Origin of the sequence: Citrobacter sp. U14242 (assembly GCF_046555775.1) — a bacterium.
Classification (GTDB): domain Bacteria; phylum Pseudomonadota; class Gammaproteobacteria; order Enterobacterales; family Enterobacteriaceae; genus Citrobacter.
Window position 1 is genome coordinate 110,949 of record NZ_JBKGLW010000002.1, and the last position, 115,343, is coordinate 226,291.

Genomic DNA, 115,343 nt, shown 5'->3' on the forward strand with positions numbered 1-115,343 from the left:
GGCACCACACAACTTAAATCATGTTCGTTTCCGCACGTTAAGCGTGTCAGCAAATGCCATTGCCAGACCGACGGCCAGCCCGGCGATATGCGCGCCGTTCGCCATCGACATGCCGAACAAATCAAACCAGCCGGCAACAATCCAAATCAACGCAAAGATAATCAAACCACGCTGCAGGAAAATGCCGCTTTGCGGATCACGCTCGCCGCGCAACCACACGTAGCCCATCAGGGCGTACACTACGCCAGAAAGTCCACCGAACCATGGGCCGCTAAATTTCTGCTGCACATAGCCGCTCAACAGCGCACTAATTACGGTAATAACGATCAGTTTTCCGCTGCCGAGTCGTTTTTCAACCGCGCCCCCGAGATACCACCACCACAGCAGGTTGAAGAGAATATGCATCAGTGAGAAGTGCATAAATGCGTGGGTGAAATAACGCCAGAATTCAAATTTCAGCGTAGGATCAAACGGCCATGCCAGCCAGAGCATAACCGCCTGGTCACCCATCACATTCATTGCGATAAACACCAGCACACACGCGGCCATCACCGCCCAGGTCACCGGACCCGCACGTTCGCGTAACGTGGCAAGAAACGGATAGCGTTGATAGCGCAAACCGCTGTCGGTCTGGCCCGACTGCCAGCTTGCCGCCAAATAACGCGGATCGCCCGGATTCTCCAGAAAACGCGCCAGTTCAGCCTGCACGCGCTCGGCCTGGGACTCATCCGCCAGCCAGACATCCGTTTGCTGATGTTGTTGAATCGTCAGGATAACGCCCTGTGTCGCCATGTAATCAACAAACGCCTGCGCCACGCGGGGGTTAGCAAAAGAGGTAATCATCAACATTGTTGCTGTCGCTTATTCCACACAAAAGAGGACAGTATATAGACCCTGCCTGTTTCAGGCTGCATCTTTGTGTTATACCCGCCAGACTTCAATGAAGGGTATAGCTTACGAACCAAACGTCACTTCTGCAGGAAAATGTCGATGCCAGGCGTCAAAGCCGCCGTCGACGCTGTAAACCGCATCATAACCTTGCTGAAGCAGATACTGCGCCGCACCTTTACTGCTGTTGCCGTGATAGCACATCACCATCACAGTGGTATCGAAATCGTGGTCACGCATAAACGTCCCCAGCGTGTCGTTCGTCAGATGAAACGCCTGGGGTGCGTGGCCCATCGCATAACTTTGCGGATCGCGAATATCCACCAGCACCGCCATTCCGTGCAGTAGTTTCTGATGGGCTTCTTCGACATTGATACATTCAAACTGATCCATGGTGTTCTCTTTTTAAGTTCTACTTATGTTCTGGCAGGTAACCAATATTACCCTCCAGTGTACGTTGCCTGAGCAGGTAAACGCCATAATGTTATATGTATCACTGTAAATTGTTTATCCGATGTTACCAATGGCGCGATTCTTTGCTATTATGCTCGATAACGAACATTAATGAGCTATAACGAAAGTGCGAGAGGCCAGCATGGAAACCAAAGATCTGATTGTGATAGGTGGAGGCATCAACGGTGCCGGTATCGCGGCAGATGCCGCTGGACGCGGATTATCCGTGCTGATGCTGGAAGCGCAGGATTTAGCCTGTGCGACCTCCTCCGCCAGTTCCAAACTCATCCACGGTGGCCTGCGCTACCTGGAACACTACGAATTCCGTCTGGTTAGCGAAGCGCTGGCCGAACGTGAAGTGCTGTTGAAAATGGCACCGCATATCGCCTTCCCAATGCGCTTTCGCCTGCCCCACCGCCCGCACCTGCGTCCGGCATGGATGATCCGTATTGGTCTGTTTATGTACGATCATCTGGGCAAACGCACCAGCTTGCCGGGTTCGACCGGTTTGCGTTTTGGCGCAGATTCTGTGATGAAACCCGAGATTGTGCGCGGTTTCGAATATTCTGATTGCTGGGTGGACGATGCGCGACTGGTTTTGGCAAATGCCCAAATGGTCGTGCGTAAAGGTGGGGAAGTGTTAACCCGTACTCGCGCAACCTCCGCTCGTCGTGAAAACGGTCTGTGGATTGTCGAAGCTGAAGATATCGATACCGGTAAAAAACACACCTGGCAGGCGCGCGGTCTGGTAAACGCCACCGGCCCGTGGGTAAAAGAGTTCTTCGACGACGGCATGCATCTGCCATCACCATACGGTATCCGCCTGATTAAAGGCAGCCACATTGTGGTGCCGCGCGTGCATACCCAGAAGCAGGCTTACATCCTGCAAAACGAAGATAAACGTATTGTGTTTGTTATCCCATGGATGGATGAGTTCTCGATTATTGGGACGACCGACGTGGAATACAAAGGCGATCCAAAAGCGGTGAAAATTGATGAAAGCGAAATCAATTACCTGCTGAAGGTCTACAACGCTCACTTTAAGAAACAGCTGGGCCGTGACGATATTGTCTGGACCTATTCAGGCGTACGTCCGCTGTGCGATGACGAATCAGACTCACCACAGGCTATCACCCGTGATTACACGCTGGATATCCATGACGAAAACGGTAAAGCACCGCTGTTGTCCGTCTTCGGCGGCAAGCTGACGACCTACCGTAAGCTGGCCGAACACGCGATGGAAAAACTGTCGTCTTACTATCAGGGCATTGGGCCGGCATGGACCAAAGAGTGCATCCTGCCCGGTGGCGACATTGGTGGCGACCGTGAGGATTACGCGGCAAAACTGCGCCGTCGCTATCCGTTCCTGACCGAGTCGCTGGCGCGCCATTATTCACGCACTTATGGCAGCAACACGGAATGGATCATCGGCGAAGCAACTTCAGTTGCCGGGTTGGGCGAAGATTTTGGCCATGAATTCTATGAAGCCGAGTTGAAATACCTGGTCGAGCACGAGTGGGTTCGCCGCGCAGAAGATGCACTGTGGCGTCGCACGAAAGAAGGGATGTGGCTGAATGCCGAGCAGCAATCGCGCATGACCCAGTGGCTGGCAGAATATGTTGAGAAGCACCAGTTGTCGCTGGCATCGTAAGAAAGCCGCCTACGGAGAGCAAAAGGCCCGGTAACGCTACCGGGCCTTTTTTATTTACAACCGTACCGAATCAATATGCCAGATGTTCTCGGCGTACTCTTTGATCGTCCTGTCCGATGAGAAGTAGCCCATATTGGCGATATTTATCATCGACTTCGTGGTCCACTCTTCCGGGTGGCGATACAGTTCGTCAACTTTGTCCTGGCAATCAACGTAGCTGCGATAGTCCGCCAGCACCTGATAGTGGTCACCAAAGTTGATCAGTGAGTCCACCAGGTCACGGTAGCGTCCCGGCTCCTCGGGGCTGAATACGCCACTGCCGATTTGCGTCAGCACCTGGTGCAGTTCTTCATCTTTCTCGTAATACTCACGCGGCTTGTAGCCTTGACTACGCAGCGCCTCCACTTCCTCCGCAGTATTTCCAAAGATAAAGATATTCTCTGCCCCCACATGCTCCAGCATCTCAACGTTAGCACCATCCAGCGTACCGATGGTCAGCGCACCGTTGAGAGCAAATTTCATATTACTGGTCCCGGAGGCTTCCGTCCCGGCCAGAGAAATCTGCTCAGACAGGTCGGCGGCAGGAATAATCACCTGCGCCAGGCTGACGCTGTAGTTAGGAATAAACACCACCTTCAGCTTGTCGCCAATCTGTGGATCGTTGTTGATCACTTTCGCGACATCGTTAATCAGGTGAATGATGTGTTTCGCCATGTAATAAGCCGAAGCCGCCTTACCGGCAAAAATATTCACACGCGGCACCCACTCGGCATCAGGATCGGCCTTAATGCGGTTGTAGCGGGTAATTACATGCAGCACGTTCATCAACTGACGCTTGTACTCGTGAATACGCTTGATCTGCACATCAAACAGCGATTTCGGATTCACCACCACATTCAGCTGCTGCGCGATGAGCGTCGCCAGCCGCTTTTTGTTCTCCAGCTTCGCATGACGCACCGCCTGGTTCACCAGCGGGAAATCGCAGTGTTGTTCCAGTTCGCTGAGCTGACTGAGATCGGTGCGCCAGGTACGGCCAATGTTCTCATCCAGCACATTGGAAAGCGGCGGGTTCGCCAGCGCCAGCCAACGGCGCGGTGTCACACCATTGGTAACGTTGCAGAAACGGGTTGGGAAGATATTTGCAAAATCAGCAAACAGCGACTGTACCATCAGGTTAGAGTGCAACTCCGACACACCGTTAACCTTGTGGCTCACCACGACTGCCAGCCACGCCATACGCACGCGACGGCCGTTCGACTCATCAATGATCGAAGTGCGCCCCAACAGACCAGTATCGTTCGGATACTGCTCCTGCAGCGTTTTCAGGAAGTAATCGTTAATCTCAAAGATGATTTGCAGGTGGCGCGGCAGAATTTTACCCAGCATATCCACCGGCCAGGTTTCCAGCGCCTCGCTCATCAGCGTGTGGTTGGTGTAAGAGAAGACCTGGCAGCACACCTCAAAGGCATCGTCCCAGCTAAACTTGTGCTCATCAATCAGCAGACGCATCAGCTCAGGAATCGACAGCACCGGATGGGTGTCATTGAGGTGAATAGCAATTTTATCTGCCAGATTATCGTAAGTTTTGTGCAGTTGATAATGACGATTCAGAATATCCTGGATCGTCGAGGAGACCAGGAAATACTCCTGACGCAGACGCAGCTCGCGTCCCGAATAGGTGGAGTCATCCGGATACAGCACGCGGGAAACGTTCTCGGAATGGTTTTTATCTTCCACCGCCGCAAAGTAGTCGCCCTGGTTAAATTTACCGAGGTTGATTTCGCTACTGGCCTGCGCATTCCACAGGCGCAGCGTGTTGGTGGCGTCGGTATCGTAGCCGGGGATAATCTGGTCGTAGGCGACCGCGAGGATCTCTTCGGTCTCAATCCAGCGAGTTTTCTTGCCTTCCTGTTGAATACGCCCACCAAAACGCACTTTGTAGCGCGTATTGTGGCGTTTAAATTCCCACGGGTTACCGTATTCCAGCCAGTAGTCCGGCGACTCTTTCTGTCGGCCATCGACAATGTTCTGTTTGAACATCCCGTAGTCATAGCGAATACCGTAGCCGCGTCCCGGCAGGCCCAGCGTTGCCAGAGAGTCAAGGAAGCAGGCCGCCAGACGACCAAGGCCACCGTTGCCAAGACCAGGGTCGTTCTCTTCGTCGATCAGATCTTCAAGATCCAGCCCCATGCCTTCCAGCGCATTTTTGACATCATCATAAATACCCAATGATAACAGTGCATTGGAAAGCGTGCGGCCAATCAGGAACTCCATAGACAAGTAATAGACCTGGCGGGTTTCCTGGGATAATTGCGCACGATTAGAACGCAGCCAGCGCTCCACGAGACGATCGCGCACCGCGAACAATGTGGCGTTCAGCCACTCGTGTTTATTGGCAATGACCGGGTCTTTACCAATCGTGAACATCAGCTTGTAGGCAATAGAATGCTTAAGTGCCTCTACGCTGAGTGTGGGCGATGCATAAGTAAATGGAGCATTCATATAGGTGATTCCTGGATATCTATTTCAAGCGATAGTAAAGCTCACGGTAAGACTTCGCCGCGACTTGCCAGCTAAAATCCATGGTCATGGCCTGACGTTGTACGAACCGCCAAAGCGAGGGCCGGGACCACAATACGAAAGCACGCCGGATCGCCCGTAGCAGCGACCAGGCATTACTATCTTCAAATACAAACCCACTGGCGATACCGTCCGCCAGGTTCTCCAGCGAACTATCAGACACCGTATCAGCCAGCCCACCGGTACGCCGCACCAGCGGCAACGTGCCGTACTTCAGTCCATACAGTTGCGTTAAGCCGCACGGCTCAAAACGGCTGGGCACCAGAATAACATCGGCCCCGCCCATGATACGGTGCGAGAAGGCCTCGTGATAACCAATCTGCACGCCGACCTGGCCTGGATGTTCCGCGGCCGCGGCTAAGAACCCTTCCTGCAATACCGGATCGCCCGCGCCGAGCAGCGCCAGTTGCCCACCCTGCTCTAACAACCCCGGTAGCGCTTCCAGCACCAGATCCAACCCTTTTTGGCTGGTCAGACGGCTCACAACGGCAAACAGCGGCACTTTATCGTTAACCTTAAGTCCCATCGCAATCTGTAGCTGCCGTTTGTTCTCTGCCTTCTCTTCCAGCGAGTCACGGGTATACCGCGATGCCAATAACAGATCGGTTTCCGGGCTCCAGATTTTTTCATCAACACCGTTCAGCACGCCGGAAAGACGCCCCTCACGATGACGCTGCTGCAACAACCCTTCCATGCCATAGGCAAACTGCGGCTCGGTAATTTCCCGCGCATAGGTCGGACTCACCGCCGTAATATGGTCGGCGTAGTACAAACCGGCCTTCAGGAATGAAATCTGCCCGTTAAACTCCAGTCCGTGCACATTAAAGAACGACCATGGCAATTGGATGTCATCCATATGCTTTGCATAAAACATGCCTTGATACGCCAGGTTGTGTACGGTGAACACCGATTTCGCCGGATGGCCGCGCGCCGCCAGATACGCCGGCGCCAGGCCAGCGTGCCAGTCATGCGCATGCACCACATCCGGGCGCCAGAATGGATCAAGGCCGCAGGCCATTTCACATCCGACCCAGCCGAGCAACGCAAAACGTTGTACGTTATCGGAGTAAGCAAACAGGTTGGTATCGTGATACGGGCTCCCGGGACGGTCATAGAGATGCGGCGCATCAATCAGATAAATGCCGACCCCGTTGTAGTGTCCGAACAACAGCGTTATCCGTCCGGCGAAGGTATCCCGACGCGTCACAACCTGCGCATCAGGAATGCCGCGACGAATATCCGGAAACGCCGGAAGCAACACGCGGGCATCCACGCCGTCCGCAATTTGTGCCGCAGGTAACGCCCCAATAACATCCGCCAGTCCCCCTGTTTTTAACAGGGGGAACATCTCTGAACAAACGTGTAAAACCTGCATTATCGCTCCTGTTTGATTTGCAGTTTGCGTAGCATTTCACGCGTGACCAGCACAATGCCTTCCTCTGAGCGGTAGAAGCGACGCGCATCTTCTTCCGCATTTTCGCCAATCACCATGCCCTCAGGAATGACGCAGGCGCGATCGATAATGCAACGACGTAAGCGGCACGAACGTCCAACCCAGACTTCAGGTAACAACACTGCCGAATCAATGTTACAGAAAGAATTCACCCGTACTCGCGGGAACAGTACGGACTGCACCACCACCGAACCGGAAATAATACAGCCACCGGAAACCAGCGAGTTCAGCGTCATGCCGTGACTGCCAGAACGGTCCTGCACGAACTTCGCAGGCGGCAGTGATTCCATATGCGTGCGGATGGGCCAGTCCTGGTCATACATGTCCAGTTCAGGCGTCACCGAGGCCAGATCGAGGTTCGCCTTCCAGTAGGCTTCCAGCGTTCCCACGTCGCGCCAGTATGGCTCGGATTCCGGATCAGATTGCACGCAGGACAACGGGAATGGATGTGCATAAGCCATGCCAGCTTCGGTGATTTTCGGGATCAGGTCTTTACCAAAATCGTGACTGGAGGTTTCATTCAGGTCATCTTCTGCCAGCAATTCATACAGATAATCGGCGTCAAAAACGTAGATCCCCATACTGGCAAGAGATTTAGTGGGGTCACCTGGCATAGCAGGCGGATTCGCTGGTTTTTCAACGAATTCGATAATTTTTTCGTTTTCGTCAACAGCCATTACGCCAAACGCACTGGCTTCTTCGATAGGCACGGGCATACAGGCGACGGTGCAGCGCGCGCCCTTCTCGACGTGGTCTATCAACATGCGCGAGTAGTCCTGCTTGTAGATATGATCGCCTGCGAGGATCACCACATATTCCGCTTTGTAGCGTCGAATGATGTCCAGGTTCTGCGTCACCGCATCCGCCGTGCCGCGATACCAGTTTTCGCCCTGCATCCTTTGCTGGGCGGGCAGCAGATCAACAAACTCGTTCATCTCTTCGCTGAAGAATGACCAGCCGCGCTGGATATGCTGCACCAGCGTATGGGACTGATACTGCGTGATCACGCCAATACGGCGGATCCCGGAGTTAAGACAGTTGGATAAAGCAAAATCAATAATGCGGAATTTACCGCCAAAGTGCACGGCGGGCTTGGCACGTTTGTTGGTTAAATCTTTCAGGCGGGTACCACGGCCACCGGCCAGGATCAGGGCAACAGATTTTAATGGCAGCTGGCGCGCCAACATTACACGATCGTTCTTCTCTAAACTCACCATGACTAACTCCTTTTTTATCATCTCTGGAACACACACAGTCCGTGCGCAGGTCCCTGCCAGACAGCCGTAATAACCGGATTATCCTCTCCGGCAAATGGGGGAATGGCATGCCATTCCCCTTCGGGTAAAACAATATCTGTCACCTCAAGCGTGGCGTTTATTGCAATCAGGAAACGGTCTGAAAGCAGGATTTGCATCTGTTTCGGGCCGTTTTGCCACTCATCCGCACTTAAGGGTTGTGCGTACTTATTCAACCAGCGGACATTGCCATCGCCCTCTTCCCACCAGCGATCGTCTGTTAGTGCAGGGATCTGCTGGCGAAGATGAATCAACGCGGCGGTAAATGTCGTTAGCCCACTGTTTGCCTGCTGCCAGTCCAGCCAGGTTAGCGCGTTATCCTGGCAGTAAGCGTTATTGTTGCCGTGCTGGCTATGACCATGCTCATCGCCTGCCAGCAACATCGGCGTCCCCTGGGAGAGCAACAGCGTGGTTAACAGCGCATGAATGCTGTCGCGCCGCCGTTCAATCAGGTCCAGCGAGCCGCCTAATCCTTCTTTACCATGATTGTCACTGTAGTTATTGCTAGTGCCGTCCCGATTTTCCTCACCATTCGCTTCATTGTGCTTATTTGTGAAGCACACACAGTCGCGCAGCGTAAAACCGTCATGTGCGGTCACCAGATTGACGGTAGCGCTGGGTTTGCGGCCATTGCGTTTAAACACATCGCTGGATGCGGCGAAACGTCCGGCAAACTCTCCCAAAGACAGATTACGCTGAAGCCAGAAGCGTCGACTTGCATCGCGAAAATGGTCATTCCACTCGGCAAACGGCGGTGGGAAATTACCCACCTGATATCCGCCTTCACCAATATCCCACGGTTCCGCAATCAGTTTGACGCGAGAGAGCAGCGGACAGTTTTGGATCGCGGCAAACAGGGGTGCATCCTGACGAAACGCAGGCGTACGACCCATGACGGATGCTAAATCAAAACGAAAACCATCGACGTGGCAGGTTTCAACCCAGTAACGCAGGCATTCACAGGCATACTCCACGACACCAGGATGGCTCAGATTGATGGTGTTCCCACAGCCGGTCCAGTTGTAGTAATCACCATCGTCCCTGATCCAATAATAGCTACGGTTATCAATTCCGCGCAGCGAGAAGACCGGTCCCTCAAGATCCAGTTCGGCGCTGTGGTTCAAAACGATATCGAGAATGACCTCAATACCCGCTTTATGCAGCGCTTTTACCGCATCACGAAATTCACCCAACGCGCTCTCTGGCGAGCAGGCATAGGCCGGATGCAGCGCGAACATCGCCACCGGGTTGTAGCCCCAATAGTTCGACAATCCCAACCGCTGAAGGCGCGGCTCGTTGGCGAAATGTGCAATGGGTAACAGCTCCAGCGCGGTAATGCCAAGACGCTTGAAATAGTCGAGCATCACCGGATGACCGAGCGCTTTGTAGGTACCGCGTATCTCTTCAGGGATATCAGGATGCAGATACGTCAGCCCTTTGACATGCGCTTCGTAAATCACGGTATTGCCCCACGGCGTGCGTGGAGGGGTATCGTCTTCCCAGTCATACCGATCTGACACCACCACGCTTTTCAGGGCGATGGCAGCATTATCGTGATGATCCGGTTTATCGATCCCACCGTGTAGCAGAGGGTTATCTTTTAATTCACCTTCAACCCGACGCGCGCAAGGGTCGAGAAGTAGCTTCGCCGGATTGAAGCGGTGACCCTGCCCAGGCTGCCATGGCCCATGTACGCGATAACCGTAGCGCAGACCTGGTCTGGCATCGGCCAGATAGCCGTGCCAGACATCCCCGCTACGCCCCGGCAGGTCATAGCGGTGTTCGCAACCTTGCTCATCGAATACGCATAACTCAACGCGTTCGGCATGGGCCGAGAAAAGGGTGAAATTGACGCCATGGCCGTCATACGTTGCACCATGGGGTGTGGCGTTGCCGGTTGCCAGTTGCGTCATTACCCCTCCCGAACCAGCCAGATCGTGGCCAGAGGCGGCAACGTGAGACTCAGTGAGTGTTGGCGCCCATGGCTGGCGATTTCATCACTGTGCACTGCCCCACCATTACCGGTATTGCTGCCGTGGTAATGCATCGAGTCGGTATTGAGGATCTCACGCCATTTGCCCGGTTGATTGATGCCGAAACGGTAGCCATGGCGCGGCACTGGCGTGAAGTTGCTGGCGACGATAATTTCATTACCGACCTTGTCACGGCGGACAAAAATCAGCACCGAACGTTCGTTGTCATCCACCACCAGCCACTCAAAGCCATAGGCATCAAAATCAAGCTCATGCAACGCTTTATGATGACGATAGGTGTGGTTCAGGTCGCGTACCAGCCGCTGTACACCGTGGTGCCAGTTGTCGCCCCCTTCCAGCAAATGCCAGTCGAGGCTGGCGTCGTGGTTCCACTCGCGTCCCTGAGCAAATTCGTTCCCCATAAACAGCAGTTTCTTACCGGGGAAGGCCCACATCCAGCCGTAATAGGCACGCAGGTTGGCAAACTTCTGCCATGCGTCTCCCGGCATGCGGTCGAGAATCGATTTCTTACCGTGTACGACTTCATCGTGTGACAGTGGCAGAACAAAGTTCTCGGTGTAGTTGTACAGCATGCCGAAGGTCAGCTTATCGTGGTGATACTGACGATGAACCGGGTCCAGCTTCATGTAATCCAGCGTGTCGTGCATCCAGCCGAGGTTCCACTTGAACCAGAAACCTAAACCGCCCATATCCTGCGGTCTGGAAACACCGGCAAAATCGGTGGATTCTTCCGCCATGCTCACGGCACCAGGAACCTGTTCGCCAAGAATACGGTTGGTATTGCGCAAGAATTCAATGGCTTCGAGGTTTTCGCGACCACCAAATTCATTCGGGATCCATTCCCCATCTTTACGGCTGTAGTCGCGATAAATCATTGATGCCACGGCATCCACGCGCAGTGCATCGATACCAAATCGCTCAATCCAGTACAGGGCGTTGCCCACCAGATAGTTGCTGACTTCACGGCGACCATAGTTGTAGATCAGCGTATTCCAGTCCTGGTGATAGCCTTCACGCGGGTCGCTGTGTTCATACAAACTGGTGCCATCAAACTGAGCCAGACCAAAGTCATCCGACGGGAAATGACCCGGAACCCAGTCGAGGATCACGTTCAGCCCCGCCTGATGGGCGGCATTGACAAAATAGCGGAAGTCATCGCGCGTGCCGAAACGGCGGGTCGGCGCATACATACCGGTCGGCTGGTAACCCCAACTGCCGTCAAACGGGTGTTCGTTAATCGGCAGCAGTTCGAGATGGGTAAAGCCCATCCACTTTGCGTAGGGAACCAACTGATCCGCCAGCTCACGATAGCTCAACCAGAAGTTGTTATCGGTATGGCGACGCCATGACCCCAGATGCACTTCATAGATAGAGATTGGCGCATCAAACTGGTTAGCCCTTTTGCGCGCCTCAGTTTGCACCACCTTTTCAGGCAAACCGCAGATAAGCGATGCGGTTTCCGGGCGCATTTGCGCTTCAAACGCGTAGGGGTCGGCTTTAATACGCAGCTTACCGTTCGCATCGATCATCTCGTATTTATACAACTGGCCATGCTGGGCTCCGGGGATAAACAGCTCCCAGATACCGCTCTCTTTACGCAGGCGCATGGGGTGGCGGCGACCATCCCAGTAGTTGAACTGTCCCACTACTGAAACACGCTGTGCATTCGGCGCCCAGACGGAGAAACGCGTGCCGGTAACGCCATCCATGGTGTCCGCATGCGCACCCAACGTCTCGTAAGGTCGCAGGTGCGTACCTTCAGATAACAGCCAGGCATCCATATCCTGGATTAGCGGGCCAAAACGATAAGGGTCATCGATCAGATTCTGCTGTCCATGCCAGACAACGGCCAACTGATAGCGAAAGAAATTTTTACGGCGGGGAAGTACAGCACAAAAAAAACCGCGTGAGTCGAGGCAATCCAGCTTGCCAACTTTGCGTCCGGTTTTTGGTTCGATCACCCACACTTCGGTGGCATCGGGTAATAGAGCGCGGACTTCAAGTCCGGCTTCAGTTTGGTGCATACCCAGTACGGAAAAAGGATCCGCAAAATGGCCTGCAATTAGCGCATTAATCACGTCTCTATCAATACGAACGGACATGGTTGTCTTCCTGTTTTATGGTGTCACCCCTTCCAACTGATTTTCGACATCAGGTAGCGACACTTTTTTTGACCTGAACGGCGCAGCACAATTGTGCATCCTCTCTGCGTCGTCCCACCTTCAGGCAACAACTTAATACCTCCGGTACTAAGTCACCCTTAAAGAATAGCCAATGCTTTATCTTACTCCCGGTAAAAAATGAAACATCTGCGCTTACTCCTGTATTACGCAAAAAAAAGGGCGACTCAGCACCCAATGTTTAAACATGATAATTGTCTGCCGGATGGCGGTGTTGCCTTACCCGGCCTGCTGACTCGCGTCATTTACAGGCCCGATAAGCGTAGCGCCATCAGGCAGTCCAGCATTACGCCAGCTGACGCAGCATGCGGCGCAGTGGCTCCGCGGCACCCCAGAGCAATTGGTCGCCTACGGTAAAGGCTGACAGGAACTCCGGTCCCATATTCAGCTTACGCAGACGGCCGACTGGCGTGGTCAACGTACCGGTAACGGCCGCCGGGGTTAACTCACGCATAGTGATATCCCGATCGTTTGGCACTACTTTTGCCCACGGATTGTGCGCAGCCAGCAGTTCTTCCACGGTCGGAATAGACACATCTTTTTTCAGTTTAATGGTGAACGCCTGGCTATGGCAGCGCAGCGCGCCGACGCGCACGCACAAACCATCAACCGGGATCACCGAAGACGTGTTGAGAATTTTGTTGGTTTCCGCCTGTCCCTTCCACTCTTCACGGCTCTGGCCGTTATCGAGCTGTTTGTCGATCCACGGAATCAGGCTACCGGCCAGCGGTACGCCAAAGTTATCAACCGGCAATTCACCGCTACGGGACAGGGTCGTTACTTTGCGCTCGATATCGAGGATAGCAGAGGAAGGCGTAGCCAGTTCATCGGCCACATGGCTATACAGATGCCCCATCTGCGACAGCAGTTCACGCATATGACGTGCGCCACCGCCGGAGGCCGCCTGGTAAGTTGCCACGGATACCCAGTCAACCAAATCATTGGCAAACAGGCCACCGAGCGACATCAGCATCAGGCTAACGGTGCAGTTACCGCCGACAAAAGTCTTAATACCTTTGTTCAGACCGTCGGTAATGACATCCTGGTTAACCGGATCGAGAATGATGATGGCATCGTCTTTCATGCGCAATGAAGACGCCGCGTCAATCCAGTAACCCTGCCAACCGCTTTCACGAAGCTTTGGATAGATTTCGTTGGTATAATCGCCGCCCTGACAGGTCACGATAATGTCCAGCGCCTTCAGCGCGTCCAGATCAAAAGCGTCCTGAAGTGTGCCGGTAGTCGAACCACCGAACGTCGGTGCCGCCTGCCCGAGCTGGGAAGTAGAAAAGAAAACAGGGCGAATGGCGTCGAAGTCGCGCTCTTCAACCATGCGTTGCATGAGAACAGAGCCGACCATACCGCGCCAGCCGATAAAACCAACATTTTTCATAGCGTTTTTTTCCTGCAGAGATGTGTGCTGTGTATGCTAACCAGTATCCTACTGGCCTATCCTTCACCATACAAAAAGCAGCCAAAGTCGCAAGTGAAATTAATCAATGATAGCGAAGCCATCAGTAATGCGACTTATCCCGCTGCGCAAGCAAGCAGAAAGTCCGCGGTAATTATCAGGGAATTTGACTTATGAATGAAATCATTTCTGCAGCAGTTTTGTTGATCTTAATTATGGATCCGCTCGGAAACCTGCCCATTTTCATGTCCGTATTGAAACATACCGAACCAAAACGCCGCCGTGCGATTATGATTCGCGAGCTGTTCATTGCTCTGTTGGTGATGTTCATTTTCCTGTTTGCGGGCGAGAAAATTCTGGCATTTCTTAACCTGCGAGCGGAAACCGTCTCCATCTCCGGAGGCATCATTTTGTTCCTGATTGCCATCAAGATGATTTTCCCCAGCGCTACCGGAAATAGCACCGGGCTTCCGGCAGGCGAAGAACCCTTTATCGTACCGCTGGCGATTCCACTGGTTGCCGGTCCAACAATCCTGGCCTCGTTGATGCTGCTATCGCATCAGTACCCGAATCAAATGGGGCATCTGGTGATTGCGCTGCTGATCGCCTGGGGCGGGACATTTGTGATTTTGCTGCAGTCGTCGCTGTTTTTACGCCTGCTGGGCGAGAAAGGGGTGAACGCGCTGGAGCGTCTGATGGGATTGATTCTGGTGATGATGGCCACCCAGATGTTCCTGGATGGTGTGCGGATGTGGATGAAGGGGTAACGTACTCGTTTTACGCCGGGTGGCGGCTTCGCCTGACCCGGCCTACGGTATGGATATGTACTTGATGCAGGCCCGGTAAGCGTAAGCGCCACCGGGCAATACCATCAGCTCAGGAGCTGGAAAGCAATCATACCGACAATTGCGCCGACCGTACCGAGGATGGTTTCCATCATCGTCCAGGTCTTCAGCGTTTGCGCTTCGGTTGCACCGGTAAATTTACCAAACAGCCAGAAACCAGCGTCATTCACGTGGCTGACCACGATCGAACCGCCCGCGATACAGATAGACAGTGCCGCCATCTGCGCGCCGGAGAAGTTCAGCTGTTCAATCACTGGCATCACCAGACCGACCGCCGTTAAGCAGGCTACGGTCGCGGACCCCTGAATAATACGTACCGCCGCAGCCAGCACAAAGCAGGTAATGGCAATCGGTAAGCCCATACCGGTTAACGCTTCCCCCAGAGCAGGACCGACACCGGAATCAACCAGCACCTGCTTGAACACGCCACCGGCACCAATCACCAGCAGAATAATCCCCGCGGGCTGCAGCGCGTGGCCACAGATCTCCATCACCCGGTCTTTCGCCATACCCTGGCGAATTGCCAGACCATAAATAGCGACCAGACAGGCGACCAGAATCGCAGTGAACGGATGACCGATAAATTCGAACCATTCATACGCAGTAGAACCGACCGGCACAAAACGTGCGGCGATGGTTTTCAGACCAACCAGCACCAGCGGCAGCAGGATCAGCGACAGGCTGAAGCCAAAGGAGGGCATTTTGCCTTCGCCCAGATGCGGCTCGGTAATGTCTTCTGGTACATGCAGCTCAACGTAACGGCTGATAAAGTTGCCCCACAGCGGCCCGGCGATAATCATGCCAGGAATCGCCGCACACAGGCCAATCAGGATCATCCAGCCAAAGTCAGCGTGCATTTGCGAAGCCAGCAGCATTGGCGCCGGCCCTGGCAGCAGGAACGCAGCAGCAGCAGCCACCCCCGCAAACAGTGGAATAACCAACTTCACCAGGTTAGTTCCCGTATGGCGCGCCATCGAGAATGCGACACTTATCAGCAGCACAATCGCCACTTCAAAGAACAGCGGTAGCGCGCAAATCAGACCGGCCAGACCGATCGCATAATGCGCACGGCTGTGACCGAAGGATTTCAGCATTTTGACGGCGATCTGATCGACTGCGCCGGTTTCATGCAAAATCTTGCCAAACATCGCACCCAGCGCCACCACAATTGCCAGAAAGCCGAGCGTGCCTCCCATCCCTTTTTCCATCGTTGCCGCGATTTTATCGAGCGGCATACCGGAAAAGAGACCTGCACCAATGGATACCACCATCAAAGCAACGAAGGCGTGCATACGCGCCTTCATCACTAAAAACAGCAGTAATAAAACGGACCCTACTGCTGTTAAAACAAGCGTTAATGTAGTCACTACTTACTGCCCTGGTTAATAACCTCAATGGTGCTCGCTACCACACCGTCCAGCGGCTGATCGATATCCACCACCAGAACATCGTTTTCATTCGCACCCGGTTCTTCCAGCGCTTCAAACTGAGTTACCAGCATCTGCGTTTTGAAGAAGTGGCCTTTACGCGCCTTCAGACGACTTTCGATAACGTCAAAATCCCCTTTCAGGTAGATGAAAGAGAGATTCGGGTTACCGTCACGCAGCTGGTCACGATAGTCTTTTTTCAAGGCAGAGCAGACGATCAGCGAAACCTTGTTGGTGCGCTGCATCGCGAAGGCGGCGTCATTCAGCGCCTGTAACCACGGTTTACGGTCGTCATCGTTTAACGGCTCACCGGAAGCCATTTTCATGATGTTGCTGCGCGGATGGAGAAAATCGCCATCAAGAAACGCGGCCTGCAGTTGATGCGCCACTTCGCTGGCGACAGCAGATTTACCGCTGCCCGATACGCCCATCAGAACGTAAACGTGGTGATCATGATTAGTCGTGCTCAAAGCGTTGCCCCCACTGGTACAAGAATCAGGAAATTGTTACGGGTAACTGTTATCGGTAACATTGTCCAGCCGGATAAATAGAGAAGCAATATCCATTCGTGCCAGAAGTGTATAAGTGTGAGCTACTTCAAATTTGTTGGGCTAAATAGATCCGCCCGGTGACAAGGTGAAACCTAAATCTAACATTTTAGGCGTGACGGCTTCACCACGGATGCGCGCCAGCAGACGCTCAGCGCCAATGCTGCCCATCCGTTCACGCGGCGTAAGTACGCTCGCCAGGCGCGGTTCCATCACCTGGCCGATATCGTGACCGTGAAAACCGGCAATCGCCATATCATCGGGTATTCTTAATCCCAAACGCTGACATTCAAATGCTGCGCCAACCGCTAAGTCATCGTTGGTACAAAAAACACCGTCCAGCTGCGGGTATTCACGCCGCGCCTGACGGATAAGCTCGATACCGGAGGAGTAGGAAGAAGACTGTTCAACCATCACGCTGTACGGCACCAGGTTGGCGTCGCGCATAGCCTGCTCGTAACCCCGCTGTTTGATGATAGTACGTTCATCAAGACGCGCACCAAGATAGGCAACATGACGGTGCCCGCGTGCGATGATCGCCGCGGTCATTTGCCGGGCCGCTTCGAAGTTGTCGAAACCGACAGCGATATCCAGACACGGAGACTGGCTGTCCATTAATTCAACGACCGGGATCCCCGCCACTTCGATCATTTTCAACGTCCGGGGTGTATGGCTGCGTTCAGTGAGGATCAGACCATCGATATTCCACGACAGCATTGATTCCAGCCGCTCTTGTTCCATTTCAGGTTTATAGCCGTAGTGCGCCAACATGGTTTGATAGCCATGGGCGTCGGTGACGGCTTCAATGCCGCGCAGGACTTCAGCAAAAACCTGGTTGGTGAGAGACGGTAACAGCACGCCAATTGCACGGCTGGTGGCATTAGAAAGGATATCAGGAGCACGATTGGGAATATAACCCAGCTCATCAAGTGCAGCGGCAATTTTGCCCCGCAGCGCCACGGAGACCTGCTCCGGGTTACGCAAAAAACGGCTGACCGTCATTTTGGTCACGCCCACGCGGTCGGCTACATCCTGAAGTACGGGTCTTTTCTTTTTCATCGTCCTGAAAGATATAAAAGGGATAGATTCCCTCAGTTTACCACGGACGTACGTGAACCTTCCCGATTACTCGGGAAGGTTGTGACATTTATTTATACCGGTGGCAAATCAAACAACAACACTTCGCTGTCGCTATCGGCATGAATAGAAATTGCCTGCTCATCCCAGATTGCCAGGCCATCGCTGGTAGACGCTTTCGTCCCATTGATGGTGACGTTGCCTTTCACGACCTGGATCCAGACGCGACGTTCAGCGGCGATTTGATGCACCGACTGTTCATCTTTAAGCAGCGCCCAGCGGTACAGCTCCATATCCTGGTATACTTTCAATGAACCATCACGCGCATCCGGCGACAGCACCAGCTGTTTGCCCTGCGCGGCGTCAAAACGACGTTGCTCATAGCGTGGCGTAATGCCGTTTTCCTGCGGGATGATCCAAATCTGATACAGATGCAGCTTCTCAGTGTCGCTCGGGTTGTACTCCGAGTGACGGATCCCCGTCCCGGCGCTCATAATCTGGAATTCACCGGCTGGAACCTGCTCTTTGTTGCCCATGCTGTCCTGATGTTCCACCGCGCCTTCCAGCACGTAGGTCAGAATTTCCATGTCTTTATGGGGATGAGTACCAAAGCCCTGACCTGCGTCGATCACGTCATCGTTGATCACGCGCAGTGCCGAGAACCCCATAAAATTCGGGTCATAGTAGTTGGCAAACGAGAAGGTATGCCAGGAATCAAGCCAGCCATGATTAGCATGACCACGGTCGTTTGCTTTACGTAAATAGATCATTGTGTTCACCCCCAGATGTTTTCGATGGGATAAGTGTGGACTCAATCGCCCAGGGATCATAGAGGGTGAAAATTGACTCCTCTGTTCAAAAAATATGAATAAACCCAGAGGAGTCGACTCATGCTATTTCGCGAGGGTTATCGTCGCCGGAGAGGCCTGTTCGAAGGCGCGTTCGAGCAGTTCCAGATTGGTGAGAACGTCAGATTCTTTGACGTAATTAGGCGTACCCACTGTCAGCGTCTGATACAGCGCGTCATAGACGCGGCCATAGTCGCCCACTTCTGGTGCCACCTGTTCTTGCACCGTGATACCGTCGTCGTTGACATACTCCAGCAGCCCAATGGAATCGTCAGCAGCAAAACCGGGTTCTCCCGGCATAATATTGGCCTTCAGGCTGGTTTCCTGCTGATCGATGCCGTACTTCACAAACGAGCCTTTGGTGCCATGAACGATAAACTTCGGATAGTCGATTTTCACCAGATGACTGGTTTTGACGATAGCCTTCAGGTCGCCGTAGAACAGTTGCGCTTCAAAAGTATCATCGGGATTCGCTTTATTGCGCAGGCTACGGATGTCATAGGCCACATGATCCGGGCGGCCGAACAGGGAGATAATTTGATCCATGGTGTGTACGCCCAAACCATAAAATGCGCCGTCCTGAGGCAGACCTGGTTTAGTTTCAGCGACTGGGCGGTAATAGTCAAAATGGCTTTCCACTTCAACAATGTCACCCAGTTTGCCGCTCTCAATGACTTTTTTCGCGGTGAGGAAGCAGGAATCAAAACGACGATTCTGATACGGCGTGACGGTCAGCCCCTTGCTTCGCGCCAGGTCGAAAAGCACTTTTGCCTCGGTCAGCGTCGGCGTGAACGGTTTCTCCACCAGCACGCTTTTACCCGCTTCCAGCGCGCGCTTCGCGTATTCAAAGTGGCTGTCAGCGTGGGTGCAGATAATCACCAGTTTCACCTGCGGATCATTTAAGATCTCGTCGAGGTCGCTGGTGAAATGGATATGTGAATACTGCGGCGCCTGCTCTTCCGGTTTCGCGTTGCGGCGAAAAATATGTGCCACATGCCAGCTGTCTTTGCGGTTCAGGACATAAGGTAAATGGTAGCGAGTGGTACTTTTGCCAAAACCAATAAATGCGCAATGTAAGGCCATGAGACAATCCTTCTGAAGGTGAATGTCTACACCATAGCGCAAAGCGGCTGGAGACTGAATGTTGGATTCTTTGCCGGAGGGCGGCGAAGCCTCATCCGGCCTACAAAACGAAAAGATCGGCCGTCGGCGTCGCCGTCAGTTTGTTCACGGCAAGCGCGCAGGGCCCGGAGCGTACTCAATGTACGTGAGGAGCACGAGCACTTCCCGGGGACAAAGTGACAAGTAAGCCAGGCTGAAACAAAACAAAAAAAAGCCAGCGCAAGGCTGGCTAAAGTAATACTGGAAGCAATGTGAGCAATGTCGTGCTTTCAGGTTCTCCGTAGGGGTTCCCCTGAACGCAGAGCAATAATAATCATTCTCATTCGCACTTGTCTACTTATTTTTGCAAAAAAATGCAGTTGACGGATTTTTTAATCTCAGCGAGTGTAAATGCACAATTACCCCTGAAGGAGATAAGGAATGACTGAGATAGTGATACGCCACGCTGAACCAAAAGATTACGACGCCATTCGTCAAATCCATGCGCAGCCGGAGGTGTACCACAACACGCTACAGGTTCCTCATCCTTCCATGGAGATGTGGCAAGTGCGACTCGCCGAGCAGCCCGGCGTCAAGCAGCTGGTTGCCTGCATTGATGATATCGTCGTGGGACATCTTTCCATTGCAGTCGCCCAACGCCCGCGCCGCAGCCACGTCGCTGATTTTGGTATTTGTGTTGACGCTCGTTGGCAAAACCGCGGGGTTGCCAGCGCCCTGATTCGCACAATGATCGACATGTGCGACAACTGGCTGCGCGTCGATCGCATTGAGTTAACCGTGTTTGTCGATAATGAGCCTGCGGTCGCAGTCTATAAGAAGTACGGCTTTGAAATCGAAGGCACCGGCAAGAAATATGGCCTGCGCAACGGTGAGTACGTTGATGCTTACTTTATGGCGCGCGTGAAATAACGGGTAAGAAACCGCCAGGAAGCACTCGCCGGGCCTGTCTCAACGGCAGACCCGGCAATACCATCAATATCCTGCTGTTAAATCATCCACAGAACGCGGGTCGGACGCACCGTACAGTGCGCCATCAGGTCCAACCATAATGCTCTGCGTGCTGCCCATTGCTTCTTTCAGCACCACTTTCTGTCCTTTCTGCTCCAGCAGCTTGACGGTGTCAGGGCTAAAACCTTTTTCAACGCGCAGTTCATCCGGCAACCACTGATGGTGGAAGCGCGGAGCGTTGGTGGCTTCAGCGACGTTCATCCCAAAATCAATGCTGTTGACCACCATTTGCAGTACGGTAGTGATAATTCGACTCCCGCCAGGGCTGCCGGTAACCAACCAGGTTTTCCCGTCTTTCACCACAATAGTCGGCGACATCGACGACAACGGACGTTTCTTCGGTCCGACGGCGTTGGCATCGCCACCCACCAACCCGTAAACGTTCGGCACACCCGGTTTAGCAGAGAAATCATCCATTTCGTTATTGAGCAGAATGCCGGTGTTACCCGCCACAATGCCGGTTCCGAAGGTGGTATTCAGGGTGTAAGTCACCGCCACGGCATTCCCGTCTTTATCTACCACCGAGAAGTGAGTGGTCTGGTTACTTTCATAGGGAGCAAGTTTGCCAGGCTTGATTTGGCTGGAAGGCTTCGCTTTGTTGATATCAATCTGATCGGCAAGCGATTTAGCATAAGCTTTGTTGGTCAGCGCCTGCCACGGCACTTTCACAAAATCCGGATCGCCAAGATACTCGGAACGGTCAGCATAGGCATATTTTTCTGCTTCAGCCATTACCTGCATGGCATCGGCGCTGCCAAACCCGTACTTTTTCATATCGAAGTTTTCGAGAATGTTGAGGATCTGAACGATATGAATCCCCCCGGAAGATGGAGGCGGCATCGAGAAGACCTGATAACCACGGTAGTCACCGCTGATTGGCGCACGCTCTACGGCTTTGTAGTCAGCTAAGTCCGCTTTGGTGATCAGCCCGCCATTCTTCTTCATCTCCTCGGCTATCTGATCGGCAATAGCCCCTTTATAAAACGCATCAGGGCCACTCTCAGCAATCATCTCCAGGCTTTTTGCCAGGTTCTTCTGTACCAGCTTATCGCCCTTTTTCAACGGCTCACCATCTTTCCAGAAAATAGCTTTGCTATTTTCATGGTTGGGGATGACTTCGCTGCCGTAGGTTTTCAAATCGTCGGCCAGTGCGTCGTTAACCACAAATCCCTCTTCCGCCAGCTTCATCGCCGGGCGCACCACTTTATTCAACGGCAGCGTACCGTACTTATCCAGGGCCAGCGAAAACCCCGCCACGGTGCCGGGCGTACCGGAAGCCAGATGCGAAGTTAGTGACTTTTTAGCATCGGCGTTACCCTGTTCATCAAGGAACATATCGCGAGTCGCACCAGCTGGCGCCATTTCACGGAAATCAATTGCTGTCGTCTTCCCGTCTTTGGTGCGCAGCATCATAAAGCCACCACCGCCCAGGTTACCCGCCTGCGGATGCGTCACCGCCAGCGCATAACCCACGGCGACGGCAGCATCGACGGCATTACCGCCCTGCCTGAGAATATCAACCCCAACCTGCGTGGCCAGCGCATCCACGGAAGCCACCATCCCCTGCTGCGCACGCACAGGATGGAACACATCTTCTTCAACACCATAGGATACCGGTGGCGGCGCAGCCGGTGCAGCAGCAACGCTAAAACAACTTCCTGAGAGCAGAGCAGCAATGGCTACCCGGCGTAAAAACGTCGGTTTTATCATCGTTATTCTCCAGATGTACGGGGTCGGCCCCCATTAAGCCTGGTGCATAACTCTGAAATAATCATCGTAACGGTGAGAAAGGAGTAAACTTAAGAGATCCCCGAGAGGAGAAAAGCGATGAAACGACTCTTACTTTTAGCCATGCTATTGCCGTTTGCAGGCTTTGCACAGCCAATCAACACCATGAATAACCCGAATCAACCCGGTTATCAGATCCCGAGTCAACAGCGTATGCAAACACAAATGCAAACGCAGCAAATTCAGCAGAAAGGGATGCTCAACCAGCAGTTGCAAACGCAGACACGCATGCAGCAACAGCATATGGAAAACCAAATCAACACCAACTCCCAGCGAGTACGTCAGTCTCAGCCAGGTGAGTTGAATTCCGGCCAGCAGCAAATGCTGCCCAACAGCAATGGCGGGATGTTAAGCGGAACGCATAACCCGGACAACTCGCTGAATAAACAGCAACAGATGCTGCCGGAAAAAAAGAATGGCGACATGCTAAAACCGTCCAGCACGCCGCAACCTAATGTCCCGTTAAAAACGCTTGGACCTTAACTGGGCTGAAAATCAGGTCCGATGACATCAATCGCATCGGTACAGATGCAGTCTACTCCCCAGCGTAGCAGTTCTGCCGCGCGCTGGGGTCGGTTGACGGTATACACCAGAATCCGCAGCCCCGCATCGCGCAACGCATCCACACGCGCCTCATCCAGCAGCTTATGATTAAGATGAATAGAGACACAGCCCAACCGGGTGGTGAGCTCTCGCCAGTCATCACGCCACTCATCTAGCAGCAAACCACGCGGCAGCTCAGGCACCGCCTGCTGCGCCGCTTCAAGCGCATCAATTTCAAAAGATGACAGCAGCGGTGGCGTCATTCCCGACCACAGTTCACGCGCGGCCAGTGCCACGACTTTCCCGGTGAGCGTTCCGGTTCCCGTGGTCGGTTTGATCTCAATATTCGCCATCATGCCATGCTGGCGGCAGCACTCTGCCACCTGGGAGAGCAGCGGCAATGGCTCGCCTTTAAACTCACCGCTAAACCAGCCGCCGGCATCAACACGCAGAAGATCCTGCCAGTTCAGTTCGCCCGCAACGCCCCAGCCGTTGCTGGTACGTTCCAGATTGTCGTCATGCAGCAGAAAGATCTCACCGTCTTTCGACAATTTGGCATCGAATTCAATCATGGTGTGCCCGTATCGCGCCCCCATGTCAATCGCCGCCAGGGTATTTTCCGGAGCCAACTTACCGCCACCACGATGGGCGACAATATGGGGATAAGGCCAGTTACTCATACGCGTTGTCCTGTTTCGCCATCAAAGAGATGCAAATGATTGTCTGGCAGATGCAACCATAGCGTGCTGCCTGCCGTCGGGCGATGCTGATGCGCCAGTCGCACCACCAGCTTTTGCTCACCCCAACGTCCGTGTGCCAGGTTATCTGCGCCCAGCATTTCCAGCGTATCTAACACCAGCGGCACACCGCCTTCGGCCTGCGAGCTTAGCGCAATATGCTCCGGGCGGATACCCAGCGTCATGTTACGCCCAATGAAGCGAGAATAATCCTTACCGAGGGGCAATGACATGCCGCTCTCCAGCTCAAAATGGCTGCCTGTGGCGCTGATGTGCCCATCAAGTAAGTTCATGGCCGGACTGCCGATAAAGCTCGCCACAAAGCGGCTGGCCGGTTTTTCGTAGACTTCCACTGGCGTGCCAATCTGTTCAGCAATGCCCTTGTTCATCACCAGTACCCGCTGGGCCAGCGTCATCGCCTCAACCTGATCGTGGGTAACGTACAACGAGGTGGTTTTCAGTCGGCGATGCAGATGTTGTAACTCAAGACGCATCTGCACACGCAGCTTTGCATCAAGGTTTGAAAGCGGTTCATCGAACAGGAAAACCGCCGGATCACGGACAATCGCCCGCCCCATCGCCACACGCTGACGCTGGCCGCCAGAAAGTTCACGCGGACGGCGTTTGAGCAGTTCGCCCAGCTCAAGAATACGCGCCGCCTCTTTCACCCGCTCGGCAATATGCTCCTTGCCCATTCCCCGAATCTTCAGTCCCCAGGCCATGTTTTCTTCCACGCTCATATGCGGGTAGAGTGCATAGTTCTGGAACACCATCGCAATACCACGATCTTTCGGTTCCATTTCGGTGACACGCTTATTATCAATCCAGATATCGCCGCCGCTCACCCGCTCCAGACCGGCGACCATTCGCAGCAGTGTAGACTTACCGCAACCGGATGGGCCTACCATCACAATGAATTCCCCGTCCGCGACGTCCAGCGTCAGCGGTTTAATCACCTGGGTTTTGCCGTCCCAGCTTTTGGTTACTGCCTGTAGTTTTAAACCAGCCATTTTTATTTCTCACTATCGACCAGGCCGCGTACGAAGGCACGTTGCATGGCTAACACGATGATTACCGGAGGGATGAGCGTCAGCAGCATGGCTGCCATCACCTGGTTCCATTGGGTAGTGCCTTCACCGGTAGCGATCATGCCTTTGATGCCTGCTACGGCGGTGCCCAGGTTAACGTCGGTAATAATTAACAACGGCCACAGATATTGATTCCAGCCGTAGATAAAGGTGATCACGAACAGTGCCGCCAGATTGGTTTTCGACAGCGGCAGCACGATATCGCGGAAAAAACGCATCGGCGACGCACCGTCAATACGCGCCGCTTCTACCAGTTCATCTGGTAGCGTCATAAAGAACTGACGGAACAGGAATGTCGCGGTAGCCGATGCCATGAGCGGCAACGTCAGACCCGCATAACTGTCGAGCATCTTCAGGTTGGCGATAACCTCCACCGTCGGGAAGATACGCACCTCCACCGGCAGCATCAGGGTGATAAAAATCATCCAGAAGAACAGGTTACGCAGAGGAAAGCGAAACCAGACAATGGCAAACGCGGACAGCATAGAGACGGTGATTTTTCCCACCGTAATACTGAATGCCATGATGAAACTGTTGAGCATCATCAGCCAGAACGGTGCGCTATTCACCCCCACACCATTGACCCAGATGTATTTCATGTTTTCCAGCAGTTGTGTGCCGGGTACCAGCGTCATCGGCGTTTCAAACACCGCTTTGTTATCCAGCGTCGCCGCAACAAACGCGACGTACAGCGGAAACAAGATCACCATGATCCCCAGAATCAACATGGTATGGCTGAATATTGTCAGCCCGCGACGATTCTCAATCATTGGTAACGCACCTTACTTTCCACATAGCGGAACTGCACCACCGTCAAAATAATGACGAGGAACATCAGCACTACCGACTGCGCGGCTGATGCGGAGAGATCCAGTCCGACAAAACCTTCACGATAGATTTTATAAATTAGCGTGGTGGTAGCCTGCACCGGCCCGCCCGCTGTCGCAGCATCGATCACCGGGAAGGTGTCAAAGAAGGCGTAAACCAGGTTCACCACCAGCAGAAAAAAGCTCACCGGTGCAATTAGCGGTAGCGCCAGCTTAAAGAAGCGGCGAATCGGCCCTGCGCCATCAATTGCAGCCGCTTCGATCAGTGAACGCGGGATCGACTGCAGTGCGGCAAAGAAAAACAGGAAGTTGTAACTAATCTGCTTCCAGACCGATGCAAACACCACCAGAAACATCGCCTGACCGCTGTTTTGCGCATGGTTCCAGTCATAGCCAAATTCAGCGAGAAAATGGGTAATCAGCCCACGTCCTGGGTTGAACAGAAAGATCCACAGCACGGCGGCAACCGCGGGCGCAACGGCGTAGGGCAACAGCATCAGCGTTTGATAAAAACGGCTTCCGCGTACCACGTAATTCACCAACGCGGCAAAAAATAACGACACCAACAGGCCGCTTACCGTAACCAACGCGCTGAACTTGATAGTGGTCCAGAACGAATCAAGGTAGTACGGGTCATGGAACAGCGCGACGAAGTTATCCAGCCCGACAAACTGACTGGAAAGACCAAAGGGATCAACGCTTTGCAGTGAGTACCACAGCGCTTCACCGGCAGGCCAGATAAAGAAAATAACGGTGATGACCAACTGCGGGGCAACCAGTAGATAGGGAAGCCAACGCGAGCGGAACACCGGACGGGATGAGGACATGAAGGTTTTATTCCTGAACAGCGCCAGATGGCGCTACGCTTATCCGGCCTACGCGCATTTGTAGACCGTGTAAAGCGAAGCCTCCACCCGGCATGTCACATTACGATTTAGTCGATTGCTCAAAGCGGCGCAGCAACTGGTTGCCACGTTCAACGGCAGCATCCAGCGCCTGTTGCGGGGTTTTCTTCCCGGTCCATACACTTTCCAGCTCTTCATCCACGATGGTACGGATCTGCGGCATATTGCCCAGGCGCAGCCCTTTAGTGAACGGCAACGGCGGCTTGTTCAGCATCTGACGGGTGGCGATATCCGCGCCTGGGTTCTTATCATAGAACCCCTGCTCACGGGTCAGATCGTAGGCGGCGGTAGTGATGGGCAAATAACCTGTTTTCTGATGCCATTCAGCAGCAATTTCAGGTTTCGCCAGGAAGTTGAGGAACTCCGCGACGCCCTGGTAGGTTGCTTTGTCTTTACCCTGCATCACCCACAGACTGGCCCCACCGATAATCGCGTTCTGCGGCGCGCCCTTCACATCGGCATCGTACGGCATCATGCCGACGCCATAGTTGAATTTCGCGTAGTGACGGATGTCAGCCAGGGAGCCAGAAGACGCGGTGGTAATGGCACAATCACCGTTATAGAACTTCTCGGTGGATTCATCTTTACGCCCGAAGTAGCTGAAATCGCCCTTTTTATTCAGCGCTTCCAGCAGGGCGATATGTTTCACCTGCTCCGGCTTGTTGAACTCCAGTACTGCATCAGTACCGTCAAAACCGTTATTTTTAGTCGCGACCGGTAATCCGTTCCAGGCGCTGAAGTTTTCAATCTGGATCCAGCCCTGCCAGCCGCTGGCATACCCGCACTTCATACCTGCGGCTTTCAGCTTCGCGGTGTATTCCGCCAGATCCTGCCAGGTTTTCGGCGGTTGCTCAGGATCTAAACCGGCTTTTTTGAAGGCGTCTTTGTTGTAGTACAGCACCGGGGTGGAACTGTTAAACGGCTGAGAGAGCAAGTGTCCGGTTTTAGAGTCGGTGTAATAACCTGAAACCGTCGGCACGAACTGAGATTCATCAAAGTTAATCCCGGCCTCTTTAAACACTTCGTAGACCGGTTTAATGGCTTTGGAGGCCATCATCGTTGCGGTACCGACTTCATAGACCTGCAGCAGCGCAGGTGCGTTTCCGGTACGGAAGGCGGCAATACCTGCGCTCAGACTCTGCTCATAGTTGCCTTTATACTGCGGAACAATTTTGTAGTCAGGATGAGCCTCATTAAAACGTTGCGCCAGTGAATCAACTTCTTTACCCAGTTCACCTTCCATTGAATGCCAGAACGGAATGGTGGTAACTGCCAGTGCCGGACCTGCAAATGCCAGGCTAAGTGCCAGTCCTAAAGCTGTGTGTCGTAACGATATCATCGGTTATCTCTCTTGTTGTGCCGGATGCGCGATATCACGCGTTTTATGCTCGCGGGGGTAACATGACATGCTCGAATGACAGAAAAATAACTTTTTTATTACAAAAAAAAGATAGTAAGGCGACAGAGAGATGGCAAGGCGGTGAAGGTTACGAGAAGGGAAAGTGGGAGCTGAGACACGTATAGATACGATGCCGCTTGTGAACAACATGCAGGATGGCGACGCTGATGCGCCGCTATCCTGCATTGTCGCAGAGGACTAACCGCCCAGATACGCGCTGCGCACCGCTTCGTTAGCCAGTAGCGCATCGCCGGTGTCTTCCAGCACCACGTGACCGTTTTCCAGCACGTAGCCACGGTCAGCGAGTTTCAGTGCCTGGTTAGCGTTTTGTTCGACGAGGAAAATCGTCATCCCCTGCTCGCGCAATTGCTCAATGGTGTTAAAGATCTGCTGGATAATGATCGGTGCCAGCCCCAGAGACGGCTCATCAAGCAGCAACAAACGCGGCTGGCTCATCAAAGCCCGGCCTATCGCCAGCATTTGCTGTTCACCACCAGACATGGTTCCCGCACGCTGGATACGACGCTCATGCAGACGTGGAAACAGGTCGTATACCCATTGGATACGCTCCTGAAACTGGTCACGCTCGGCAAAAAAGCCCCCCATCGCCAGGTTCTCTTCTACCGTCATACGGGAAAATACGCGACGCCCTTCCGGGACAATCGCCACCGCTTCACGCATAATTTTTGCCGTCTGCCAGTCGGTAATATCTTTACCATCAAAGACAATACGCCCACTTGTTGCCCGAGGATCGCCGCACAGCGTTCCGAGCAGCGTGGTTTTCCCCGCACCGTTGGCACCGATAAGCGTCACGATTTCACCCTGATTGATGTACAAGCTGACATCGTGCAGTGCCTGGATCTTGCCGTAGTGGGCGTTGACGTTGTCAAAAGACAACATGACTTTTTCCATCTTATGCCTCACCACCATTATGCTTCACCTAAATAGGCGCGGATCACGTCCGGGTTGTTACGAATCTGCTCCGGTGTCCCGTTCGCCAGCGGCGTCCCCTGGTTCACCACGTAAATACGGTCTGAAATGCCCATCACCAGCTTCATGTCGTGTTCAATCAGCAAAATGGTGGTGTTGTGATGGTTGCGCAGTTCGGCAATCAGCTCATCCAGCTCTTTGGTTTCTTTCGGGTTAAGACCCGCTGCAGGTTCATCGAGCATCAGAATTTCCGGCTGAGTGACCATGCAACGGATAATCTCAAGACGGCGCTGGTCACCATAGGCCAGGTTGCTCGCCTGCCGGTTAGCATGCTGCAGCAGACCGATACGATCAAGCCAGGTGGCAGCGCGGTCCAGCGCTTCATCCTGCGCGCGGCGAAAAGCCGGGGTTTTTAGCAGCCCGGAGAAAACGCCTGCTTTCAGTTGCTGATGCTGCGCCACCAGCAGGTTTTCAATCACTGTCATTTCGCGAAACAGACGCACATGCTGGAAGGTACGCACCACGCCCATACGCGCAATTTGCTGGCCCGGCAGCCCTTCAAGGTGCTGGTCGCGCAACTTAATCGTCCCGCCGGTCGGCTTATAAAACCCGGTCAGGCAGTTGAAGACCGTGGTTTTCCCCGCGCCGTTCGGGCCAATCAGAGAGACAATCTCTTTTTTATGCAAATCCAAAGACACATTGTTGACTGCCAGCAGGCCGCCAAAACGCATCATCAGGCCGCTAACCGATAATAATGGCTGACTCATGCCTGCTCTCCTTTTGCTTCCCCGTTTTTCAGCTTCAACTGTGGACGGGTCATCGGCAGCAAGCCCTGCGGACGCCAGATCATCATCAGCACCATCAAACCACCCAGCATTAACATGCTGTATTCATTGAAATCACGCATCAGTTCACGTGAGACCACCAGCAGGATGGCCGCCAGGATCACCGCAAACTGCGATCCCATCCCCCCCAGCACGACAATCGCCAGCACAAAGGCCGACTCGGCAAAGGTGAAAGATTCCGGACTGACGAAACCCTGACGCGCGGCAAACAGCGTTCCGGCAAAACCGGCAAACGCAGCGCTGATGGTAAAGGCGGTCAGCTTGATGCGCGTAGGGTTTAAGCCCAGTGAACGACAGGCAATTTCATCTTCACGCAGCGCTTCCCATGCACGGCCCAGCGGCATACGCAACAGGCGGTTGATGACAAACAGCGAGAAGACCACCAGCAGCAGCGCCACCAGGTAGAGGAAAATCACACGGTCAGAGGGATCGTATTTCACACCAAAGAAGTTGCTGAAGGTATCCCAGCCGCCTTCACGGGCGCTACGGCTGAATTCCAGACCGAAAAAGGTGGGTTTAGGGATCTGGCTGATACCGTTCGGGCCACCGGTGACTTCAGTATTATTGAGCAACAGGATGCGCACGATTTCGCCAAAGCCTAAGGTCACTATTGCCAGGTAGTCGCCGCGCAGACGCAGAACCGGGAAGCCAAGCAGGAAACCTGCCGCCGCCGATACCAGTCCCGCCAGCGGCAAACAGGTCCAGAAACCAAGACCGTAATAGTGGTTCAGCAGCGCAAAGGTATACGCCCCAATGGCATAGAAGCCGCCGTAGCCCAGCACCAGCAAGCCGGAAAGGCCGACCACCACGTTTAAGCCGAGGCCGAGGATGATATAAATCATCGTCAGCGTAGCGATATCCACCGTGCCGCGCGACACCATAAATGGCCATGCAACAGCAATGACCAGCAGCGCCACCAGGAACAGCTTCTGTTTAACAGTTGAGCCATCAATCGCCGGCAGAATGAACTTCGGTCCGGAGACGCTCTTCAGGCTCTTCTGGAAAACGGGACGCAGCAGTTGGAAAAGAAAGACCACGCCAGTACCGATGAACACCCACTGCCAGCGAATATCCGCAGCGGTATCCACCACCAGCTTCGTGCCATCCAGTTCCAGTTGAACGCCCATGAAGACGCCCGCCAGGATGAAAAACATGACCGCTGAAAGCAGCGCCATTGCAAAATGCATCGGTTTCATACTTTCTCTACCTCCGGGCGACCCAGAATACCGGTCGGCATTACCAGCAGCACCAGAATCAGCAGTGCGAATGACACCACATCTTTGTATTCCGTACTCAGATAAGCAGAGGAGAGCGCTTCCGCCACGCCCAGAATCAGGCCGCCGATCATCGCCCCAGGAATGCTACCGATACCGCCAAGAACCGCCGCGGTAAAGGCTTTCATTCCGGCCATAAAGCCAATATAGGGGTTAATTACACCGTAGAACTGTCCAAGCAATACACCTGCTACCGCCGCCATTGCTGCGCCAATCACAAAAGTCAGCGCGATCACGCGGTCAGTGTTAATACCGAGCAGGCTGGCCATTTTCAGATCTTCCGCGCAGGCACGACAGGCGCGTCCCATACGCGAATAGCGGATAAACAGCGTCAGCGCCAGCATCGCAAGGAAGGTCACAATCCAGATAACCAGCTGCATGGTGGTGATGGACGCAGAGAAGTTTTCACTGCTGCCAACAGTCCACTGACCGTTAAACAGGCTAGGCAGCGCCACGTCGCGTGAGCCTTCCGTCAGACTGACGTAGTTTTGCAGGAAGATAGACATCCCGATGGCGGAAATCAGCGCAATCAGCCGCTTGGAGCTGCGTACGGGCCGATATGCCACCCGTTCAATGCTCCAGCCGTAGGCGCTGGCAATCACAATGGCACCGACGAATCCCGCGGCAACCAGCAGCCAGCTGGAATCAATACCCATCATCATTAGCGCAGCAATGATCATAAAGGAGACATAACTGCCGATCATATACACCTCGCCATGGGCGAAGTTGATCATGCCGATAATGCCGTACACCATCGTGTAGCCAATGGCGATCAGCGCGTAGGTGCTTCCCAGCGTGACGCCGTTAAACATCTGCTGCAAGAAATAGAGGAACTGCTCGGACATAAGGTAACCTTTTTAAACCCGCCCGTTTTGCACGGGCGGTGGGATAACGCGTCTTCAGGTATTACTTCGCGACAGTCGATGAACCATCCGCGTGCCACTGGAAGACACCAAACTCAAATCCCTTCAAATCGCCTTTTTCGTCCCATTTCAGCGGCCCAATCACGGTATCAGCCCCGTGTGCTTTCAGATCTTTCACCAGGTCCAACGGCTCTTTGCTGCCGCTACGATCCATCGCTGTCGCCAGTGACTGTACGGCTGCGTAGGTGATCCATACGTAAGGTCCGGTCGGATCTTTCTTGTCAGCGTTGAGCGCATCAACGATAGCTTTGTTAGCCGGGTCCTGGTCATAGCGTTTTGGCATGGTCACCAGCATGCCTTCAGCGGCATCACCGGCAATGTTAGACAGTGAGGCATTTCCCACGCCCTCTGGCCCCATAAACTGCGTCTTCAGGCCAACTGATCGCGCCTGACGCAGCATTTGCCCCATTTCCGGGTAGTAGCCACCGTAATAAACGAAGTCGATATTTTCTTTTTTCAGGCGGGCGATCAGCGCAGAAAAATCTTTCTCCCCGGCGGTGATCCCATCAAAGAAGACGATGTTGGCTTTACCTGCTTTCAGGCTGTCCTGCACCGAACGCGCCAGGCCTTCACCGTACTGCTGTTTGTCATGAATGATGGCGATACGCTGTGGCTTCACCTTCTCCAGGATGTATTTTGCGGCAGTCGGCCCCTGAGAGGAGTCCAGACCCGCGGTGCGCATGATGTGCGCATAACCACGCTGCGTCAGTTCCGGGTTAGTCGCTCCCGGAGAAATCATCAGAATGCCTTCGTCTTCGTAAATATCTGATGCCGGTTGAGTCGACGATGAGCACAGATGTCCTATCACATACTGAATGCCGTCATTGACGATTTTGTTCGCGACGGCAACGGCCTGTTTTGGATCGCAGGCATCGTCATATTCCACGGCTACCAGCTTGTCGCCTTTGATCCCACCTTTGGCATTGATATCTTTAATCGCCTGACGTGCGCCATTAAATTCCATATCGCCCCACTGCGCGACCGGACCTGACATCGCGCCAACAACAGCGACCTTGATATCCTCCGCCATGACAGCGTGCGACATTGTCAGTGCTATCACCCCTGCGATGATTGTTTTCGCATTCCGTTTCATTACCTGAATCCCCATTCGTGATGATGTAACACTTCATCCTTCAAGCTGCCTCGGTGTTGGCTACGTGCGTTCACATTGATGCACCTTGAATGACTGTGTGTATTTATTTTGTATTTATGTGGTTAAAAAGCAGGCTATGCTTTTTTGAACTGTACTATTTTTACCAGTCTCATTAATGGTTTAGCACAGTCTTTTAAGCAAAATCAGGCTAAAATCTCTATATTTCAGTCTATTAAGAAAAGATAATATTCTGCTTTTCACTATAGATAAACAAAAAAAAGTGCATTTGTCAGCATAAAATAACGGTACAAAGAGCCGAATAAAATGCTGCATTCCAGGGTATTATTCTGCCTGTTTTTCAATCTTTGCTGTTTCAAACTGCCATTGCTGTTGCCACAAAACGATTAACCTGGTTAATCGCATAAAAAAGAGAAAGCGTCCGGGTGAATTATTTCGGTACACTGATTCCATCTTTTGTGATTTGGACATGCTGTAAATGAAGCTGACCATCGTTCGTTTAGAAAACTTTAGTGCTCAGGATCTCATCGATCTTGGCAAAATCTGGCCGGAATATTCCGCCTCGTCATTAAGCGTAGATGAAACGCACCGGATCTATGCCGCACGCTTTAACGAGCGCCTGCTTGGCGCAGTACGCGTCACCCTGAGCGGTACGCAAGGTGCACTGGATTCCTTACGTGTGCGCGATATCACCCGTCGCCGCGGCGTTGGACAGTATTTGGTTGAAGAAACTCTCCGCGAAAACCCGGACGTAAGTTCATGGTGGATGGCGGATGTTGGTGTTGAAGACCGCAGCGTGATGGCGGCGTTTATGCAGGCGTTAGGATTTACGGCCCAGGAGAATGGCTGGGAGAAGCGCTAAAAGAAAGCCGGGAGGCGCTGACGCTACCCGGCCAACAAAGTGCTCGTTGTAGGCCCGGTAAGCAAAGCGCCACCGGGCAGTTACTCACTTAGCATCTGTAGCTGTGCCGTTAGCATGCCAATCAAACACGCCAAATTCGAAGCCTTTCAGGTCGCCTTTCGCATCCCATGACAGCGGCCCCATTACGGTTTCCACTGAGTTTGCTTTCAGGTATTTGGCAATTTCAGCCGGATCGTCAGACTGGTTCAGACCGGCCTGCAAAGACTGCAGCGCGGCGTAGGTGGTCCATACGAATGCGCCGCTCGGATCCTGTTTCTTGGCTTTAATAGCATCCACAATCGGTTTGTTCGCCGGCACCTGGTCGTAGTTCTTCGGCTTAGTCACCAGCAAACCTTCTGCCGATTCACCCGCAATGTTAGACAGCGACACGTTCGCGACCCCTTCTGGTCCCATAAACTGGGTTTTCAGGCCCGCAGCGCGTGCCTGGCGCAGGATCTGCCCCATTTCCGGGTGGTAACCGCCGTAGTAAACAAAGTCGATGTTCTCTTTCTTCAGACGTGCCACCAGCGTAGAGAAGTCTTTCTCACCGGCGGTGATCCCGTCGAAGAACACCACGTCAGCGTTGGCTTTCTTGAGGTTGTCCTGCACGGAGCGCGCCAGGCCTTCGCCGTACTGCTGTTTGTCGTGAACGATAGCAATGCGTTTCGGTTTCACTTTTTCAACGATATATTTGGCGGCCGTTGGGCCCTGATCGGAATCCAGACCGGTGGTACGCATCACCAGTTTATAGCCGCGCGCGGTCAGTTCCGGTGCCGTTGCCGCAGGGGTGATCATCAGAATACCTTCGTCTTCATAGATATCTGATGCAGGTTGAGTGGACGATGAGCACAGGTGGCCGATAACGTATTTAATCCCGTCGTTGACCACTTTGTTAGCAACCGCTACCGCTTGCTTCGGGTCACAGGCATCGTCATATTTCACCATAACCAGTTTGTCACCTTTCACACCGCCCCTGGCGTTGATATCTGCAATGGCCTGTTCTGCGCCGGTAAATTCCTGATCGCCATACTGCGCCACCGGGCCGGACATCGCGCCGACGACGGCAACTTTAATATCCTTAGCAAAGGCCATATTGCTCAAAGACAGGGCGATACATCCTGCCAATAACGCTTTACCCTTCATATTCATCCTGACAATCCCCATTATTGTGGTTATTACGTGTGTTGTGATGTTGTTGTTCAGCACTTTATATCGATTATTGGATAGCCACTCGTGCTTTAGCAGCATACTCTGCTAAAACATACCCGATTTTTATTATTTTGGAATAGCTAAATTTGACATGCAGATAACAACTTGATGACAAAAAGCATAAACGTCAGGAGAGAAGAGGAGAGATAAAAACAAAAAACCCCGGATTTTCATCCAGGGTTTATTGGTACTTCCAGAGTTTGCTGGAAAGTTACGCTTCGATTGCGGCGCGCAGTTTTTTCATCGCGTTCTTTTCAAGCTGGCGAACACGTTCAGCGGAAACGCCGTAGCGATCGGCCAGTTCCTGCAACGTAGACTTGTTGTCTTCGTCCAGCCAGCGGGCGCGGATAATATCCTGGCTACGCTCGTCCAGACCTTCCATTGCGTGAGTCAGCTTGTTCGCGGCCTGATCCTCCCAGTTATCCTCTTCAATGCCATCAGCAAAGTTGGAGGATTTATCCTGCAGATACAGAACCGGGGCCATCGGCTGGCTGTCGGACTCGTCGTCCGAAGACATGTCAAACGTCATGTCCTGCGCCGCCATACGGGATTCCATTTCACGCACGTCTTTGCTGGAAACCCCCAGCTCGCGGGCAACCATTTCCACTTCATCCTGATTAAACCAGCCCAGACGCTGCTTGGTTTTGCGCAGGTTAAAGAACAGCTTGCGCTGTGCTTTGGTGGTCGCGACTTTCACGATACGCCAGTTTCGCAGAACGTATTCGTGGATCTCAGCTTTGATCCAATGCACGGCGAAAGAAACCAGGCGTACACCCACTTCCGGGTTGAAACGACGCACGGCTTTCATCAGGCCGATATTACCTTCCTGAATCAGATCCGCCTGCGGCAGGCCATAGCCCGCGTAGTTACGAGCAACATGAACAACAAAGCGCAGGTGAGACAGGATCAGCGTTTTAGCTGCTTCCAGATCGCCCTGGTAATGCAGCTTTTCAGCAAGTAGCCGCTCCTCGTCAGCCGACAACATCGGCCACGCGTTCGCAGCCCGGATGTAAGACTCCAGGTTACCAACAGGGGCTAAAGCTAAATTTTGCATTTCTTTGGTCATTCAAATCCTCTCAATCTTTGTCATCTGGCGTGGGTAAAAACCAATAGCAACAACCATGCCAGAGCTTATGAGCAACGAGAATATCATTCAATCTTTTATCAGACAGTGATTTTATCCACAAGTTCCATGTCGTAATGTGTATAAATTACGCACAAAATGTGACATCACGATGAATGCGCCGGGAAGAGAAAACAGGGCTCTTTCCCTGCAGAGCGAACTACTCAGTGCAGGGAAAGATTATACCAGAGATTTTTTAATCGGGGGTAAAGTGGCGTAAATGTTGAACCGTGGCAAGCCAGGCTGCCACCCAGCCAATCATTGAGCATACCAGCAGGAGTAGCAGGCACTCATCGAATGATAAGCCATTGATATCAAACTTTGTTCCGAAAATTTGCGCCACTTCCGTAACCGCTGACGACAGCCGCATCACCAGAATTTCTGACAAAATCAGTGAAAGAAATGCGCCAGAAAAACCGAGCAGTGCGCCACCGTAGAGGAACGGGCGCAGGATAAATCCATCCGTTGCACCAATCAGTTTCTGCACGTTAATGGTATCGCGACGCGCAAAAATGCTCAGACGCACACTGTTACCGATGACCAGGAAGACCGCCGCGACCATCAGCACGCCAATCATCGCTGACACACGACCGACCAGGCCCGTTAACGCAGCCAGTCGCGCAAACCAGCTGTCATCCATGCGTACTTCATCAATACCGTTGATTTGCGCAATACGATCGCGCAGCGTGTTCAGTGATTCCGTGCCCTGAAAATCCAGTTTCGGAATAACCACCGCCACGGCCGGAAGTGGGTTCTCTTCCAGCATATCCAGCGCACCGCCAAAGCCGGACCAGTTACGGAATTCGCCCAGCGCATCGTCACGGGAGAGGTAATTCACTTTCTCCACACCCTGCTCGGCCTGTAACTGCCCCACCACACGTGCCGCCGCATCATCATCCAGCGTTTTTTGCAGATATACGGTGATCTGCGGGGACGGGTAATACTGGCTTGCCGCCTGGTTCACGTTCTTGTAGACCATGTAACAAACACTTGGCAACGTCAGTGAGATAGCAATAACCATCACCGTCAGGAACGTCGCCAACGGTTTACTTTTCAGGTCCTGCAACGCCCCCTGGAACGCATAGCGCACTTGCTCGTTAAAGACGTTGGTTTTACGTGAGTTCGGTTTTGGCGACGCTTTCGCACGTTTTGGCGCGTTGCGACCGCCCTCTCCTGGCGTACCGCCCGATTTACGGAAACGATCCAGTCGTCCACCGAACTGTTTGATTTGATTGATAGCGTCGCGTCTATTCATTCACCAGGCCTCCATGCAGGTGTCCGTCACTCAGGACAAGCTGCCGATAAGAACGACGGGAGATCAGCCCAATATCGTGCGTCGCCATTAATACCGTTACCCCGACGCGATTAAACTCTTCGAACAGACGCAGGATCCCTTCTGATAGTGCATCGTCAAGGTTCCCCGTCGGTTCATCCGCCAGCAGTACCGCAGGCTTGTTCACCACCGCGCGGGCGATGCCCACACGCTGCTGTTCACCGCCGGAGAGTTGAATCGGGAAGTTCTTCGCTTTGTCCAACAGTCCGACCTTATCCAGCGCCGCCGACACGCGGCGACGAATATCGTCACCGCTGGCACCCGCAATGATCAGTGGGATTGCCACATTGTCGAAGACGGTTCTGTCCATCAACAGGTGGTGATCCTGAAAAATCATGCCGATCTGGCGACGCAGAAACGGCACTTCACGGTTTTTCAAACGGCTGATGTCGTGCCCGCTGAAGTAGATCTTCCCGGCACTGGGCCGTTCAATTCCACAGATCAGCTTCAGCAGGGTACTTTTACCCGCGCCGGAGTGGCCGGTCAGAAACGCCATCTCGCCAGGCTGCATATGGAATGTGACTCCCTGCAGCGCTTGTCTCCCACCGAGATAGGCCTTGCTGACATGTTCAAAGCGAATCATTGTTAATCCTCTCGGGCAAAAAGTGCCTCTATAAAATCGCCCGCTTTAAACGGACGTAAATCCTCGATACGTTCGCCCACACCGATATAGCGGATAGGGATGCCAAACTGATCGGCAACCGAGAAAATGACCCCACCTTTCGCCGTTCCGTCCAGCTTGGTCAGGGTGATACCGGTTAAACCCACCGCTTCATGGAACAGTTTGGCCTGGCTTATCGCATTCTGCCCGGTACTGGCATCGATAGTCAGCATAACTTCATGCGGTGCATCAACGTCCAGCTTCTTCATCACACGAACGATTTTTTTCAATTCTTCCATCAGGTGCGATTTGTTCTGCAAGCGACCCGCAGTATCAGCAATCAGTACGTCTACGTTTCGCGCCTTCGCCGCCTGAATGGCGTCAAAGATAACGGAGGCAGAATCCGCACCGGTATGCTGAGCAATGACCGGAATATTGTTACGCTGACCCCAGACCTGCAACTGCTCTACTGCCGCTGCACGGAAGGTATCGCCCGCCGCCAGCATCACTGATTTACCCTGCTGCTCAAACTGACGCGCCAGCTTGCCAATGGTGGTGGTTTTACCCACGCCGTTAACACCAACCATTAAGATAACAAATGGCGTTTTACCCTCAACATTCAGCGGTTCATCAACTTTAGCCAGAATCTCGCCCATCTCATCTTTCAGCAGGCCGTACAACGCTTCTGCATCTTTGAGTTGCTTGCGGCTGGCGCCTTCTGTCAGATTTGCAATGATCTTGCGGGTTGTTTCTACGCCCACATCGGCGATCAGCAGTTGCTCTTCCAATTCTTCAAACAGATCATCGTCGATCTTTTTACCACGGAACAGACTGATAAATCCGGAACCGAGGTTTTCTTTTGTTTTCAGAAGGCTACGCTTCAGGCGCGCAAAGAAACCTTCTTTCGTCGGTTTTTCCTGCTCCTGCACAGCGTCTTCTACTACGGCCTCTTCTGCTGCTGACGTGTCTTCAGCAGGCTCAACAATCGCGGCATCTTCAGCAATTTCGTCCACCGCTTCAGCTGCCAGCGCCTGTGCTTCCAGCTCTTCATCCGTTAGCTGTGGCTCGTTTTCAGCTTCTTCTTCAACTGCCTCAACAATTTCAACGGTTTCCGCTTCAGCCTGCCACTCTTCTGGTGAAACGTCTTCGGCTTTAACCTCTTCCGGCAGCGGTAATTCTTCGTGTTCGGTCACTGCCGCGGGTACCGGTGTTTCCACGATTGATTCAACAACCGGTTCAACGTCCGGTTGCTGTTGCTGAGCAACAGGTTCTTCTTCAGGCTGCAGTTTTTCAATTTCCGCAACCTGTTCAGTGACTTCCACGACTTCGGCAGCAAAGGCTTCCGTTTCCGCCTCGCTATGGGTTTCCTGCGCGCGTGACGGCTCATCAACGACGGTAGCTTCTTCAGTAACCGGTTGTTGCTCTTCGTTTTTTAGTTCTGTCTCGTTTTCCGGTGCCTGCTCTTTTTGACCAAAGCCCAGCCAGGAAAAAAAGCCACGTTTTTTCTCTTTCGCCATTTGCGACTACACTCCCCCGCTGTTGCTTCATGGCACAGCGTCAACGCTATGTACATAGCAGCTAAAAAAATGATGAAATAGTCTATCACTTATACCCAATGAATTTCGAGTTACGTCAAGGCGGCAAGCGTACGAATCCCGATGAGCTTACTTTAGTAAGTGATTCGGGTGAGTAAGTGCAGCCAACGAAGAGGTAACTTGAAAGGCGACGGGTTAACTTAACTCACATCACCGCCTGGAATGACACGTCAGCAGCGGATTGAGCAATAATTGAAATGAAAAAACCGAATCACTCAGGCAGCGGTCAGATCCGCATTATTGGCGGACAATGGCGAGGCCGTAAACTCCCGGTTCCGGACAGTCCGGGTCTACGCCCAACAACCGACCGTGTGCGCGAAACGCTGTTTAACTGGCTGGCCCCGGTGATGGTCGATGCCCGTTGCCTTGATTGCTTTGCCGGAAGCGGCGCGTTGGGTCTGGAAGCGCTCTCCCGCTATGCGGCAGATGCCACGCTTCTGGAGATGGATCGCGCGGTTTCGCAGCAGTTACAAAAAAATCTCGCCACGCTGAAGGCTACACATGCCCGTGTCATCAACACCAACACCCTGACGTTTTTAGCCCAGATGGGTACACCGCATAATGTGGTGTTTGTTGATCCACCGTTTCGCAAAGGATTACTGGAAGAAACATTAACACTTCTGGAAACTCGTGGCTGGCTGGCAAACGAAGCGTATATTTACGTTGAAAGCGAAGTCGAAAACGGCCTGCCTGCGGTTCCGGTTAACTGGTCGTTGTACCGCGAAAAAGTGGCAGGGCAGGTTGCTTATCGCCTGTATCAACGTGAAGCACAAGGAGAGCAACATGCTGATTAATCTGGGACGTCTGTTAATGCTGTGTGTCTGGGCATTCCTGCTACTGAATATTTTCCAACCGTTCCCACGTCCGCTCAATATCTTCGTCAATGTGGCGCTGGTGTTTATGGTGCTGATGCACGGCATGCAGTTGGCGCTGCTGAAATCAACCATGCCGAAAGATGGCCCGCAAATGACCCGCGGCGAGAAAATCCGTATTTTCCTGTTTGGCGTATTTGAACTGCTGGTCTGGCAGAAGAAGATTAAGAACCAGTTGAAGAAGTAATTGTGCTCACTTTGCCCGGTATCGCGTAGCGCGCCGGGACGACACAACCTGTAAGCCGCCATCCGGCATCAGCCAAATGAAACCTTAACGTTCAGCCGTAAAATCAACAAAACGCGAACCCTTATAGCTCAGTGTGCCTTTGTCGCCAACCGTTAACGCATGATACTGCTGGGCATCAAGGCGAAACGTCTGCTCCAGGCCGCCGCTTTGCGGTCTGAAGCTGGCTTCATAGCGCATACTGGTGCCCGCTGGCGTAACGTCCTGTTGACGTGAACGCCGGTCATTTAGCGGCTTTTCTCGCTTATTACTCACCACCACCCTTTTTTGTACCAACGGTGCAGCATCATTTTCCGCTTTTTCCCGCCGCTGCTGGACAAATCGAAACGACGCGGCAATAACGATTAAGACAATGATCACAATAAAAAAAAGGGGTGGCTTACTCATATTATTAACCCATCAGAAAATGCGGAAATAAGCATACCTTGCCTGTTATGGTGTTGTCATCTGGCGGTATCGGACTCTACACTGGTCAATAGAGCCGTAAGCACCCCGCTTACGAAAAAATAACGAATTCAAGGAACTAAGATGCTTTGGTCGTTTATCGCTGTTTGTCTTTCCGCATGGTTATTCGTGGATGCTTCCTATCGTGGGCCCGTCTGGCAACGCTGGGTCTTTAAACCCCTGACGTTATTGCTCCTGCTGCTGCTGGCCTGGCAGGCGCCAATGTTTAACGCTATCAGCTATCTGGTACTGGCCGGCTTGCTTGCCTCGCTGCTGGGTGACGCGTTGACGTTATTGCCACGTCAACGTCTGTTGTACGCCATTGGCGCGTTTTTCCTGTCACACCTGCTGTATACCATTTACTTCGCCAGCCAAATGACGCTGTCGTTCTTCTGGCCTTTACCGCTGGTGCTGCTGGTGTTAGGTGCGTTGCTGATCGCCGTGATCTGGACACGTCTGGAAGAACTGCGTATCGCCATATGTACCTTTGTCGGTATTACTCTGATGATGGTCTGGATGGCAGGTGAACTGTGGTTCTTCCGCCCGACGGCTCCGGCGCTGTCAGCATTTTTGGGGGCCTCATTACTGTTCATTGGCAACTTTGTCTGGCTGGGGAGCCATTACCGTTACCGTTTCCGCGCGGATAACGCGATTGCTGCTGCGTGCTACTTCGCCGGGCATTTCCTGATTGTTCGTTCGCTGTATCTTTAAAAACCCTTGACTCTGGAGTCGACTCCAGAGTGTATCCTCCGGTTAATACGAAATGATTATCGACCGGAGGATGCCATGTCGACACCAGAGGCCAATGGCAAAAAAGCCCCACAGTTTTCTTCATTCAAGCTCACGCCTGCACCGCAGAAAGCTGATGACTGCTGCTGTGTAGGCATTTGCTCACCCCCCCCCCCCGTTTCTGCAACCGTAATAGGTACTCGCTATTCCTGGAAAGTCGCAGGCATGGATTGTGCGGCCTGTGCGCGTAAAGTCGAAAATGCGGTCCGCCAGGTCAGCGGCGTTAACCAGGTTCAGGTTTTGTTCGCTACCGAAAAGCTGGTGGTGGATGCCGGTTCCGATATCCGCCAGCAAATTGAAAGCGCAGTGCAGAAGGCCGGCTACACCCTGCGTGATGAGCAGGCGCCAGAAGAAGCTCCCGAATCACGGTTTAAAGAAAATCTGCCACTGATTTCATTGATTATCATGATGGCCATCAGTTGGGGACTGGAGCAGTTCAATCACCCCTTCGGCCAGATAGCATTTATCGCCACCACACTGGTGGGTCTGTACCCCATTGCACGTCAGGCGCTGCGCCTGATGAAGACCGGTAGCTACTTTGCCATTGAAACGCTGATGAGCGTCGCCGCCATCGGGGCATTGTTTATCGGTGCAACGGCGGAAGCGGCCATGGTACTACTGTTGTTTTTAATTGGTGAGCGCCTGGAAGGATGGGCTGCCAGCCGTGCCCGCAAAGGGGTCAGTGCGCTAATGGCGCTGAAGCCGGAAACCGCCACGCGCCTGCGTAACGGCGAGCGTGAAGAGGTTGCCATTAACGCCCTCCAGCCAGGCGACATCATTGAAGTTGCCGCCGGAGGACGTTTACCCGCCGACGCTAAACTGGTTTCTGGTTTTGCCAGCTTTGATGAAAGTGCATTGACGGGGGAATCTATTCCTGTTGAGCGGGCATTGGGCGAAAAAGTCCCGGCAGGTGCCACCAGCGTAGACCGCCTGGTCACTCTCGAAGTTCTCTCTGAGCCAGGTGCCAGCGCGATTGACCGGATTTTGAAACTGATTGAAGAGGCCGAAGAGCGTCGCGCCCCTATTGAGCGTTTTATTGATCGCTTCAGCCGGATTTATACCCCGGCCATCATGGCGATTGCCTTGCTGGTCACGCTCGTACCGCCGCTGCTGTTTGCCGCTTCCTGGCAGGAATGGATTTATAAAGGCCTAACGCTGCTGCTGATCGGTTGCCCGTGCGCACTGGTTATTTCAACCCCTGCCGCAATCACTTCCGGATTAGCCGCAGCGGCGCGTCGCGGGGCGCTCATCAAAGGCGGCGCCGCACTGGAACAGTTGGGCAGAGTCACTCAGGTGGCATTTGATAAAACCGGCACCCTGACCGTCGGTAAACCGCGCGTCACGGCTATTCATCCGGCAAGTGGGGTAGACGAAGCCGAACTGCTGGCGCTGGCGGCTGCTGTAGAACAAGGTGCAACGCATCCACTGGCCCAGGCCATTGTCCGTGAAGCACAAACGCGTGAACTGAGTATTCCGCTGGCGACAGAACAGCGGGCGCTGGTTGGCTCAGGGATTGAAGCACAGGTCAACGGCGAGCGGGTGCTGATTTGTGCAGCGGGCAAACAGCCTGCTGATACCTTTGCCGGGCAGATAAGCGAACTGGAAAGCGCAGGCCAAACCGTGGTGCTGGTCGTGCGTAACGATGCCGTACTCGGCGTACTGGCCTTACAGGACACACTGCGCGACGATGCCCGCACCGCCATCAACGAGCTGAATCAGCTCGGTGTGAAAGGGGTGATCCTGACCGGCGACAATCCCCGTGCGGCAGCCGCTATTGCCGCTGAACTGGGGCTTGAATTCAAAGCGGGGCTATTACCGGAAGACAAGGTACGGGCCGTTACCCAGCTCAACCAACTGTCACCGCTGGCGATGGTCGGCGATGGGATCAACGACGCTCCGGCAATGAAAGCCGCCACCATCGGCATTGCCATGGGTAGCGGAACCGATGTTGCACTGGAAACCGCCGATGCTGCCCTGACACATAACCGTCTTCGTGGTCTGGTGCAAATGATCCAACTGGCGCGCGCAACCCACGCCAATATTCGACAAAATATTGCGATTGCGCTGGGTCTGAAAGGGATTTTCCTGGTTACCACGCTGCTGGGGATAACCGGGTTGTGGCTGGCAGTACTGGCAGATACGGGGGCAACGGTGCTGGTGACCGCCAACGCGCTGCGCTTATTACGTAAAGGATAATGTGTGTGCCGGATGCGGCGTTGCCTTATCCGGCCTACAGGTTACATAGTCTTTGTCGCCCGGATAAGCGCTAGCGCCATCCGGCATGACAAGATTACTGGCCTTTGCGCACCAGATAGCGGTATGGCAAAGAGTCGGTCTCTTTTGCCACCAGCTCATGTTCCATAAACGTACAGAAGCCGGGAATATCGCGGGTTGTCGCCGGATCGTCTGCAACAATCAGCAGCGTCTCACCGGCCTGCATGCCGCGCACGGTTTTACGCACCATCATGACGGGTTCCGGGCAGCGCAGCCCCTGCGCATCAAGAGTATGGTCGGGAGAAGTAAACAGATCGCTCATCGTAGTCTCATTCATACAAAAACGGCGTTATTTTACGCTCTGTTGTGGCGTAAGCCAATCAGGTTAACGATTGCGTGAAAAACAACCATTGCAATGTGTTTTTAAAGCAGTATCATGCGACGGTTTTTTATTGGGTTCCCTCACCCCATCCAACAAAAAGGTCACAATATGACTCCGTTTACACAAAATCAGCGCGTAAAAGCGTTGTTCTGGCTATCGCTATTTCATCTGCTGGTGATCACCTCCAGCAACTATCTGGTGCAGCTTCCGATCTCCATCTTTGGTTTTCATACCACCTGGGGCGCGTTTAGCTTTCCGTTTATTTTCCTCGCCACCGATCTGACCGTGCGTATCTTTGGCGCACCGCTGGCAAGACGTATCATCTTTGCCGTGATGGTTCCTGCGTTGCTGATCTCGTATGGCGTGTCTTCACTGTTCTATATGGGCTCCTGGCAAGGTTTTGATGCACTGCTGCACTTTAATCTGTTTGTCGCCCGTATCGCCGCCGCCAGTTTTATGGCTTACGCACTAGGACAAATTCTGGATGTGCACGTCTTTAACCGCCTGCGTCAGAACCGTCGCTGGTGGCTCGCGCCTACGGCCTCAACGCTGTTTGGCAACATCAGCGATACGCTGGCATTCTTCTTTATCGCCTTCTGGCGCAGCCCGGATGCCTTTATGGCCGAGCACTGGATGGAAATCGCGCTTGTCGATTACGGCTTCAAAGTGCTGATCAGTATTATTTTCTTCCTGCCAATGTATGGCGTGTTGCTGAATATGTTGCTGAAAAGACTGGCAGATAAATCTGAAATCTCTGCATTGCAGACGAGTTAAAGGTTCATTTTCCGAGTTGTGATAAGATGGACGAATGAGCCGTTATGGCCGTTTATCGAAAGGAAGAAGTCAATGCGCAATCTGGTTAAATATGTCGGTATTGGCCTGCTGGTTATGGGGCTTGCGGCCTGTGATAATAGCGATACAAAAGCGCCAGCCGAAGGTGCTGCTGCAGAAAGTAACGCAGCCGGACAACCGGTCAGCCTGCTGGACGGCAAACTCAGTTTTTCCCTGCCGGCAGACATGACCGATCAGAGCGGCAAGTTGGGCACTCAGGCCAACAATATGCACGTTTATTCTGACGCAACCGGCCAGAAAGCAGTGATTGTGATTGTCGGTGATGACACCAGTGAAGACCTGACCGTGCTGGCAAAACGCCTGGAAGACCAGCAGCGTAGCCGTGACCCGCAGCTGCAGGTGGTCACTAACAAGTCCATTGAGCTGAAAGGCCACACGCTTCAGCAGTTAGATAGCATCATTTCAGCGAAAGGCCAGACTGCCTACTCCTCCGTGGTATTGGGCAAAGTGGACAACCAACTGCTGACCCTGCAAATCACGCTGCCTGCTGACGATCAACAGAAAGCACAGACAACGGCAGAAAACATCATTAACACGCTGGTTATCCAGTAATCGTTAAGACGATGATACGGCCTCCGCAGATTCCTCCGGGGGCCGTTTTTTTAGCCGCCATGTTAACAATAACGCCACCGCCACCAGCCCTGCGGCCGCCAGATAGATAACCGGTACACCCGCCCATGTCATCACCAGTCCCGCCAAAGGCCCGGTGACACCCAGCGACAAATCCATAAATACCGTATAGGTTGCCAGCGCCGCGCCCTGATTCTGCTGCGGGACCGCTTTTACCGCTACCACACCCAGCGCCGGGAAGACCAGCGAGAACCCTGCGCCGGCCAGCAGCACGCCAATTTTCGCCATCCACGGCATGGAAGCCATGCCGACCAACAGCAGCCCAACAATTTCGACGCTAAAGCAGATCATTGCGACATTCAGCCCGCCTAACCGGTTGATGCCATTTGGGAATAGCAGACGAGTACCGACAAACGTGCAGCTAAATAGCGTCAGCGCGAATGCCGCGCCGTCCCAGCCTTTCGCGTCGTAAAACAGGGTAATAAACGTGGCAATCACCCCAAAGCCGGCAGAGGCCAACGCCAGCGCCATACCGTACAGCCAAACCCGCCCAAGCACCGCGCGAAACGGTAACGGCTTGCCCTTGCCAGCCTTCACTGCCGGACGCGGAAGCGCCAGCAATATTGCCAGCAGCGCCACGGCCATCACGGTCAGCGCCAGTCCCTGTAAGCCCCCCCAGGCGTAACACAGCACCCCCAACGGCGCACCGATCGCCATCGCCCCATAGGTGACGATACCGTTCCATGAAATCACCCGTCCAATGTGCATTGAGCCAACCACCCCAACGCCCCACAATGTAGAGCCGGTCCCGGCAAAACTTTGCCCGATCCCCAGAATCACGCGCCCCAGGCACAGCAGTAATAAACTGGCCAGCGGCCAACCATGAGAGCTCCCTGCCAGCAAATAGCCCAGACCACTCAAAAAACAGCCGCACAGCCCAAATACCACAATCTTCTTCGGCCCCAGCAAATCGGCATATCGACCGGCATGAGGGCGGCTCAACAACGTCGCGAAGTATTGCAGGCTGATAACCAGCCCGGCCCAGAAAGCGCTAAAGCCCATCACATCATGGACATAGCCAGGCAAAACCGCGAGCGGCAGGCCGATGGTCAGATAGCTGGCGAAGTTAAACATCACCACGGAGACAATGCGCAGATTGAGGCGCAATCCGCTTAGCGTCGGTTCAGCGACGGGTTCGGGCATGGAGGGTCACCACATATTCACAACAGTGTTTCATTTCTACCATGTTGCAGCTCAGAAATCAGTAACCAGATTAGGAATATCGGCAGCAAGCCAGCCGCTACACTTAATGCAAAAATGCACACAGGAAGAAGACATGACAACCATCCAGCCTGACAAAACAGGTTTGCACATTTTGCTTAAACTGGCCGCGCTGGTGGTGATCCTCGCGGGTATACACGCCGCAGCCGATATTCTTGTGCAGCTACTGCTGGCCCTGTTTTTCGCCATTGTGTTGAACCCCCTGGTCACCTGGTTTATTCGTCGGGGAATCCGTCGCCCGGTTGCCATTACGCTGGTGGTCGTCGTGATGCTCATCGTCCTTACCGCGCTGGTGGGTGTCCTGGCGTCGTCGATCACAGAATTCATGGCCATGCTGCCCAAGTACAATAAGGAGCTGACGCGCAAAGTCCTGTATCTGCAAGAGATGGTGCCCTTTCTGAATTTGCATATGTCGCCAGAGCGCATCCTGCAACGTATCGATTCCGACAAACTCATGACCTTCACGACCACGCTGATGACCAGCCTTTCCGGTGCGATGGCAAGTGTCGTTTTGCTGGTGATGACGGTGGTCTTTATGCTGTTTGAGGTACGTCACGTCCCCTATAAAATGCGCTTTGCGCTGAACAATCCGCAGATCCATATTGCGGGGCTGCATCGGGCATTAAAGGGCGTATCTCACTATCTGGCACTGAAAACGTTGCTCAGCTTATGGACTGGCGCCATCGTCTGGTTGGGGTTGGCGCTGATGGGCATTCAGTTTGCTCTGATGTGGGGCGTGCTGGCCTTCCTGCTCAATTATGTGCCCAATATAGGCTCGGTTATTTCCGCCGTGCCGCCGATGATTCAGGCGTTGCTGTTCAATGGCCTTTACGAATGCGTGCTGGTCGGCGCGCTGTTTTTGGTGGTGCATATGGTAATTGGCAATATCCTTGAGCCGCGTATGATGGGGCATCGCCTGGGATTGTCGACGCTGATCGTTTTCCTCTCCCTGCTGGTATGGGGATGGCTGCTCGGTCCCGTGGGTATGTTGCTCTCCGTACCGTTAACCAGCGTGTGTAAAATCTGGATGGAAACCACCACCGGTGGCAGCAAACTGGCCATTTTGCTTGGTCCCGGCAGACCCAAAAGTCGGCTACCCTGAAAAACTACCAACCGAGGTAGTTTTTATCTTTTTATATGCCCGTTAAACTGATATCCATACAGGTATATATCGCAATTTATCTTAAATAAAGAGTGAAAAGGATTTCATTTTTTAATAAAGAAAATACATAAGTCAACGTACAGATACCTTTGCCAAACCACATAAGAATAATGAATCCCCCAAAGCATTTAACTCAAACTATCTACCTATATTTAAAGGTTATTTTATTTGATACGTTTTATCTAAAAATCTATACTCCTCACCGATGATTACGCTGAAAAATTTCCGTTGAAGAAAGCCACCGAATATTACCATCCGGTAACCCCCATCGCCTTGCTATCGGACACGTGAAATAAAATGCTAATTTAGCTTAAATAAAATCGCAGATGCTGCAGGGTGATCATTATTTCGCAACTTATTATTAAACACGTATAAACAGTACTTTGAGAGGGAGTTTTAATGAAACAGTATATTAAGTGGTTTGCGGCCATTGCCGTTGTCGGTGCGCTGGCGGGATGTGCACGTACTGCACCGATCGATCAAGTTCACACCAGCGTGAGCGCGGGGCACACTCAGGATCAGGTTAAAACCGCGATTCTGAAAGCGGGCATTCAACGCCAATGGGTCATGTCTGAAGCAGGTCCTGGTGTCATTAAAGCACGCCAACAAACCCGCGATCATGTGGCTGAAGTCCGTATCACTTATACCGCCACCAGCTATGACATTAAATACGACAGCAGCCTTAACCTGCAGGCTTCTGGTGGAAAAATTCATAAAAACTACAACCGCTGGGTACGCAATCTGGATAAAGACATCCAGCTCAATCTGTCAGCCGGTGCCAATCTGTAATTACGCCTAAAGTCGGGCCGAAAAGGCCCGATACTCTTACTTTCTGCCATTTAACAGGTTGTCCCCACATGTACGAACAGGATTCGCTTAGCGCACTGGATGCCATTACTGAAGCACAACGTATCGCATTTGCCCCTATGCTTTTTCAAACCGCGTTGTGTCTGCGAAATGCGGGAGTACTCACCTGGCTGGACAAGCAAGGTAAACGCGGCGCCACGCTCGACGAAATTACCGAGAACAGCACCATCAACGAATATGCCGCCAGCATCCTGTTGGATATGGGGTTAAGTGGGCGAATCATTACCCACAAAGAAGGATATTATTACCTCGCTAAAGTCGGCCACTTCCTTTTACATGACACGATGACGCGTGTGAATATGGATTTCACCCAGGATGTTTGTTATCAGGGACTGTTCTATCTGGAGAATGCGCTGAAAGAAGGAAAACCCGCTGGATTAAAAATTTTTGGCGACTGGCCAACAATCTATCCTGCACTGTCGCAATTACCACTGGCTGCGCGTGAAAGTTGGTTCGCTTTCGATCATTACTATTCAGATGGCGCATTTGATGCCGCATTGCCATATGTATTCGCCAGCGCCCCTGCAACCCTGTACGATGTCGGCGGAAATACCGGGAAATGGGCATTACGTTGTTGTCAACATGATGACAATATTGCAGTCACTCTATTAGATTTGCCGCAACAAATTGCACTTGCCCGCGAAAATATCGAAAATGCGGGATTATCCCATCGCATAAATTTCCATGCTGTGGATATGCTTAGCGACTCGCCTTTACCCGCAGAGGCAGATATCTGGTGGATGAGCCAATTTCTGGACTGTTTTTCCCCGGAACAAATTATCGCCATTCTGAGCAACATTGCTCGGGTGATGAAACCGGGCGCGAAGCTGTGCATTATGGAACTGTTTTGGGATGCCCAAAAATTTGAAGCGGCCTCATTTAGCCTGAATGCGTCTTCGCTTTATTTTACCTGTATGGCGAATGGCAACAGCCGTTTCTACAGCGTTGAGAAGTTTTATCACTATCTGAAGCAGGCAGGTTTTCAGGTAGATGAACGCCACGACAACTTAGGTGTTGGGCATACTTTATTGATATGTCAGAAGAAAAAATAAGAAACAATCGGAACGACCGATTTACCGCGGATACGCGTTGATGAAATTTGCACTCAACATTATCGACTGGCAGGCCAAGGCGCCAGGATTAAGCGAAACAGAACAGTGGCATGAATGGTCACGGTTTTCGCACGCCATCGATCCCACCGCGCCATTGGCTAAACTCAGCGAGTTACCGATGATGACGGCTCGCCGCCTCAGCTCCGGTAGCAAACTGGCCGTTGATTGCGGGCTGGCGATGCTACGCCGTCATGATATCGATGCCGTGTTATACACCAGCCGCCATGGTGAACTGGAGCGTAACTACAGGATCCTGCACGCCCTTGCGACTGAGCAGGCACTCTCACCGACCGATTTTGCCCTCTCTGTGCATAACTCTGCTGTGGGAAACCTGACCATCGCCGCGAAAAAACCGATTGTCTCCTCCTCGCTTTCTGCTGGCAGGGATACGTTCCAGCAGGGGCTATGCGAAGTCATGGGGCTGTTGCAGGCGGGATATCAGCGCGTATTGATGGTCGATTTTGACGGTTTTCTGCCCGAGTTTTACCATCCACAGTTGCCGCCTGATATGCCGACATGGCCGTTTGCCGTCGCGCTGGTTATTGAATCCGGTGATCGCTGGCAATGCGAAACCCGTCCATACCGCGCGCAAGGTGAGACGCCATTGCCACAAAGCCTGTTGTTTTTACAACATTATTTGCAAGATACCGAGGCGTTTACCCTACCAGGCGAACGCGTACAGTGGCAGTGGAGTCAGGGATGAATACGATGATCCTGCGGCTTAATTGGGTATGGCGACTGGTGATGACCGGTTTTTGCTTTGCCCTGTTTGGCCTCGGCGGACTACTCCTTTCTACGATCTGGTTTAACGTATTGCTCATCGCAGTATGGGATAAAGCCCGACGTCGGCGTATCGCCAGACGCAGCATTGCTGCCAGTTTTCGCCTCTTTTTAACGGTGGCAAAGCGACTTGGCGTGCTGGATTACCAGATTGAAGGACGAGACATTTTACGCAACGAACAAGGGTGCCTGGTCGTCGCCAATCACCCGACGCTCATCGACTACGTGCTACTGGCTTCGGTCATGCCAGAAACCGACTGTCTGGTGAAAAGCGCATTACTAAAAAACCCGTTTCTCGGCGGCGTAGTCCGGGCAGCAGATTATCTGATTAACAGTCAGGCTGATGCACTGTTACCCGCGTGCCAGCAACGTCTGGAACAAGGCGACACCATTTTAATTTTCCCCGAGGGAACCCGTACACGCCCCGGAGAGGAAATGACGTTACAGCGTGGTGCGGCGAATATCGCCGTACGCTGCAGCAGCGATTTACGCATCGTAACCATAAACTGCAGCGAACAAATGCTGGATAAAGAAAGCAAATGGTACGACGTCCCATTGATAAAGCCCATGTTTACCATTTCAGTACATGAGCGGGTTAAGATCGACCAATTTTACGACGCAAATTCACAAGAACCGGCGCTGGCAGCAAGGCAGTTGAACCGGCATCTTTTGCTTCAATTACAACCAGGTACTTTACCTTTTTCAGGAATTAATGATGCAAGCGCTTTATCTTGAAATCAAAAATCTCATTATAACGACATTGAATCTCGACGAACTGACAGCTGACGATATTGATACCGAAGCGGCACTCTTTGGCGATGGCTTAGGTCTGGACTCAATCGACGCCCTGGAGCTGGGTCTGGCGGTGAAAAACGAGTATGGCGTGGTCCTCTCAGCAGAGAGCGAAGAAATGCGTCAGCACTTCTTCTCCGTCGCCACACTGGCATCGTTCATTCACGCGCAACGTGCCTGAGGATAGTCCGTTATGACCGAACAAAAAGCCATTTACGAAGAAGTCTCCTCACTGCTGGTCAAGCTGTTTGAAGTCGACCCGCAGGACATTAAGCCTGAGGCGCGCCTGTACGAAGATCTGGAACTCGACAGCATCGACGCCGTCGACATGATCGTGCATCTGCAAAAGAAAACCGGTAAGAAAATCAAGCCGGAAGAGTTCAAAGCAGTACGCACCGTACAAGATGTCGTCGACGCGGTAGAACGTCTTCTCAAAGAAGCGTAATTCACCGTGTCGGGCACTCGCTCGCTGCCAGTCGTACAACTGCTAACAGGCCTACTGTTGTTGGCCTGGCCGTTTTTGATCTGGTTAGGCCTTGCGCATAACAGTCTGCACTGGTTGCTACCGTTGATGGCGCTACTCCTTTTTTTACGCTTTCGCCAGACCCGGCGACAGGCGGGGCCGTTGCGCGTCGTGACACAGGTCGTGGCGGTTGCAGGTATCACTTTGTGCATTGCCAGTTATCTGCTCAAAACGCACCAGCTGCTGCTGTTTTACCCGGTAGTGGTAAACGGCGTCATGCTGTCGGTATTTGGTGGATCTCTGTGGTCCGCGATGCCCATTGTTGAACGCCTGGCACGGCTGCGCGACCCAAATCTGCCCGAGGCAGGCGTACGCTACACTCGCCGTGTGACACAAATCTGGTGCGCCTTTTTCATCATCAATGGCAGCGTTGCGCTCTTTACCGCACTGAATGGCGATATGACTCTGTGGACGACCTGGAACGGTATGGTTTCCTATCTGCTGATGGGAACATTGATGGCCGGCGAGTGGTTAGTTCGCCAACTGGTGATAAAACGAGATACCCAATGAAGCAGCCCCTCACACTTGCTCAATGGCTCTGTGAGCCACGCCCGAACGACGTTCCTGTGGCGTGGCAGGAAGAGCATACCTGGACGCTTGGTCATCTGCGCCACGATGTGGTCCAGTTGATGACGTACCTGCAGCAGCTGGAAGGTGAGCGCTGGGCATTGTGCTTCGAGAACAGCTATTTATTTATCGTCGCGCTACTGGCCACGCTACATGCTGGCAAAACGCCAGTGATCCCAGGACATTGTCGCGTTTCGTTGTTAAACGAGCAGCATAGGCTGTTTGACGGGGTACTAAGCGATAAAGCGCTGGAGTGGCAGGGAACGCTGCGAGTGGTCAGTTCTGCCATGACACCCGTGACCCACGACATCACGTTTCCGGCAATACGCAGCGACGCTTTTGTAGAGTTGTTTACTTCCGGTTCGACCGGCCAGCCGAAACGCGTGATCAAACCGATCGCTCGCCTGGACAGCGAAGCGGCATTGCTCGCGACGCGCTTTGCCGATCGTCTGGCAGGTTGCCGGGTGGTCGCGTCAGTGGTTCCGCAACATCTGTACGGTCTGACGTTTCGTATCTTCTTGCCGATGGCCTTAGGTCTGCCGCTGCACGCGGCAATGCTTTGGTATGCCGAACAACTGGCGGCATTGAGCCATGAGCATCGGTATGCGTTTATCAGCAGTCCGGCGTTTCTGAAACGCCTCGACCACCACCTGACACCGCCGCCAGTCGAACTGATTCTGTCTGCGGGCGGTATGCTACCCTGGCAGGACGTCACACAGGCTGCTGACTGGCTGAATGTCTGGCCCGATGAGATCTACGGCAGCACTGAAACCGGAATCCTTGCGTGGCGTTATCGCCATCAAGATGATGTGGCATGGCTGCCTTTCCCCGGCGTCAGATTTCAGCCAGAAAATGACGCGTTTCGCGTATTTTCACCGCTAATTGCCGCTGATGATGGCCTGTTGCTGGATGATATTCTGCAATTTACTGAAAACGGTCAGTTTCGCCTGATGGGCAGGCGTGGACGAGTCGTTAAGATTGAAGAGAAACGCATTTCACTCAGTGAAGTGGAGCAACGCTTGCTGGCACTGGACGGTATCTGCGACGTCGCGGCATTGCCGGTCTCACGCGGGGGGCGCCAGGGCGTTGGCGTCCTGCTGGTACTGGATGACAAAGCCCATCAACGCTGGCTCGAGTGCGGAGGAAAACCGCAAGAACTGACCTGGCGCCGTTCGCTGTTGCCCTGGCTGGAACCGGTCGCCGTTCCCCGCTACTGGCGGGTGATTGATGAGATTCCGGTCAACAGTATGAACAAGCGTGTCTATGCGCAATTACAGGAGTTATTTCATGAAACCCCATGAAATCGAGCGCCATCAGGCACAGCCTCAACAGGCTGAGATTGTTTTACATCTCGACCCTTCGCTGTTTTGGTTCAGCGGGCATTTTGCCGTGCAGCCACTACTGCCAGGCGTTGCACAGCTGGATTGGGCGATGCATTACGCCACCACGTTGCTGGTCCCTGGCTGGCGTTTTCACAGTATTCAGAACGTGAAGTTCCAGTCACCGCTATTGCCCGAAACCACCGTCACCCTGAGTCTGAGCTGGCAGGAAGAACGTCAGATGCTCTCTTTTAGTTACCAGCGCCACGACGGTGACGCGCGCCATACCGCCAGCAGCGGGAAGATTCGGTTATGCCGCTGACATTTTCCCCGTGCGTGTTGATCCCCTGCTATAACCACGGCGCGATGATGTCGGGCGTATTGGATCGTCTTCAGCCGTTCAATCTCCCCTGCATTGTGGTGGACGATGGCAGCGACAAGACCACACGAGATGAACTGGCACGCCTGGCGGCAGAATACAGCAATCTGACGTTAATTCGCCTGCCGGTCAACGCAGGCAAAGGCGCGGCGGTGATTAGCGGAATACAGGCGGCGGCAGATGCCGGGTTCAGTCATGCGGTGCAGGTCGATGCCGACGGGCAGCATGCCATTGAAGATATTCCCAGGCTGCTTGCATTGGCAAAAGAACATCCGACAGCGCTAATTTCCGGGCAACCAATTTACGATGATTCTGTTCCTCGCTCGCGCCTGTACGGACGCTGGGTAACCCACATCTGGGTGTGGATAGAAACGCTCTCGTTGCAGCTAAAAGACAGCATGTGCGGCTTCCGGGTGTATCCGGTGGCACCGACACTGCAACTGGCGCAGCGCGTGACGCTCGGCAAACGGATGGATTTTGATACCGAAGTGATGGTGCGCCTCTACTGGCAAGGCAACACCAGCTATTTTATCCCAACGCGAGTCACCTATCCGCAGGACGGGCTATCCCATTTCGACGCGCTCAAAGACAATCTGCGCATTTCATTAATGCACACTCGCCTGTTTTTTGGCATGTTGCCGCGCATCCCCTCCCTGCTTTTTCGTCGTTCATCAACACACTGGGCGCAGCAGCAGGAAGTCAAAGGGCTGTGGGGAATGCGTCTGATGCTGCTGGTCTGGCGTTTACTGGGTCGCAAAGCCTTCTCCCTGCTACTGTATCCGGTAGTCGGCGTTTACTGGCTCACCGCATCAACTGCCCGAAAAGCCTCTCAGAGCTGGATTAGCCGCGTACGGGCGCAACTGATCACACGCCGGATGCCAGTACCGTCAAACCTGACCAGTTATCAGCACTTCCTGCGTTTTGGCGGTGCGATGCTGGATAAGATTGCCAGTTGGCGCGGTGAACTGCACGTCGGCCGCGATGTTGTTTTTGCACCAGGCGCAGAAGAGACGCTAAATATCAGCGACCCGCGAGGAAAACTGCTGCTGGCTTCGCATCTGGGCGACGTCGAAGCCTGTCGGGCACTGGCCCAGCTACAGGGCAGTAAAACAATCAATGCGTTGGTATTTAGCGATAACGCCCAACGCTTTAAACAAATCATGGAAGAGATGGCCCCGCAGGCTGGGTTAAACCTGCTTCCGGTGAACGATATCGGCCCGGATACCGCCATTCTGCTCAAAGAGAAACTGGATCGTGGCGAATGGATAGCCATCGTCGGCGATCGCATCGCAGTCAATACCCAACGAGGCGGCGAATGGCGTGTCTGCTGGAGCCGCTTTATGGGGCAAGTTGCGCCATTCCCACAGGGCCCGTTCATTCTTGCGTCTATTTTACGCTGCCCGGTGGATCTGATTTTCGCCCTGCGCCAGCAGGAGAAGCTACATATCCACTGCGAACCGTTTGCTGACCCGTTGCTCTTGCCACGCGCCACCCGACAACAGGCATTACAAAATACCGTCGATCGCTACGCCGAACGCCTTGAGCACTATGCACTTCAGTCGCCACTCGACTGGTTTAACTTTTTCGATTTCTGGCAACTGCCGGACACCAAAGACAAGGAGTAAAGGGTGCTTAACGATCCCCGCTTTACGGCTGAAGTCGAGCTGACTATTCCGTTTCACGACGTCGATATGATGGGTGTAGCGTGGCATGGCAACTACTTCCGCTATTTCGAGATTGCCCGTGAGGCACTGCTGAACCAATTCGATTACGGTTATCGGCAGATGAAAGAATCAGGCTATCTGTGGCCAGTGGTCGACACCCGGGTAAAGTATCGCAATGCCCTGACTTTCGAGCAGCGTATCCGTGTACGCGCCCAAATTAAAGAGTTCGAAAATCGCCTGCGTATCGGCTACGAAATTTTTGATGCTGAAACAGGGAAACGCGCCACAACAGGCTACACCATCCAGGTCGCCGTAGACGAAAAAAGCCGTGAACTGTGCTTTGTCAGCCCCGATATTCTGTTTGAACGGATGGGAGTGACACCATGAGATTATGGCCATTGCTCCTGCTGCTCGTCAGCCCTTTCGTCAGCGCTCTGACGCTCGATGCCCTGCAACAGCGTTTTACCGAACAACCGGTGGTTCGTGCCCACTTCGATCAAACCCGGACGATAAAGGATCTGCCGCAGCCGCTGCGATCTCAGGGCAAAATGTTGATCGCCCGCGACCAGGGTTTGTTATGGGACCAAACAGTTCCGTTCCCGATGCAGTTGCTACTGGACGACAAACGGATGGTTCAGGCGATTAACGGTCAACCACCGCAGACCATCACCGCGGAGAATAACCCGCAAATGTTCCAGTTTAATCATCTGCTACGGGCGCTATTCCAGGCGGATCGTAAGGTGTTGGAACAAAACTTCCGCGTGGAGTTTGCAGACTTAGGGGACGGTCGCTGGACGCTGCGCCTGACACCAATCACCACACCGCTGGATAAAATTTTTGCGACGATTGATTTAGCCGGAAAGACCTACCTGGAGAGTATTCAGCTCAATGATAAACAGGGCGATCGCACCGATATCGCGCTTTCCCAACACCAACTCACGCCAGCGCAACTGACCGATGACGAACGCCAACGCTTTGCCGCCCAGTAAACGCCCCGCGCTGTTATGGGGAGCCGCCTGCCTGATTCTGCTGGCCATCTTGCTGGCGCTGCTACCTCAGGCTCGGCTTAACAGCAGCGTGCTGGCAATGTTACCAAAACAGACACTGGGGGCCATCCCTCCGAGTCTGAACGAGGGTTTTATGCAGCGCCTTGACCGGCAATTGGTCTGGCTGGTGAGCCCCGGTAAACAACCGGACCCGACGGTGGCGCGCGACTGGCTGGCTCTACTGCAAAAATCTCACGCGCTGGCCGAGGTAAAAGGCCCGATGGATGCCAACAGCCAGCAGGCCTGGGGGGCTTTCTTCTGGCAACATCGTAACGGCCTGATAGATAAAGACACCCGCGCCCGTCTGCAAAACGGCGGCGAAGCGCAGGCCCAGTGGATTCTGTCCCAACTTTACTCTGCGTTCTCCGGCGTTAGCGGCAAAGAGCTACAAAACGATCCCCTCATGCTGATGCGCGGCTCGCAGTTGGCCATGGCTAAAAATGGGCAGCGTTTACGCCTGATGGACGGTTGGCTGGTCACTCAGGACGAGCAAGGCAACTACTGGTATCTGTTACATGGCGAGCTGACCGGCTCATCGTTTGATATGCAACAGACGCACCACCTGGTCACCACGCTGAATACGCTGGAAGGTGAGCTCAAAGCCCACTATCCGCAGGCGCAACTGCTGTCTCGCGGGACGCTTTTCTACAGCGATTACGCCAGCCAGCAGGCGAAACAGGATATCTCGACCCTCGGCATAGCGACCGTGATCGGGGTGCTCCTGCTCATCGTGGCCGTGTTTCGTTCGCTACGTCCGCTGCTGCTGTGCCTGATTTCAATTGGTATTGGCGCGCTGGCGGGAACCGTCGTCACGCTGCTGATTTTTGGCGAGCTCCATCTGATGACGCTGGTGATGAGTATGAGCATCATCGGTATTTCCGCCGACTATACGCTCTACTATTTGACCGAGCGGATGGTGCACGGTGCAGAAACATCGCCATGGCAAAGCCTTGCCAAAGTACGCAATGCCCTGCTCCTGGCACTACTGACCACCGTGGCGGCTTATCTGATTATGATGCTGGCCCCCTTCCCCGGTATTCGCCAGATGGCGGTATTCGCGGCGGTGGGTCTGAGTGCCTCGTGTTTGACCGTCATTTTCTGGCACCCATGGCTGTGTCATAAGTTGCCGGTGCGCCCGGTTCCGGCAATGGTACTCATGCTACGCTGGCTTGCTGCCTGGCGGCGGAATAAGAAATTATCCGTTGGCCTGCCGGTGGCTCTGGCGTTGTTCTCACTGGCAGGCATGGCGACGCTACGCGTAGACGATGATATCTCCCAGTTACAGGCGCTGCCGCAGGGCATTCTCGCTCAGGAAAAAGCGATTACCGCTCTGACCGGGCAAAGCGTCGACCAGAAGTGGTTTGTCGTGTACGGCAAATCCGCGCAACAAACGCTGGAGCGACTGGAAGCCTTTACTCCCGCGCTGGAAGAGGCCAAAAAAGACGGCTTACTCAGCGGATATCGCACCATTCCGTTAAATTCGCTCGCCCGGCAGCAGCAGGATCTCACCCTGTTAAAAGATGCCGCGCCCGCCGTCACACAGGCCTTAAACAGCGCCGGACTGGTAACGGTGAAACCCGATCTTAGCGCCATGCCGGTCACCGTCGATGCCTGGCTTGCCAGCCCGGCCAGTGAAGGTTGGCGCTTGCTGTGGCTGTCGCTGGCGGACGGCGAAAGCAGCGTACTGGTTCCCGTTGAAGGAGTGAAACAAAGTGATGCTTTAAACACACTCAGCACGAAATATTCCGGCGTTGCGTGGGTGGATCGTAAGAGCAGCTTTGACAATCTGTTTGCCCTTTATCGCCATATTCTGACTGGCTTGCTGTGTGTTGCACTGACGGTAATTGCCTGTGGTGCCATGATTCGACTTGGCTGGCGTAAGGGCTTAATTAGCCTGGCACCCTCCGTGTTATCTTTAGGTTGTGGTCTGGCGGTACTGGCCCTGAGTGGTCATGCACTCAACTTGTTCTCACTGCTGGCATTGGTGCTGGTACTGGGGATTGGCATTAACTACACGCTGTTTTTCAGTAATCCACGCGGTACGCCACTGACGTCGCTACTGGCTATCACGCTGGCGATGATGACCACGCTCCTGACGCTCGGCATGCTGGTCTTTAGCGCCACTCAGGCAATCAGCAGTTTTGGCATTGTGTTAGTGAGCGGTATTTTCACTGCATTTTTGCTGTCACCGCTGGCGATGCCAGGGAAAAAAGAGAAAAAAAGAAGATGATTAAACAGATATTCTGGCGCACCGCTGCGCTGGTCGCCACGCTGATGCTGGCCGGATGCGGCCACTCGCAGCCAGAACAGAAAGGCCGCCCGCAAGCCTGGTTAGAGCCGGGCGCACGTGTGACGCTACCTGCTCCGGGAATTTCTCCCGCGGTGAATTCACAACAGCTGCTGACCGGAAGTTTTAACGGCAAAACTCAGTCGCTGTTGGTCATGCTTAATGCTGATGATAAGAAAATCACACTGGCCGGGTTGTCATCAGTTGGCATTCGCCTGTTCCTCGTGACCTACGATGAAAAAGGATTGCACACCGAACAATCGATCATCGTTCCGCAACTGCCGCCCGCCAGTCAGGTGCTGGCTGACGTGATGCTCAGCCATTGGCCAATTAGCGCCTGGCAACCGCAATTACCTCAAGGCTGGACGCTTGTCGATACGGGTGATACACGTGAACTGCGCAATAACCGCGGCAAACTGGTCACGGAAATCACGTATCTGAATCGAAAAGGAAAACGCGAACCGATCAGCATTGAGCAGCACGTTTTTAAATACCACATCACCATTCAATACCTGGGTGACTGAGATGATCTACATTTCTGCCGTTGGCATGATTAACGCGTTGGGCAATAACACCGATGAAATCGCAGCCAACCTCACACGTGGCATAGCGCCGGGAATGCGCCCGCGCGCGAACTGGCTGCAAGGACATCCACCCGCCGTATTAGCAGGCGTAGACGGTGAGCTGCCCGCGATCCCTCAGCAATTTAGCGCACATCGTTCGCGCAATAACCAGCTACTGCTGGCAGCACTGGCACAAATCCAGCCACAGGTGGACGATGCTATCACCCGGTTTGGTCGCGATCGTGTTGCTGTCGTTCTCGGTACCAGCACCTCCGGTCTGGATGAAGGTGACGTTCACGTTGATCTGATGCTCAACGACAAAGAGAGCACCGACTGGCGCTACCCGCAGCAGGAACTGGGCGATCCGTCGCGTTTTCTTAGCCACTGGCTGGCGCTGGATGGCCCGGCCTTTACGCTCTCAACCGCCTGCTCGTCCAGTGCACGGGCTATCATGAGCGGGCGTCGCTTAATCGAATCTGGTCTGGTGGATATTGCCATTGTCGGCGGTGCCGATACGCTAAGTCGGATGCCCATCAACGGTTTCCACAGTCTGGAATCGCTCTCCCCAACGCGATGTCAGCCGTTTGGCCGCGACCGCAATGGGATCACCATCGGCGAAGGTGCCGCATTGATGGTATTAACCCGCGAGCCACAGCCCATTGCGCTCCTGGGCGTCGGCGAATCCAGCGATGCGTACCATATTTCGGCTCCCCACCCGCAGGGAGAAGGTGCCATTCGCGCTATAGGCCAGGCGCTTAACGACGCAGGAATGACACCGGAACACGTGGGCTATATCAATCTGCACGGAACGGCCACTCCGCTAAATGATCAGATTGAGTCCAGCGTCGTGAGCACATTATTTGGCGACACGGTCCCATGCAGTTCGACCAAACACCTGACCGGGCACACGCTGGGCGCTGCAGGGATCACCGAAGCAGCGATCAGTATGCTGATTCTGCAACGCAACCTGCCGCTGCCACCGCAGGATTTTAGCCAGTCGCCGCGCGATGAAACATTGCCACCCTGCGGCATCATTACACAGCCGCAGCCGCTGACTCGTCCGGTAATCTTATCTAACTCGTTCGCCTTCGGCGGTAATAATGCCAGCATCCTGCTCGGGAGAATCTCATGAGCCACTATTTATCACCGGGCGATTATTTACCGCATGATGCGCCGATGCTGCTCCTTGAAGAGGTTGTTAGTGTGGCGGACGAAACCGCCACCTGCCACGTGACGGTATCAGCAAACAGCGTACTGGCCCCTTTCCTCGATCCTGATGGCAATCTGCCCGGCTGGTTCGCACTGGAATTAATGGCGCAGACCATTGGTGTCTGGTCTGGCTGGCACCGCCAGCAACACGGTCAGGCAAGTATTGCGTTAGGTATGGTGCTGGGCGCACGCGAGTTAGTCTGTGCTGCGGGTGTTCTGCCTGCGGGGAAGATGCTGAGCATTCATGTCAAATTGCTGATGCAGGATGCACGATTCGGTAGCTTTGAATGCGTCATTCAGGCAGACAACAAGACGCTGGCAACCGGTCGCGTCAACACCTTCCAGCCGACAGCAGAAGAAATTAACACGCTATTTCAACAAGGAGCGTCCACATGAGTCGTTCAGTTTTAGTTACGGGTGCCAGCAAAGGTATCGGTCGCGCCATCGCCAGACAACTGGCGGCAGACGGCTTTGTGGTCGGCGTGCACTATCATCGCGATGCGCAAGGTGCACAAGACACGCTGGAGGCTATCCTCGCCGCTGGCGGCGCAGGGCGTCTGTTGACGTTTGACGTTGCCAATCGCGAGCAGTGCCGTGAAGTACTGGAGCACGATATTGAGATTAACGGCGCATGGTACGGCATTGTCAGCAACGCCGGGGTGACGCGTGATGCCGCCTTCCCTGCGCTCAGCGATAACGACTGGGATGCGGTGATCCACACCAACCTCGACAGCTTTTACAACGTCATTCATCCGTGCATTATGCCAATGATTAGTGCACGCCAGGGGGGACGTATCATCACACTGTCTTCGGTTTCCGGCGTGATGGGCAACCGCGGTCAGGTTAATTACAGTGCAGCAAAAGCCGGTATTATTGGCGCCACCAAAGCGCTGGCCATCGAACTGGCAAAACGCAAAATTACCGTAAACTGCATTGCACCGGGACTGATTGATACCGGGATGATCGAGATGGAAGAAGCTGCATTGAAAGAAGCGATGTCGATGATCCCTATGAAACGGATAGGTCAGGCTGAAGAAGTGGCCGGGCTTGCCAGTTATTTAATGTCGGATGTGGCGGGCTATGTCACTCGCCAGGTGATTTCCATCAATGGAGGGATGTTATGACACGTCGTGTCGTGATTACAGGCATGGGCGGCGTCACCGCCTTTGGGGAAAACTGGCAGGATGTCTCCGCCAGGCTATTGGCGTATGAAAATGCGGTACGCAAAATGCCGGAGTGGCAGGTTTATGACGGACTGCACACGCTGTTGGGTGCGCCAATCGACAACTTCACGCTGCCGGAACACTATACCCGCAAGCGCATTCGCGCCATGGGTCGCGTGTCGCTGATGTCCACTCGCGCATCAGAACTGGCGTTAGAACAAGCCGGACTGATTGGCGATCGGGTACTGACCAACGGTGAAACCGGAATAGCATACGGTTCCTCCACAGGCAGCACCGGGCCGGTGAGTGAGTTCGCGACCATGCTGACCGAGAAGCACACCAATAACATCACCGGCACGACCTACGTGCAAATGATGCCGCACACCACTGCCGTTAACACCGGATTGTTTTTCGGCCTGCGTGGGCGAGTCATCCCGACCTCCAGCGCCTGCACCTCCGGTAGCCAGGCAATTGGTTACGCATGGGAAGCCATTCGACACGGTTATCAAACGGTGATGGTTGCCGGCGGTGCAGAAGAACTGTGCCCTTCCGAAGCCGCCGTATTTGATACGCTGTTCGCCACCAGCCAGCGCAACGACGAACCGAAAACCACCCCCTCCCCATTCGATGAAAAACGCGATGGTCTGGTCATCGGGGAAGGTGCAGGTACGCTGGTGCTGGAAGAGTTGGAACACGCCAAAGCACGCGGAGCAACGATTTACGGTGAAATCGTCGGCTTTGCCACTAACTGCGATGCTGCCCATATCACCCAGCCACAGCGTGAGACAATGCAGATTTGCATGGAAAAATCGCTGAGTATGGCCGGTATTAGCGCCCGGGATATCGGCTATATTTCAGCGCACGGTACCGCAACCGATCGTGGCGATATTGCAGAAAGTCAGGCGACTGCCGCAATTTATGGTGATAATGTGCCGCTATCCTCGCTTAAAAGCTATTTTGGGCATACCCTTGGCGCTTGTGGCGCACTGGAGGCCTGGATGAGTCTGCAAATGATGCGTGAAGGCTGGTTTGCGCCTACGCTGAATTTGAGTCAGCCAGATGCCAATTGTGGCGCGCTGGATTACATTATGGGTGAAGCCCGCAAGATTGATTGCGAGTTTTTGCAGAGCAATAACTTTGCGTTTGGCGGCATCAATACTTCTATCATCATCAAACGTTGGCCGTGATATGTACCGGATCGTTCTGGGGAAAGTTTCTGATTTAAGCACCGGCGTACTGCCTCATGCTCTCTATGAGCAGGCACCGCAGGGTGCTCGCCGCGCACGCTGGCTGGCGGGCCGCGTGCTGCTTTCCCATGCCCTTTCGCCATTGCCTGATATCGTCTACGGTGAGCAAGGAAAACCGGCCTTTTCAACCGACACGCCGCTGTGGTTCAATCTTAGCCACAGCGGTGATGACATTGCTCTGCTGCTTAGCGACGAAGGGGAAGTGGGCTGTGATATTGAAGTCGTGCGCCCGCGCGAAAACTGGAAGACGCTGGCAAATACGGTGTTCAGTCTTGGGGAACATGCCGAAATCGAAGCAGAACATCCGGACCACCAACTGGCGGCTTTCTGGCGCATCTGGACGCGCAAAGAAGCCATCGTTAAGCAGCGTGGCGGCAGTGCCTGGCAAATTGTCAGCGTCGATAGCACTACGCTGACAACCTCGCTCTCTGTCAGCCAGTGCCAGCTCGAAACACTGAGTCTGGCCGTGTGCACGCCAACGCCATTTACCCTGACAGCCGACGCCGTGCAGAGGCTGTAACTCCCGCATTCCCTGTGCGCCGAGGCGCGACATGAAAGGTTAACTGCAGATGCAACGAGTCACCATTACTCTCGATGACGATTTACTGGAAACGCTGGATAGCCTGAGCCAGCGCCGTGGTTACAACAACCGTTCTGAAGCGATTCGCGATATTTTGCGTGGAGCGCTGGCGCAGGAAACGACCCAGGAGCATGGCACTCAGGGCTTCGCGGTACTCTCGTATGTTTATGAACATGAGAAGCGTGATTTGGCCAGCCGCATTGTGTCAACGCAGCACCATCACCATGATTTGTCGGTCGCTACGCTACACGTTCACATCAACCATGACGACTGCCTGGAAATCGCCGTTCTGAAAGGCGATATGGGCGATGTTCAGCATTTTGCCGATGATGTGATTTCCCAACGCGGCGTACGTCATGGTCATTTGCAGTGCCTGCCGAAAGAAGAGTGACCCCTGCAATGATGTTTACGCCATGGTGCCAATCGTCTTTCTGAAACGCAGCAAGGCTATCAGGAAGAACGCGCTGCCGATCGCCAGTAACGTCAGGAACTGTGGCCAGACAATATCCAACCCGGCGCCGCGATAGAGTATCGCTTGTGCGAGACTGACAAAGTGGGTGGTCGGCATGGTTAGCATGATGTCCTGCACGGCCTGCGGCATACTTTCACGCGGCGTAGAGCCCCCTGAGAGCATCTGTAACGGCAACAGCACCAGAATCATCAGCAATCCCAGTTGCGGCATCGACCGTGCCAGCGTCCCCATAAAAATACCGATCGACGTCGTCGCAAACAGGCTCAGCGCCACACCCAGCATAAATAGTGGTATCGAGCCTTCAATCGGCACGCCGAGTACCCCTTTCACCATCAACATCAGCGACAACCCGGAAACAACCAGCACCACCAGCCCCATCGACCAGATTTTTGCCATCATGATTTCAAACGGTGTCACCGGCATCACCAGCAGGTGCTCTATCGTCCCGTGCTCACGTTCGCGGATCAGCGCCGACCCGGTGAGCACAATCGCCAGCATGGTAATGTTGTTGATAATTGCCATCACCGCCCCGAAGCGGGCAGGCTCCAGATTAGGGTTAAAGCGCATGCGCATTTCCAGCGCCACCGACGGCTCAGTGTTGTCACGGTAGCGCGCCACAAAGCTGTTTACTTCGCCACTGATGATATTCTGGATATAACTGTTGCCAGTAAACGCCTGACTCATTCGCGTGGCGTCCACGTTAACCTGAATATCCGGCTGTCGTCCTGCCAGCACATCGCGCTGAAAATCGGGCGGAATGTTCACGGCGAAGGTATAGCGTCCGGCATCCAGCCCGGCATCCATCTCATCGGCGGTGATCATCTCCGGCGGTAAAAACCACGGGCGATAAAAGCTGTTCACAATTCGGTTCGACAGCTGCGACTGGTCCATATCGGCGATAGCAATCGGCGCAAGATGCAGCGAACCCGGCAGGACGGTGGCGGAAGAGTAAACCGATATCGTGAAAGCGAAAACAATCAGCGTCAGCATCGCTTTGTCGCCCAGCAGGCTGCGCAACTCTTTGATACCAAGATTATAAATATTGCGTAATCGGCGCATCATCCCTCCTGTTTTTTCAGCAGCAACACGCTCAGACCGATCACCACCGGAATGGCGATTGCCAACGGGATAAACAGCTGCCACAGATCCATCAGATCCAACGCTTTAGAGAACGTTCCACGCGCAATGGTCAGAAAATGACTGGTCGGGTAAATTTCACCAATCCAGCGGCCCGGCCCTTCCAGCGAGGCGACCGGGTCGATCATCCCGGAAAACTGCGTTGCCGGGATCAGCGTGATAATCGCGGTACCAAAAATGGCGGCGATCTGGCTTTTCATAAACGTGGAGATTAACAGCCCCAGTCCAGTAGCAATGGTGACGTACAGCAGCGCGGCCAGCGTCAGGGTTAAAAAACTCCCCTTATGCGGCACGCCGAACACAAACACCGACAACGCGCACAGCAGCAGGAAGTTAAGCATCCCCAGCACGATGTACGGCAACTGTTTGCCGAGTAAAAACTCACTACGGGTGGTAGGAGTAACGTACAGGTTGATAATCGATCCCAGTTCTTTTTCGCGCACCACGCTGAGTGCGCTGAGCATGGAAGGGATCATCATCAACAGCAGCGGGATCACCGCCGGAACAATCGCCGGCAGGCTCTTCACATCCGGGTTATAGCGATAACGCGTTTCAATGGTCATCAGCCCGTTTTGCCCGTTGGCGTTGGGTTGACGCGCCATCACATCCTGCAGCCAGGTCTGGTGCATTGCCTGTACGTAACCCCTTACCGTTTCGGCCCGGCTCGGCATCGCGCCATCAACCCAGACGCCAATCTTCACCGGCGTTCCACGCGCAATATCGCGGCCAAAGTTGGGTGGGATTTCTATTGCCACCGCCACTTCGCCCGAACGCATGCGCTTGTCCAGCTCGTCATAACTGGTAAGCGGCGGCTGCTCGATAAAATAGCGCGATCCCGCCAGATTCAGCGTCCACGCCTGGCTACTGACGGTCTGGTCACGATCGAGTACGGAGAAACGCAAGTTTTCCACGTCCATGCTGATGCCATAGCCCATGATCAGCATCAGGATCACCGTACCCATCAGCGCCAGCGTTGAACGCACCGGATCCCGCCGCAGCTCCAGCGCTTCACGGCGGCTGTAGCTGAACAAGCGCCGCAGGCTAAAACCCTGGCGTGGCGGCTGACTGTGTTCATGCACCACCGGGGCAGCCGCTTGCGAAAGCGTCGTTTCCGGTGCCGGGCCCGCTGCTTCCTGTAGCCAGGAGATAAACGCCTCTTCCAGGTTGGCTGCGCCACGCTGCTTCACCAGTTCCTGCGGCGTACCGCTGGCGAGCACTTTTCCGGCGTGCATCAGCGACATACGGTCGCAGCGCTCCGCCTCATTCATAAAGTGGGTAGAAATAAAAATGGTCACTTTATCCTGGCGCGACAGATCGACCATCAGTTGCCAGAACATATCTCTCGCCACCGGATCAACACCGGAAGTCGGTTCGTCGAGAATCAACATTTCCGGGCGATGAATCACCGCCACGGCCAGCGACAGACGCTGACGAATCCCCAGCGGTAAGGCACCAGGCAGCACGTCGTCAACATCGGTCAGCGAAAAGCGTTCGCTCATCTCTTGCACGCGCCCGGGGATTTCCGCTTCGGGGATATGGAACAGCCGTGCATGAAGCTCAAGGTTTTGCCGCACGGTCAGCTCGCTGTAAAGCGAAAACGCCTGCGACATATAGCCCACCCGACGGCGGGTATCGATATTCTTCGGGTCAACGGCTTGCCCAAACAGCCACGCCTCACCTTCGCTTGCGGGCAGCAGCCCGGTGAGCATCTTCATGGTGGTGGATTTACCGCAGCCGTTGGAGCCGAGAAAACCGAAGATCTCCCCGCGGGGAATGCGAAAGTTAACGTGGTCAACAGCGACGAACTTACCGAAGCGCATGGTCAGATCTTTCGCCTCAATGGCGACCTCTTCCTGCTCAGCGTGATACGGCGGGATCACCACCGGTTTATGCGCCTGACGCTGGGCTTCGGGTAACAGCGCGATAAACGCCTGCTCCAGCGTATCGCTGGTGGTTTGTTCGCGTAGCTGCTGCGCGCTGCCGGTGGCCAATACCTCACCCGCGTTCATCGCCACCAGCCAGTCGAAGCGCTCGGCCTCTTCCATATAGGCGGTGGCGACCAGCACGCTCATATTGGTCTGACGCTGGCGAATGCTGTTAATCAGATCCCAGAACTGGGCACGTGACAGCGGGTCTACCCCCGTGGTGGGTTCATCAAGAATGAGCAATTCCGGGTCGTGGATCAACGCACAGCACAGCCCCAGTTTTTGTTTCATCCCGCCCGAGAGTTTCCCGGCAGGGCGGTCGCGAAACGGCGCCAGCCCGGTGCTGTTCAGCAGTTCGGTAATCCGTGCTTCACGCTCCGCTTTGTCATGGCCAAACAACCGTGCAAAGAAATCGACGTTCTCATACACCGACAGGGTGTGGTACAGGTTTTTACCCAGCCCTTGCGGCATCCAGGCAATACGCGGGCAGACATCACGACGATGCTTCGGGTCACGCATGTCGCCACCCAGCACCATCACGTTACCCTGTTCAATCACCCGCGCACCGGAAATAAGCGACAGCAGGCTCGATTTTCCGACGCCATCCGGCCCAATCAGCCCCACCATACAGCGGGCGGGGATATCCAGCGTGATATTGTTCAGCGCGACCGTTGTCCCGTAATGCTGACTCACGCCGTCAAGGTGCGCCACGGGAGGAACGGGAACCAGCGCCAGATGCGTCATTGCGGCAACCTCACCACCAGGGGGTCAGGCCAGGCGCGACGTTCATCCAGACGCACCCAGGCCATGCCCGGCAGGCCGGTTTTCACGTACTCCAGGTGCTGCTGTAACAGCTCCGGCGGGATACGCGCTTTCACGCGGAACATCAGTTTTAGCCGCTCATCACTGGTTTCAACCGTTTTCGGCGTAAACTGCGCGACACTGGCGACAAAGCTGATGGTTGCCGGAATACGCAGATCCGGCGCGGCATCCAGCACCAGTCGCGCTTCACCGCCAATCTTCAGCAGGCCAGCCTGTTCGGTCGGCAAGAAGAATGTCATGTAGACATCGCTGAGATCGACCATATTCAGCACGCGCCCGCCAGCTGACAGCACTTCACCCGGTTCAGCCACGCGGTACTGCACGCGCCCGTCGCGCGGGGCTTTAAGCTCGCTGTCATCGATATCTGCTGCAATGCGTCGTTCGGTAGCCTGTGCAGCTTCGACCCGGGTTTGTGCCTGGATAATACTGGTGCGGGCGGCTTCAATCGCAGCTTTCGCGGCAGAGACCTGTGCTTTTGCCGATTCCAGCGCAGCACGCGCGCTTTCTGCCGCAGCCCTGTCGTCATCCAGTTGTTGCTCAGACACCGCACCACGCTGGGACAGTGAACGGGAGCGCACGTGGCGTTTAGAGACCGACTGCAGCTCTGCTTCACGCTGTTTGACTACCGACTGCGCGGCCCGCATTTCACTTTGCCGTTGTTCCAGCAGCGCCCGTGCCGCCGCCACCGCACTTTCCGCTTCTTTGATTTGCGCGACCGCTTCCAGTCGCTGCTCGTGCAGCACGCGGGTATCCATTTTCGCCAGCACCTCGCCCTGACGGACAAACTGCCCTTCCGACACGAGGATCGTATCAATACGTCCGGCAATTTTGGTGGCGATATCCACTTCAGTGGCTTCAATTCTGCCGTTGCTGGCTGCAAACCCTTCAGGTATCCCCGCAGGACGTAGCATCCACCATGCTATCGCGGCCACCACCACCAGGATGCCCGCTCCCCACCACACCAAATGACGCTTAAACTTATCCATATTCGACCCGCCGTAATCCCTGTTATCAAACGATGCGTGTCACAAAACCCACTGAACAACTATTCAGTGAGAGATTCCATCCGGGATGAGAAGGAATGAAAAACGATGGCCAAGGCGCGGACAGGCGTTAAGGCAACGCTTACCGCGAAGGAAGTGAATGACGAAAATGCTGTGAAATCGGGTAGTAATGTTGTCATCATCAGCGTTCCTGGCCGGAAATGAAACACGCATACTCATAACTGCTATCTATTGAATACTAACACCTGGATTCGATATGTCTATTCGGTTGTTCTCGCGATGTCATCGGCTAAAACAGTGTCCGGCAATCCGCTCGTCGGACACCTATAGTACTTAAAAAGCTTGCTGATAAAGTCGCAACGCATCGCCTTCAGTAAGCGTCACAGGATTGTTATCCAGTAAACAGGGCTGCTGCATGGCATCCTGAGCCAATATCGCCAGTGTTTCAGCAGGTATATCGACATCGCGCCACCTTTTCGGTGCATCAGATTCAGCAATAATGCGTACCATCGCAGCAATAAATATCGCGGCTGAATAATCTCCCCAGCTCGGGATGCTCCCGCCCACTCGACGATAATTTCCGGTACAGTTGAAAACGTAAAATCCTTCATGACATTGTTCATTGATGTACTCCTGGTAGTAAAAATGGCCAGCGTTTAACTACGCGGTGCATCGGCATGAGTGAGAACGCTTTTCACCTCTTTACGCTCAAGCAACGGATTGATAATCCCAACGCCAATACGTTGAAAATGCTCCGTTTGTCGATGAAGCTCGAGGCCCTCAGGACAACGATAGGTTTCAACAATAACGAAGCAGTCGTCGTCTTCTGTCGAGCGGAAAAACGCATAGGTGATGTTTTCAGGTTCGTTACGCGTCGCCTCTGCCAGCAGTCTGAGCGCATCATTGACCTTGTCCCCCATTCCCTGACGAGAAAAGTAATGTGCAATAACAAAAAGTTGTGAATTCTCCATAGCCGGGCTCCCGGAAGCCTGATGCCACTATCGGCGGCAACACATTTCGGTCAGCCTGTACGACGCTATTGCAATATCCACCCAAAATAGGTGTTGAATACGAAGTTCGCTTTTATCCTAAATTTCACCGCTAACAACAAAAACCTTAAAATTCATAAATATGCGCCCACGCACATTTGAACATGATTATTTAAAGCGCTAATTTTTCGTTATGTTGATCACATTCGCATCAAAATAATGGTGATCTTAAAATAGGTTTTAAATATTGTGGTCAGGCCGCTAGACCACAATAAGAGGATATATCATGAAAAGAAAAACAATGGGATGGCTTATCGTTTTTCTTCTTTTTATAGTTTACATGCTTAACTATATGGATCGTTCAGCATTGTCGATCACCGCTCCACTCATCGAAAAGGAATTAGGATTCAATGCTGCTGAGATGGGTATGATATTCAGCGCATTCTTTGTTGGTTATGCACTATTTAACTTTATCGGTGGCTGGGCCAGTGACCGATTTGGCCCCAAGACAGTATTTCTGGTCGCCGCATTACTCTGGTCAGTATTTTGTGGGATGACCAGTCTGGTTACTGGCTTATGGACTATGCTGGCTGTTCGCGTATTATTCGGCATGGCTGAAGGGCCGGTCAGTGCTGCAGGTAACAAAATTATCAACAACTGGATTTCGCGTAAAGAATCTGCCACTGCTATCGGTATTTTCAGCGCTGGATCGCCGTTGGGTGGCGCAATTTCCGGTCCGGTAGTTGGCCTGCTGGCTCTTTCATTAGGCTGGCGTCCTGCATTCGGTATTATTTTCCTGTTTGGTTTAGCCTGGGTATTACTTTGGTATTTCATTGCCAGTGATAAACCCTCAAAAAGTAAACACCTAGCCCCGGAAGAACGGGTCGATTTTGAAAACCATGATGACATCATTTTAGCGGATGACGGTAAAGCGATGCCTTCTCTCGGCTACTACATGAAGCAGCCGATGGTGTGGGCAACGACGCTGGCCTTCTTCAGCTATAACTACATACTCTTTTTCTTCCTGACCTGGTTCCCAAGCTATCTGAACCACTCGCTACATCTTGATATTAAAGAAATCAGTATTGCAACCGTGATTCCTTGGGTGATTGGTGCAATCGGCATGGTATTGGGTGGCGTATGCTCTGACTTTATCTATCGGGTAACGGGCAATGCCCTGCTTTCTCGCCGTCTCATTCTCGGTGTTTGCCTGGCTGGAGCGGCAATCTGTGTGGCGGTTTCTGGAACGGTTACCACTATCGGCAGTGCCGTCGGACTGATGTCAGTCTCGTTATTCCTGCTGTATTTGACTGGTCCTATTTATTGGGCAGTTATTCAGGATGTCGTGCACAAAGATAAAGTGGGTAGCGTCGGTGGCGCCATGCATGGGCTGGCAAATATATCCGGAATTATTGGCCCTCTGGTCACCGGATTTATTGTTCAGTTCAGCGGTAAATATGATTACGCATTCTATCTGGCTGGTGCTATTGCGATTGTTTCCAGCTGTCTGGTATTCGTATTTGTCAAAAATAAAGGATTAAAAACAAATGAAAGTCAAAGCTGTCTACATCAATAAACCTGGTGAAATTGAAACCCGTTGGGTTGATTATCCAGAAAAGAAAGATAATGAAGTATTAATAAAAGTTGATGCTGCTGGAATATGTGGCTCTGATATAGGTGCATTTCGCGGCACTAACCCCCTGGTGACCTATCCACGTATTATTGGACATGAAGTCACTGGTATTGTTATTAAACAAGGCAATGGCATGCCAGCAAATATTAAGGAAGGTGACCGCGTTATTGTTGATCCTTATATTTATTGTGGTCATTGCTATCCCTGTTCAGTGGGGAGAACAAATTGCTGTGAAAACCTGAAGGTCATTGGCGTACATATTGATGGTGCGATGCAGGAGGTGGTTGCTCACCCTGCGCATTTGATTCACAAAATCCCGGATAACGTCGCTACTGAGATGGCTCCGTTGGCTGAACCACTGACGATCGCACTGCATGCGCTACATCGCGCCAAACTGACGGCCGGGGAGCATATCGCCATCATTGGCGCCGGTGCGATTGGTCTGATGGCAGCATTGAGCGCATTGCGCTACGGTGCGACGCCAATTCTGATCGATATCGTGGACGAACGACTTCAGTACGCAAAATCGCTGGGTGTGCCTTACGTCATCAATCCGTCGAACACCCAGGTTGTTGAGGCGATAAAAGATATCACGCAAGGGACGATGGCACAGGTTGTCGTCGAAGCATCTGGTGCCAACAGTGCAATTCGCGAAACACTGGATCTTGCTTCGTTTGCGGGTCGTATTGCTTTCACCGGCTGGCCAAAACAGGAAACATCGTTACCCACTAACCTGATCACGTTTAAAGAGTTGGATCTGCGCGGATCACGTACCAGTGCTGGCGAATTCGAAGAAGCGTTACAGATGCTGGCTACGCTGAACATTAATCCTGCGGATGTCGTCAGCAAGGTGGTGAATATTGATGATGTGCCTGACGCCGTGAAGGAACTCGATCAATACCCGGAACGCTATCTGAAGATCAATGCGACCTTTCATTAATTTTTCCAGGAGATAAAGCGATGGAACAAACCTGGCGTTGGTATGGCCCGAACGATCCCGTGTCGTTGTCCGATGTTCGTCAAGCCGGTGCAACGGGTGTGGTCACTGCGCTGCACCATATTCCAAACGGTGAAGTCTGGTCCGTAGAAGAAATTCTCAAACGCAAAACGATCGTGGAAAAAGCCGGTCTGGTCTGGTCGGTCGTGGAAAGCGTGCCGATCCATGAAGACATCAAGACCCACACGGGCCAGTACGATCTGTGGATCAAGAATTACCAGCAGACGCTGCGCAATCTCGCCCAATGCGGCATCTTTACCGTGTGCTACAACTTTATGCCGGTTCTGGACTGGACCCGTACCGACCTGGAGTATGTGCTACCGGACGGTTCAAAGGCTCTGCGCTTTGACCAGATTGAGTTTGCCGCCTTTGAACTGCATATCCTCAAGCGTCCCGGTGCGGAAGCGGACTACAGCGCGGAGGAAATTGCACAGGCTCACCAGCGTTTTGCGAAGATGAGCGAAGAGGACAAAGCCCGGCTGACGCGAAATATCATTGCAGGTCTGCCTGGTGCCGAGGAAGGCTATACGCTGGACCAATTCCGTCGCCACCTTGCAACCTATAAAGATATCGACAAAGCGGCCTTACGGGAAAATTTCGCCAGGTTCCTGAAAGCCATTATCCCGGTAGCGGAAGAAGTGGGTGTACGCATGGCGGTTCATCCGGACGATCCACCGCGCCCAATTCTGGGTCTGCCGCGCATCGTTTCTACTGTAGAAGATATGCAGTGGATGGTGGATACCGTAAACAGTAGCGCCAACGGTTTTACGATGTGTACAGGATCTTACGGCGTACGCGCAGACAACGATCTGGTGGAGATGATCAAACAGTTCGGCCCGCGGATTTACTTTACGCACCTGCGTTCCACTCAACGCGAAGAGAATCCCAAAACCTTCCATGAGGCGGCGCATCTTTCCGGGGATGTCGATATGTACAGCGTCGTGAAAGCGATAGTCGAAGAAGAACAGCGACGTAAAGCTGAAGGCAATGCCTCACTCATCCCCATGCGACCAGACCATGGTCATCAAATGCTTGATGATCTGAAAAAGAAAACCAATCCAGGGTATTCCGCTATTGGTCGCCTTAAAGGCCTGGCTGAAGTACGCGGCGTTGAACTGGCTATCCAGCGCGCCTTCTTCAATCAGTAACCACATTGCCGCATGGTGTCCCCGCCATGCGGTTTTTCACTTTCAGTCAGGACCGGTCTTTGATAGCGCATTATCAAAGAAGATCATCAATGACAGGAGTTTGTCATGGACAAGAATCTCGCCACCGCCCAGATTTCCGCCCCACGCCCACGCTGGGATCGTTCACGCCTCGTTTCGCGCATCGTACATCTTGGTTGCGGTGCTTTTCACCGCGCTCATCAGGCACTCTATACACATCATTTGCTGGAGAGCAGTGACAGCGACTGGGGTATCTGTGAGGTCAACCTGATGCCTGGCAACGATGCCACACTGATTCAAAACCTGAAGGCGCAGGATCTGCTGTACACCGTTGCCGAGCGCGGAGCACAAACTACTGAGCTTAAAATCATTGGCTCGATGAAAGAAGCGCTGCATCCTGAATTTGACGGCTGTGAAGCCATTATCCACGCAATGGCACGTCCAGAAACTGCCATCGTTTCGCTGACCATCACCGAAAAAGGATATTGCACAGATGCCGCCAGCGGCGAGCTGGATCTGAATCATCCGTTTATCCAGCACGACATGGCTCACCCACAGTCCCCCAAATCAGCAATTGGTTATATCGTCGAAGCCCTCGCACTACGCCGCCAGCAGGGATTGAAGGCTTTTACTGTGCTGTCCTGCGACAACGTGCGAGAAAATGGCCACGTCGCAAAAACCGCTGTCCTGGGTTTAGCCGCCGGGCGCGATCCGCAGCTGGCTGAGTGGATTGCCGAACAGGCAACGTTCCCATGCACGATGGTAGACCGCATCGTTCCGGCAGCAACAGAAGAGACGTTAGCGCAAATCGCTGAACAGCTTGGAGTAGATGATCCCTGTGCCATTGCCTGTGAGCCGTTCCGTCAGTGGGTAATTGAAGATAACTTTGTCAATGGACGCCCGGACTGGGATCGCGTGGGCGCACAGTTTGTAGCAGATGTGGTGCCATTTGAGATGATGAAGTTACGCATGCTCAACGGCAGCCACTCTTTCCTGGCCTACCTTGGTTATCTGGGCGGTTATGAAACGATTGCCGATACGATGACCAACCCGGCGTATCGCGACGCTGCGCTGGCTTTGATGCTCAATGAACAAGCGCCGACGCTGTCGATGCCGGAAGGAACAGACCTTGCGGGTTATGCTGAGCTGCTGATCGCGCGCTTTACTAATCCATCACTGAAGCACCGAACCTGGCAAATTGCGATGGATGGCAGCCAGAAATTACCGCAACGCTTGCTGGACCCCATTCGACTCCATCTGAAAAAAGGCGAAGACGCTCGCCATCTGACGTTGGGAGTCGCCGGTTGGATGCGCTACATCAGCGGTGTGGATGAACAAGGTCATCCGATTGAGGTGATAGATCCGCTGTCAGCACAGTATCAGGCTATTTATCAACAGTATCCATCAATAGAAGAACGTGTCCGGGCGCTGTTAGCAATTGACACTATCTTTGGGCGAGACCTTTGCGATAACGCAGACTTTATCGACCGCGTAACCGCTGCCTGTCAGCAATTGCACAGCGTAGGCGCACGTGCAGCGGTAGCCGCGCTAAGCCAATAGCGTGGTGTTATTAAAGACCCACGATCTGTCTGACATAGGCCAGGTGTTCCAGCGATTTTTGGTAAGCACCGTCAGCATCAGCCTGGCGGATCGCATCCACAATCGCTTTATGCTGTGTATTCATGCTGGTTAATACATCCCGATTGCCGGAACGTTTGTCCAGTCCGGCATACGGGATGTTAACACGCTGTTCCCACAGCATTCGCGACATATCAAGCAGTACGCGGTTCTGGCTGGCTTCTGAAACTGTTAGATGGAATTGCTTATCGAGGGAATAAAAACCATGCACATTGTTTTCGCTAATGGCCTTTTCCATGCTGAGATGCAGTGCTTCAAGCTGGCTAATTAGCTCCTCTTTCCCGGCCTGCGCAGCAAGACGCGCACAATGGCTGTCGACCAACTCACGCGAGTAGAGGATTTCTTCAATCGTATAATCACTGGTGGAATGCTTTTTATCAGCAACAATCACACCATTACCTGACTGGATGGTGATCCATCCGGAAATCTCCAGCACAATCAGCGCTTCTCTGAGCGATGCGCGACTTACACCGAGTTGCTTTGCCAGCTCACGTTCGGGTGGTAAGAAGCTTCCCGGCGGAAAAATACTATCATTGATGAGCTTAATGATGAGATTGGCTATCTTTTGATAGAGCCGCTCCTGTTTTACCTCAGGAATAACCATGTGTCTCCCGTTCTCTTATCTGTGCGATTTTTAACTGATTTATCATATCATTCCTGGAGTTAAGAAACGCACGTCAGAGTCAGTTCATGTATCACACATCACTATGATATTTTTTCTTATCGTGTGAAGACAGCGTCTTTCACTTATTCAGACACCAAATCCTGTGCACATGCCCAGGCGCTCGACCACGCCCACTGGAAGTTATACCCACCCAACCAGCCGGTGACATCCATCACTTCACCAATAAAGTACAGCCCTGGCACTTTGCGGGCTTCCATCGTACGCGAAGACAGTTCGTTGGTATCCACACCACCCAGCGTGACCTCCGCTGTGCGATACCCTTCGGTACCGTTCGGCTGCACCCGCCATTCAGTAAGCGTCTCCACCAGCGTTTGCTGATCGCGTATGTTAAGTTGTTTCAGCGTCACATCCGGGATTTGCCCTAATTGCTGCAGGCATTCCACCAGACGTTTCGGCAACTGCATCGCTAACGTGTTCTTTAAGCTCTGATTTGGATGTACGCTTCGTTGTTCGTCGAGAAAGCTCGCAAGGTCAACATCCGGCAACAAATTAATGCTGACAAATTCGCCGGGCTGCCAAAAACTGGAAATCTGCAAAACGGCCGGGCCTGAAAGCCCACGGTGCGTAAAGAGCAGGTTTTCACGAAATACGGTACCGTCTTCAGCGGTGATAACAGAAGGAACAGACACGCCAGAGAGAACCTGAAGCTGCTCCAACAGTGGCTTATGCAACGTAAAGGGCACCAGGCCTGCGCGCGTCGGCAACACCTTCAGTCCAAACTGCTCGGCAATTTTATAACCAAACGGCGTTGCTCCCAGACCCGGCATAGAAAGCCCACCGGAGGCAATCACCAATTTCTTTGCACCGACCGTCATCCCGTTCAGCTCCAGAATGAAGCCGTCATCATCTCGTGCGACGCTCAGGACTTCGCTACGTAACCGCATCGTAACGTTACCTTTTTCGCACTCGGCAACCAGCATATCGACGATTTGTTGGGCCGAATCATCGCAGAACAGCTGACCGAGCGTTTTTTCGTGCCAGGCAATACCGTGTTTACCTACCAGATCGATAAAGTCCCACTGCGTATAGCGAGCCAGCGCCGATTTGCAAAAATGCGGGTTTTGACTCAAATATGCAGCCGGTTCCACATAAAGATTGGTAAAGTTGCAGCGCCCTCCGCCGGACATGAGGATCTTACGTCCAGGCTTTTTACCATTATCAATCAGCAGTACTTGACTGCCTGCTTGCCCTGCCTGCGCGGCACAGAACATACCTGCTGCGCCAGCGCCTATAATAACGGTATCAAACCTTTCCACGTTGCGATCCTCTCTAAAAAGCGGGCGTGAATTGTAAAGATTCCTCAGTGGTCGCACCAGCACCAAACTATCAATAATAGGTATTTATATGAATTCTATAGGATAATTCTTTAGTGGTGTAAAACAAAGCAGGAGACAAATCAAAAAAACTCTATATTTCACTTTGCCCGCGCCGCCAAAGTCACTGATAATGCGCCGCGTTCATGTCCTCAAAATGGCGTAACGTCCTATGCTACATTTGTTTGCTGGCCTGGATTTACATACCGGGCTTTTACTATTGCTTGCTCTGGCTTTTGTGCTGTTCTACGAAGCAATTAACGGCTTCCACGATACAGCCAATGCTGTCGCAACCGTGATCTATACCCGTGCAATGCGTTCGCAATTGGCGGTGGTCATGGCTGCGTTGTTCAACTTCTTTGGTGTTTTGCTGGGTGGTCTCAGCGTAGCGTATGCCATCGTACATATGCTACCAACGGATCTGCTGCTCAACATGGGTTCTTCACATGGCCTCGCCATGGTGTTCTCTATGCTGCTGGCGGCAATTATCTGGAACCTCGGTACCTGGTACTTTGGTCTGCCTGCATCCAGCTCCCACACGCTGATTGGCGCGATCATCGGTATTGGCTTAACCAATGCGTTGATGAACGGGACCTCAGTGGTGGATGCACTTAACATCCCGAAAGTGCTCAATATTTTCGGTTCGCTGATCATTTCCCCTATTGTCGGTCTGGTGTTCGCAGGCGGTCTGATCTTCTTGCTGCGTCGTTACTGGAACGGCACCAAGAAGCGGGCGCGTATTCACCTGACTCCAGCAGAGCGTGAAAAGAAAGACGGTAAGAAAAAGCCGCCGTTCTGGACGCGTATCGCGCTTATCCTCTCCGCTATCGGTGTGGCGTTCTCCCACGGTGCGAACGATGGTCAGAAAGGTATTGGTCTGGTCATGCTGGTACTGATTGGCGTAGCGCCTGCAGGCTTCGTGGTGAATATGAATGCTTCAGGTTACGAAATTACGCGTACCCGTGATGCTATCAATAACGTCGAAACCTACTTCCAGCAGCGTCCTGATCTGCTCAAACAGGCGACTGGCGTTGATCAGTTGGTTCCGTCTCCGACGGAAACGGCGACAACGACACCGGCAGAGTTCCATTGTCACCCGGCAAATACCATCAACGCGCTTGAGCGTGCAAAAGGTATGCTGGCGAACCTGGAAACCTACGACAAGTTAAGCGTTGAGCAGCGTAGCCAGCTGCGTCGCATTATGCTGTGCATTTCTGATACGACCGATAAAGTTGTGAAACTGCCTGGCGTAAGCAGCGACGATCAGCGACTGCTGAAGAAACTGAAAACCGACATGCTGAGCACCATTGAGTACGCACCAGTCTGGATTATCATGGCTGTTGCTCTGGCTCTGGGCTGCGGTACGATGATTGGCTGGCGTCGCGTGGCGACCACTATCGGTGAGAAAATCGGCAAGAAAGGCATGACCTATGCTCAGGGGATGTCGGCACAGATGACTGCCGCAGTCTCTATCGGTCTCGCCAGTTACACCGGTATGCCTGTTTCCACCACTCACGTTCTCTCCTCTTCTGTTGCAGGGACGATGGTTGTTGACGGTGGCGGTTTGCAGCGTAAAACGGTAACCAGCATTCTGATGGCCTGGGTCTTCACCCTGCCAGCAGCGATTATCCTTTCCGGGGTGCTGTACTGGCTCTCCCTGAAGCTAATCTAAGCGCATGCACAGTAAAAAAGCGGGTCAGGAAACTGACCCGCTTTTTTTATATCTGTCGTAAAAATCAGTGCCAGATAATCAGCGCGACCATACTGATTAACACCAGCCCACATAACGCGCTGGTAAGGATGAACTGACCGCGAACCCGCTCACAGCGGCGAATAAACTCATCGTCATGATGATCACGGTAACGCTGAGCGTAGATATACCACACCAGACGCATCTGCTTGTTAGGTTGCCCATGCGAGGTAAAAAAACCGCCCCCATCGACATACTGGTAAAGTAATGGATCGCAACCACGAAGTACCACTAACAGTGCGCGTAGCGAAGAAAAATAACGCGCCATATTAACAATGCAAACGACACATAAAGCCCAGAATAACGCAATGGTGCTTATCATATCTCCTCCCCGGCGACCCGCCCACAGAACTCCTTTCCGGGACTACCGCTCCCCGATACCCTGCCAAACCATTCAGTGAAGAGTACAACTGAAACCGCTCGTGTTAGTGTCACGCATCCGAGCGCCTCTCTAAATAGTGTAGGAGATTAGTTAATTTTTTTGCCAGAAGGTTAATCACTATCAATGCAATTAACTAAAAAATTTGTTTAACTACTTGGCAAGCAAGGCGGATTGACGGATTATCCCGGTCGCTATAATGTAAGGATAGTCCTTAAAAGGTACGTTTTTACGACTGGGCTAGCCCCGCGCACAAAGTTCGCAGGACGCGGATGACGCGGCGGCAGAATGAACGCCAGCTGGCTAGTCATCGACAACTTATGGAAGGAGTAACACTATGGCTTATAAACACATTCTTATCGCGGTTGATCTTTCTCCAGAAAGCAAAGTTCTGGTTGAAAAAGCGGTCTCTATGGCGCGGCCTTACAATGCGAAAGTCTCCCTTATCCACGTTGACGTAAACTATTCCGACCTGTACACCGGGCTAATCGACGTGAATCTGGGCGACATGCAGAAACGCATTTCTGAAGAAACCCACCACGCGTTAACCGAGCTGTCCACCAATGCAGGCTACCCAATCACCGAAACCCTGAGCGGTAGCGGCGACCTGGGCCAGGTTCTGGTCGATGCCATCAAAAAATACGACATGGATCTCGTCGTTTGTGGCCACCACCAGGATTTCTGGAGCAAACTGATGTCCTCCGCGCGTCAACTGATCAACACCGTTCACGTCGACATGTTGATTGTTCCGCTGCGTGACGACGAAGAAGCATAAAATGCTTGCCGCCGGGGAATAACCCGGCCCGCTGCAAACATTAAAGCCTGTAAACGCCCGCCTGTGCGGGCGTTTTTGTTTTTGTTATTTGGGCACAATTAGTACATCAATCCAACAAATAAATCATAATTAGTGTGATCAACTAATTGGATCGAAAACTATCTCTATAATAATCTACCCTTACGGCTAATCGCCGCAGTCTATAACAAAATAAGACTTTTTCGGCGCGTTTAACAATACGCGTTCATACTTTTCGGGATGGCTTTGAAAGGCGAAGGAATATGAATACTACTGCACCTACGGGCTTGCTGCAGCAACCTCGTCCGTTCTTCATGATCTTCTTTGTGGAATTATGGGAACGATTTGGCTATTACGGCGTTCAGGGCATCCTGGCGGTATTTTTTGTTAAGCAACTCGGATTCTCTCAGGAACAGGCATTTGTCACCTTTGGCGCGTTTGCTGCATTGGTATACGGCCTGATCTCCATCGGCGGCTATGTCGGCGACCATCTTTTAGGTACCAAACGCACGCTGGTGCTCGGCGCTATCGTGCTGGCACTTGGTTACTTCATGACCGGGATGTCACTGCTCAAGCCCGACCTGATTTTTGTCGCACTGGGTACCATTGCCGTGGGTAACGGACTGTTTAAAGCCAACCCGGCAAGCCTGCTGTCAAAATGCTATCCCCCGAAAGACGCACGTCTGGACGGTGCTTTTACCCTGTTTTATATGTCGATCAACATCGGTTCGCTGTTGTCGCTGTCGCTGGCGCCGGTGATTGCCGATAAGTTTGGCTACGCCGTTACCTATAACCTGTGCGGTGCCGGACTTATCGTTGCGCTACTGGTCTACTTTGCCTGCCGTGGAATGGTAAAAAATATCGGCTCTGAACCCGATCATAAGCCGCTAAATTTCCGTAACCTGCTGTACGTGCTGGCCGGTACGGTAGTGATGGTATTCATCTGCGCGTGGCTGATGCACAACGTGCAGGTTGCCAACCTGGTGCTGATCGTCCTGTCGATTGCCGTGACTATCATCTTCTTCCGCCAGGCATTCAAACTGGATAAAACCGGGCGCAACAAGATGTTCGTGGCCTTTATCCTGATGCTGGAAGCCGTGGTGTTCTACGTGCTGTACGCACAGATGCCAACCTCTCTGAACTTCTTTGCCATCAATAACGTGCATCATGAAATTCTCGGTATTACCATCAACCCGGTGAGTTTCCAGGCGCTAAACCCGTTCTGGGTGGTACTGGCAAGCCCGGTGCTGGCCGCGATTTATACCCGTCTGGGTAACAAAGGCAAAGACCTGACCATGCCGATGAAGTTTACGCTTGGTATGTTCCTGTGCTCACTAGGCTTCCTGACTGCCGCCGCAGCCGGAATGTGGTTTGCCGATGCTCAGGGTTTGACGTCTCCGTGGTTTATCGTGCTGGTTTATCTGTTCCAGAGTCTGGGTGAACTACTGATTAGCGCCCTGGGACTGGCAATGGTCGCCGCGCTGGTGCCACAACACCTGATGGGCTTTATTCTTGGGATGTGGTTCCTGACACAGGCAGCCGCCTTCCTGATGGGGGGTTACGTCGCAACGTTTACAGCAGTACCGGAAAACATTACCGATCCACTCCAGACGCTGCCTATCTACACCAACGTGTTCAGTAAGATCGGCCTGGTGACCCTGGCAGTAACGGTGGTGATGGCGCTTATGGTGCCATGGCTGAACCGAATGATTAATACGCCAAGTACCGAGCAATAAGAGGCGGGTAACGCCTTATCCGGCCTGCGTTCAATATGCCCGGTACGCCTTGCGCTATCGGGCATTTCCAACCGTTACCCTTTGCGCGCGTTTATCCACTCCTGCACTTCCACCACGAAGGTATCTGGCGCTTTGCGGTACATCTTACGTGCCAAATCCAGAATGGTATGCTGGCCAAGCGCTTCTTCCATGCGCTGTTGCGCCATGTCCATTACCGAACGCACGCCGCAAATGCCTTCACAAGCCCACTCCGGCGGATGCTCCTCAAAAACGGCTAAACGCTGGCGAATTTCACGACATTCAAAAATACGCTTCTCACCATCTATGGCATTGACCACATCCAGCACGGTGATGTCTTCCGCGGGTTTGGCCAACTGGAACCCACCGCCCTTACCCTCGATACTGCGCACCAGACCGGCTTTCGACAGACGAGTGAAGATTTTTGCCAGATAGTCATACGGAACGCTTTGTAGTTCGGCGATTTCTCGCACGCTCATATCCCGCGCGTCGCCTTTGCTGTCGACCATACACATCAGGCTATGGATGCCGTACTCAACCCCGGAACTGTAAAATGCCATTTATTATCTCAGCCAAAATGAATCTGAGTTTATTGTAGCTTTTTCATCTAAGGCATTCCAGAGAACAGAGTAATCCCGCATGAGAATAAAAATATAAATAGATACTTATCAAGTAGATAATAAAAAATCACGACACAATAATGAAAAAAGGATCAGGATCGCATTGCAATCCATAACTACGACCAATAAAATCCGAGTAAATACATCGTAGTCACCAGTGAGATAACACTAATGCAAAAACAAATTCTGATCGTGGGTACCGGTTTTGCCGGTATGTGGGCAGCATTGAGCGCCGCACGCCTGGCGGATAAAAACCAGCAGGCCATTGATATTACGGTGATTGCGCCACAGCCAGAGTTGCGTGTACGCCCGCGTTTTTATGAAAACGCGGTCCACACGCTGGTCGCCCCGCTGCAACCGTTATTCGATGCTACCGGCGTTAACTTCCTGCAAGGTCACGTTGAGCAGATCCTCCCGGCCTCTAAAGAAGTCAGCTGGAAAGACGTCAACGGTGAAACCCATTTGCGCCATTACGACCGCCTGGTACTCGCCAGCGGTAGCCATGTCGACCGCAATAGGGTTACTGGTGCTGCCGAACACGCTTTCGACCTCGATCAGCTGGAAAGCGCTGCTGTACTGGAACAACACCTGAAAGATCTGGCACACCGACCGGAAAGTGACGCGCGCAATACCGTGGTCGTCTGCGGCGGCGGTTTTACCGGTATCGAAATGGCGCTGGAATTACCGGGCCGTCTGCGCGATATTCTCGGCGCCGATGCTAAGACCAGAGTTGTCGTAGTTGAACGCGGTGCACAGCCGGGCGCACGCTGGAGCCAGGAGCTGCGGGATGTCATCGCAGAGGCATCAGCCGAACTTGGCGTTGAATGGCGGGTGAATACGGAAGTGGAGTGCGTGGATGCGTCCGGCGTAACACTGAAAGATGGGCAGATGATTGCATCAGAAACCGTTATCTGGACGGTCGGCGTGCAGGCGAACGGCTTAACGGCACAAATCGACGCCCCGCGCGATCGTCAGGGCCGTCTGCACGTGAATGCAAATCTTCAGGTTGTAGGTCATGAGGATATCTATGCGACGGGTGATGTTGCCTACGCCGCCACCGATGACAAAGGCAATCACGCCTTAATGACTTGTCAGCATGCCATTCTGTTGGGCAAATTTGCCGGTAACAACGCCGCAGCCAGCTTGCTAAACGTTGCGCCACTGCCGTACCGTCAGGAAAACTACGTCACCTGTCTGGATCTCGGCGCGTGGGGTGCGGTGTATAGCGAAGGGTGGGATCAGCAGGTGAAACTGACGCGTGCAGAGGCGAAGAAGCTGAAAGTGTCGATTGTCAGCGAGCTGATTTATCCACCGAAGGCCGACCGCACAGTGGCGTTTGAGATTGCCGATCCGCTGGCACCGTTTGTGTAGTTGAATCGCCGGATGCGGTAAACGCTTCATCCGGCCTGGAAACTACGCTGTACCCGCATAAATATCAAAGCGATGCCCTTTGGTGACTACCGCATTGGGCGTCGCCACATCCGCGAGCGGCGGTGCGTAATCCGGGCGTTTCACCACGACACGTTTAGTCGCCAGCTGACGTGCTGGCATCAACAAACCATCGGCGTCTAAATCAGGCCCCACCAGCGACTGAAACACGCGCATCTCTTTTTTCACCAGCGCGCTTTTCTGCTTATGTGGAAACATCGGGTCGAGATACACCACCTGCGGGCGCGGCGTGATATCGGTCAACGCCGTCAGACTGGACGCATGGATCAGTTGTAATCGCTCCTGCAACCACAGCCCGATTTCCGGGTCGGCGTAACCACGGGCCAGACCATCGTCGAGCAGCGCCGCCACCACTGGGTTGCGCTCCAGCATCCGTACGCGGCAGCCAACGGAGGCCAGCACAAACGCATCGCGCCCCAGCCCGGCTGTCGCATCGACTACATCCGGCAGATAATCGCCTTTAATGCCGACAGCCTTTGCCACCGCTTCGCCTCGTCCACCGCCAAACTTACGCCGATGGGCCATCGCCCCGCCGACAAAATCAACGAAAATGCCGCCGAGCTTAGGTTCATCGCGTTTGCGCAGTTCCAGATGCTCCGCTGTCATCACCAGCGCCATCAGATTGTCTTCATCGTGTTCCAGCCCCCAGCGGGCAGCAAGAACAGATAAGGCGCCGTCTCCGGCGCCTGTTTCATCAAGTAAGCAGATTTTCACGCGAATAATCAGCCTTTAATCCCGTAATGCTCCAGCATCGCATCCAGTTGCGGCTCGCGGCCACGGAAGCGTTTGAACAGCGTCATTGGCTCCTCAGAACCCCCACGAGTCAGGATGCTGTCCAGGAACGACTGTCCGGTTTCGCGGTTGAAAATCCCCTCTTCTTCAAAGCGAGAGAACGCGTCAGCCGCCAGCACGTCAGCCCACAGATAGCTGTAGTAACCCGCTGCGTAGCCGCCCGCAAAAATATGGCTGAAGGCATGCGGGAAACGGCCCCATGTCGGCCCTGGCACCACAGCAACCTGCTTTTTAATCTCTGCCAGGGTTTCAAGGATTTTCGCCCCCTGCTGCGGGTTAAACTCAGCATGCAGACGGAAATCAAACAGGCCGAATTCCAGCTGACGCAGAATAAACAGCGCCGCCTGGTAGTTTTTCGCCGCCAGCATTTTATCCAGCAGTTCCTTCGGCAACGGTTCACCGGTTTCATAGTGACCGGAGATAAACGCCAGCGCTTGTGGCTCCCAGCACCAGTTCTCCATAAACTGGCTCGGCAGTTCGACCGCATCCCATGGCACACCGTTGATGCCGGAAACGCCGGCCGTTTCGATGCGGGTCAGCATGTGGTGCAGGCCGTGACCAAACTCATGGAACAGGGTGATCACTTCATCGTGGGTAAATAGCGCCGGTTTACCGTTCACCGGACGGTTGAAGTTACAGGTCAGATAAGCGACCGGTTTTTGCAACGTGCCGTCGCTTTTACGCATCTGGCCGACACAGTCGTCCATCCACGCCCCGCCGCGTTTGTTTTCGCGAGCGTAGAGGTCAAGATAGAAACTGCCACGCAGGTCGTTGTTTTCATCGTACAGTTCAAAGAAGCGAACTTCCGGATGCCAGACGTCTACGTCAGTACGCTCTTTGGCGGTGATGCCGTAAATGCGCTTAACCACTTCAAACAGGCCGTTAACCGCTTTGTTTTCCGGGAAGTAAGGACGCAACTGCTCGTCGCTGATGCTGTAAAGGTGCTGTTTTTGCTTCTCGCTGTAGTACGCGATATCCCACGGCTGCAGCTCATCAACGCCAAATTCAGCTTTTGCGAAGGCGCGCAACTGAGCCAGCTCTTTTTCGCCCTGCGGACGCGCACGTTTGGCCAGATCCGTCAGGAACTCGAGCACCTGCTGCGGGTTTTCCGCCATTTTCGTGGCGAGAGATTTAAAGGCGTAGCTTTCAAAGCCCAGCAGTTGAGCCAGTTCGTGGCGCAGCGCGAGGATCTCTTCCATTATCGGGCTGTTATCCCATTTGCCCGCGTTTGGCCCCTGGTCAGATGCGCGGGTGGAATAAGCGCGGTACATCTCTTCACGCAAAGCCTGGTTGTCGCAGTAGGTCATTACCGGCAGGTAGCTCGGGATGTCCAGCGTCAGCAGATAACCTTCCTGCTCTTTGGCTTCGGCCTGAGCTTTAGCGGCGGCCAGCGCACTTTCCGGCATCCCGGCAAGCGCAGATTCGTCGGTGACGAGTTTGGTCCAGCCCATGGTCGCATCAAGCACGTTGTTGCTGTACAGGTTACCCAGCTCAGACAGACGGGTCGCGATTTCACCATAGCGCTGTTGTTTTTCTTTCGGCAAGCCAATGCCAGACAGCTCAAAATCACGCAGTGCGTTATCGACCGCTTTTTTCTGTGCGGTGTTCAGGGTGGCGTAATGATCGCCGTCGCGCAGGTCGCGGTAGGCTTTGTACAGCCCCTCATGTTGCCCAACCCAGGTGCTGTATTCAGACAGCAGCGGCAGCGTTTGTTCGTAGGCTTCGCGCAGCTCCGGGCTGTTTTTCACTGAATTCAGGTGACTGACCGGAGAGAAAATACGTCCCAGGACATCGTCCACTTCCGCCAGCTGCTGGCAGAGATTTTCCCAGGTATACGGCGCGCCCTGTGCAACCACACGTTCAACGTTTTCGCGGCAATCGTTTAGCGCCTTAGTCACAGCGGGCACGACATGCTCAGGCTGAATTTTAGAAAACGGGGGCAGTTCGAAGGGAGTCAGCAATGGATTGGTCATTAGCGCGGTCCTGTTGAAAAGAGTGAATGAAGCGCGTATCCGGCGCTGTGCATATTATTTGTAGAATGGGGTTAAGTGTAGAGGATTTCAATGCCAGGCGTTGCGCTTTCGCGGCAGTGACGACTTTTCTGTATACTGTGGCGATACGCTCTATTTTCGCCCGATTGCACGCCGCTTTCGGGCCTACGTTTATAACCTGGAACACGTTTACCCATGCTCAGTTATCGCCACAGCTATCACGCTGGCAACCACGCCGACGTCCTCAAACATACGGTTCAGAGCCTGATCATTGAATCGCTCAAAGAGAAAGAAAAACCGTTTCTCTATCTGGACACCCATGCCGGGGCTGGCCGTTATCAGCTGAGCAGTGAACATGCCGAGCGCACAGGCGAGTACCTGGAAGGTATCGCCCGTATCTGGCAACAGGACTCCCTCCCGGCGGAGCTGGAACCCTATATTTCTGTCGTGCAGCATTTCAACCGGAGTGGTCAGTTGCGCTACTACCCGGGTTCTCCGCTGATTGCCCGCCAGTTATTGCGTGAGCAGGACAGCCTGCAATTGACAGAACTGCACCCGAGCGATTTTCCGCTACTGCGTTCCGAGTTCCAGAAAGACGAACGTGCGCGCGTCGCTAAAGCCGACGGTTATCAGCAGTTAAAAGCAAAATTACCGCCGGTTTCCCGTCGCGGATTGATCCTTATCGATCCCCCATACGAAATTAAATCCGACTATCAGGCCGTCGTCACCGGCATCAGCGAAGGTTACAAACGTTTCGCGACCGGTACCTATGCACTGTGGTATCCGGTAGTCCTGCGCCAGCAAATCAAACGTATGATTCATGATCTGGAAGACACCGGCATTCGTCGCATCCTGCAAATTGAGCTGGCGGTTCGCCCGGACAGCGATCAGCGCGGTATGACGGCTTCCGGCATGATTGTGATTAACCCGCCGTGGAAGCTGGAACAGCAGATGAACAACGTCCTGCCGTGGCTACACAGCAAACTGGTTCCGGCAGGAACCGGGCACACTTCCGTCAGCTGGATCGTGCCGGAGTAATCGCAGCCATCGGTGGAACCTTTTAATTTCAGGTATACAATCGCGAATATTTTGGCGGATGGCATAACGCTTCTCCGCCCTACAATGAACATGAAGGAGCGGTCATGACCAAGCACTATGATTACATCGCTATCGGCGGCGGCAGCGGTGGAATTGCCTCCATTAACCGTGCGGCAATGTACGGCCAGAAATGCGCACTGATTGAAGCCAAAGAGCTAGGCGGCACTTGCGTCAACGTTGGCTGCGTACCGAAGAAAGTGATGTGGCATGCCGCGCAGATCCGCGAAGCTATTCATATGTATGGCCCGGATTATGGTTTTGATACCACCATCAACAAGTTCGACTGGGACAAGCTGATCGCCAGCCGTACTGCCTATATCGATCGCATTCATACCTCTTACGATAACGTGTTGGGTAAAAATAACGTCGATGTCATTAAAGGCTTTGCCCGCTTCGTTGATGCGAAAACCATTGAAGTGAACGGTGAAACGATCACTGCCGATCATATTTTAATTGCGACCGGCGGCCGCCCAAGCCATCCGAACATTCCGGGTGTGGAATACGGCATCGACTCCGACGGTTTCTTTGAGCTGCCAGCCCTGCCGAAACGCGTGGCGGTCGTTGGCGCAGGCTACATCGCCGTTGAACTGGCTGGCGTAATTAACGGCCTGGGTGCAGAAACACATCTCTTTGTGCGTAAACACGCACCGCTGCGTAGCTTTGACCCGATGATTGTCGAAACACTGGTTGAAGTGATGAACACGGAAGGCCCAACTCTGCATACCCACGCTATTCCAAAAGCCGTGGTTAAGAACGCAGACGGCAGCCTGACTCTGCAACTGGAAGATGGTCGTAGCGAAACGGTAGATTGCCTGATCTGGGCGATTGGTCGTGAACCGGCAACCGACAACTTCAACCTGGCTGCAACGGGTGTGAAAACCAACGAAAAAGGGTACATCGTTGTTGATAAATACCAGAATACCAGCGTTCCTGGTATTTATGCGGTCGGCGATAATACCGGTGCCGTTGAACTGACGCCAGTTGCGGTTGCCGCAGGCCGTCGTCTGTCCGAACGTCTGTTTAATAACAAGCCGGACGAGCATCTGGACTACAGCAACATTCCAACCGTAGTCTTCAGTCATCCGCCAATTGGTACTGTAGGGTTAACCGAACAGCAGGCACGCGAACAGCACGGTGATGATCAGGTAAAAGTGTATAAATCATCGTTTACCGCGATGTATACCGCTGTGACCTCTCACCGCCAACCGTGCCGCATGAAGCTGGTCTGCGTGGGACCAGAAGAGAAGATTGTCGGTATTCACGGCATCGGCTTTGGCATGGACGAAATGCTGCAAGGCTTCGCGGTGGCACTGAAAATGGGCGCGACTAAGAAAGATTTCGACAACACCGTAGCGATCCACCCAACTGCGGCTGAAGAATTTGTGACAATGCGCTAAGCGCGCTTCATGAATGTTAAAGGGCAAAGAGGGGTTAGCTCTTTGCCCTTAGTTACGTTTCCACTATCAGTTCAAAAGTTGCAGCAGATAGCGGATCAGTTCCAGCAACGCGATCAACGCGCCCAGAACGATGATTGCTTTATCAATCACCCGTTTTCTCCATCAGATGGAGTGAGAATGCACCCGCTTACTCATCTATTGCCTGTCACGGTGCGTGTCCCAGTGTTAGATGATGGAACTCTCACTCCGGCCAGAGCATCGGTTAACGGCACCACCCGTACCGCCGATCAGGACTTAGAAAGCGTTTAGCGCGCGTCCGGAATGAAAATACTTCAGAGCTAACTGTATAAGCATACAGTTGTTTTAATCAAAACAACCAGCGTATTCTTGCAATACTACCGTTAAGGTAATAGGATTGAAGCGTTAGATGATGGAACTCTCACTCTGGCCAGAGCCACCAACTCTGGCTAAAGCGTAAAAAAACCGACGTAAAGTCGGTTTTTTTACGTCCGAATCTGGACCTGGGTGAAATCTATTTACCCTGCATATACGGTGTATATACCCCGTTGAGGCTTTCAAGGAATGCCACGATATCGTCGATATCTTTCTGCGGAAGTTCTTTACCCACCTGATAACGCAGCATCAGTTTCACCGCGCCATCGAGCGTAGGCACATCACCCCGGTGGAAATAAGGTGCGGTCAACGCAACGTTACGCAGACCCGGTACTTTCTGGCGCAGTTTGTCACGTAATTCATTCGTGACGTTCATACGACCAATATCCGCCGCAGTGATTTCGCCAAAATTAAAGTCCTTTTTCAGCCCCAGGGGTTCGAATGAGCGTCCACCTAAAATAATACCGCCATGGCAGGTCGCACACTTATTATCCTTAAACAACTGATAGCCCTGTTTTTGCTGAGCCGTTAACGCGCCTTCATCACCACGTAGCCATTTATCAAACGGTGCATTTGGCGTAATCAACGTTTTCTCAAACTCAGCAATCGCATCAGTAATAGTGTCCCCGCTGAATCCCTGAGGATAAACGGCGATAAACTCTTGCTTCAAGGCCGGGTCTTTGTCCAGTTTCTGGATAATTTCATCCCAGGATTTCGATGCCATTTCAATCGGATTGAGCGGTGGACCACCCGCCTGAGCCTGCAATGTTGGCGCACGGCCATCCCAGAACTGTTCAACGTTAAAGACCGAGTTAAAGACCGTCGGCGCATTGATAGGGCCAACGGCACCACCGACACCGATTGACGTTTTCCTGCCATCCACACCGCCCGCATTTAGAGCATGGCAGTGCGCACAAGAAATCGTGCTGTCGCCAGAAATCCGTGGGTCATGATAGAGCGTGAAACCGAGCGCCACTTTACGGGCATCTGTCGGGATACTTTCCGGTATCGGTTGAACCGGTTCGTTGCGATGTTGAGCTGCCGTATCGCTGCTGGCGTAGTACTGCTCGCGTTGTTTTGCGATCCAGCCAAGAATCTCTTTGCGCTCAGCATCACTAACCTTACCAGCCCAGTGCAGTGCGGTATAACGCGTTGGCGGCATGGTGTCGTACTGCATCACCCACTCAATTTTATTCAGATCGCTTTGCGAAACAGGTTTATCCGCGACCAGTGCCGCACGCACGGCTTCAAGATTGAAGGATTTATATCCCAGTTGAATATCGTAATTCATCAACTGTTTAGCGACAGGAAAAGAAGAATAGAAAGGTAATTCCGCTGAAGGGGTATGACAATAATCGCATCCTTTTTCGCGCAAAAACCCTAATACTTTATTATTTTCTTCCAGCGTAGAAGCCTGAACATCAGCTTGTTTACTACGTTGATTATCGTGATACCACACATAACCGGATAATCCAAAATAACAAATCACGATGCCTGCTATTGCCATCGCGGTAAGACGGGTAATGATTTTCATTATTTTACCCTCACCGTTGTGAGTTATTGTGACCCAGAAAATTAGAATAATTAATGCACAGTCTTTGTCAGACCTGACCATCATAGGAAATGGGTGGGTTAATTTTTTGATAAGTATCAATCAATTAGATGGGCGGGAACTATCGATAGAATAGCCTGCGCCTATTATAGAGATCAGACGCTACCTCGTTCTGTTCACACCTCGTTGCAATCGAATATTCTGAAAATCAAATATCTTCAGGTCGCACAAAAACAATAATTATTCATTGTTATCATTGAGATAGTTTTATTTCTTAATAATTGAAAAGCCTAAAAACGTGATCGACCGCACGCTTTACTCACCCGACACCGAAGCGAATGTCTACGCTTAACAGACAGCCGGGCAATAGCCGTTTCCTTTCAACAACTCTTACCAGAGGTCTTTCTCATTATGCTCAACCAGAAACTACCCCACGCCCCTTCAGAAGAACTGACGATCGACGTCGATCTGCTTTATGAAATGGATCCGTGCGAGTTAAAGCTGGATGAAATGATTGAGGCAGAGCCTGAACCGGAGATGATTGAAGGGCTACCCGCCTCGGACGCGTTAACCCCCGCCGATCGTTACCTTGAACTGTTCGAGCACGTCCAGTCATCAAAACTGTTTGCTGATAGCAAAACCTTTCCCGACTGCGCACCCAAAATGGACCCACTGGATATTTTGATTCGCTATCGTAAAGTCAAACGACACCGGGACTTTGACCTGCAACGCTTTGTCGAGAACCACTTCTGGCTGCCGGAAACCCCCACCAGCGAATATGTTTCCGACCCTGAAAGCTCGCTGAAAGAACATATTGATCAACTGTGGCCAGTGCTGACTCGCGAGCCGCAGGATCATATTCCCTGGTCATCGCTGCTGGCGCTACCGCAGTCATACATCGTGCCAGGCGGACGCTTTAGCGAAACCTACTATTGGGATTCCTACTTCACCATGCTGGGTCTTGCGGAGAGTGGCCGGGAAGACTTATTGAAATGTATGGCAGATAACTTTGCCTGGATGATCGAAAACTATGGTCACATCCCGAACGGCAATCGCACCTACTACCTGAGTCGCTCCCAGCCACCGGTCTTTGCGCTAATGGTCGAACTGTTTGAAGAAGATGGCGTACGCGGCGCGCGTCGTTACCTTGATCATCTCAAAATGGAGTACGCGTTTTGGATGGATGGCGCCGACTCGCTGGTGCTTAATCAGGCGTACCGCCACGTTATCAGAATGCCGGACGGTTCTCTGCTCAACCGCTATTGGGACGATCGAGATACCCCGCGTGATGAGTCCTGGCTTGAAGACGTAGAAACGGCTAAGCATTCAGGCCGACCACCTAATGAGGTTTATCGGGATCTGCGCGCAGGTGCGGCCTCCGGCTGGGATTATTCATCACGTTGGTTGCGCGATGCCGGTCGCCTCGCCAGCATCCGCACCACCCAGTTCATCCCGATTGACCTGAACGCATTCCTGTACAAACTGGAAAGTACGATTGCGAACATTTCTGCATTAAAGGGAGAGCGGGATACCGAAGCGCTGTTTCGCCAGAAAGCCAGCGACCGCCGTGCCGCCGTGAACCGCTATTTGTGGGACGATGAAAATGGCTGCTATCGCGACTACGACTGGCGACGTGAGCAAATGGCCCTCTTCTCTGCTGCCAGCATCGTTCCGCTGTATGTCGGCATGGCGACCCATGAACAAGCTGACCGACTCGCCAACACGGTACGCAGTCGCTTACTCACGCCCGGCGGCATTTTAGCGACCGAGTATGAAACCGGTGAACAGTGGGATAAACCCAACGGCTGGGCACCGTTGCAGTGGATGGCGATTCAGGGGTTTAAACTGTATGGTGATGACCATCTCGGCGATGAGATTGCCCGTAACTGGCTGAAAACGGTTAATATTTTTTATCAGGAACACCACAAGCTAATTGAAAAGTACCATATCGCTGACGGCACGCCGCGCGAAGGCGGCGGTGGGGAATATCCGCTGCAGGACGGATTTGGCTGGACGAATGGCGTGGTGCGCCGATTAATCGGTTTGTACGGTGAACCGTAAATGTCTGACGGCCTGATACCACGAAATGCATCGGGCCGTTAGTTAATGGCATCGTACAGCGCGGTGTGGATTTTCTGCCATTTCTTGTTCTCTGCATTGGGATCTGCACGCACACGCAGTTGGGCCTGTTCCACATCATACTGCTGACGAGCAACGACCTCTGGTGTAGAACAGAAACTTTGTAGGTAGCTTTTATGCAGTGACGTCAGTGATGCGCCATTCGACATGGCATGGCTGAGTGTATTCATAAACTGCTGGCAGGGTTTAGCCTCATCCATCTGTGAGGGATATCGCAGCAGCAGCTTCAGAACTGCGGTATTCCCCGCGGAAAATGCCTGCTCCGTCCACGCCAGCTTCCAGTCCATCCCCCCTTGCAGAAACAGTGACGTGACGCGGGTATCGTTGCGATCGATAGCCGCTCGCATATTAAAGGTATCCCATGTAATGCCCATTCGGGTCACCGATTCTCGCGCGGAAGGTGCATCACGCCGCGGCTCCTCCTGTACTATCTCAACAGCTTGCCCTGAAGATGCTTGCGGTGCGGGTGCATTGAATAGCCAGAAAGCACCCAGCGAGACTGCCAGTACCATGACACCGACAGCCCCCCACAGCATGCCGGAAATCAGCTGTTCGCGCTCTTCGGCCGTGCGCTGCGCTCGCTTTTCAGGCGGATCGATACTGTCGGCAATTTCCTTTTTATCACCTCCGGCCTGCTCGTCTTTTTGCCTTGCCGTTTCCCAGAATTGACGAACTGTCGACTCATCAGAGTCCAGATATGATGCGGGATTGATACGCGTTCGGCGCTCTTCAAACGCCCGCTGCACAGAATGCGTAATTTGTTGGTACTGGTAATTTAACAGCATCAGCTGTACCGAGCTCAACGACTGCTGAGCAATAATGCCATTACGTGCCAGTCGGCAGTCATCCAGAAACATCCGTAGCGTTAAGCGCGGTTCGACAAACAGCATCAACACTGACGTATCATTAAAAATCTGCGTAAAGTGACGGACAAATAGCTTCTTATCGACCACCATCAACGCCAGTTCGCTAAACAACATGCCGTCCAGCGCATCACGCCCTTCGCCCAGCTTTAACCAGCGGCGCAAGCGTTCGGCGCCAAAGTGCTGCTTCAGGAAACTGTTTAGCGGATGCTGATCAGGCCATACCCGAGCGACGAGGGCTTTGAGCGTTAACTCGATTGCGCGAAGCTGACGCTGCGCCCGCATCTGCGCATCCGTCCCCCCGATTTCGATATCGGTTTGATAGTTCAGGAGCGGCTGTTGCTGGCGTAATTGCTCCAGTGCCGCCACAAAACGCAGCGCGGAAATCAGCTGGTTTTCACTGACATCCTGACCACTTTCATACTGAGGCACACTCTGTTGAAGATGGCGTAAGCGCAACGTGAACTGGCTGAGTTGCGCATCATTCATCTGCAAACGTCTGGCGACAGCCCCCCAACCGCCCAGATTCAGTCGGGCTTGATCGAGTTGCTCCAGAAACCAACGTGGATCTTTGCCCTCTGCCACATGTACGCCTAACAGCAGCAAAATTTCCACCGACGCCTGACGGATGATCCCCAAACAGTGTTCAAAGGGCGCACATGTCGCCTGTAACGTGCTATTGGTCATTATCTTCCCTAAAAGAGCCCAGAAAAGGTGCAGCCTCACGATGTATTTCGTTATCTTTTTATAAACGTGGTACTGCGCAGATTTATACCGCAGTAGACCAGAACACATTCATATAACAAATAAATGTCTTTTACAGTGATAACCACGTAATCATTGAAAATTATTCAGGAGGTAAGCCTGTGCCAGTGTTAAAAACATCACGTCTGACCTGCCGCCCGCTGACGGAGGCCGATTGGGATTTTTTCTTAGCATTACAGCAGCACTCTGGTGTCATGCACTACGTCTCTGATGCACGCTCTGAAGAGAACGTACGGGCAATATTCAACTCGCGCTTACCTGAATGGTCTCCCGGAAGCCCACACTGGCTATGCCTGGTCGTGTGCGATAATGACTCAGGATCGCGACTGGGTGTCACTGGATATGTTCACCAAAATAATGAATGTGCCGAAGTGGGTTTTCTGCTCGCGCCCGAAGCGCAAGGTAAAGGTTATGGCGCGGAGTCCTTGTATGCCGTGTGTGATTTTGCGTTTACCACCGGCGGGCTACGTCGTATGACGGCCTGCGTCACCGCAGGTAATTATGCCTCACGATGCCTGCTGGAAAAGGTGGGATTCGTTCACGAAGGTACGCTGCGCGAAAGCTACTGGCTGCATCAAACCTGGCACGATGACTGGATTTTCGGCCTGCTAAAGCAGGAATATCAGCCACCCACATCATAAGGCGTTTTACTGAAAAAATGGGCTGCATGGCAACTACCGTAACGGGATGCTTTCTCTAGAATGGCTCTCTTTGCGGAGAAATCAGTATGTACCACCATTCATCACATTTTACGCCCGCTTGTATCGCCTTTATTAAACAGGGACAAGGATTGTCACTGGAAAAATATCAGGATGAACGTGGAGTCTGGGTCATTGGCTACGGGCATGAAATCACCGCAGGTGAAACCTTCAACAGCCCTATTTCAGTGGCACAGGCAGAAACACTGCTGCTCACGGATCTTTCCGCCTGCGAGGAATTAATCCATACGAAGTTTCCGCAGTTGGAAGATCTGTTTCAGCTGGAAGCGTTAATTGCGTGGATATTTAGCGTGGGGATAACCCAATTTTGCACATCAGGAATGTGGCCTGCTCATATTTCACAGCCAGAGATGCTCTGACTGTGAAATAAGCGTTGGTTAATTTACTTCGTTTAACATCATTGCCGCCTGGGTACGGTTTTTTACCTCCAGGCGCTGATACAGCGATTCCAGATGTGCTTTTACCGTTCCGGTGCTGATATTTAACATGCGGCCAATTTGCTTATTGGACTCTCCGGCAGCCAGCATGGTCAGGATCTCTCGCTGGCGCGAACTTAATGTTTTAATATTGTGGCTACCACTCTCGATTGGCGTTAAGCAATCTCTGGGGTAAAACATCATGCCCATGGCAACGCTATTAAGCGCCAGTGTGAACGTTTCTGCGTCAGAGTCGCGCGGCACAATGGCCAGCACATTTAACCGTGCTACCTCTTGCAGCCACTTTTTACGGCAATCCGTGGCGGTTATCAGTACTTTTACCGTCGAATAGCGCTGCGCAAGTTGTTGGAGTAATCCAAGGCAGAACTCACCGTCAAGATCGCCATCAAGCATGACTAACGCTTCCGGATTTGCTTCCAGTTTTTGCCAAAGGTCATCTGCCTGACTGACACCCTGAACATTCACTCCTGGAATTCGTTGCTGCAAACTTACATTCATTCCATGAATAAATATTGACTGCCTGTCAAACATTATTACCTGCATTATTAACTCTCCGTCTGAAAAATAGTGTTCTTGAGACGTGAAAGGGTATTATTCACGAGGAAAAATAAGAATTCACCATTTGGCAGGGGTCATTCTACCGATAACCGAAGAATAAAGAAGCAGGTGTTATAAATAGTTACAGCTCAAGAAAAAGGATTACACAAAGCGGGCAGATCAGGATAGATCTCTAAGATATTCCTCATTTATCGCGGATCAGAATTCTTTATTAATATTAATTTTTCAGAGAATACATTATTCGCTGAAAATAAGTAATCCTGAACAAACAATGAATATGTTACAAATGACAATATAGCATTAAGTGCTCATTCAACAGATACTGTGTCTACTGAATAAGCACGTTGCAGAGTTACAGGAACATCCCGCCAGATACCTCAATACGTTGTGCCGTCATCCAGGCGAGCTCATCGCTGAGCAACGCGGCGATGGCATCCCCAATATCATCCGGCAGCCCAACGCGCCCCAGCGCCGTTTGCGAGGCGATATAGGCATTTAGCTGTGCATTATCCCGTACGTTCCCTCCGCCAAAATCGGTCTCAATCGCGCCGGGCGCAATAATATTCGCCGTAATACCGCGTTCTCCCAGCTCTTTAGCCTGATAACGGGTGAGCACTTCCATCGCCCCTTTCATGGCGGCATAGGCGCTGTAGCCCGGTAGAGCAAAACGCGCCAGACCGGTCGAGACATTGAGGATCCTTCCCCCCTTGTTCATCAGCGGAAGAAGACTCTGCGTCAGGAAAAATGGCCCCTTAAACTGAATGTTCAACAGTTGGTCAAATTGCGCTTCGGTGAATGCAGAGTACGGCGCATTAATGCCGATTCCGGCATTGTTCAATAAATAATCAAACCCTTCGCTGTGCCACTGTGTCTTTAAGGTATGCTTCATCTGTTCAACGAAGGATGGGAAAGTTGAAATATCGCCGACATTTAACGGTAATGCCGCTGCTTTTCCACCAGATTGCCGAATTTCATCCACAACCTGCTGCGCCTCTTTTTCATTGCTGTTCCACGTCAGGACGATACCTATTCCTTTGTTCGCCAGCTTAAGTGCCGCGTTTTTACCGAGCCCACGACCGCCACCGGTCACTAATGCGATACGTTGCGTCATAAGAAACCTCATTTCAGGTGTTGTGATGATTGAGACAAAGCTTATTAGGTGGTAGAAGAACAATAAATATCGCTAATTGCGCATTACTGTTTCATTCTGAACAACAATAGGGCATGAGAATGGATAAAATTCACGCAATGCAGTTGTTCATCCGCGTCGCAGAACTGGAGAGTTTTTCGCGTGCGGCAGATACCCTTGGACTTCCTAAAGGTAGCGTATCGCGCCAAATTCAGGCCCTGGAAAATCACCTGGGTACACAACTTCTGCACCGCACTACCCGGCGCGTTCAACTGACGCAAGACGGCATGATCTATTACGAACGTGCAAAAGATCTGTTGAGCAATCTGGATGAACTGGATGGGTTGTTCCATCACGATCCAGCCAGTATCAGCGGTAAGCTGCGAGTCGATATGCCTATTGGTGTCGCAAAAAATCTGGTCATGCCCCGCCTGCCCGCTTTTCTGCATCAGTATCCGGGGCTAGAGCTTGAACTCAGCAGCAGTGACCGCCTGGTAGACTTAATTCGTGAGGGTTTCGACTGCGTCGTACGCGTTGGCACACTGAAAGATTCGGGGTTGATTGCCCGACCGCTGGGGAAACTCACGCAGATTAACTGTGCCAGCCCACAATATCTGACCCGCTTTGGTTATCCGGAAAGCCTGGAGGATTTGGCCTCACATGCCGTGGTGCATTACTCGGTGAATTTGGGTACGCGCGCACCGGGTTTCGAGGTGGCGACAGACAATGGGACTGCATGGGTAAAAACAGGCGGCATGCTGACGGTGAACAGCACCGAAACCTATCATGCAGCATGCCTTGCCGGGCTGGGCATTATTCAGGTACCACGCGTCGGGGTGCGTGAAGCCCTTCGCACCGGTACGCTGGTTGAAGTGTTGCCGCAATATCGGGCCGAGCCCATGCCCGTTTCTTTGCTGTATCCACATCGCCGTAACCTTTCCCGCCGGGTGCATCTGTTCATGGAATGGTTGACCGGTGTGATGAAAGACTATGTGGATTAGCCCATTTTTCGGGAAGTGGGTCTGAGCGGCTATAATGTCATGAGTAAACAAAATAAGGACTACCGATCGGATGACGCAGGAACACGACGCAAATCACTCTACGCCTGAACAACAGCAAACCACCACAACGCCGGTGAAAAACGCCAAAGCGAACCAGGCGCTGAAAACAGCCATAACCTTCGCAGATAAAATTCAACGTCAACCTGTTATCGCCCACCTGATCCGCGCTGCAGAGCGTTTTAATGACCGAATGGGGAATCAGTTTGGCGCAGCCATCACATATTTCTCGTTCCTGTCGATGATCCCCATCCTGATGGTGTCGTTTGCGGCGGCCGGTTTTATTCTCGCCTCACACCCCACATTATTACAGGATATCTTCAGTAAAATATTGCTCAACGTTAGCGATCCGACGTTGGCCTCGACGCTGAAAAACACCATCAATACTGCCGTTCAGCAACGTACCACCGTGGGTCTGGTGGGGCTTGGCATCGCCCTCTACTCTGGTATCAACTGGATGGGAAACCTGCGTGAAGCTATTCGTGCACAGTCGCGGGACGTCTGGGAACGCACACCGCAGGATCAGGAAAAAATATGGGTTAAATACCTGCGTGATTTTGTCTCATTGATTGGATTGCTGATTGCGCTGATCGTGACGCTGTCGATTACCTCCATTGCTGGTTCTGCCCAGCAAATGATCATCTCGGCACTGTATCTCGACGGTATTGAATGGCTGAAACCCGCATGGCGGTTGATTGGCCTGGCGATCTCCATTTTCGCCAACTATTTGCTGTTCTTCTGGATTTTCTGGCGTCTGCCGCGCCATCGCCCGCGCAAGAGAGCGTTGATTCGTGGCACATTTATCGCCGCACTGGGATTTGAAGCGATCAAAATGATTATGACGTATACGCTGCCATCGTTGGTGCAATCACCGTCGGGTGCGGCATTTGGCTCGGTACTTGGACTCATGGCATTTTTCTACTTCTTCGCCCGTCTGACCTTGTTCTGCGCGGCCTGGATTGCCACCGCAGAGTACAAAGATGACCCGCGCATGCCGGGGAAAACGCACCGCTAATCTACCCTTGGAAGCCGGGTGGCGCTGTGCTTCTCCGGCCAACCATACGTACTTGCTTCGTCATCCAACGCATTATCAGAACATAAATCCAACCTGTAACTTTTATTTAACCAAAAACCAGTTTTATCAACTAAGTTTTAAATTGTGTGAAGCATTTCATAGAAGTGAAAACGCCAGCCTAAAAATTATCCCCTTTTTGACTTTATTTTGACCAGGCTCAGCGTTTGTTACAGATTGAAATGTCTCTTTTGCTGTGCGTAATATGACCTTTCGTTCGACCCAAAATAAGAAAATATTATGCAAGCAACCGCCACAACACTCGATAACGAACAGGAACACGCCCCGATCAACTCGCGCAATAAAGTCGTCGTCGCGTCGCTCATCGGCACCGCTATTGAGTTCTTCGACTTCTATATTTACGCGACCGCGGCGGTGATCGTGTTCCCCCACATCTTCTTCCCGCAGGGTGACCCAGCGGCGGCAACGCTACAGTCGCTGGCTACCTTTGCTATCGCCTTCGTGGCCCGTCCGATCGGCTCTGCCGTATTCGGCCATTTCGGCGATCGTGTTGGGCGTAAAGTCACGCTGGTTGCTTCACTGCTCACCATGGGGATTTCAACGGTCGTCATCGGTCTGCTGCCGGGTTATGAAACCATCGGCATTTTCGCCCCGTTGCTGCTGGCGCTGGCGCGTTTTGGCCAGGGTTTAGGCTTGGGAGGTGAATGGGGCGGCGCTGCACTGTTGGCAACGGAAAACGCGCCGCCGCGTAAACGTGCACTGTACGGTTCATTCCCGCAGTTGGGTGCGCCTATCGGTTTCTTCTTCGCTAACGGCACGTTCCTGTTGCTCTCCTGGCTGTTGACCGATGAGCAATTTATGAGCTGGGGATGGCGCGTACCTTTCATTTTCTCTGCCGTACTGGTCATTATCGGTCTGTACGTCCGTGTTTCGCTCCACGAATCGCCGGTATTTGCCAAAGTCGCCGCAGCGAAAAAACAGGTAAAAATCCCGCTGGGCACTCTGCTGACAAAGCATGTTCGCGTGACCATCCTCGGCACGTTCATCATGCTGGCGACCTATACGCTGTTCTATATCATGACCGTCTACTCGATGACGTTCAGTACCGCCGCAGCACCTGTGGGTCTTGGCTTACCGCGTAATGACGTATTGTGGATGCTGATGATGGCGGTGATTGGCTTCGGCGTGATGGTACCGGTGGCTGGTCTGCTGGCCGATGCGTTTGGTCGTCGCAAAAGCATGCTCATCATCACCACGCTTATCATTCTGTTTGCACTGTTTGCCTTTAAGCCGTTGCTGGGTTCCGGTAGCCCGGTGCTGGTGTTCGCCTTCCTGTTGTTGGGGTTGAGCCTGATGGGGCTGACATTCGGCCCGATGGGGGCACTGCTGCCGGAGTTGTTCCCGACCGAAGTTCGCTACACGGGCGCATCATTCTCGTATAACGTCTCGTCGATTCTCGGTGCCTCTGTTGCCCCTTATATTGCCGCATGGCTGCAGGGGAACTACGGTCTGGCGGCGGTAGGAACCTATCTGGCATCAATGGCAGCGTTAACCCTGGTAGCACTGTTGTTAACCCATGAGACACGACATCAGTCATTGTGATTTTTTACCGGATGACGGTGTAACCCCTTCTCCGGCCTGGGTTGAGCATAAAATCCAGGCCGGATAAACATCCGGCCAGACATCACTGCTTCATCTGCGACAAAATCGCCCGGCACTGATTCGTTTCATTTTCAGACGGAGAAATCAGCGCCAACAGCGCCGCCGCTGGCGTAACCAGCGTTGCCAGCGCGGCAGCCACCGCACCACGCGCAATCAACGGCCCAGCTTTTACCCCGGCCTGTGGGTTCTTAAATGTCCCGCGAACATACAGTGGTGAACGCAGGGTAATAATACGAATGCCTTTGCTCTCCGGGTCGATGGTTAAATCCAGTTGCTCCGATGCAAAGCTTGCAGTCCCGGTCACGTTGATCACCGCGTTTTCCGTGTCGAACGCGAAAATTTGCGGGCGCGCGATGCCATTGACGATATCCAGATTTGCCGCTGCGCAGTTCACCCGTACTTCGTCATCACCGAATATTTGCCCGACGAGATAGTTACCCAGATTCAGCCCAACGATCTCCATCAGATTGCGACTGACCAATCCATCATTCATCAACAGCTTCAGGTTACCGTTGCTGTTACCCAGCAGCGCAGCCACTGAATTTCCGCTACCGCTCAGCCTGGCGTCACCGTTCATCTCACCGAGCGTTTTCTGCATCAGCGCCACATCCGGCATCAGTGCTTTTAGCTTAAGCCGCCGCGCCTGAATATCCGCCTGCCCCCGCATCGGCTTTTTATCCCCTTCCAGATGGATGCTGGAAACAATGCTGCCCCCTGCCAGGCCAAAATTCAGTGGTTGCAGGCGCAGATCAGCATTTTTCAGGAGGATATGGGTGGAGAGATCGCTGATGGGCAGGCTGCTACCGTGCTCAATCCGTTGCCCTTTGAAACGCACGTCAGCATCCATCACGTTCCATTTATCGGTTTCAAAACGGTCATACGGCAAGACTTTGCCTGCGGGTTGCACGCTGGTCTCACCTTTGCGTCGTTCAGATTGTTTTGCCCGCCCGGCCCCTTTACCAGAATCAACGCCAATCAACGGTCCTAAATCCGCCAGTCGAAGCTGGCGTGATTCAACGTCGCCTTTCAGCATCGGGCGCGGCTTGCCGGTGGTATAGGCAAGCGTTCCGTGAATATCGCTATCGCCAATGCGACCATTAAAATGACGGTATTCAAAAAGAGAGGGCTTTTCCGGATCGATTTTCGCCACCAGACGCCCGTCCGTTTCAAACGGTGGCGTATCCGGTAACAGCACACCGGTCAAATCGTATAAATCCCCGAGTGAATCACCCGAGAATTTAAGCCGCAGATCCACGCCGCCCATATTCATCGGATCATTAATCGTGCCGCTAAATACCACGCGCGTGTTGCCCGAGCGAAAGTCAGCCTGTATCGGAAAAGGGGTACCTTCGCCGCGTAACGCCAGCATCCCGCCTATTTTTCCCGTTCCGGTTAGCGGTTCACCGTTGTAGCGACCCAGGGCTTTCAGACCAAAAACGTAATCCTCAACGCTGGCGTCCCCTTCTTTGCTGTTGGTGCCTGTCACTTCGCTAAACGGTAGCGGCTTGCCTAATGGATCGACCAGGATCTCCAGCTCAGATTGCGTCACCTTATCGTTAACAATGATACGCCCTTGATCGAACAGAATACTGTCCAGGCGAAATGACCAGGCAGAAGAAGTGGCGCTCGGATCGCGGTTTTTATCCCCAGCGAGCGTAAAGGTCCAGTTGTTGGTTTCCTTCGACAGCCGAATGAGCCGCGCATCAGGTTTCACCAGCTTGACCCACGGCAACCAGATGGTTTTTGTCAGCAGTGCCAACGGGGCAAGCGTCACCTCAACGCGGGGGAGGTGTACCATTGTGATGTCGGGAATATCTGGCGGGTTGCCGAGGATAATATCTTCAGCATGAACATGCGGCCACGGAACCCAACTGCGCCAGCCGGTTTCCTGCTTCTGGCGTTCCCAGACGACGCCCAGGTCACCGCGTATGGCGAATGGACGGTTAAGTTCAGTAGAGACTTTCTGGTTGATGGTCGGTTTGAGCCGGTTCCAGTCAAATGTCGCAATCACAATGATGAGCACGACGATCAACAACAAGAAAACCCCTGCTATGGATGTGGCTACTTTGCTTGTTTTCGTCACTTTTTCCTCCTGACTTCCTCCCTTGCCTGACCTAAAGATAGTCCAGCAGGGCGAAAAGGAGGCACGCTACATCCCCATCAAAGCGACAGAATCACCTCTTCAAGGGTGCTCAGTGGCACCGGACGAGAGAGGAAATAGCCCTGTGCAGCAAAAGCCGGTGAGTTTTGCACATCGCGCCACTCTTCCAGGGTTTCAACACCTTCAACAATCACGCCACGGCAATAGCGGTTCATAAGCTGGAGCAGCAAAGTGAAGAGATTACGGCCTTCCGGCGTCTGACGCAGCATCACAAACAGATCCCGCGCCACTTTGATGTAGTCGTAGCTCACCTCGCTAAGGGCCGAGAAATTGGCCATCCCGGTACCAAAATCATCCAGCCAGAGCGGGCCGAATTCGCACATCGAGGCAAACGACGACCCCTTCGGTAAGCGGATATGCTCGACCAACTCAAAGCGCAACCAGGGCAGGCATTCAATGATTTTCAGGATCTCGGGGTCCTGGCGCATCGCAATGAGCGTCGGGCCATCGACATTGACGGAGGCCAGCAGATCGTGGGCTCTGAAAAAATCACTTTTCAGTTCAAGTTGTTCAAGCTGCTCTTTCACTACCTCAACGCGATGCCGAACAGCAACTTCAGCAAAATAACGGTCTGGCGCAATGCGTTGAGAAGGGTTATCAGGATGGCTCACGACGGTTAGCAGCTCAACGGCCATCAGCCGACCATTGGTCTGGTAAATGGGCTGATAAGTGTAAGCACGCTCGCACTGCAGCCAATAGCGTCGCTCCTGCAAGCATTCGATACTCGCATCTGGCGTAATTAGCTGCTGGGTGACCTGCTTTATCATCTGAGGTGTCCTGTAAATAAGAGTGTGACTGACCGGACTCGTCAAAGGTTATCGGCGCTCAGGCGCAGAACTTTACGTTCAGCAGTACGCAAAATAAAAACAGCAGCAAAAACGACACAGAACACGTTCTGGCTCAAAAAAATAATGGAACGTTGTTTTAATATAGTTGACCACTTAACACCCACAGCGCACACTAACGCTAATTTTTTTCAGAGCAGGTTACGACTATGTCCAGGAAGATTGCCGTGATTGGCGAATGCATGATTGAGCTGTCACAGAAAGGCGCTGACGTTCAGCGCGGATTCGGTGGCGACACGTTGAATACATCCGTTTATATTGCCCGTCAGGTCGATTTTGCGGCCCTTTCCGTACATTACGTCACGGCGCTGGGCACGGACAGTTTCAGCCAGCAAATGCTGGAATCCTGGCAGGGCGAAAACGTCGATACGTCATTAACCCAGCGTATGGAAAACCGTCTGCCGGGTCTCTATTACATTGAGACTGACAGTACTGGCGAGCGCACCTTCTATTACTGGCGTAATGAAGCAGCGGCGAAATTCTGGCTGGAGAGCGAACAATCCGACGCCATTTGCAAAACGTTAGCGACATTCGACTACCTGTACCTGAGCGGAATCAGCCTGGCGATTTTAAGCCCGGCCAGCCGTGAGAAACTGCTGTCGCTGCTGCGCGAGTGCCGCGCCAACGGCGGCAAGGTCATTTTTGACAACAACTACCGCCCGCGTCTGTGGAGCAGCAAAGAAGAAACTCAGCAGGTGTATCAGCAGATGCTGGAGTGCACCAATATTGCGTTCCTGACGCTGGACGATGAAGACGCGCTATGGGGTGAAAAACCCGTAGAGGACGTGATTGCCCGGACTCACGCAGCTGGCGTACAGGAAGTGGTTGTGAAGCGCGGCGCAGACTCTTGCCTGGTGTCCATCGAGGGTGAAGGACTTATCGATGTACCGGCTGTAAAATTACCGAAAGAGAAAGTGATCGATACCACAGCGGCAGGAGACTCCTTCAGTGCCGGGTACCTGGCAGTACGTTTAACCGGCGGCGATGCCGCAGAAGCCGCTAAACGCGGCCACCTGACGGCAAGCACAGTTATTCAGCATCGCGGAGCGATTATCCCACGCGACGCCATGCCGCAATAACGTGTTGTTCTTCCAGGCCGGATAAGGCGTTAACACCGCATCCGGCATTGGGTACGCCGGGAGCGCTTCGCTTGCCCGGCCTACTCGTTACGATACCCTTTACTGTACTGCCGGAATATCCGTCACTTCTGGGTGAGATTCATCCGTTTCAACCGGCGTTGCCACAGCAGTCGCTGGCACCATGATGCTATCCCATGTCGCCTGCAGATCCTTCATGTTGAACTCAGGTTCCCCTTTCGGCTGAAGCAGAATGAGAGCCATATCCTGCGATAGCTGTTGACGCAAATCCTGATTCAACATCTCAACGGTCAGACCATTAAGGAAGTTCTGCCGTAAACGCTGATACTGTTCTGGCGCGATATCCACCACCTGGTTTTGCAACGAGCGCAAACGCTGGCTGATCAAAATATCGGTATCGGTGCGGCCGTAGGTGGCAAACAGTTTCTGCAATTCCAGATTTTTTTGCGCCACCAGCGCATTGAACTCTTCTTCCGGCAGGCCCTTGTCCCGCACTTTCGCCAGTTCGCGTGCCACCGTGCCCAGGTTCGCATTTAGCTTATCGTTCGGCGATTCAACGTTAATGGCGCACTGTGCACGCAGGAACAGCACCCGACAATCAAAGCCGAGGCCGATGTCTTTCGCGTTGTTCCTGGATAACGTCTGCTGAATATGCCAGAACAGCGCTTCACGGGCTAAATCGGCACGCCAGTAGCGTAACAACGCGGCGGATTCACGAATAGGTTGCCACGGCGCGTCCCACATGATGGAAAGACGATCCTGGCGGACCGCATCGGTCATAATGCTTACCGCTTCCGCACGCAGTGGAGAGAGCGTAGGCACCGGTGCCGGCGTTTCACGTTTTCCTTTTAACTCACCGAAGGTTTTATTGATTTGCTCAGCCACGCTGCGCGCGTCAACGTTACCGACGATAATTAGCGTCATTGCGTCCGGGGTATACCATTTCTGGTAGAACGACTGAATTTTTGCTGCATCAATCGGCTTTTTCAGCGGATCGGCGGGATCGTGTCCTAACAGCGTGGAGCCTTTCAGACGATAACGCCACCACCCTTCTTTGGTATCCGTCGGCCATGTTGCCACCATATCTTCGCTGCTCAGCGCATGGTTAACCGTTTCAGGGGTAATGGTCAGCTTGCCGGAGATATTCGCCAGATATGAGAGCGACTCTTTCAGCAGGTCATTCCGGCTATTGGGCAAACTAAGGTTATACAGCGTGGAATCATAGGAAACGATAACGGGCGGCATGGGGCGTTTAGGATCAAACCCCTGCTGCCACAGAGAACGGGCTTGCGTGGCATCAAGGCCACCGCTTTGCGTCAGCGCGATACGTGGGATCGCATGGCTAAAACCACTCTGTTGCGTACTTTCGGTGAGTGAACCGGTATTTACCAGCAGGCGAACCTCAATACGGTCGCTGGGGCGCTGGGGGGTGGCTAACACTTGCCACTGGAGGCCATTCGCCAGCGTGCCCTGTTGCCACGCCGGGTCAGGCTGGAGCGCATCTGCCTGCACATAGCCGGCAGAGGCCATCATCAGCAAGCCGCCCGCTAAAAGTCGAATTTTTGTGCCCTGCATGTGAACCCCTGATCAACTATCCTGGTAATAAAAAGACAGCCCTGAGAAGGACCCTCTGAATATGACGTTAAAAACACTTCGTGTTAGACCGCAAGAACATAAAAATGTCACGGAAGAAGTGAAAAAATCCCGAAACCGTCGAACAGACAGTTTCAGGCACAGGGGGTAATTATGCGCAAACGCCCGCAGTCCTGGAAGGGACTACGGGCATAAGTGACGAGATTAAGAGGATAAATCGTGCGTTTTGCCATCCGGCGCACGATTATTCAGCACATCATCAAGCTTTTTGTGGTCCAGTTCTTTCACCCATTTAGCCACAACGACCGTTGCCACACCGTTACCGACCAGGTTAGTCAGCGCACGCGCTTCAGACATAAAGCGGTCAATACCCAGGATGAGCGCCAGACCCGCTACCGGCAGATGCCCGACTGCAGAAATCGTCGCGGCCAGCACGATAAAGCCACTTCCGGTCACGCCCGCCGCACCTTTCGAGGAGAGCAGCAGCACCACCAACAGGGTTATCTGATGGAAGATATCCATATGACTATTGGTGGCCTGTGCGATAAACACCGCCGCCATCGTCAGATATATCGATGTTCCATCAAGGTTAAACGAGTAACCGGTGGGAATAACCAGACCAACGACGGACTTCCGGCAACCCAGTTTTTCCATCTTATCAAGCATACGCGGCAGCGCGGACTCGGAAGAAGAGGTCCCCAGAACGATCAGCAGTTCTTCACGGATATATCGGATAAACTTAAAGATGCTGAAGCCGGTTGCGCGGGCAATCGAGCCCAGCACCACGACCACAAACAGGATACAAGTGATGTAGAAGCAGATAATCAACTGACCCAGCTGCACCAGCGTTCCGACGCCATACTTACCGATGGTAAAGGCCATGGCACCGAAAGCACCGATCGGCGCCAGGCGCATGATCATGTTGATAATGCCGAAAATAACCTGCGAGAAACTTTCAATGACGTTGAAAATCATCTGGCCTTTGCTGCCCAGACGGTGCAGGGCAAAACCAAACATCACCGCGAACAACAATACCTGCAGGATGTTGCCGCTGGCGAACGCGCCGATAACGCTACCCGGGATAATATCCATCAGGAAGCCCACGATCCCCTGGTCTTTTGCCTGCTCGGCGTAAATCGCTACCGCTTTGGCATCCAGCGTTGCCGGGTCGACGTTCATCCCGGCACCGGGTTGCACCACGTTGACGATGATAAGACCAATGATCAGCGCAATCGTACTAACCACTTCAAAATAAAGCAGTGCAACCGCACCTGTGCGGCCTACTGCTTTCATACTTTCCATACCTGCAATGCCGGTAACGACAGTACAGAAGATAACAGGTGCGATGACCATCTTAATGAGCTTAACGAACGCGTCGCCAAGCGGTTTCATTTGGGCGCCTAATTCAGGGTAGTAATGGCCAAGGAGGATACCAATGGCAATTGCTGTCAGGACCTGAAAGTAAAGGCTTTTGAAGATAGAGGTTTTCATAGGGTGTCCTTAAAGTAAAAACCACAGGTCTTGTAAGGTTTTGTTTAACCTGCGGCCTTAAAGTAACACCCACACAACATGACAGAAATGCACCTGGATCATAATTGATACAAATTTGTTAAAAATTTTGAACTGGCTCGCACAAGCGCTACCTTTTTTAACTTTTGTAATCAGCGGATTCCTTCGCTAAATAACGTTCTTCGAAGATATCTGCCGGAACCGGACGGGCAAACAGGAATCCTTGCGCGACTTCCACCCCTGCCTGTGATAACCAGTCGCGTTGTGCTTCGGTTTCAACGCCTTCCGCAATCATTTGCAAATTGAGGCTATGAGCCAGCTGAATAATGGCAGAAATCATACTGCTATCCTCTGGTAAGCCTTCAACAAACATCTTATCGATTTTGAGCACATCAACTGGCAGTGACTTCATGTGTTGCAACTGTCGCAGACCCGCATAGCCCATACCAAAATCATCCAACGCAATTCGTACCCCCGCATTGCGCAGAGGACGCAGGATAGCAACAGCGGCGTTTGGATCATCGATATGCCGGCTTTCAGTCACTTCAAGAATCAAGGTACCGGGCTTAATGCGATATCGGTTTAACAACTCCAGCAGATCCGACACCATACTCGGGTGCATCAGTTGTAGCGCAGACAGATTCACCGACAGCGGTAACATCAGACCACGTTCCTGCCAGGCCGCAAGCTGGCGACAAGACTCCTCCAGCACCCAATATCCAACCGTCACCATCAGACCACAGGATTCAATCCTGTCAATTAACCCTTCCGGTAATTCCCAGCTTCCGTCTGCCTGCTGCATCCGCAATAAAGCTTCAGCACTCAACATCTTGCCGCTGGCGATCTCTACCTGCGGCTGCATCCACAGCGCAAATTGCTGGTGATCAAGCGCGGTCAGAATGTCGTTCTCTTCGGTCAAACGCTGCTGTGCTTCTTCCATTTGTTGCGGATCAAAGAATTGGATCTGGTTTTTACCCTTGCGACGCGAGGTTAACACTGCCGATAGCGCGCGGCTGTATAACTGTTCCGCCGTCAAATCGCCGTAGTACATCGCCACCCCAATATTGCAGCTCGGGCGTAGCTGGATACCCTGAATGGGCAACCGTTCATTCATAATAGTGAGTACTTGCTGACCTAATGTGATTGCATGCCAGGGTTCCTTCACACCGTGCGCTATAATCGCGAAGTCATAGCCGCTTACCTGAGTAAGCACCATTCTGGGTGCCAGCACCGATCTCAGTTTCTCGACCAGCGTCAACAGCAGGATTTCCCGCTGGGTCTCGGTCAATACACCGGCGGTATCACGCAGGGTTTCGCAGGTGACAATCATCAGCGCAGTTGTTTGCGGGCCAGTAACAATCTGCTCAAGTAGTCCCATTAAGAACGTCTTATTTGGCAGTTCAGAGACCGGAAAACGCATCGAATTGTCGTTCTGCTCTTCACTGTGGCGCAGGACCAGTTGCTGATTCAGATTGTAGCTACGCACCAACATCCCAATCTCATCATCCTGATGCATAGGCGGTAATGCCAGTTGATAGCCGATCAGTTCCTGCTGCGGAATATCGTTCAGTTCGCGAGCAATTTTGCGTAACGGGTGCACAATCAGGCGGTTAATACACCAGGAAATGGCTACCGACAGGATTAACGACAAAAGTAAGTAAATGGTCACTAACGTTGAAAGCGTGCTCGTCACGAATTTGTACATGCGGTATGAATCCGCCTGTAGCACCAGATACGCCAGCGGCTGTGGATTGGCGGAGCGCTCAAGAGAATAAACCGGGAGCGAAATCTGCACCGGCAGTTCAAACAGTCGAGTCACTGTAACCGGAACGGGGCGTTCAGGGATAAAGCTCATCCGCAATGCCTGAAACTGGTTGGGCAGTACCACATCCGCACGACTGACCACGCCAGCAGGCTGGATACGGCTTAAAATCATTTCCGCTTCGGGGATATCCCCCTTCAGGATGGCGGCCGACAGAGGTTCACGGACGGAGCGAGCGATGCTTTCCAGTTGCGTAGCCGTGTTGTAGCGGTTCTGCTGGACCAAATGGAACAACAAAACGGTGCAAAAAATAAAAACAAACACCATGACAACGGCCGCAACCATCGCCATCTGCTTAATTGTTAACGAGCGACTGACACGCAAACTGACTCTCCACGGATAGACAAAAACTGCCGTCAGAGTATACCCCATCGTAGCGGTATTAAGAGAGGCGGTATCTGAAAACTTCCCAGCGTGCATTATCGCGGCAGGATAGGCACCTGGCGACGAGATTTATCTGCAATTAAGGCGAAAAAGGCCGCAAGATTAAATCCTGCGGCCTGGTTCGGGCGCATGCTGCCATTACGGCAGGCAGACACCCATAGAGCACGTTACTTCCGGTTATGTAGCCAGTTCACTATCAGGCTGGCGATAATGCCAGCGATGATCGGCGCTGCCAGATCGTGCCAGAAGGCTGTGCCCAGTTGCATGAGCGTCATATAGCCGCCTGTGTTGCAATGGCAACGGTTCACGGCTATTCTTGAGTTGTTAAGGTTCAAGTTAGCCCCCGTTTTGTTGCCAGGTTTTTACCAAACAACGTGCGGGGGTTTTCTCTTTCCAGCAACCTATGCCGCCAGGGATCAAGCCCCCGCAACATTGCGCCTCACCGGGATATCCCGGCTTGCTGCTGATTCTACGGTAACCTTTTCGCCCTGGCATCCCGGCGCCATCCACTCTGCGTGAAGCCTCGCAATTACGACGCTACAAATCCGATATGGCTGGAAAGATTGTTGCCAGTTGGCAACTTTCCTGACGCTCCCCTGAAACAAAAACTTCCTAATTCATTGATATTTAAATCTTAATTTTCTGGCACAGCAATTGCTATTTGAGTGTGAGCTGTTCTGTTCCGAATTAAAGGAGATATCATGTCTGACTGTCGTACTTACGGATTCAATACCCAGATCGTTCACGCGGGACAACAACCCGACCCTTCAACCGGCGCGCTCAGTACGCCTATCTTCCAGACTTCAACGTTTGTTTTTGACAGTGCCGAACAGGGTGCCGCCCGCTTTGCGCTCGAAGAGTCCGGGTACATTTATACCCGTTTGGGTAACCCGACCACCGATGCGCTGGAGAAAAAGCTGGCAGTTCTGGAAAGGGGTGAAGCCGCGCTGGCAACTGCATCCGGCATTTCCGCCATCACCACGACGCTGCTGACGCTGTGTCAACAAGGTGACCATATCGTTTCTGCCAGTGCAATTTATGGTTGTACTCACGCATTTCTGTCGCACAGCATGCCGAAGTTCGGCATTAACGTGAGCTTTGTCGACGCCGCGAAACCGGAAGAAATCCGCGCCGCGATGCGGCCGGAAACTAAAGTGGTGTATATCGAAACGCCCGCCAACCCGACGCTCTCATTGGTCGATATCGAAACAGTGGCGGGTATTGCCCACCAGCAGGGCGCTTTGCTGGTCGTGGATAACACCTTTATGTCGCCATATTGTCAGCAGCCTCTGCAATTGGGCGCAGACATCGTGGTCCACAGTGTAACCAAGTACATTAACGGACACGGTGATGTAATTGGCGGCATCATTGTCGGGAAGCAGGCGTTTATCGACCAGGCGCGGTTTGTCGGTTTGAAGGATATTACCGGTGGCTGTATGAGCCCTTTCAACGCCTGGCTAACCCTACGCGGCGTTAAAACATTGGGCATTCGTATGGAACGTCACTGTGAAAACGCGCTGAAAATTGCCCGTTTCCTGGAAGGACATCCCTCCATTACCCGCGTGTATTATCCAGGTCTGACTTCGCACCCACAGTATGAGCTGGGCCAACGGCAGATGAGCCTGTCCGGGGGAATTATCAGCTTTGAAATTGCCGGCGGCCTCGATGCTGGCAGACGGATGATCAATTCTGTAGAATTGTGCCTCCTCGCGGTCAGTCTCGGTGATACCGAAACCCTCATTCAGCACCCAGCGTCTATGACACATTCGCCCGTTGCGCCAGAGGAACGGCTTAAAGCAGGTATTACCGACGGACTTATCCGTCTTTCTGTAGGTCTTGAAGATCCAGAAGATATTATTAACGACCTTGAACACGCCATCAGAAAGGCAACATTCTGACCATTACGACCTGAACCGACGACGTTCGGTTCAGGTCGTTGAGAATCAAGGCACAACAGTCTGGCTATACGCGCACTCCTTTTTTGGGGAGAACGGGTATTTTGGGCAGGGGGTTCTATGCAGGACAACACATTACAATTAAGCAACAATACAGCAACCGCCGTACCATTCTCAAAGAAAATACCGTTTACAAAGTACGATTTTGGCTGGGTATTACTCTGTATCGGCATGGCTATTGGTGCTGGTACAGTTCTGATGCCGGTACAAATTGGCTTAACCGGCATTTGGGTTTTTATTGTCGCCTTTATTATCGCTTACCCGGCAACGTATATTGTGCAGGATATTTATTTAAAAACATTATCCGAAAGTGAAACCTGCAATGACTACACTGATATTATAAGTCATTACCTCGGAAAAAACTGGGGTGTATTCCTCGGTGTAATTTACTTTTTGATGATTATTCATGGAATATTCATCTATTCATTATCCGTTGTTTTTGACAGTGCCTCATATATAAAAACGTTCGGGCTAACCGATACCGACCTTTCGCAATCAATCATCTATAAAGTGGCTATTTTTGCGGTACTGGTCGCCATTGCTTCCGGTGGAGAAAAGCTACTGTTCAAAATCTCCGGTCCGATGGTGGTGGTAAAAGTCGGCATTATCATCATCTTCGGCTTTGCGATGGTTCCACACTGGAACTTCAGCAATATCAGCGCCTTTCCTGAAGCATCGGTCTTCTTTCGTGACGTACTGTTGACCATCCCATTCTGCTTCTTCTCTGCGGTGTTTATTCAGGTGCTGAACCCCATGAATATCGCCTACCGCAAACGGGTGGCTGACCGGGTGCTGGCAACGCGCATGGCCATTCGTACCCACCGCATCAGCTACATTACGTTGATTGCAGTAATCCTGTTTTTCTCATTCTCATTTACCTTTTCGATTAGCCACGAAGAGGCGGTTTCAGCCTTCGAACAGAATATTTCTGCACTGGCTCTGGCGGCGCAGGTCATTCCAGGTCAGATTATTCACATCACCTCCACGATATTGAATATCTTTGCTGTTCTGACCGCATTTTTCGGTATTTACCTGGGTTTCCATG

105 protein-coding genes (1 of these 105 only partly in view) are annotated in these 115,343 nt (G+C 52.9%); 51 read left to right on the forward strand and 54 right to left on the reverse strand.

Annotation, left to right across the window (positions count from 1 at the left end; all coding sequences use genetic code 11):
- Window positions 1-18: 18 nt before the first annotated feature.
- Together glpG and glpE are read right to left on the reverse strand one after the other, a co-directional pair.
- Window positions 19-849, reverse strand: a complete 831-nt coding sequence (glpG, locus tag ACLJXE_RS03280; RefSeq protein WP_410750078.1) for a rhomboid family intramembrane serine protease GlpG — start codon at window positions 847-849, stop codon at window positions 19-21.
- 105 nt (window positions 850-954) lie between these two features.
- A complete protein-coding gene (glpE, locus tag ACLJXE_RS03285) occupies window positions 955-1,281 on the reverse strand; it encodes a thiosulfate sulfurtransferase GlpE (RefSeq protein WP_286629846.1) in 327 nt (108 codons plus the stop codon).
- A gap of 202 nt (window positions 1,282-1,483) precedes the next feature.
- Between glpE and glpD the strand changes: the two genes are divergently transcribed.
- Window positions 1,484-2,992: a glycerol-3-phosphate dehydrogenase gene (glpD, locus tag ACLJXE_RS03290; protein WP_410750079.1), complete on the forward strand. Its 1,509-nt coding sequence runs from the start codon at window positions 1,484-1,486 to the stop codon at window positions 2,990-2,992.
- A 54-nt stretch (window positions 2,993-3,046) separates the two neighbouring features.
- Here glpD and glgP read toward each other — a convergent pair whose 3' ends face one another.
- The 6 genes from glgP to asd form a co-directional block, all read right to left on the reverse strand.
- Window positions 3,047-5,494, reverse strand: coding sequence for a glycogen phosphorylase (gene glgP, locus ACLJXE_RS03295; RefSeq protein ID WP_410750080.1), 2,448 nt, complete (start codon window positions 5,492-5,494; stop codon window positions 3,047-3,049).
- A 19-nt stretch (window positions 5,495-5,513) separates the two neighbouring features.
- On the reverse strand, window positions 5,514-6,947 hold the full coding sequence (glgA, locus tag ACLJXE_RS03300; protein ID WP_271441379.1) for a glycogen synthase GlgA: 1,434 nt from the start codon (window positions 6,945-6,947) through the stop codon (window positions 5,514-5,516).
- Window positions 6,947-8,242 (reverse strand): glucose-1-phosphate adenylyltransferase, encoded by a 1,296-nt coding sequence (gene glgC, locus ACLJXE_RS03305; protein ID WP_286629850.1) that lies wholly within the window; start codon window positions 8,240-8,242, stop codon window positions 6,947-6,949. Before glgC ends, glgA begins: the two co-directional genes overlap by 1 nt.
- A 17-nt stretch (window positions 8,243-8,259) precedes the next feature.
- Window positions 8,260-10,233: a glycogen debranching protein GlgX gene (gene glgX, locus ACLJXE_RS03310; RefSeq protein WP_410750081.1), complete on the reverse strand. Its 1,974-nt coding sequence runs from the start codon at window positions 10,231-10,233 to the stop codon at window positions 8,260-8,262.
- On the reverse strand, window positions 10,233-12,416 hold the full coding sequence (gene glgB, locus ACLJXE_RS03315) for a 1,4-alpha-glucan branching enzyme (protein WP_410750082.1): 2,184 nt from the start codon (window positions 12,414-12,416) through the stop codon (window positions 10,233-10,235). Before glgB ends, glgX begins: the two co-directional genes overlap by 1 nt.
- 364 nt (window positions 12,417-12,780) lie before the next feature.
- Complete coding sequence (asd, locus tag ACLJXE_RS03320; protein ID WP_271441375.1) at window positions 12,781-13,887, reverse strand: aspartate-semialdehyde dehydrogenase; 1,107 nt, start codon at window positions 13,885-13,887, stop codon at window positions 12,781-12,783.
- 191 nt (window positions 13,888-14,078) lie between these two features.
- Between asd and yhgN the strand changes: the two genes are divergently transcribed.
- A complete protein-coding gene (gene yhgN, locus ACLJXE_RS03325; RefSeq protein ID WP_006687438.1) occupies window positions 14,079-14,672 on the forward strand; it encodes an NAAT family transporter YhgN in 594 nt (197 codons plus the stop codon).
- A gap of 104 nt (window positions 14,673-14,776) precedes the next feature.
- Here the strand turns inward: yhgN and gntU are convergent, their stop codons facing one another.
- The 5 genes from gntU to ACLJXE_RS03350 form a co-directional block, all read right to left on the reverse strand.
- The gene (gene gntU, locus ACLJXE_RS03330) at window positions 14,777-16,117 is read right to left on the reverse strand and encodes a gluconate transporter (RefSeq protein WP_137381956.1); all 1,341 of its coding nucleotides are present in this window, start codon (window positions 16,115-16,117) and stop codon (window positions 14,777-14,779) included.
- Window positions 16,117-16,647 carry a gluconokinase gene (gene gntK, locus ACLJXE_RS03335; RefSeq protein WP_032940611.1) on the reverse strand — a complete coding sequence of 177 codons (531 nt, stop codon included), beginning with the start codon at window positions 16,645-16,647 and terminating at the stop codon, window positions 16,117-16,119. Before gntK ends, gntU begins: the two co-directional genes overlap by 1 nt.
- Before the next feature lie 141 nt (window positions 16,648-16,788).
- Window positions 16,789-17,784, reverse strand: coding sequence for a gluconate operon transcriptional repressor GntR (gntR, locus tag ACLJXE_RS03340; protein WP_038634949.1), 996 nt, complete (start codon window positions 17,782-17,784; stop codon window positions 16,789-16,791).
- A 92-nt stretch (window positions 17,785-17,876) separates the two neighbouring features.
- Entirely contained in the window at window positions 17,877-18,572 is a 696-nt protein-coding gene (gene yhhW / locus ACLJXE_RS03345) for a quercetin 2,3-dioxygenase (RefSeq protein WP_410750083.1), read from the reverse strand.
- 123 nt (window positions 18,573-18,695) lie between these two features.
- Window positions 18,696-19,733, reverse strand: a complete 1,038-nt coding sequence (locus ACLJXE_RS03350; RefSeq protein WP_410750084.1) for an oxidoreductase — start codon at window positions 19,731-19,733, stop codon at window positions 18,696-18,698.
- Between the two features lie 459 nt (window positions 19,734-20,192).
- On the opposite strand from ACLJXE_RS03350, the gene yhhY reads away from it, so the two are divergent.
- Window positions 20,193-20,681 (forward strand): N-acetyltransferase, encoded by a 489-nt coding sequence (gene yhhY / locus ACLJXE_RS03355; RefSeq protein ID WP_286629857.1) that lies wholly within the window; start codon window positions 20,193-20,195, stop codon window positions 20,679-20,681.
- A gap of 63 nt (window positions 20,682-20,744) precedes the next feature.
- On the opposite strand, the gene ggt is transcribed toward yhhY, so the two are convergent.
- Complete coding sequence (ggt, locus tag ACLJXE_RS03360; protein WP_410750085.1) at window positions 20,745-22,490, reverse strand: gamma-glutamyltransferase; 1,746 nt, start codon at window positions 22,488-22,490, stop codon at window positions 20,745-20,747.
- Between the two features lie 117 nt (window positions 22,491-22,607).
- Between ggt and ACLJXE_RS03365 the strand changes: the two genes are divergently transcribed.
- Window positions 22,608-23,051, forward strand: coding sequence for a DUF2756 family protein (locus tag ACLJXE_RS03365; RefSeq protein ID WP_202037535.1), 444 nt, complete (start codon window positions 22,608-22,610; stop codon window positions 23,049-23,051).
- Here ACLJXE_RS03365 and ugpQ read toward each other — a convergent pair.
- From ugpQ to livK, 10 genes are all read right to left on the reverse strand, one after another.
- Window positions 23,048-23,791: a glycerophosphodiester phosphodiesterase gene (gene ugpQ, locus ACLJXE_RS03370; protein WP_410750086.1), complete on the reverse strand. Its 744-nt coding sequence runs from the start codon at window positions 23,789-23,791 to the stop codon at window positions 23,048-23,050. The genes ACLJXE_RS03365 and ugpQ overlap by 4 nt on opposite strands.
- Window positions 23,788-24,858, reverse strand: a complete 1,071-nt coding sequence (locus ACLJXE_RS03375) for a sn-glycerol-3-phosphate import ATP-binding protein UgpC (RefSeq protein ID WP_286629861.1) — start codon at window positions 24,856-24,858, stop codon at window positions 23,788-23,790. The genes ugpQ and ACLJXE_RS03375 overlap by 4 nt, the downstream gene beginning before the upstream one ends.
- Before the next feature lie 2 nt (window positions 24,859-24,860).
- The gene (gene ugpE, locus ACLJXE_RS03380; protein ID WP_137381964.1) at window positions 24,861-25,706 is read right to left on the reverse strand and encodes a sn-glycerol-3-phosphate ABC transporter permease UgpE; all 846 of its coding nucleotides are present in this window, start codon (window positions 25,704-25,706) and stop codon (window positions 24,861-24,863) included.
- Window positions 25,703-26,590 carry a sn-glycerol-3-phosphate ABC transporter permease UgpA gene (gene ugpA / locus ACLJXE_RS03385; RefSeq protein ID WP_286629862.1) on the reverse strand — a complete coding sequence of 296 codons (888 nt, stop codon included), beginning with the start codon at window positions 26,588-26,590 and terminating at the stop codon, window positions 25,703-25,705. The genes ugpE and ugpA overlap by 4 nt, the downstream gene beginning before the upstream one ends.
- 100 nt (window positions 26,591-26,690) lie before the next feature.
- On the reverse strand, window positions 26,691-28,007 hold the full coding sequence (gene ugpB, locus ACLJXE_RS03390) for a sn-glycerol-3-phosphate ABC transporter substrate-binding protein UgpB (protein ID WP_410750087.1): 1,317 nt from the start codon (window positions 28,005-28,007) through the stop codon (window positions 26,691-26,693).
- Between the two features lie 258 nt (window positions 28,008-28,265).
- On the reverse strand, window positions 28,266-28,979 hold the full coding sequence (gene livF / locus ACLJXE_RS03395) for a high-affinity branched-chain amino acid ABC transporter ATP-binding protein LivF (protein ID WP_271441318.1): 714 nt from the start codon (window positions 28,977-28,979) through the stop codon (window positions 28,266-28,268).
- 17 nt (window positions 28,980-28,996) lie between these two features.
- Window positions 28,997-29,764 (reverse strand): high-affinity branched-chain amino acid ABC transporter ATP-binding protein LivG, encoded by a 768-nt coding sequence (gene livG, locus ACLJXE_RS03400; RefSeq protein WP_286629866.1) that lies wholly within the window; start codon window positions 29,762-29,764, stop codon window positions 28,997-28,999.
- Complete coding sequence (livM, locus tag ACLJXE_RS03405) at window positions 29,761-31,038, reverse strand: branched chain amino acid ABC transporter permease LivM (RefSeq protein WP_137381969.1); 1,278 nt, start codon at window positions 31,036-31,038, stop codon at window positions 29,761-29,763. The genes livG and livM overlap by 4 nt, the downstream gene beginning before the upstream one ends.
- A complete protein-coding gene (gene livH / locus ACLJXE_RS03410; RefSeq protein ID WP_003023435.1) occupies window positions 31,035-31,961 on the reverse strand; it encodes a high-affinity branched-chain amino acid ABC transporter permease LivH in 927 nt (308 codons plus the stop codon). The genes livM and livH overlap by 4 nt, the downstream gene beginning before the upstream one ends.
- A 61-nt stretch (window positions 31,962-32,022) precedes the next feature.
- Window positions 32,023-33,132, reverse strand: a complete 1,110-nt coding sequence (livK, locus tag ACLJXE_RS03415; protein WP_286629867.1) for a high-affinity branched-chain amino acid ABC transporter substrate-binding protein LivK — start codon at window positions 33,130-33,132, stop codon at window positions 32,023-32,025.
- A 496-nt stretch (window positions 33,133-33,628) separates the two neighbouring features.
- Between livK and panM the strand changes: the two genes are divergently transcribed.
- Window positions 33,629-34,012, forward strand: a complete 384-nt coding sequence (gene panM / locus ACLJXE_RS03420) for an aspartate 1-decarboxylase autocleavage activator PanM (RefSeq protein ID WP_005121587.1) — start codon at window positions 33,629-33,631, stop codon at window positions 34,010-34,012.
- A gap of 84 nt (window positions 34,013-34,096) precedes the next feature.
- Here panM and ACLJXE_RS03425 read toward each other — a convergent pair whose 3' ends face one another.
- The 5 genes from ACLJXE_RS03425 to ftsY form a co-directional block, all read right to left on the reverse strand.
- The gene (locus tag ACLJXE_RS03425; RefSeq protein WP_286629868.1) at window positions 34,097-35,200 is read right to left on the reverse strand and encodes a branched-chain amino acid ABC transporter substrate-binding protein; all 1,104 of its coding nucleotides are present in this window, start codon (window positions 35,198-35,200) and stop codon (window positions 34,097-34,099) included.
- A gap of 271 nt (window positions 35,201-35,471) precedes the next feature.
- Complete coding sequence (gene rpoH / locus ACLJXE_RS03430) at window positions 35,472-36,326, reverse strand: RNA polymerase sigma factor RpoH (protein WP_005121585.1); 855 nt, start codon at window positions 36,324-36,326, stop codon at window positions 35,472-35,474.
- Window positions 36,327-36,579: 253 nt separating this feature from the next.
- A complete protein-coding gene (gene ftsX / locus ACLJXE_RS03435; protein WP_410750088.1) occupies window positions 36,580-37,638 on the reverse strand; it encodes a permease-like cell division protein FtsX in 1,059 nt (352 codons plus the stop codon).
- Window positions 37,631-38,299, reverse strand: coding sequence for a cell division ATP-binding protein FtsE (ftsE, locus tag ACLJXE_RS03440; RefSeq protein ID WP_137381973.1), 669 nt, complete (start codon window positions 38,297-38,299; stop codon window positions 37,631-37,633). Before ftsE ends, ftsX begins: the two co-directional genes overlap by 8 nt.
- Before the next feature lie 2 nt (window positions 38,300-38,301).
- On the reverse strand, window positions 38,302-39,834 hold the full coding sequence (gene ftsY / locus ACLJXE_RS03445; RefSeq protein ID WP_410750089.1) for a signal recognition particle-docking protein FtsY: 1,533 nt from the start codon (window positions 39,832-39,834) through the stop codon (window positions 38,302-38,304).
- A gap of 275 nt (window positions 39,835-40,109) precedes the next feature.
- Here ftsY and rsmD point away from each other — a divergent pair, with 275 nt between their 5' ends.
- Window positions 40,110-40,706 carry a 16S rRNA (guanine(966)-N(2))-methyltransferase gene (rsmD, locus tag ACLJXE_RS03450; RefSeq protein ID WP_410750090.1) on the forward strand — a complete coding sequence of 199 codons (597 nt, stop codon included), beginning with the start codon at window positions 40,110-40,112 and terminating at the stop codon, window positions 40,704-40,706.
- The gene (locus ACLJXE_RS03455; RefSeq protein WP_286629873.1) at window positions 40,696-40,971 is read left to right on the forward strand and encodes a DUF1145 family protein; all 276 of its coding nucleotides are present in this window, start codon (window positions 40,696-40,698) and stop codon (window positions 40,969-40,971) included. Before rsmD ends, ACLJXE_RS03455 begins: the two co-directional genes overlap by 11 nt.
- 84 nt (window positions 40,972-41,055) lie before the next feature.
- Here the strand turns inward: ACLJXE_RS03455 and ACLJXE_RS03460 are convergent, their stop codons facing one another.
- A complete protein-coding gene (locus tag ACLJXE_RS03460) occupies window positions 41,056-41,415 on the reverse strand; it encodes a DUF2500 domain-containing protein (protein ID WP_286629874.1) in 360 nt (119 codons plus the stop codon).
- Window positions 41,416-41,556: 141 nt separating this feature from the next.
- On the opposite strand from ACLJXE_RS03460, the gene ACLJXE_RS03465 reads away from it, so the two are divergent.
- Window positions 41,557-42,183, forward strand: coding sequence for a lysoplasmalogenase (locus tag ACLJXE_RS03465; RefSeq protein ID WP_286629875.1), 627 nt, complete (start codon window positions 41,557-41,559; stop codon window positions 42,181-42,183).
- A gap of 75 nt (window positions 42,184-42,258) precedes the next feature.
- Window positions 42,259-44,457, forward strand: coding sequence for a Zn(II)/Cd(II)/Pb(II) translocating P-type ATPase ZntA (gene zntA / locus ACLJXE_RS03470; protein ID WP_410750091.1), 2,199 nt, complete (start codon window positions 42,259-42,261; stop codon window positions 44,455-44,457).
- 94 nt (window positions 44,458-44,551) lie between these two features.
- Here zntA and tusA read toward each other — a convergent pair whose 3' ends face one another.
- Window positions 44,552-44,797: a sulfurtransferase TusA gene (gene tusA / locus ACLJXE_RS03475; protein ID WP_003827551.1), complete on the reverse strand. Its 246-nt coding sequence runs from the start codon at window positions 44,795-44,797 to the stop codon at window positions 44,552-44,554.
- Between the two features lie 168 nt (window positions 44,798-44,965).
- Between tusA and ACLJXE_RS03480 the strand changes: the two genes are divergently transcribed.
- The gene (locus tag ACLJXE_RS03480; protein WP_410750092.1) at window positions 44,966-45,631 is read left to right on the forward strand and encodes a 7-cyano-7-deazaguanine/7-aminomethyl-7-deazaguanine transporter; all 666 of its coding nucleotides are present in this window, start codon (window positions 44,966-44,968) and stop codon (window positions 45,629-45,631) included.
- 72 nt (window positions 45,632-45,703) lie between these two features.
- On the forward strand, window positions 45,704-46,261 hold the full coding sequence (locus tag ACLJXE_RS03485) for a DcrB family lipoprotein (RefSeq protein WP_135323992.1): 558 nt from the start codon (window positions 45,704-45,706) through the stop codon (window positions 46,259-46,261).
- 3 nt (window positions 46,262-46,264) lie between these two features.
- Here ACLJXE_RS03485 and ACLJXE_RS03490 read toward each other — a convergent pair whose 3' ends face one another.
- On the reverse strand, window positions 46,265-47,482 hold the full coding sequence (locus tag ACLJXE_RS03490; RefSeq protein ID WP_286629880.1) for an MFS transporter: 1,218 nt from the start codon (window positions 47,480-47,482) through the stop codon (window positions 46,265-46,267).
- A gap of 133 nt (window positions 47,483-47,615) precedes the next feature.
- Here ACLJXE_RS03490 and ACLJXE_RS03495 point away from each other — a divergent pair, with 133 nt between their 5' ends.
- The 21 genes from ACLJXE_RS03495 (at window position 47,616) to nikR (ending at window position 65,211) form a co-directional block, all read left to right on the forward strand.
- Entirely contained in the window at window positions 47,616-48,662 is a 1,047-nt protein-coding gene (locus ACLJXE_RS03495; protein WP_202037518.1) for an AI-2E family transporter, read from the forward strand.
- A gap of 471 nt (window positions 48,663-49,133) precedes the next feature.
- Window positions 49,134-49,511: a hypothetical protein gene (locus ACLJXE_RS03500; RefSeq protein WP_122973906.1), complete on the forward strand. Its 378-nt coding sequence runs from the start codon at window positions 49,134-49,136 to the stop codon at window positions 49,509-49,511.
- Window positions 49,512-49,579: 68 nt separating this feature from the next.
- Entirely contained in the window at window positions 49,580-50,641 is a 1,062-nt protein-coding gene (locus ACLJXE_RS03505; protein ID WP_286629882.1) for a methyltransferase, read from the forward strand.
- Between the two features lie 40 nt (window positions 50,642-50,681).
- Entirely contained in the window at window positions 50,682-51,404 is a 723-nt protein-coding gene (locus tag ACLJXE_RS03510) for a beta-ketoacyl synthase chain length factor (RefSeq protein ID WP_286629883.1), read from the forward strand.
- A complete protein-coding gene (locus tag ACLJXE_RS03515) occupies window positions 51,401-52,216 on the forward strand; it encodes a lysophospholipid acyltransferase family protein (protein ID WP_410750093.1) in 816 nt (271 codons plus the stop codon). Before ACLJXE_RS03510 ends, ACLJXE_RS03515 begins: the two co-directional genes overlap by 4 nt.
- Complete coding sequence (locus ACLJXE_RS03520) at window positions 52,197-52,454, forward strand: phosphopantetheine-binding protein (protein WP_048213596.1); 258 nt, start codon at window positions 52,197-52,199, stop codon at window positions 52,452-52,454. Before ACLJXE_RS03515 ends, ACLJXE_RS03520 begins: the two co-directional genes overlap by 20 nt.
- Before the next feature lie 12 nt (window positions 52,455-52,466).
- Window positions 52,467-52,718, forward strand: a complete 252-nt coding sequence (locus tag ACLJXE_RS03525) for an acyl carrier protein (protein WP_005121566.1) — start codon at window positions 52,467-52,469, stop codon at window positions 52,716-52,718.
- A gap of 6 nt (window positions 52,719-52,724) precedes the next feature.
- Window positions 52,725-53,306, forward strand: coding sequence for a hypothetical protein (locus ACLJXE_RS03530; protein WP_410750094.1), 582 nt, complete (start codon window positions 52,725-52,727; stop codon window positions 53,304-53,306).
- On the forward strand, window positions 53,303-54,664 hold the full coding sequence (locus tag ACLJXE_RS03535) for an AMP-binding protein (protein WP_410750095.1): 1,362 nt from the start codon (window positions 53,303-53,305) through the stop codon (window positions 54,662-54,664). The genes ACLJXE_RS03530 and ACLJXE_RS03535 overlap by 4 nt, the downstream gene beginning before the upstream one ends.
- Window positions 54,651-55,004, forward strand: coding sequence for a hydroxymyristoyl-ACP dehydratase (locus ACLJXE_RS03540; RefSeq protein WP_286629886.1), 354 nt, complete (start codon window positions 54,651-54,653; stop codon window positions 55,002-55,004). The genes ACLJXE_RS03535 and ACLJXE_RS03540 overlap by 14 nt, the downstream gene beginning before the upstream one ends.
- On the forward strand, window positions 54,995-56,686 hold the full coding sequence (locus tag ACLJXE_RS03545) for a glycosyltransferase family 2 protein (protein WP_410750096.1): 1,692 nt from the start codon (window positions 54,995-54,997) through the stop codon (window positions 56,684-56,686). The genes ACLJXE_RS03540 and ACLJXE_RS03545 overlap by 10 nt, the downstream gene beginning before the upstream one ends.
- A gap of 3 nt (window positions 56,687-56,689) precedes the next feature.
- The gene (locus ACLJXE_RS03550; RefSeq protein ID WP_045448568.1) at window positions 56,690-57,112 is read left to right on the forward strand and encodes an acyl-CoA thioesterase; all 423 of its coding nucleotides are present in this window, start codon (window positions 56,690-56,692) and stop codon (window positions 57,110-57,112) included.
- Window positions 57,109-57,714: a LolA family protein gene (locus tag ACLJXE_RS03555; protein WP_410750097.1), complete on the forward strand. Its 606-nt coding sequence runs from the start codon at window positions 57,109-57,111 to the stop codon at window positions 57,712-57,714. Before ACLJXE_RS03550 ends, ACLJXE_RS03555 begins: the two co-directional genes overlap by 4 nt.
- Entirely contained in the window at window positions 57,683-60,001 is a 2,319-nt protein-coding gene (locus ACLJXE_RS03560; RefSeq protein ID WP_410750098.1) for an MMPL family transporter, read from the forward strand. Before ACLJXE_RS03555 ends, ACLJXE_RS03560 begins: the two co-directional genes overlap by 32 nt.
- Window positions 59,998-60,582 carry a DUF3261 domain-containing protein gene (locus ACLJXE_RS03565; RefSeq protein ID WP_410750099.1) on the forward strand — a complete coding sequence of 195 codons (585 nt, stop codon included), beginning with the start codon at window positions 59,998-60,000 and terminating at the stop codon, window positions 60,580-60,582. The genes ACLJXE_RS03560 and ACLJXE_RS03565 overlap by 4 nt, the downstream gene beginning before the upstream one ends.
- Before the next feature lies 1 nt (window position 60,583).
- The gene (locus tag ACLJXE_RS03570; protein ID WP_410750100.1) at window positions 60,584-61,753 is read left to right on the forward strand and encodes a beta-ketoacyl-[acyl-carrier-protein] synthase family protein; all 1,170 of its coding nucleotides are present in this window, start codon (window positions 60,584-60,586) and stop codon (window positions 61,751-61,753) included.
- A complete protein-coding gene (locus ACLJXE_RS03575) occupies window positions 61,750-62,226 on the forward strand; it encodes a 3-hydroxy-fatty acyl-ACP dehydratase (RefSeq protein WP_286629894.1) in 477 nt (158 codons plus the stop codon). The genes ACLJXE_RS03570 and ACLJXE_RS03575 overlap by 4 nt, the downstream gene beginning before the upstream one ends.
- Window positions 62,223-62,954 carry a 3-ketoacyl-ACP reductase FabG2 gene (locus tag ACLJXE_RS03580; RefSeq protein ID WP_286629895.1) on the forward strand — a complete coding sequence of 244 codons (732 nt, stop codon included), beginning with the start codon at window positions 62,223-62,225 and terminating at the stop codon, window positions 62,952-62,954. The genes ACLJXE_RS03575 and ACLJXE_RS03580 overlap by 4 nt, the downstream gene beginning before the upstream one ends.
- Window positions 62,951-64,180 (forward strand): beta-ketoacyl-ACP synthase, encoded by a 1,230-nt coding sequence (locus tag ACLJXE_RS03585; RefSeq protein WP_048213607.1) that lies wholly within the window; start codon window positions 62,951-62,953, stop codon window positions 64,178-64,180. Before ACLJXE_RS03580 ends, ACLJXE_RS03585 begins: the two co-directional genes overlap by 4 nt.
- Window position 64,181: 1 nt before the next feature.
- A complete protein-coding gene (acpT, locus tag ACLJXE_RS03590) occupies window positions 64,182-64,760 on the forward strand; it encodes a 4'-phosphopantetheinyl transferase AcpT (protein WP_410750101.1) in 579 nt (192 codons plus the stop codon).
- A 49-nt stretch (window positions 64,761-64,809) separates the two neighbouring features.
- Window positions 64,810-65,211, forward strand: coding sequence for a nickel-responsive transcriptional regulator NikR (gene nikR, locus ACLJXE_RS03595; RefSeq protein ID WP_005121550.1), 402 nt, complete (start codon window positions 64,810-64,812; stop codon window positions 65,209-65,211).
- A 15-nt stretch (window positions 65,212-65,226) separates the two neighbouring features.
- Here nikR and ACLJXE_RS03600 read toward each other — a convergent pair whose 3' ends face one another.
- From ACLJXE_RS03600 to ACLJXE_RS03620, 5 genes are all read right to left on the reverse strand, one after another.
- On the reverse strand, window positions 65,227-66,351 hold the full coding sequence (locus ACLJXE_RS03600; protein WP_410750252.1) for an ABC transporter permease: 1,125 nt from the start codon (window positions 66,349-66,351) through the stop codon (window positions 65,227-65,229).
- Entirely contained in the window at window positions 66,351-69,098 is a 2,748-nt protein-coding gene (rbbA, locus tag ACLJXE_RS03605; protein ID WP_410750102.1) for a ribosome-associated ATPase/putative transporter RbbA, read from the reverse strand. Before rbbA ends, ACLJXE_RS03600 begins: the two co-directional genes overlap by 1 nt.
- A complete protein-coding gene (locus ACLJXE_RS03610; RefSeq protein WP_410750103.1) occupies window positions 69,095-70,162 on the reverse strand; it encodes an HlyD family secretion protein in 1,068 nt (355 codons plus the stop codon). The genes rbbA and ACLJXE_RS03610 overlap by 4 nt, the downstream gene beginning before the upstream one ends.
- Before the next feature lie 351 nt (window positions 70,163-70,513).
- Window positions 70,514-70,747, reverse strand: coding sequence for a hypothetical protein (locus tag ACLJXE_RS03615; protein WP_410750104.1), 234 nt, complete (start codon window positions 70,745-70,747; stop codon window positions 70,514-70,516).
- 89 nt (window positions 70,748-70,836) lie between these two features.
- Entirely contained in the window at window positions 70,837-71,151 is a 315-nt protein-coding gene (locus tag ACLJXE_RS03620) for a putative quinol monooxygenase (RefSeq protein ID WP_410750105.1), read from the reverse strand.
- A 304-nt stretch (window positions 71,152-71,455) separates the two neighbouring features.
- On the opposite strand from ACLJXE_RS03620, the gene ACLJXE_RS03625 reads away from it, so the two are divergent.
- From ACLJXE_RS03625 to ACLJXE_RS03640, 4 genes are all read left to right on the forward strand, one after another.
- Entirely contained in the window at window positions 71,456-72,745 is a 1,290-nt protein-coding gene (locus ACLJXE_RS03625; RefSeq protein ID WP_048213619.1) for an MFS transporter, read from the forward strand.
- Window positions 72,717-73,742 carry a zinc-binding dehydrogenase gene (locus tag ACLJXE_RS03630; protein ID WP_410750106.1) on the forward strand — a complete coding sequence of 342 codons (1,026 nt, stop codon included), beginning with the start codon at window positions 72,717-72,719 and terminating at the stop codon, window positions 73,740-73,742. The genes ACLJXE_RS03625 and ACLJXE_RS03630 overlap by 29 nt, the downstream gene beginning before the upstream one ends.
- A 20-nt stretch (window positions 73,743-73,762) precedes the next feature.
- Window positions 73,763-74,947: a mannonate dehydratase gene (gene uxuA, locus ACLJXE_RS03635; RefSeq protein WP_410750107.1), complete on the forward strand. Its 1,185-nt coding sequence runs from the start codon at window positions 73,763-73,765 to the stop codon at window positions 74,945-74,947.
- Window positions 74,948-75,052: 105 nt separating this feature from the next.
- Window positions 75,053-76,525 (forward strand): fructuronate reductase, encoded by a 1,473-nt coding sequence (locus tag ACLJXE_RS03640; protein ID WP_410750108.1) that lies wholly within the window; start codon window positions 75,053-75,055, stop codon window positions 76,523-76,525.
- Window positions 76,526-76,535: 10 nt separating this feature from the next.
- Here the strand turns inward: ACLJXE_RS03640 and ACLJXE_RS03645 are convergent, their stop codons facing one another.
- Together ACLJXE_RS03645 and ACLJXE_RS03650 are read right to left on the reverse strand one after the other, a co-directional pair.
- The gene (locus ACLJXE_RS03645; protein ID WP_410750109.1) at window positions 76,536-77,207 is read right to left on the reverse strand and encodes a FadR/GntR family transcriptional regulator; all 672 of its coding nucleotides are present in this window, start codon (window positions 77,205-77,207) and stop codon (window positions 76,536-76,538) included.
- A 143-nt stretch (window positions 77,208-77,350) separates the two neighbouring features.
- Window positions 77,351-78,544 carry an NAD(P)/FAD-dependent oxidoreductase gene (locus ACLJXE_RS03650; RefSeq protein ID WP_410750110.1) on the reverse strand — a complete coding sequence of 398 codons (1,194 nt, stop codon included), beginning with the start codon at window positions 78,542-78,544 and terminating at the stop codon, window positions 77,351-77,353.
- Window positions 78,545-78,773: 229 nt separating this feature from the next.
- Between ACLJXE_RS03650 and pitA the strand changes: the two genes are divergently transcribed.
- Window positions 78,774-80,273 (forward strand): inorganic phosphate transporter PitA, encoded by a 1,500-nt coding sequence (pitA, locus tag ACLJXE_RS03655; RefSeq protein ID WP_048213627.1) that lies wholly within the window; start codon window positions 78,774-78,776, stop codon window positions 80,271-80,273.
- 64 nt (window positions 80,274-80,337) lie between these two features.
- Here pitA and uspB read toward each other — a convergent pair whose 3' ends face one another.
- Window positions 80,338-80,673 (reverse strand): universal stress protein UspB, encoded by a 336-nt coding sequence (gene uspB, locus ACLJXE_RS03660; protein WP_003023371.1) that lies wholly within the window; start codon window positions 80,671-80,673, stop codon window positions 80,338-80,340.
- A 394-nt stretch (window positions 80,674-81,067) separates the two neighbouring features.
- Between uspB and uspA the strand changes: the two genes are divergently transcribed.
- Window positions 81,068-81,505 carry a universal stress protein UspA gene (gene uspA / locus ACLJXE_RS03665; RefSeq protein WP_003023368.1) on the forward strand — a complete coding sequence of 146 codons (438 nt, stop codon included), beginning with the start codon at window positions 81,068-81,070 and terminating at the stop codon, window positions 81,503-81,505.
- Window positions 81,506-81,786: 281 nt separating this feature from the next.
- The gene (gene dtpB, locus ACLJXE_RS03670; RefSeq protein ID WP_286629909.1) at window positions 81,787-83,259 is read left to right on the forward strand and encodes a dipeptide/tripeptide permease DtpB; all 1,473 of its coding nucleotides are present in this window, start codon (window positions 81,787-81,789) and stop codon (window positions 83,257-83,259) included.
- Window positions 83,260-83,333: 74 nt separating this feature from the next.
- Here dtpB and ACLJXE_RS03675 read toward each other — a convergent pair whose 3' ends face one another.
- Window positions 83,334-83,837 (reverse strand): RrF2 family transcriptional regulator, encoded by a 504-nt coding sequence (locus ACLJXE_RS03675; RefSeq protein ID WP_286629910.1) that lies wholly within the window; start codon window positions 83,835-83,837, stop codon window positions 83,334-83,336.
- Window positions 83,838-84,068: 231 nt separating this feature from the next.
- On the opposite strand from ACLJXE_RS03675, the gene ACLJXE_RS03680 reads away from it, so the two are divergent.
- Window positions 84,069-85,268 carry an NAD(P)/FAD-dependent oxidoreductase gene (locus tag ACLJXE_RS03680; protein ID WP_410750111.1) on the forward strand — a complete coding sequence of 400 codons (1,200 nt, stop codon included), beginning with the start codon at window positions 84,069-84,071 and terminating at the stop codon, window positions 85,266-85,268.
- A gap of 42 nt (window positions 85,269-85,310) precedes the next feature.
- Here ACLJXE_RS03680 and rsmJ read toward each other — a convergent pair whose 3' ends face one another.
- Window positions 85,311-86,060, reverse strand: a complete 750-nt coding sequence (rsmJ, locus tag ACLJXE_RS03685; protein WP_286629913.1) for a 16S rRNA (guanine(1516)-N(2))-methyltransferase RsmJ — start codon at window positions 86,058-86,060, stop codon at window positions 85,311-85,313.
- An 8-nt stretch (window positions 86,061-86,068) separates the two neighbouring features.
- A complete protein-coding gene (prlC, locus tag ACLJXE_RS03690) occupies window positions 86,069-88,111 on the reverse strand; it encodes an oligopeptidase A (RefSeq protein WP_410750112.1) in 2,043 nt (680 codons plus the stop codon).
- A gap of 213 nt (window positions 88,112-88,324) precedes the next feature.
- On the opposite strand from prlC, the gene ACLJXE_RS03695 reads away from it, so the two are divergent.
- Window positions 88,325-89,167 carry a 23S rRNA (adenine(2030)-N(6))-methyltransferase RlmJ gene (locus ACLJXE_RS03695; RefSeq protein WP_286629916.1) on the forward strand — a complete coding sequence of 281 codons (843 nt, stop codon included), beginning with the start codon at window positions 88,325-88,327 and terminating at the stop codon, window positions 89,165-89,167.
- A 104-nt stretch (window positions 89,168-89,271) separates the two neighbouring features.
- Window positions 89,272-90,624 carry a glutathione-disulfide reductase gene (gorA, locus tag ACLJXE_RS03700; RefSeq protein ID WP_137351200.1) on the forward strand — a complete coding sequence of 451 codons (1,353 nt, stop codon included), beginning with the start codon at window positions 89,272-89,274 and terminating at the stop codon, window positions 90,622-90,624.
- 66 nt (window positions 90,625-90,690) lie between these two features.
- Here gorA and dinQ read toward each other — a convergent pair whose 3' ends face one another.
- Together dinQ and ACLJXE_RS03710 are read right to left on the reverse strand one after the other, a co-directional pair.
- On the reverse strand, window positions 90,691-90,774 hold the full coding sequence (gene dinQ / locus ACLJXE_RS03705; protein ID WP_003837776.1) for a damage-inducible type I toxin DinQ: 84 nt from the start codon (window positions 90,772-90,774) through the stop codon (window positions 90,691-90,693).
- A gap of 382 nt (window positions 90,775-91,156) precedes the next feature.
- Window positions 91,157-92,551 (reverse strand): cytochrome-c peroxidase, encoded by a 1,395-nt coding sequence (locus ACLJXE_RS03710; RefSeq protein ID WP_410750113.1) that lies wholly within the window; start codon window positions 92,549-92,551, stop codon window positions 91,157-91,159.
- Between the two features lie 429 nt (window positions 92,552-92,980).
- Here ACLJXE_RS03710 and ACLJXE_RS03715 point away from each other — a divergent pair, with 429 nt between their 5' ends.
- A complete protein-coding gene (locus ACLJXE_RS03715) occupies window positions 92,981-94,630 on the forward strand; it encodes an alpha,alpha-trehalase (RefSeq protein WP_410750114.1) in 1,650 nt (549 codons plus the stop codon).
- 38 nt (window positions 94,631-94,668) lie between these two features.
- Here ACLJXE_RS03715 and ACLJXE_RS03720 read toward each other — a convergent pair whose 3' ends face one another.
- On the reverse strand, window positions 94,669-96,258 hold the full coding sequence (locus ACLJXE_RS03720) for an STY4199 family HEPN domain-containing protein (RefSeq protein WP_410750115.1): 1,590 nt from the start codon (window positions 96,256-96,258) through the stop codon (window positions 94,669-94,671).
- Between the two features lie 179 nt (window positions 96,259-96,437).
- Here ACLJXE_RS03720 and ACLJXE_RS03725 point away from each other — a divergent pair, with 179 nt between their 5' ends.
- Window positions 96,438-96,977, forward strand: a complete 540-nt coding sequence (locus ACLJXE_RS03725; protein ID WP_410750116.1) for a GNAT family N-acetyltransferase — start codon at window positions 96,438-96,440, stop codon at window positions 96,975-96,977.
- An 86-nt stretch (window positions 96,978-97,063) separates the two neighbouring features.
- Entirely contained in the window at window positions 97,064-97,414 is a 351-nt protein-coding gene (locus ACLJXE_RS03730) for a glycoside hydrolase family protein (RefSeq protein ID WP_410750117.1), read from the forward strand.
- An 18-nt stretch (window positions 97,415-97,432) separates the two neighbouring features.
- Here ACLJXE_RS03730 and ACLJXE_RS03735 read toward each other — a convergent pair whose 3' ends face one another.
- Both ACLJXE_RS03735 and ACLJXE_RS03740 read right to left on the reverse strand, forming a co-directional pair.
- Window positions 97,433-98,035, reverse strand: coding sequence for a response regulator transcription factor (locus ACLJXE_RS03735; RefSeq protein ID WP_410750118.1), 603 nt, complete (start codon window positions 98,033-98,035; stop codon window positions 97,433-97,435).
- Window positions 98,036-98,402: 367 nt separating this feature from the next.
- Window positions 98,403-99,161, reverse strand: coding sequence for an SDR family NAD(P)-dependent oxidoreductase (locus tag ACLJXE_RS03740; RefSeq protein WP_286629927.1), 759 nt, complete (start codon window positions 99,159-99,161; stop codon window positions 98,403-98,405).
- 119 nt (window positions 99,162-99,280) lie between these two features.
- On the opposite strand from ACLJXE_RS03740, the gene ACLJXE_RS03745 reads away from it, so the two are divergent.
- From ACLJXE_RS03745 to ACLJXE_RS03755, 3 genes are all read left to right on the forward strand, one after another.
- A complete protein-coding gene (locus tag ACLJXE_RS03745; protein WP_410750119.1) occupies window positions 99,281-100,180 on the forward strand; it encodes a LysR family transcriptional regulator in 900 nt (299 codons plus the stop codon).
- Window positions 100,181-100,250: 70 nt separating this feature from the next.
- Window positions 100,251-101,252: an inner membrane protein YhjD gene (yhjD, locus tag ACLJXE_RS03750; protein WP_410750120.1), complete on the forward strand. Its 1,002-nt coding sequence runs from the start codon at window positions 100,251-100,253 to the stop codon at window positions 101,250-101,252.
- A 297-nt stretch (window positions 101,253-101,549) separates the two neighbouring features.
- Window positions 101,550-102,872 carry an MFS transporter gene (locus tag ACLJXE_RS03755; RefSeq protein WP_410750121.1) on the forward strand — a complete coding sequence of 441 codons (1,323 nt, stop codon included), beginning with the start codon at window positions 101,550-101,552 and terminating at the stop codon, window positions 102,870-102,872.
- Between the two features lie 82 nt (window positions 102,873-102,954).
- On the opposite strand, the gene ACLJXE_RS03760 is transcribed toward ACLJXE_RS03755, so the two are convergent.
- Both ACLJXE_RS03760 and pdeH read right to left on the reverse strand, forming a co-directional pair.
- Window positions 102,955-105,015, reverse strand: coding sequence for an AsmA family protein (locus ACLJXE_RS03760; RefSeq protein ID WP_410750122.1), 2,061 nt, complete (start codon window positions 105,013-105,015; stop codon window positions 102,955-102,957).
- Window positions 105,016-105,092: 77 nt separating this feature from the next.
- Window positions 105,093-105,860 (reverse strand): cyclic-guanylate-specific phosphodiesterase, encoded by a 768-nt coding sequence (gene pdeH / locus ACLJXE_RS03765; RefSeq protein ID WP_202037473.1) that lies wholly within the window; start codon window positions 105,858-105,860, stop codon window positions 105,093-105,095.
- Window positions 105,861-106,087: 227 nt separating this feature from the next.
- Here pdeH and ACLJXE_RS03770 point away from each other — a divergent pair, with 227 nt between their 5' ends.
- Window positions 106,088-107,017, forward strand: coding sequence for a sugar kinase (locus ACLJXE_RS03770; RefSeq protein WP_410750123.1), 930 nt, complete (start codon window positions 106,088-106,090; stop codon window positions 107,015-107,017).
- Between the two features lie 99 nt (window positions 107,018-107,116).
- On the opposite strand, the gene ACLJXE_RS03775 is transcribed toward ACLJXE_RS03770, so the two are convergent.
- The 4 genes from ACLJXE_RS03775 to ACLJXE_RS03790 form a co-directional block, all read right to left on the reverse strand.
- Window positions 107,117-108,610, reverse strand: coding sequence for a M16 family metallopeptidase (locus tag ACLJXE_RS03775; protein WP_271440397.1), 1,494 nt, complete (start codon window positions 108,608-108,610; stop codon window positions 107,117-107,119).
- Window positions 108,611-108,832: 222 nt separating this feature from the next.
- Entirely contained in the window at window positions 108,833-110,119 is a 1,287-nt protein-coding gene (gene dctA / locus ACLJXE_RS03780) for a C4-dicarboxylate transporter DctC (RefSeq protein WP_048213643.1), read from the reverse strand.
- Between the two features lie 157 nt (window positions 110,120-110,276).
- Entirely contained in the window at window positions 110,277-112,283 is a 2,007-nt protein-coding gene (gene hmsP / locus ACLJXE_RS03785) for a biofilm formation regulator HmsP (RefSeq protein ID WP_137382034.1), read from the reverse strand.
- A 227-nt stretch (window positions 112,284-112,510) separates the two neighbouring features.
- Window positions 112,511-112,618: a type I toxin-antitoxin system toxin Ldr family protein gene (locus ACLJXE_RS03790; protein ID WP_040231637.1), complete on the reverse strand. Its 108-nt coding sequence runs from the start codon at window positions 112,616-112,618 to the stop codon at window positions 112,511-112,513.
- Window positions 112,619-113,044: 426 nt separating this feature from the next.
- On the opposite strand from ACLJXE_RS03790, the gene megL reads away from it, so the two are divergent.
- Window positions 113,045-114,241: a methionine gamma-lyase gene (gene megL, locus ACLJXE_RS03795; RefSeq protein ID WP_286629934.1), complete on the forward strand. Its 1,197-nt coding sequence runs from the start codon at window positions 113,045-113,047 to the stop codon at window positions 114,239-114,241.
- Between the two features lie 117 nt (window positions 114,242-114,358).
- Window positions 114,359-115,343, forward strand: partial view of a transporter gene (locus tag ACLJXE_RS03800; RefSeq protein WP_410750124.1) — the 5' portion only. It continues 314 nt past the right edge of the window; the window shows 985 of its 1,299 coding nt (coding positions 1-985); it begins with the start codon at window positions 114,359-114,361; the stop codon falls past the right edge of the window.

What these genes read in the sequence shown, in the direction of transcription:
- glpG (WP_410750078.1), bottom strand. Translation starts at nt 849, where the DNA reads ATGTTGATGATTACCTCTTTTGCTAACCCCCGCGTGGCGCAGGCGTTT.
- glpE (WP_286629846.1), bottom strand. Translation starts at nt 1,281, where the DNA reads ATGGATCAGTTTGAATGTATCAATGTCGAAGAAGCCCATCAGAAACTA.
- glpD (WP_410750079.1), top strand. Translation starts at nt 1,484, where the DNA reads ATGGAAACCAAAGATCTGATTGTGATAGGTGGAGGCATCAACGGTGCC.
- glgP (WP_410750080.1), bottom strand. Translation starts at nt 5,494, where the DNA reads ATGAATGCTCCATTTACTTATGCATCGCCCACACTCAGCGTAGAGGCA.
- glgA (WP_271441379.1), bottom strand. Translation starts at nt 6,947, where the DNA reads ATGCAGGTTTTACACGTTTGTTCAGAGATGTTCCCCCTGTTAAAAACA.
- glgC (WP_286629850.1), bottom strand. Translation starts at nt 8,242, where the DNA reads ATGGTGAGTTTAGAGAAGAACGATCGTGTAATGTTGGCGCGCCAGCTG.
- glgX (WP_410750081.1), bottom strand. Translation starts at nt 10,233, where the DNA reads ATGACGCAACTGGCAACCGGCAACGCCACACCCCATGGTGCAACGTAT.
- glgB (WP_410750082.1), bottom strand. Translation starts at nt 12,416, where the DNA reads ATGTCCGTTCGTATTGATAGAGACGTGATTAATGCGCTAATTGCAGGC.
- asd (WP_271441375.1), bottom strand. Translation starts at nt 13,887, where the DNA reads ATGAAAAATGTTGGTTTTATCGGCTGGCGCGGTATGGTCGGCTCTGTT.
- yhgN (WP_006687438.1), top strand. Translation starts at nt 14,079, where the DNA reads ATGAATGAAATCATTTCTGCAGCAGTTTTGTTGATCTTAATTATGGAT.
- gntR (WP_038634949.1), bottom strand. Translation starts at nt 17,784, where the DNA reads ATGAAAAAGAAAAGACCCGTACTTCAGGATGTAGCCGACCGCGTGGGC.
- yhhW (WP_410750083.1), bottom strand. Translation starts at nt 18,572, where the DNA reads ATGATCTATTTACGTAAAGCAAACGACCGTGGTCATGCTAATCATGGC.
- ACLJXE_RS03350 (WP_410750084.1), bottom strand. Translation starts at nt 19,733, where the DNA reads ATGGCCTTACATTGCGCATTTATTGGTTTTGGCAAAAGTACCACTCGC.
- yhhY (WP_286629857.1), top strand. Translation starts at nt 20,193, where the DNA reads ATGACTGAGATAGTGATACGCCACGCTGAACCAAAAGATTACGACGCC.
- ggt (WP_410750085.1), bottom strand. Translation starts at nt 22,490, where the DNA reads ATGATAAAACCGACGTTTTTACGCCGGGTAGCCATTGCTGCTCTGCTC.
- ACLJXE_RS03365 (WP_202037535.1), top strand. Translation starts at nt 22,608, where the DNA reads ATGAAACGACTCTTACTTTTAGCCATGCTATTGCCGTTTGCAGGCTTT.
- ugpQ (WP_410750086.1), bottom strand. Translation starts at nt 23,791, where the DNA reads ATGAGTAACTGGCCTTATCCCCATATTGTCGCCCATCGTGGTGGCGGT.
- ACLJXE_RS03375 (WP_286629861.1), bottom strand. Translation starts at nt 24,858, where the DNA reads ATGGCTGGTTTAAAACTACAGGCAGTAACCAAAAGCTGGGACGGCAAA.
- ugpE (WP_137381964.1), bottom strand. Translation starts at nt 25,706, where the DNA reads ATGATTGAGAATCGTCGCGGGCTGACAATATTCAGCCATACCATGTTG.
- ugpA (WP_286629862.1), bottom strand. Translation starts at nt 26,590, where the DNA reads ATGTCCTCATCCCGTCCGGTGTTCCGCTCGCGTTGGCTTCCCTATCTA.
- ugpB (WP_410750087.1), bottom strand. Translation starts at nt 28,007, where the DNA reads ATGATATCGTTACGACACACAGCTTTAGGACTGGCACTTAGCCTGGCA.
- livF (WP_271441318.1), bottom strand. Translation starts at nt 28,979, where the DNA reads ATGGAAAAAGTCATGTTGTCTTTTGACAACGTCAACGCCCACTACGGC.
- livG (WP_286629866.1), bottom strand. Translation starts at nt 29,764, where the DNA reads ATGAGTCAGCCATTATTATCGGTTAGCGGCCTGATGATGCGTTTTGGC.
- livM (WP_137381969.1), bottom strand. Translation starts at nt 31,038, where the DNA reads ATGAAACCGATGCATTTTGCAATGGCGCTGCTTTCAGCGGTCATGTTT.
- livH (WP_003023435.1), bottom strand. Translation starts at nt 31,961, where the DNA reads ATGTCCGAGCAGTTCCTCTATTTCTTGCAGCAGATGTTTAACGGCGTC.
- livK (WP_286629867.1), bottom strand. Translation starts at nt 33,132, where the DNA reads ATGAAACGGAATGCGAAAACAATCATCGCAGGGGTGATAGCACTGACA.
- panM (WP_005121587.1), top strand. Translation starts at nt 33,629, where the DNA reads ATGAAGCTGACCATCGTTCGTTTAGAAAACTTTAGTGCTCAGGATCTC.
- ACLJXE_RS03425 (WP_286629868.1), bottom strand. Translation starts at nt 35,200, where the DNA reads ATGAATATGAAGGGTAAAGCGTTATTGGCAGGATGTATCGCCCTGTCT.
- rpoH (WP_005121585.1), bottom strand. Translation starts at nt 36,326, where the DNA reads ATGACCAAAGAAATGCAAAATTTAGCTTTAGCCCCTGTTGGTAACCTG.
- ftsX (WP_410750088.1), bottom strand. Translation starts at nt 37,638, where the DNA reads ATGAATAGACGCGACGCTATCAATCAAATCAAACAGTTCGGTGGACGA.
- ftsE (WP_137381973.1), bottom strand. Translation starts at nt 38,299, where the DNA reads ATGATTCGCTTTGAACATGTCAGCAAGGCCTATCTCGGTGGGAGACAA.
- ftsY (WP_410750089.1), bottom strand. Translation starts at nt 39,834, where the DNA reads ATGGCGAAAGAGAAAAAACGTGGCTTTTTTTCCTGGCTGGGCTTTGGT.
- rsmD (WP_410750090.1), top strand. Translation starts at nt 40,110, where the DNA reads ATGAAAAAACCGAATCACTCAGGCAGCGGTCAGATCCGCATTATTGGC.
- ACLJXE_RS03455 (WP_286629873.1), top strand. Translation starts at nt 40,696, where the DNA reads ATGCTGATTAATCTGGGACGTCTGTTAATGCTGTGTGTCTGGGCATTC.
- ACLJXE_RS03460 (WP_286629874.1), bottom strand. Translation starts at nt 41,415, where the DNA reads ATGAGTAAGCCACCCCTTTTTTTTATTGTGATCATTGTCTTAATCGTT.
- ACLJXE_RS03465 (WP_286629875.1), top strand. Translation starts at nt 41,557, where the DNA reads ATGCTTTGGTCGTTTATCGCTGTTTGTCTTTCCGCATGGTTATTCGTG.
- zntA (WP_410750091.1), top strand. Translation starts at nt 42,259, where the DNA reads ATGTCGACACCAGAGGCCAATGGCAAAAAAGCCCCACAGTTTTCTTCA.
- tusA (WP_003827551.1), bottom strand. Translation starts at nt 44,797, where the DNA reads ATGAGCGATCTGTTTACTTCTCCCGACCATACTCTTGATGCGCAGGGG.
- ACLJXE_RS03480 (WP_410750092.1), top strand. Translation starts at nt 44,966, where the DNA reads ATGACTCCGTTTACACAAAATCAGCGCGTAAAAGCGTTGTTCTGGCTA.
- ACLJXE_RS03485 (WP_135323992.1), top strand. Translation starts at nt 45,704, where the DNA reads ATGCGCAATCTGGTTAAATATGTCGGTATTGGCCTGCTGGTTATGGGG.
- ACLJXE_RS03490 (WP_286629880.1), bottom strand. Translation starts at nt 47,482, where the DNA reads ATGCCCGAACCCGTCGCTGAACCGACGCTAAGCGGATTGCGCCTCAAT.
- ACLJXE_RS03495 (WP_202037518.1), top strand. Translation starts at nt 47,616, where the DNA reads ATGACAACCATCCAGCCTGACAAAACAGGTTTGCACATTTTGCTTAAA.
- ACLJXE_RS03505 (WP_286629882.1), top strand. Translation starts at nt 49,580, where the DNA reads ATGTACGAACAGGATTCGCTTAGCGCACTGGATGCCATTACTGAAGCA.
- ACLJXE_RS03510 (WP_286629883.1), top strand. Translation starts at nt 50,682, where the DNA reads ATGAAATTTGCACTCAACATTATCGACTGGCAGGCCAAGGCGCCAGGA.
- ACLJXE_RS03515 (WP_410750093.1), top strand. Translation starts at nt 51,401, where the DNA reads ATGAATACGATGATCCTGCGGCTTAATTGGGTATGGCGACTGGTGATG.
- ACLJXE_RS03520 (WP_048213596.1), top strand. Translation starts at nt 52,197, where the DNA reads ATGCAAGCGCTTTATCTTGAAATCAAAAATCTCATTATAACGACATTG.
- ACLJXE_RS03525 (WP_005121566.1), top strand. Translation starts at nt 52,467, where the DNA reads ATGACCGAACAAAAAGCCATTTACGAAGAAGTCTCCTCACTGCTGGTC.
- ACLJXE_RS03535 (WP_410750095.1), top strand. Translation starts at nt 53,303, where the DNA reads ATGAAGCAGCCCCTCACACTTGCTCAATGGCTCTGTGAGCCACGCCCG.
- ACLJXE_RS03540 (WP_286629886.1), top strand. Translation starts at nt 54,651, where the DNA reads ATGAAACCCCATGAAATCGAGCGCCATCAGGCACAGCCTCAACAGGCT.
- ACLJXE_RS03545 (WP_410750096.1), top strand. Translation starts at nt 54,995, where the DNA reads ATGCCGCTGACATTTTCCCCGTGCGTGTTGATCCCCTGCTATAACCAC.
- ACLJXE_RS03555 (WP_410750097.1), top strand. Translation starts at nt 57,109, where the DNA reads ATGAGATTATGGCCATTGCTCCTGCTGCTCGTCAGCCCTTTCGTCAGC.
- ACLJXE_RS03560 (WP_410750098.1), top strand. Translation starts at nt 57,683, where the DNA reads ATGACGAACGCCAACGCTTTGCCGCCCAGTAAACGCCCCGCGCTGTTA.
- ACLJXE_RS03565 (WP_410750099.1), top strand. Translation starts at nt 59,998, where the DNA reads ATGATTAAACAGATATTCTGGCGCACCGCTGCGCTGGTCGCCACGCTG.
- ACLJXE_RS03570 (WP_410750100.1), top strand. Translation starts at nt 60,584, where the DNA reads ATGATCTACATTTCTGCCGTTGGCATGATTAACGCGTTGGGCAATAAC.
- ACLJXE_RS03575 (WP_286629894.1), top strand. Translation starts at nt 61,750, where the DNA reads ATGAGCCACTATTTATCACCGGGCGATTATTTACCGCATGATGCGCCG.
- ACLJXE_RS03580 (WP_286629895.1), top strand. Translation starts at nt 62,223, where the DNA reads ATGAGTCGTTCAGTTTTAGTTACGGGTGCCAGCAAAGGTATCGGTCGC.
- ACLJXE_RS03585 (WP_048213607.1), top strand. Translation starts at nt 62,951, where the DNA reads ATGACACGTCGTGTCGTGATTACAGGCATGGGCGGCGTCACCGCCTTT.
- acpT (WP_410750101.1), top strand. Translation starts at nt 64,182, where the DNA reads ATGTACCGGATCGTTCTGGGGAAAGTTTCTGATTTAAGCACCGGCGTA.
- nikR (WP_005121550.1), top strand. Translation starts at nt 64,810, where the DNA reads ATGCAACGAGTCACCATTACTCTCGATGACGATTTACTGGAAACGCTG.
- ACLJXE_RS03600 (WP_410750252.1), bottom strand. Translation starts at nt 66,351, where the DNA reads ATGCGCCGATTACGCAATATTTATAATCTTGGTATCAAAGAGTTGCGC.
- rbbA (WP_410750102.1), bottom strand. Translation starts at nt 69,098, where the DNA reads ATGACGCATCTGGCGCTGGTTCCCGTTCCTCCCGTGGCGCACCTTGAC.
- ACLJXE_RS03610 (WP_410750103.1), bottom strand. Translation starts at nt 70,162, where the DNA reads ATGGATAAGTTTAAGCGTCATTTGGTGTGGTGGGGAGCGGGCATCCTG.
- ACLJXE_RS03620 (WP_410750105.1), bottom strand. Translation starts at nt 71,151, where the DNA reads ATGGAGAATTCACAACTTTTTGTTATTGCACATTACTTTTCTCGTCAG.
- ACLJXE_RS03625 (WP_048213619.1), top strand. Translation starts at nt 71,456, where the DNA reads ATGAAAAGAAAAACAATGGGATGGCTTATCGTTTTTCTTCTTTTTATA.
- ACLJXE_RS03630 (WP_410750106.1), top strand. Translation starts at nt 72,717, where the DNA reads ATGAAAGTCAAAGCTGTCTACATCAATAAACCTGGTGAAATTGAAACC.
- uxuA (WP_410750107.1), top strand. Translation starts at nt 73,763, where the DNA reads ATGGAACAAACCTGGCGTTGGTATGGCCCGAACGATCCCGTGTCGTTG.
- ACLJXE_RS03640 (WP_410750108.1), top strand. Translation starts at nt 75,053, where the DNA reads ATGGACAAGAATCTCGCCACCGCCCAGATTTCCGCCCCACGCCCACGC.
- ACLJXE_RS03645 (WP_410750109.1), bottom strand. Translation starts at nt 77,207, where the DNA reads ATGGTTATTCCTGAGGTAAAACAGGAGCGGCTCTATCAAAAGATAGCC.
- pitA (WP_048213627.1), top strand. Translation starts at nt 78,774, where the DNA reads ATGCTACATTTGTTTGCTGGCCTGGATTTACATACCGGGCTTTTACTA.
- uspB (WP_003023371.1), bottom strand. Translation starts at nt 80,673, where the DNA reads ATGATAAGCACCATTGCGTTATTCTGGGCTTTATGTGTCGTTTGCATT.
- uspA (WP_003023368.1), top strand. Translation starts at nt 81,068, where the DNA reads ATGGCTTATAAACACATTCTTATCGCGGTTGATCTTTCTCCAGAAAGC.
- dtpB (WP_286629909.1), top strand. Translation starts at nt 81,787, where the DNA reads ATGAATACTACTGCACCTACGGGCTTGCTGCAGCAACCTCGTCCGTTC.
- ACLJXE_RS03675 (WP_286629910.1), bottom strand. Translation starts at nt 83,837, where the DNA reads ATGGCATTTTACAGTTCCGGGGTTGAGTACGGCATCCATAGCCTGATG.
- ACLJXE_RS03680 (WP_410750111.1), top strand. Translation starts at nt 84,069, where the DNA reads ATGCAAAAACAAATTCTGATCGTGGGTACCGGTTTTGCCGGTATGTGG.
- prlC (WP_410750112.1), bottom strand. Translation starts at nt 88,111, where the DNA reads ATGACCAATCCATTGCTGACTCCCTTCGAACTGCCCCCGTTTTCTAAA.
- ACLJXE_RS03695 (WP_286629916.1), top strand. Translation starts at nt 88,325, where the DNA reads ATGCTCAGTTATCGCCACAGCTATCACGCTGGCAACCACGCCGACGTC.
- gorA (WP_137351200.1), top strand. Translation starts at nt 89,272, where the DNA reads ATGACCAAGCACTATGATTACATCGCTATCGGCGGCGGCAGCGGTGGA.
- ACLJXE_RS03710 (WP_410750113.1), bottom strand. Translation starts at nt 92,551, where the DNA reads ATGAAAATCATTACCCGTCTTACCGCGATGGCAATAGCAGGCATCGTG.
- ACLJXE_RS03715 (WP_410750114.1), top strand. Translation starts at nt 92,981, where the DNA reads ATGCTCAACCAGAAACTACCCCACGCCCCTTCAGAAGAACTGACGATC.
- ACLJXE_RS03720 (WP_410750115.1), bottom strand. Translation starts at nt 96,258, where the DNA reads ATGACCAATAGCACGTTACAGGCGACATGTGCGCCCTTTGAACACTGT.
- ACLJXE_RS03730 (WP_410750117.1), top strand. Translation starts at nt 97,064, where the DNA reads ATGTACCACCATTCATCACATTTTACGCCCGCTTGTATCGCCTTTATT.
- ACLJXE_RS03735 (WP_410750118.1), bottom strand. Translation starts at nt 98,035, where the DNA reads ATGCAGGTAATAATGTTTGACAGGCAGTCAATATTTATTCATGGAATG.
- ACLJXE_RS03740 (WP_286629927.1), bottom strand. Translation starts at nt 99,161, where the DNA reads ATGACGCAACGTATCGCATTAGTGACCGGTGGCGGTCGTGGGCTCGGT.
- ACLJXE_RS03745 (WP_410750119.1), top strand. Translation starts at nt 99,281, where the DNA reads ATGGATAAAATTCACGCAATGCAGTTGTTCATCCGCGTCGCAGAACTG.
- yhjD (WP_410750120.1), top strand. Translation starts at nt 100,251, where the DNA reads ATGACGCAGGAACACGACGCAAATCACTCTACGCCTGAACAACAGCAA.
- ACLJXE_RS03755 (WP_410750121.1), top strand. Translation starts at nt 101,550, where the DNA reads ATGCAAGCAACCGCCACAACACTCGATAACGAACAGGAACACGCCCCG.
- pdeH (WP_202037473.1), bottom strand. Translation starts at nt 105,860, where the DNA reads ATGATAAAGCAGGTCACCCAGCAGCTAATTACGCCAGATGCGAGTATC.
- ACLJXE_RS03770 (WP_410750123.1), top strand. Translation starts at nt 106,088, where the DNA reads ATGTCCAGGAAGATTGCCGTGATTGGCGAATGCATGATTGAGCTGTCA.
- ACLJXE_RS03775 (WP_271440397.1), bottom strand. Translation starts at nt 108,610, where the DNA reads ATGCAGGGCACAAAAATTCGACTTTTAGCGGGCGGCTTGCTGATGATG.
- dctA (WP_048213643.1), bottom strand. Translation starts at nt 110,119, where the DNA reads ATGAAAACCTCTATCTTCAAAAGCCTTTACTTTCAGGTCCTGACAGCA.
- ACLJXE_RS03790 (WP_040231637.1), bottom strand. Translation starts at nt 112,618, where the DNA reads ATGACGCTCATGCAACTGGGCACAGCCTTCTGGCACGATCTGGCAGCG.
- megL (WP_286629934.1), top strand. Translation starts at nt 113,045, where the DNA reads ATGTCTGACTGTCGTACTTACGGATTCAATACCCAGATCGTTCACGCG.